The following is a 115,343-nucleotide window of genomic DNA, read 5'->3' as shown; positions in this document are numbered from 1 at the left end:
TACTCCCACCAATTGTTCAAGAATTTCATCAGGCAATTGCTCAATCAGTTGTGGCTCAAAATATTTATAGAGCAAAATCAAGAGCTTGTTAGCCCGCTCTAGTGGTACGTAGCTTTTCATCGCTTTTTGAGTGAATAAAATCCATTTTTGCCTCATCAGATAAGCTTTCTGGCGCTCGATGCGAGATTCTGGATAAACCAGAGATATTCTGCCAATAGCAATAATTTGACGGCAATCAAGATCGAAAGCACTGCCAACCGCAGCACCAGGTCCTGCTAGTTCTGCATGATGGCGATGGCAGATAATAATAGCACTCCCCAACAGTCCCTTAACTTTGAGTAATTGACCGCTTTGCAACCGACTAAGAATTTCTGTCGGTTGGCTTATTGGTCTACAAACAAGTGATTTGTTTGTCATATCAATCCCGTCATCTGGTCACTTTTCTTATTATTATTTATTTGTCCCAGATGGATAGTGATGGCTTAGTTTACTGAGATCTTAGCCAAGAAATAATATTATTTCTTACTTCAAAATGCGACTATTTAATAGTAATAACTCACCCTTAAGTAACTAGGCAAAATCAACCATAAGATGTTAGTCAATTAACTGAAATCTTCTCAACCTAGCAGGTGTTATTGCCATCATTAAGAATCAGTACCCGACGATTGGCTTGCATAGATGTTTAGGCATCCTTTTCTTTTTTGCCTTGGTTGCATTAAAACTCAGCAGTGGAAAAGGGGCTTTTTTTATTGTCTTTGTGGCGGAATATAGCACTAGTAAAGACTAAGGGCAAGGATTATCCACCCTTGCAAGATGATTCGCTTCTAAGACTTTACTTCCGATTTAATTTAACCTAATCTTTAGATGGTTGGTCTAGCAGTTATTACCCAGTAAAGGTTTCAGCCGCAGAATCGACATATTTCAAGGAAAAATATGGGGCTCCAGGGATTTGCCAAGGTGTGTAAATGAACCTCTGAAAATTTCCCTCAACCCCAGACAAGATAATGCTTTGTTTGATAACAGCCGAGTGTGGTCTACTACGCTACTTTTTTAACTCTAGGCATTATTAATAATTGACCATTGGCATCTACACTTAAGTCTCTTCCCGGCACACAACCTTGGGCAATTAAGTGCTTGTAGATGTTGATAGAAAAGATGCTGTGAATTTCTTGCATTACATCTGTAGGAATCAGATTTTCTATCGTCCAAACAACTGCCTCAGCGTCAAACTCTAGCAAACGCTCAATACTCACAAGCATCACACCTGCTAAACATCTTGGTGTTAGCTGAGTCTTTAGATGAGTAATGATATCTGACCCAATTTGACTATTACGGGTCATGATTGCCCTGATTACCTTGCTAGTTTCTCGCTCTAATTCTAGGGATTTCATACTTGGCTGCTGTTCTTCTTACTGGGGCTGGTGGTTCTGTAGCTTGACTAGAGACCCGCCGTTTTGCCAAGTATACCTAAAGATAGAAAAAAATATCTGTCTTAAGAGGGAGGCTAAATATTTTGTTTTGATGACTTCAGGGAACTCTCTAAGCTAAACAACTTTCAATTGTTGCCACTACCGATTTAGCAAGAGTACTTAAGTCATAACCACCTTCTAGACCAAAAACAATCCGACGAGTCAGCCCAAGGCAGTAATTCGTAAACAAGCCGTAATCTTCTGGCTGCAAGTTAATTCCCGCTAACGGATCATTAACATTAGCATCATATCCAGCGCTAACAATCAGTAAATCTGGCTGAAAATCTTGAAAAAACGGCATTACTTTCTGCTCAAACACTGGTTGATAATCAGCTAAAGTACTGCCTGGTGCCATAGGCAGATTGAGTACGTTATGGTGAAGACCCTGTTCTTGAGCTTTGCCAGTACCGGGATAGCAGGGAAACTGATGCAGTGAGCAGTAGACAATCCTGGCATCACTCTCTACGATGTATTGTGTGCCGTTGCCATGGTGAACATCCCAGTCTAGAATAGCGACCCTTTCAATACCTGGTTTTTCTAGGGCATAGTAGGCTGCGATCGCGGCGTTGGAAAAGAGGCAAAACCCCATGCCCGTGTTTCTTTCAGCATGGTGTCCCGGCGGACGTGCTAGAACAAAAGCTGGGTTGTTGGTTGCCAGAATGTGGTCAATACCATCGAACCAGGCACTCACTGCCAATAGAGCAATATCGTAGCTATGGGCGGAAATTGGTGTGTCACCGTCTAGCATGCCACCGCCACTACTGGCTATTTGCTTAACTAGATCAATATAAACCTGATCATGAACTTGTTGTAGCAGAGGCATTACTGGACGAATTGCCACTGGTGTTGGTAGCAGCCACTCAATTTTTTCTGCCCAAGGTGTCGCTTTTAATGCCTCTGCAATAGCGGTGAGACGGGCTGATCTTTCTGGGTGAAAACGGCCAGTTTCGTGCTTGAGAAATTCATCCGAGTAAATAATAGGGAACATAGTGCCAGCCTAGTTGAGGTTAATTGAGACTATCAATTAGATAATAGAAGTTCAACTATCTCTAGGGGCGAAAGCACTAAATGTTGCTCCCTTGGACTAAATGAGCAATGAGCCAGATGCCCACATTAAATAACCAATCAGGGCATTTTCATGCCCCGACTAATAACTGGTTCGCGGCTAATTGCGTCTCACCTCAAGCTATTTAAGTAGCTGAGGAATCACTAGATAGAAAAGAATGCCGAAGGCGATCAATGCTACGATTACTTCTATTGTCATTTTTGCTATCTCCTCTTAGTAGATGCACTTTTGATTGGCTTACTTTTGATTTCAAATCCGCAGGACGGTAGACGCCGTTTTTGGTTATTTTCTGACACTTGCCAAGTATCTCAGAAAATTGGAGCTCCTCACCTCATTTGCTTTATTCTTTTTAACCTGAGACTATTCGAGAAGTTTAGGAATCACTAGATAAAAAAGAATACCAAAGGCGATCAATGCCAGAATTGCTTCTACTGTCATAGTTCTGCTTTCTTCGAGTGTAAGTTTACTCGATGCACCCTTTTGCTCAGATAGAGGAAAATCTCTATCAGGCAAATTATTTGCTTTTTTACAATAACTCTTTGTATTTGGTACTCAGGCTATATATTAGCAGAGGCATCTAGGCGCTACCTGAGAGAACTTAGGTCGAGAATTAGCGCTCTAGAAAATTTCCGGATTTTTCCAGCACCTGAGGAGTGGCGGAGGAAAATTGGTAGTAAGAGAATTGTGCTAAAATTATAAAAAAACTTGCAAAATTTGGCAAATATTTGCCGCAAAAATGGTATCAAAAGCCATTTTTGCGCTTTTGTCTGCCAGATTCTTAATTTAATGGAGTTCTTCGTTCTATGAGTACCTCCCAGGAACGGATTGTACCGACTAATCTGCGGAACGAAATGTCTCGGTGCTACCTGGAATACGCGATGAGCGTTATTGTCGGTCGCGCCCTGCCAGATGCTAGGGACGGTCTCAAGCCAGTGCACAGGCGGATTCTCTATGCTATGCATGAGCTGGGTATGACGCCAGACCGACCGTTCCGGAAGTGTGCCCGTGTAGTGGGAGAAGTGCTGGGTAAATATCACCCTCACGGAGACACCGCAGTTTATGATGCCTTAGTGCGCATGGCTCAGGATTTCTCAATGAGATCTCCTTTAATCAACGGTCACGGTAACTTTGGTTCCGTTGATAACGATCCACCGGCAGCAATGCGTTACACAGAGTGTCGCTTGCAAACTATCTCCACAAACGCCCTGCTCAGAGATATTGAGTCAGAAACTGTCGATTTTATTGATAATTTCGACGGTTCCCAGCAAGAGCCGATTGTGTTGCCCGCGCGTATACCCCAACTACTACTCAACGGCTCATCGGGAATTGCCGTAGGTATGGCAACCAACATACCACCCCACAACCTAGGAGAGTTAATTGATGGCTTGGTAGCCCTGATTCACAATCCAGAAATTACAGATACCGAGTTAATGCTGTACATTCCTGGGCCAGACTTCCCTACTGGCGGGCAGATCTTGGGTAAATCTGGTATCAAAGAGGCCTACACCACTGGTCGCGGCTCAGTCACCATGAGGGGCATAGCGACAATTGAAACCATCGAACATCGGGGTCGTCCCGATAAAGAAGCAATCATTATCACACAGTTGCCTTACCAGACCAACAAGGCAGCCATGATTGAGAGAATTGCTGAGATGGTCAACGAAAAGCGCCTAGAGGGTATTAGTGATATCCGGGATGAGAGCGATCGCGATGGCATGCGAGTCGTTATTGAACTAAAGCGCGACGCTTACCCTCGTGTTGTACTCAATAACCTCTATAAGCAGACGCCCCTGCAAACAAATTTCGGGGCAAACATGCTGGCTTTAGTCAACAATGAACCGCAACTGCTAACGATCAAGCAGTTCTTGCACGTCTTCCTCGACTTCCGTATTGAGACAATTACTCGACGGACAAACTACGAACTACGCAAAGCTCAGGAGCGCGATTACCTACTCCAAGGACTTCTGGTTGCCCTCGACAACTTAGACGCCGTGATTACCCTAATTCGTGCTGCTGCCGATACTGTTACAGCACGAGAACAGCTAACCGAGCAATTAGGTTTGAATGAAACTCAAGCAGACGCTATTCTGCAAATGCAGCTACGACGCCTAACAGCCCTAGAAGCCGAGAAGATTCAAGCAGAACACGAAGATTTGCAAGTGAAAATTGCCGACTTGCAAGACATCCTGGCTAACAGAAGTCGCATCCTGGAAATCGTTGAAACTGAAGCTACTCAGATCAAAACCACCCACGCAACGCCCAGGCGTACAGAAATTCAACTGGGAGAAGGTGAACTAGTTGATATTGACCTAATCGCCAACGAGAAGGCAGTGATTTTGCTGACCGAGCAAGGGTATATCAAACGGATGCCAGTCAACGTCTTTAGTGCGCAAGCTAGAGCCACTCGTGGTAAGGCTGCTGCCCGCATCAAAGAGGATGACGGGGTTGAGCATTTCCTCACTTGCTGTGACCACGACAGTGTATTGTTCTTTAGCAATCGTGGCGTCGTTTACTGCCTGCCAGCCTACCAAATCCCTGCCGCTTCTCGCACGGCAAGAGGCATCCCGATTGTGCAGATGCTGCCAATTTCCCAGGCGGAAAAAATTACCTCGATTGTTCCAGTTTCTGAGTTCACCGAAAATGAATATCTAGTGATGTTGACCCGTCGAGGTTACATCAAAAAGACCACAATCGCCGCCTTTAGCAACATTCGAGCCAACGGGCTGATTGCAATTTCTCTAGGAGAAGGTGACGAACTCAGATGGGTACGGCGTGCTCGGGAAGAAGATAGTATCATCATCGGTTCCAGCCAAGGAATGGTGATCCACTTTAAAACAGACCACGACCAATTGCGTCCCCTTGGTCGCGCCACGCGAGGGGTTAAGGCAATGAAACTACGCCCCCAGGACGAATTAATCAGTATGGACATTTTGCCTAGTCAGGTCGTGGCTAGGATGGCAAGTGTTGATAGTGAAGCAGTAGAGGAGGATAGCCTCCTAGAAGCTGAGTCTGAGCAGGATTTGGAAGACCTCAATAGTGAGGAATTGGTCGATACAGTAGGTCAAGGGCCTTGGGTGCTAGTAGTAACCACGGGTGGCTATGGTAAGCGGGTGCCAGTCTCCCAGTTCCGGCTGCAAAATCGTGCTGGTATGGGATTGCGTGCTACTAAATTCCGCAAAATTGGTAAAGATCGTCTAGCAGCCTTACGAGTTGTCAATGAAGGCAATGAGCTGATGATAGTCACTACTAGAGGGATTATTATTCGCCAAGCAATTAATGCCATTTCGCATCAATCCAGAATGGCAACAGGAGTGAGGGTACAACGGCTAGACGATGACGATGCGATCGCCGCTGTTGCTTTGGTGCCTCTAACAGAGGAAGATCCGGCAGCAGAAAACGATCAAGTGGCAGAGGAAGATCAGGTAGTAGAGGAAGATCAGTTACAAGACCAAGTAGCAGAAGAAGAAACTTTGCAGGGTGATGCCTAAACGACCTTGGCAAGTCTTTCCTCTACTTTTGTCTCTCGGTGGCGGTATTCTCATGGGGTTGACCCCCGCGCCGCTGGAAGCCTGGCCCTTAGCATGGATTGCCCTGGTTCCTCTCTGGTTCTTCGTTGCTAAGAGCCAGGAGGTTCGTCAGTGTGCTATTTATGGTCTAATCTGGGGGATTGGCTACCACGGCTTGGCGCTATCTTGGATCACGGGCATTCACCCAATGGACTGGATGGGGGTGCCCTGGCTAGCTAGTATTGCGATCGCTGCTTTCTGTTGGGTTTTTATCGCCCTCTGGGGAGCTTTCTACGTCGCCATTTGGTCAGCAGCAATTAGCTTTTTTGAGAAGGCAAGGCTCAAAAGTAACAAGGTAAAGGAAACAGGAGAAAAAAGAGTTTTCTCTCTTGCCTTGTGGCGCGTTCTTATCGGCGTTGCCTTATGGTGCAGTTTGGAGGCACTCTGGAGTAAAGGGCCCCTGTATTGGACTTCCCTGTCCTACACTCAGAGTCCCCATAACCTGGTGGTTTTGCACCTTGGGCAACTTTCCGGCCCTTTGACTGTAACTGCGGCAATTGTCGCAGTCAACGGTTTAATTGCTGAAGCTTTGCTCAGTTACCAGCAAAGTAAGAGTGTCTACGGGTTGCAGGGGAGCAAGTTTCAGGTTGCAGGTGAGCAAAAATCATCGAAAGACAAGGGACGACTGACAACTAACAACTTGTCTCTCCGGAAAGCTCTACACAAACAAACTTTAGCCTTGATAGGTATAGCCACTGGACTATTTATTGTCTTGCACTTAGTCGGTTTTGGTCTCTATAGCCGTCCCTTGGTTGAGCCAACCGAGGCAGCACTTCGGGTAGGAATTATTCAAGGCAATATCCCTAATAGAATAAAACTTTTCTCTGAAGGTTGGCGTCGAGCACTTAGTGGTTATACCAAAGGCTACCGAACTTTAGCAGACCAGGGAGTTGAAGCTGTCCTAACGCCAGAAGGGGCTTTACCATTCCTCTGGTCTGAGCAGGTTAGAGTTAAGAGTCCCTTCTATTCAGCCATTGTGGACAAAGGTGTTGTGGCTTGGGTAGGAGGGTTTGGAGAGCAAGGGCAAAGCTACACGAATAGTTTATTTACAGTTACCGGAACTGGAGAGACATTCAGCCGTTATGACAAAGCTAAGTTAGTCCCTTTGGGGGAATATATTCCCTTTGAGCCAATTTTAGGCAAAATTGTTGACCGACTCTCACCTTTGGATGCCCACCAAGTTGCTGGTAAGCCCAACCAACTCTTTGATACGCCTTTTGGTCGAGCAATTGTCAGTATTTGTTACGAGTCAGCTTTCCCTCAGCATTTCCGCTATCAAGCTGCTGCTGGTGGTCAATTTATCCTTACCTCCTCCAACAACTCCCACTATAGTCAAACCATGCCTGCTCAGCACCACGCTCAAGATGTGATGCGGGCAATTGAAACAGACCGCTGGGCAGTGCGCGCCACAAATACCGGCTATTCTGGCATTGTAGACCCTCATGGCAAAACTATTTGGATTTCTGGAATTAATACTTACGAAATTCATGCCGCAACCATTTATCGGCGGCAAACTCAGACTTTGTATGTGCGTTGGGGTAATTGGCTGACACCAGTTTTATTGGCATGGGGAGCGATCACAGGACTCGTTTTTTACCGTAGATAATTATAGTCAAGCTGTTGCTGTTGTTGATGGGACTTCGGCATAACTAGAGCAAGAGAAAAGCAGTTAGCGTATATGTTAGGCTAACTGCTTTTCTCTTAGTGACCGACTCGACCAGATGGTTAACCAACAATTGGAACAACTTAAATAGGTGGCTCTTGTGGCATCTCCCAAATCAATGCCCCCCGTCATCAGTTACTATTGTTCATTGTTTGTGTATTTCACCGTAGGAGATTACTTCTATGGCTACGCCATTACCAGAAATTAAGATTGACGTGAATCAGACTATAGACCAGATATTGGGCAACATCAGCTTTAAAACAAAGTTTAATATCCTGGTAGTCAACAAAACGGGAAGTCTCCTACAACGCGTAGGAGCTCACAACGACTCAGGGAATTGGCCTGTTAGTGATATTGAAGCTAATGCCGCACAGCCAGTAGAATTTAAAGGGAATTCCATTACTAATTCTTTTTCCTTTGCTTCTAACTACAAAACAGCAGACGGAAAATATTTCCAATTCGTAGCTACTTGGCCGACGATAGGGTCGAGGAAAATTGGACTCGATGCCATAAATCAAAAGGGAAATGACCCTGCAAAGGCGGCTTGGAACAACACGAATGATAGTAATGATAAAGCTGCCAATAATGCTCCTTATGAAGCTCGTGCTTTCATTACAACCAAAGGCGATTCAGTAGTCTGGGTTTATGAAGTGAGCAAATAAGCCTAGTTATGGCTAATATCCAGAACTATGCAGGAATGCAGTAACTATGAGTATCGTCGCGTTTACCAATTAAAAAAACCGTGCAGCTAATCGACTCTTATCCGCCCATCTCAAGCACTGAAAACTGCAAAATTATCTAGATTTCCCCTCATAACAGGTTGGCTACACTAATCGGGCTATAGTCATAACGGTTCGGCAAAATCACCAACAATTCAATCAACTAATAACTCTTGAGAAAGAAAAGCTTGCGTAGAACATTTAGGCGGTGGTAGCGTCTTATAGCCAGCTAGATGCAGCAGTTAACTTTACCACTGCCACCTATGAAGCGATCTCTCGCAACGCTCACCTTGAGCCTAATTTCTCTAACCTCCCTTCCTCTCAGTACTCTTGCCGCACCACCGAGAACTCCAGACGAAACTGTAGAATGTGAAATCTTAATCGTTGGTGGTGGACTTGCTGGTGCTGCGGCTGCCTACGAGGGCGTGCTTGCAGGTAAAACTGTTTGCCTGACCGAAATTACCGACTGGGTAGGAGGACAAATTTCCTCTCAAGGAACCTCCGCACTCGACGAAAGACCAACTCAGCGGGAGCGCTTATTTTTCTCTCGCGGTTACCTAGAACTGCGCAAGCGAATTAAAGACAAATACGGCGAACTCAATCCGGGAGACTGCTGGGTGAGTGCATCCTGTTTTCTGCCCCGTGATGCCCACCAACTGCTGCTGGAGATGTTGCAAGATGCCGACAAACGCAGCAAAGGTACGCTCAAATGGTTTCCTTCCACCGTAGTTAAGGAACTAGAAATCAGTCCCGATGGCAAAGAGATTCAAGAAGTAATCGCAATTGAGCATGAACCGGCAGAGAATGCTCCTCCCCTCAACACTTTCACTCTGTCTCAAAATATTGAGGATTGGTATCGCTACGAAGATTCCTCCGGCTTTCAGAAAAAGATTCTCCGTTTCGTACCTCAAGACTCGGTTCAAGGTAATCTACCTAACTGGTATGTTATTGATGCCAGCGAAACTGGGGAAATCATTGCACTGGCTGATGTGCCTTACCGTGTAGGTATCGATCCTCGTTCCTACTTAGAACCTTCTGCATCTAGTACTACTGGTGACCCTTATTGTACTCAAGGCTTCACCTACACCTTTGCTATGGAGCAAACGAAGGAACCTCAAGTCCATGAAATGCCCTCGTTTTATCCTCAGTACGAACCCTACTATAGCTACGAGTTAGAGAGATTAGCAGACTTTGATCTGGTATTCACCTATCGGCGCATTTGGAGTCCCAAGACTGGCGAACAGGAAAAATTTGGAGGCATTGGTTTTACTGCTCCTACGCCAGGAGATATTTCTATGCAAAATTGGACTTGGGGTAACGACTATCGTCCAGGCACTTCTCAAGATAACCTGGTTTACACACGTAATCAGCTCACCGCTACTGGTCAGCTATCCCCTGGCGGCTGGATGGGCGGCTTGCGGACGGACAGCTTAGCCAGGGCTGAGGAACACGCGCTTGGTTATTTCTACTGGCTCGTACAGGGAACTACTGACTCCCAACTTGGTGATAATGTTAAGCAGCCGCAACCCAATAACCGTTATGTCTCTGGGCTAGATTCTCCCATGGGAACTGTACATGGCTTGTCCAAGTATCCCTATATGCGTGAAGGGAGGCGGATCATCGGACGCCCCTCTTTTGGCTATCCCCAAGGCTTTACCATCTGGGAAGTTGACATTGCCCGTCGTGATTACAGCAACGATTATTACCAACAGAGGCTCCCAGAGGATGCCTATCGTAGCTTGTGGACAACCTTAGCAGGACCAGGAGCAGTATCTGTAATTCAAAAAGATCTACCGCCAGCAGAAGTAACCAGGCGCACTCGCTCAACAATCTATCCTGATGCTGTTGGCATTGGGCATTATGCGATTGACTTTCACCCTTGTATGACGCTCTCTCCACCAGAAACACCTGGTAATACTGAGCGTGAAGGCGAGCGAATACCGCTAGAAATCCAAGATTGGGCCCTGGCTTATCCCTTCCAAATTCCTCTGCGGGCAATGATTCCCCAGAAAATTGATAACCTTTTGGTAGCGGGAAAAAGTATTGCTACTAGTCATGTCGCCGCAGCTGCCTATCGAGTGCATTCCTTTGAATGGTCCTCTGGTGTAGCGGTGGGTACTACAGCAGCTTTTGCTCTAGAACAAGGTGTCGCGCCTTATCAATTGGTTGATGGTATCCGCTTAGAAGAACCAAAATTACAAGCTCTCAGGCAACGGCTGGAAAAAAATGGCAACCCCACCGCTTTTCCCAATACCTCTATTTTCAATGAATCCTGGGAGGGTTGGAAGTAGTAATTCGTTCCCAGAGGATTTTATGGGCTTTCTTGGCTGACTTAGGTAAACTGTATTAGTGGGTCGCCTGTTTAATTTTTTCTGAAGTTTTTGGTAATTACTCTATGAATATGGTAGCTTCATCAGTCTTACTAGCCGCATCTGCCTCCCCGGTTGTGGCTCCTGAACGATCTGGTCAAGTTGCCCCCAAAATCTATCCCAATTACAAAGTTATTGTACTCAACGATGATTTCAATACATTCCAGCATGTAATTGATTGTCTGTTGAAGTATATTCCAGGGATGTCAGGTGATCAGGCTAGAGAACTTACTAATCAAATTCACTTTGAAGGACAGGCGATTGTTTGGGTAGGACCTCAAGAACAAGCAGAACTCTACCATCAACAACTAAGCCGTGCTGGCTTAACGATGGCTCCTTTGGAGGCTGCGTAAGGTAATGGGTAAAGCCAACTGCGGCAGACTGGTTTGGAATCATTCAACTCATATTCCTGGTTTAATTCCAATTCTCGAACGACTTACTAATTGCACTGGTATCCAAACAGTCACCCCCGCCGTGATTGGGCGTGCTAAAAGCCATAAGCCTCATTTGCAAATTAAAGTGTCTGTGCCAATTCGTGGGGGATTTAAGTTAATTGCGCGACAAGGGAAGACTTTTCAAGAGGTTTTTATTCTTACCTGCTTGAATAAGAACGAATTAGAAGACGCGATCGCCCTAGCGCTTAAATCTAAATAAGCTAATGCTCAAACGGCAAATAAATCTTGCTAGTCTACCAAACCCCAAAATCTGGGTGTAGTATTTACTTATTATTAAAACTATTAGACTATTCTGCCTTTTTGATCGCTCCCAGATCTCCAATAACCCAGCTACTGGAGCCATCTTCCCAGTGTTCTTTTTTCCAAATGGGAGCGTTGTACTTAAGTGTATCAATGGCATATTGGCAGGCAGCAAAGGCCTCTGAGCGATGGGGAGAACCAACGGCGACTAAAACACTAATTTCACCAATTTTTAAGCGACCGATGCGGTGATGAACCACAACTCGATTAACCTCAAACCACCTGTTGCGTATTTCAGCAGTTATTGAGGCAAATACCTGCACTGCCATTGTCTCGTAAGCTTGATACTCCAGTTCCACTACTGGCTTACCATCGGTTTTATTGCGTACTGTACCACTCATTACCACTACTGCGCCGTTTGCTGGCTCTGTAGCGAGTTCATAAACTTCTGCTAGTGATAACGGTTGATCTGTGATGAGGAAATTATCTCCAGCATGCCGTTGAGCGGGAGTAGGGCAAGATTCGCTTAATCCTGAATTGATCACAGCTACAGCAATGCTAAACCTATAGGATTAAATAATATCATACTTAAACTAAATCACTTTCCATCGAGAAAGAAAGCCTTAAAAAAAAAGTAAAACATTAAACATAAACATAATGAAACCGGCACAGTCTGATCAGGCAATGGCAAGATCTAAAGCAACTGACCAAAGTCAAATTAGTAACGGAACTGTTCAAGAGTTCTTAAAAGATTTCACAGGTTTAGCAGCACAAATTTGTGAAACGCCAATTGCCCTAACCACGTTGCTCGATAACAACCAACAGTTGTTGAAATGCCCAGTCGGTTTAACTGTGGCAGAAACTCAGGGTGAAATTGCCTTCTGTAGCCAGATTATCCAATACAAAGAAATACTAGTCGTCCCAGATGCTTTGGCTGACGAAAGGTTTGCTAGTGATCCTTTAGTAGCTTCCCATAATCCCCAAATTAGATTTTATGCAGGCGCACCTTTAATTAGCCAAAAAGGACAGACGCTGGGAACAATTGGCGTAATGGACTATCTGCCACGAGAACTCAACTCCCAACAATTGGAGGGGTTAAAAGCCTTAAGTCGGCAGCTTATTGGGCAACTTGACCTCAAATACCACCTAGCGGAACTAGAAAGTACTACACAAGAGACCAAAGAGCGAGAGCTAAAGCTGTACCGTAGGGAGCAAGAACTCCTAGACTTTGTAGAAAACGGCACAGTGGGCATGCATTGGGTAAATGCTCAGGGCATTATCCTCTGGGCAAATAAGGCTGAACTAGATTTGCTTGGTTACCCTCGTGAGGAGTATTTTGGTCAGCACATTGCTAACTTCCATGCCGACGAAGTCGTAATTAAGGACATACTCAAGAGGTTAACTGCCAACGAAATACTCTGCGACTATGAAGCAAGGCTGCTGTGTAAGGATGGCTCAGTTCGGCACGTATCGATTAACTCAAATGTTATGTGGGAGGATGACCAATTTAGTCACACTCGCTGCTTTACCCGTGACATTACACAATATAAGCAGGCGCAAGAACGCTTGAAACTACTAGAAAGAGCGATCGCCGCCTCCGAGAACGGTATTATCATCACTGACTCGACTCAGCCTGACAACCCAATTATTTATGCCAATAAGGGGTTTGAGCGTCTGACGGGTTACCGAGAAGCAGAAATTATTGGCAAAAACTGCCGGTTCTTGCAAGGGAGCGATCGCAATCAAGCCGCTCTTACTGAAGTCAGGGCAGCCTTGCAGGAAGCGAGAAACTGTCGTGTCACCTTGCGAAACTATCACCAGGACGGCAGGATGTTTTGGAATGAACTCTCCATTTCTCCGGTGCAGAATGCTGCAGGTAACTTGACTCATTATGTCGGTGTACAAACTGATATTACAGAGCTTAAGCGGGTAGAGGCAGAACTAGAAGAGGCTAAAGAACGCAAAGCTCTATTTGCCATCATTAGCAAAATTCGCCAATCTCTAGAGCTGGAAACGATTTTCCAGACAGCAGCCACAGAAGTCCGTCAACTCCTTAAGGCAGAAAGAGTAGGTATGTTTCGCTTTCACCCTGGCTCTAACTGCAATGAAGGTGAATTTGTCTCAGAAGATGTTGTGCCACCTTTTAGCTCAGCATTGGCAATGAGAGTTGAAGATCACTGCTTTGGAGAGCAATATGCCCCTTACTATCAATGCGGTAAACTTCAGGTAGTTGCCGACATCGAAGAGGCTGGTTTAAGTGATTGCCATAGAGAAATCCTTTCTTGTTTCCAAGTTAGAGCCAACTTAGTTGTGCCACTCCTCAAAGGCGATCAACTCTGGGGTTTATTATGCATTCATCAGTGTTCTAGCCCGCGTTACTGGCAGGACAGGGAAATTGAGTTTGTCAAGCAAATTGCCGTCCAATTAGGAGTAGCTCTACAGCAGGCCGAATTATTGGCGCAAACTCAAAGGCAGTCCGAGGAACTCACCCAATCTCTGCAAGAATTACAGCAAGCTCAGATGCAACTTGCCGAAATTAACAGAGATCTGGAAAGGCGAGTGAGTAAGCGAACTAATGAGCTACAGCAGGCAATAGGGCAACTGCAACGGGAGATCAGCGAGCGCCAGCAGGCGGAAGAAGAATTACAGCGTCAGCACCGAAGATCACAACTCTTTGCTGAAATTACTTTAAAAATCCGTCAATCTTTGCAGATAGAAGAAATTTTGCAAACTACGGTGACTGAGGTACAAAAGATTCTCCAGGTTGACCGCGTTCTGCTCTATCGAGTGTGGTCTAATGGCACAGGTCGTACAGTCACTGAGGCCGTCCAACCAGGATGGCCAGCGATTCTCGGTAAGCCTTTCCAGGAAGAGGTTTTCCCACTGGAGTATCAGGAAGCCTACAGACAGGGAAAAGTACGAGCGGTCGCTGATGTCGAACAAGCCTATGCTGGGGTAACTCCCTGCATGCTGGAATTTCTCAAGCCTTGGGGCGTCAAGGCTAAGTTCGTCGTACCGATTTTGCAGAATAAACAACTCTGGGGTCTGTTAATTGCCCATCACTGTACTAGTACCAGACCATGGAGCCAATTTGAAACGAATTTACTCAAGCAGTTAGCAGACCAAATTGCTATTGCTTTGGCTCAAGCTCAACTCTTAGAACAAGAAACCCGCCAGCGCCAGGAGTTAGCTCGTTCCAATGCTGAACTGCAAGAATTTGCCTACGTTGCCTCCCATGATTTGCAAGAGCCACTGCGTAAGATACAAGCTTTTGGCGATCGCCTCCAGAGCAAGTTTAGTGATGTCTTGACAGATCAAGGGCACGACTATTTAGAGCGGATGCAGAATGCAGCGGGACGGATGCGGGTTTTGATCGAGGATTTGCTTGCCCTTTCTCGGGTCACTACCAGAGCACAGCCTTTTGTAAACTGCTCTCTGACTCAGGTAGTGCAAGGGGTACTCTCTGACTTAGAAGTGAGCATTCAGCAGGCTGGTGGAACAATAGAAGTAGGGGAGCTACCGACTATCAAAGCTGATCCAGTGCAAATGCGCCAGTTACTGCAAAACTTGATTGGCAACGCTCTAAAATTTCGCCGCGAGGAAGAGCCACCAGCCATCAAAATTTGTAGCCGACTGTTTGAGGAGGCACAAGGGCAAGTTATCGAAGGAATTACTAGCCCTGAGTTTTGTCAAATCACCGTAGAAGACAACGGCATCGGTTTTGAAGAGAAGTATATCGACCGTATCTTTAACCCTTTCCAGCGCCTACACGGTCGCAGCAAGTATGATGGGACAGGCATGGGCTTGGCAATCTGCCGTAAAATTGTCGAACGCCATGGTGGTGGTATTACAGCGGAGGGTGTACTAGGTGAGGGAGCTACTTTTATGGTCACGCTACCGCTTAAACAACGTCAAGGAGGCGCTACACAGTGAAAGGACGCCGCAAGCCTGTTACTATTCTCATGGCTGATGATGATTTGGATGACTGCATCTTGGCTAGGGATGCTCTCGAAGAGAGTCACTTGACTAATGAGCTGCGCTTTGTCGGGGATGGCGAAGAACTAATGGATTATTTGTATCGTCGAGGTAAGTATAGCCGACTAGAGAGTTCGCCACGTCCAGGTTTGATTCTCCTAGACCTGAACATGCCGAAAAAAGACGGGCGAGAGGCACTTAGAGAGATTAAATCTGACCCGGCTCTGCGAGAAATTCCTGTTTTGGTGCTGACTACTTCCAAGGCAGATGAAGATATTCATCGAAGTTATTATTTAGGCGCTAACTCTTTTATTACTAAACCTGTAACCTTTAGCTCCCTGATCGATGTGATACAGACTTTAGGTAAGTACTGGTTTCAAATTGTTGAACTGCCAATGGAGGAAGCTGGAGGCTCAGATGGACGACCGCCTAGTCAGAGTTCTGCTGGTGGATGATGATGAGGATGATTATATCCTGACTCGTGACTTACTCTCTGAGAGCAAAGGAGCTTTCTTTGAGCTGGAATGGGTGGCAAGTTATGAGCAAGCTCTAGGGGTAATAGCTCAAAATCAGCACGATGTTTATTTGCTTGACTATCGTCTCGGTGAGCATAACGGACTAGAACTCTTAGGCAAAGCTATTGCTGCTGGCTGTAAAGAGCCGATTATTCTGCTGACTGGACTAGGGGATCATGAAATTGATATTGAAGCCATGAAAGCAGGAGCAGCGGATTACCTCGACAAAAGCCAGCTCAGAGCGCCTCTGTTGGAGCGTTCAATTCGCTATGCAATCGAGCGCAAGCGAGCAGAACAGAAAATACGCGAACAAGCAGCTCTGCTGGACGTAGCCACGGATGCAATACTAGTACGCAGTCTCGATAACCAAATCCTCCTGTGGAATAAAGGAGCCGAACGCTTGTATGGTTGGAAGGCAGACGAAGCTTTCAGTCAAAATGCTGACGAGCTTCTCTATAATCAGACATCGCCTCAACTCAAAGAAGCTCAGAATCTAGTCGCTCTCGAAGGTAACTGGTATGGCGAATTGCACCAAATTACTAAAAACGGCAGGGAAGTTATTGTCGAAAGCCGTTGGACACTGGTGCCAAATGCCCAGGATCAACCAACATCAATCCTAGTTGTCAACACCGATATTACCGAGAAAAAACAACTTGAAGCGCAGTTTCTCCGGGCACAACGACTAGAGAGCATCGGCACCCTCGCTGGCGGAATCGCTCATGACTTGAATAATGTACTTGCTCCCATTTTGATGGCAATTCAGCTTTTAACTCTTCAACATCCCGATAAGAAAACTCAAAAATGGCTGAAAATTCTAGAAACTAACGCTAAACGTGGCGCGGATTTAGTCAAACAAGTTGTCTCGTTTGCACGAGGGCTTGAAGGCGAGCGCACAATTGTACAAATCAGACATATTATTTCCGAGATTAAGCAGATTGCCCGAGAGACATTCCCCAAGTCAATCATTGTTTCTGTTGATGTACCGCAGGATTTGGGGAATGTGCGAGGAGATGCTACTCAACTGCATCAAGTGTTGATGAATCTTTGTGTCAACGCTCGCGATGCTCTGCCTGAAGGCGGCACTATTAGCATTTCTGGAGAAAATATTTATATAGACGAGAGTTATGTCCGCAGCAATATTGATGCCCGCATTGGACCTTATGTTGTAATTACCGTTTCCGATACGGGAATGGGTATTCCTCCTGAAGTTTTGGAGCGAATTTTTGAGCCGTTTTTTACAACTAAGGAACTTGGTAAAGGTACTGGACTAGGTCTTTCTACAGTAATGGGCATCATCCAAAGTCATGGCGGTTTTGTCAAGGTATCTAGCGAGATTGGTCAAGGTACGGAATTTAAAGTGTACTTACCAGTAGTAGCAGAAACAAAAGCCCAGCACTTGCTAGATCTAGATCTGCCTTGGGGAAATGGAGAATTAGTACTGGTTGTTGATGATGAAGAGGCAATTCGTCAGATTACTAAAACATCTTTAGAAGCTTATAAATACAAGGTACTGATAGCTAGTGATGGCACTGAAGCCTTAGCTTTGTACGCCCAGAATAAAAAAGAAATCAGCGTTGTGTTGATGGATATGATCATGCCCAAAATGAGTGGTTCAACAGCCATCTGGACTTTGCGAGAAATTGAGCCACAGGTCAAAATTATTGCCGTTAGTGGGCTAGCTCCCGATGAAAAGCTAGCAGAAATTGCTGGTCTTGGCGTAAAACAATTTTTGTATAAGCCCTATACAGTTAGAGAATTACTAAAAACTCTTCGGGAAGTTCTCAACTCAGATTAAATCACGGAAATCTCTCTAACTCCAATGACCGTTTAAAACCTTTCCGCTACCCATTAAGTACAGTAGAGCCATTCGCACAGCAACGCCACTAGTTACTTGCTGAGAAATCAGGCTCAACTCTGGGTCATCCATTAACTCGGAGCTAATTTCAACGCCTCGGTTGACTGGCCCTGGGTGCAATATTTTAACCCCACCTCGGCAAAGTTTGAGACGATCGCTGGTAATTCCGTAAAGTTGATGGTACTCTCGTAGACTTGGCAACAGATGAGCTGTCATCCTTTCCTTTTGCAGCCTTAAGGTCATGACAAAATCAGCATCCTCCAGAGCAGGTTCTATTTGCCAGTGAACGAATAGCCTCTCTTGTTTGCTTGAAGCATTAGTAGGGGTCAAAGGTGTAGCATGTTCTTTGGCTCTTCCATGAGTTTGGCTTTGAGTAGAGAAATACTCAGCAAATAGCTTTGGTACCAGAGTCGGAGGTCCAGCTAAATGAACCTCTGCGCCCGTGGCAATAAGACTATAGATATTGGAGCGGGCTACCCTTGAGTGAAGGATGTCCCCAACAATGGCGATCTTTTTGTCTTTGAGCAGTTCTAAACGAGGGTTCTCAAAATCCAAGACGGAACAAAGTGTAAACAGGTCAAGCAATGCTTGGGAGGGATGTTCGTGCTGACCATCACCAGCGTTGAAGACACCCACCTGTACACCTATTTCTTCCATTGCCGACGCGACTGCTTGGGGCACTCCAGCCTCACGATGACGAATCACCATAATATCAGCCCCCATGGCAAGATAAGTCTTAGCTGTATCTAAAATCGTTTCTCCCTTGCTCAGCGAAGAGGTTCCGGGAGCAAAGTTGAGAACATCAGCTGAGAGGCGTTTGGCTGCTAGTTCAAAACTGCTGCGGGTTCGGGTAGATGGTTCAAAAAATAAATTAGCAACTACATGACCTTGCAAAGCAGGCACCTTTTTTGTTCGCCTTGAGAGTACTTCCCGAAAACTAGCAGCGGTTTGCAAGACAGTGTTGTATTCAACTGGTAAAAAATCAGCCAAGGAAAGAATATGGCGGCGAATCCAGGTGGCATTAGCCATAGAAATAGTGTGCGAATTCGATAACTTAGTCTTGCCCAAGGATAAAACAAGATAAAAAAATAGGGCAGCTTTGACAGCCACCCAGAAGATTAGTCTATTTTTCAGAGAAGCAGAACGGCTAGCCTAGTACTCTAGGCAAAAGCAATCACCAGTTAAGAAACTAAGCGGTCACAGCTTTTTTAGATACGGCAGCTAACTCACCTTTAGCATATTTAGCTGCAAAGTCATCGAGGCTCATCTGCTTGATCTTGCTGGCATTTCCAGCGGTGCCAAACTGCTGATAACGATCCAAGCAAACCTGCTTCATGTACTTGATGGAAGGCTTGAGGAAATGACGAGGGTCAAAATTCGAGGGATCTTTGGCAGCCGCTTCGCGAATTGCAGCAGTGATTGCCAAACGGTTGTCGGTGTCGATATTTACCTTGCGAACACCGCTCTTGATGCCCTTTTGAATTTCTTCAACGGGTACACCGTAGGTTTCAGGAATCTTACCACCGTACTGGTTGATAATCGCAATCAGGTCTTCTGGTACAGAAGAAGAACCATGCATTACCAAGTGGGTGTTAGGCAGACGGCGATGAATTTCTTCAATCCGGCTGATGGCAAGAATCTCACCTGTCGGTTTGCGAGTGAACTTGTAAGCACCGTGGCTAGTGCCAATGGCAACGGCTAAAGCATCAACTTGGGTACGCTCAACAAATTCTACTGCTTCGTCAGGATCGGTTAATAACTGGTCGTGGGAGAGCTTCCCTTCAGCGCCGTGACCATCTTCCTTGTCACCCATGCCGGTTTCTAGAGAACCTAAGCAACCTAGTTCACCTTCGACGCTAGCGCCAACAGCATGAGCTACTTTTACTACCTCAGCAGTGACATTGGCGTTGTACTCGAAGCTAGCAGGTGTTTTGGCATCTGCCTCTAGGGAGCCATCCATCATCACGCTAGTAAAACCGTGGCGGATAGCAGAGTAGCAAGTGGCTGGGCTATTACCGTGGTCTTGGTGCATAGCAATCGGAAGATGGGGGTAGGTTTCTACCGCTGCCAAAATCAAATGACGGAGGAAGTTCTCCCCTGCATAAGTGCGGGCACCACGAGAAGCCTGTAAAATCACTGGGCTATCGGCTTCCTCAGCAGCCTGCATAATTGACTGGATCTGCTCCATATTATTGACGTTGTATGCTGGGATGCCGTAGCCGTTCTCAGCAGCGTGATCTAACAGCAGCCTCATTGGTACGAGCGCCATAAGTGATTCTCCTAACTTCTGGGTTATTTTCAGCCAGTTGTTTATAAACGAGCTTAATTGTTACAACAATCTTAAAATATTTTACCAACATAAAGTAAATTATCTTTAAATTTACTCTATTTGTACTACTTATAAGCTTTTCTGATAGCTTTTAAAGTTTTTACTGATGCTTCAGGGTTTCCGTTGATTCTCCTCAATGGCAAGGTTAGGGTGTCTCAATATGGGTCGCCCGGGACTCGAACCCGGAACTAATCGGTTAAAAGCCGAGTACTCTACCATTGAGTTAGCGACCCTAGAGCGTGATTACTTTAAAGCAACGTCTCTTAAGATAGCACAAATTAGCAGAAATTGTGGAAAGTTAATCAAAAAAGCATCGCTTTCAGACTAACAGAAGCTTCTAAACTCTCTCCAGGAGACAATCTGGTAATTTTCTCTCCTGTGTTTAGGGCATTGCGAGGAGCACTCCAGGGTTCTAGGCAATAAAAGTCTTTGCCCTTAACTGTCCAGAAAACTAGAGTCGAGTAGAGTTCAGTGTAACTGAGCGTTATTTTGATGCGGCGCTCTTTGTCGATTGCACTGGCGCAATTGTCGTTAGGCTCTAGAAAGGCAGCATCTATTTCGTCAGTACTCAGGTCAAAACCACCATCGAAGGAATGAACTACTTGCGAATTCTGATTTTGATATTCTGATGCTGGAATATCTAACTCTAATTGGTCTTTATCAGATATTAAAAAGTAGGGATGCAGCCCTGTGGAAAAGGGCATCGGCTCCTCAGAATAATTTGTGTAGCGCTGCTGAATTTCTAAGGTATCGCCTTTGAGTTGATAGGTAAAGCTGACTTGGAAGTCAAACGGATAAACAGCACGAGTCTGATCATTGCTATTGAGCACTAGGGTAAGACTAGCTCGCTCGTTGGTTAGCTGTTCTGTAACTCTCCAAGGCAAGTTCCGGGCAAAGCCGTGTTGTTTGAGCTGAAACTCTTTACCTTGGTAGGTATAGGTATTATCAGGTAGGTTGCCACAGATAGGGAATAAGATCGGGATACCACCGCGCACGGTTAGGCTGGGATCGGCAAAGCGTTCGTTGTCAAGATAGAGAATTTCTTGTCCCTGGAAGCTCCACTGAGTTACTATGCCACCACGTTCAGGGACAATCTCCAGTTGAGATTTAGCTTCTTGGTCAGTGAGTGTGTAGGTTTGGTATTGTTTTTGACTTGTTGTGATCTCAAACACTAGCTTAATTTACCCCTCAGAAATCCAATGTTTACTCGCCGCAAGAGCACTCTAACAAACTCTTTTGACAAAACTGCCATCCGGTTCACAAATTCTTAACAGGTTTGAGTTGAACGACAGCTTTGATTACTTCAGTTTCTGGGACTCTCATCAGGTTCAGAGTGAGTTGTTGATTACCTTATTCCTTGGTGTGGTAATGCCTCATTAGAGGCGATTGATCGCACAAGACTCGTGTGTGTGATTTGGCTCACAAAACATCGTGTTTAGGATTACACTTTCTTGCTGACTTCAGTCAGCTAATAGATAACTAAAACATCCGATAATCTTGGTAGTGGATGATAAACAATACTCTGGCTAGATGATTAGCACACTCGTCAATTCAGCTCTTCAAACAGGCTGCCTTAGTGTGGCCTCTGAGAGCCTAATCCGTCAGGTAATGGAAACGGCTGGCTACCAAGCATCTGACTTGGAAGCTCTGAAAATTCTTGACGAGGCTATCAATTCAGGTCAAATACAACGAGAGGCTCGTTCTGCTCGAATTAGAGTTTCGCTTAAAAGCAGTCTTTAAATAAATATCAAAGCGCCCTTGTCGATCATCACTATTGATGCAGGCATATTGATCATTTCCTTTCCTTATCTGGTTAACTAAACCAGGGAATCAGGGGAACTGGGGTTTGCATAGAACTCTCTGAGACCTTAGATCATCAGTAGTAAGCTAACCGAAGATCGATAAAAGTCTCAGTACTAAATAAATAATTGTATTTGTGATACTTCAGCAAACGGGATAACTTATTCCGCATACCTGCTGATGAAGTATATAATGGCAACGATAGGGGTTGGGTACATCATTGATAGATTGATAGGGGAAGGCTATCCTAGAGAAAATAGCCTTTTTGCAAACTGGTCATTTTTGTCGGGACTCTGCATTGCATTTAAAAGACCAGAAAGCTCACCCCAAAACGAAAGTTATTTCATCAGGAAATTCTGATCAATCGCCATCTTATCTCAGCCCATCCTCAGACTTCGAGAGGGTGATTTATGTCAGCACCAGGGAAATCGAAAGACTGCACTATTGCACAAAGCCGATAGAACGAGTAGTATGTCACAATATTAATGTCTGGAAATTTCAGGCAATTGAACAAAACTAGTCAACCAGGGTTTGTCAGCTGGAAAAAGCAGGCTAGTTGCAATGGCGGAAATAACTTGTGCCTTCCCCGACATTGGCTTCTCGTCAATGCCAACTTACAAAAGGCCACTTATCTGCTCACAGGTCAGATTCCACTCCACCATTGCCTTGAGCCGGATTTTATGGGCTGCTTACACCCTCAAGTGAGAACGTCAAAGGTTAGTTTTGATAATCGAAGGTACTCTGGAATCACTCTCAAGATTGCTATTGGATGCAAGCTAAAATTCTAAGCATTACAGGGGAAAGCTCGTGGGGGGAAATCACCTTTGACGATTCAAGCTCACACCAAGTTACCCCCATTTTAAATTCGCAAGTAAGCCGTGTCCCCGCAAAAGGAGTTGCTTGCTTCAAAAGTACTCGAAGAGTTGTCTGCTCAGGAGAAGCAAAATATGCTACATCGCAAGATATATCAACTCTGTTGCGATGGTCGTGAGGTCTGTGTTTTCTTACGGGATCAGCAACGTTGGATTGAACGTGCTCGCATCGTAGATATCGAAGGAGATTTAGTGACCATCCGCTATGAAACTGAGGAAGAAGATGAAGTCAGTTCCTGGGAAGAAATGGTTCGTTTGGAAAGCATTGGTTCTGTAACTCAGAAGCTAGCTTTTGTCTCTAGAGGTCATTCTGAACCCCTAGTTTCTGACGATTGCCCGGAAGTAGAGCAAATTCATCCACGCTCCCAAGACTCCAATCAAGAGTAGGTTGACTAATTAGTCGGTCTGCCTATCATTAAACCAATTGTCAGAACTTTTTGGAGTAGCTGAAGCCCAGTGAAGCAAGCCTGCACTGGGTTCGTTTTAATAGGCGAGACTGTCAATTAAACATCCGAGTGTAGCTTGTTTGGGAGATGGAGTTCCATTCTTGATGTGGAACCTAACCAAGCCTTTTGATCTCACTGTTAGTTAACAATCAGGTTTCTCTGGTTGGTTCAACAGGTTCAAAAGCTGGACAGTAACCCTCTGGTGTTACTTTAAAACCGTATAGGGGAGAAGCCCGATTCCAACAGCGTTGGCCCCGCTGATAAAGGCAGTTCCCGCAACAGTCGATGTTACTCGGCACCTTGGCGTTGCTGCTCTGAGTAATCAGTTCTTTTTGCGACAATCCGCGAAGAACTAGTTCTTCCCCTTGCCAACGAGCTTCCACTAGACCAGTATCCGCAAAAGTTTGCCACCGGGGGTCAGTCGCAATCGACTCCGGTAGAGTAATTTTGATTAAGGCTCCTGACTCAGTAAGCTCACCTTCGTAATTAGTTTCCGGTGGTGGGGCTGGTTGAATAAAGGTCTCACCAATAGTCAGCTCGACAAGTGTTCCCGCCGCAGGTGAATGGAGGTGATAGCGATTTTGCAACTCCTCTAAGCCAGTTAGATCAGCTAAGTAGGCAGGAGCACCGTGGACAAAAACGACATGCTGAGGACGCAGGTTATGAATTAGTTGGGTTGTTCCCAAGCAATCACTGTGTTCGGCAAGCAAATAAGTTTCTACACTACGAACTGCCCTCTGATCAATTCTTAGAGGATATCCCGGTCTTTCTGGTTGCAGGACGACGGGATTAATGGCGTCTGGGTGCCAGTATCGGCTCAAGTCCGCCTTTTTGTCAGTTAGAACGATACAGGGAGGTAAGCCCAGAGACGATTGCTGACTTTCATCTAAACGGCGCACACGAGGACGTACCCGTTCATCCCAAAAGAGGGGTTGATGCCGAGCAAAGTTTTGCACTGATGCAGGAAGATGAGGTAACACTTCCAGGTAAGCGTCACAACCAGTGGCAATGCTGCCCTCTACCCAAATATCCAGATCTCGACCGGTAAAGTGGTGATGACTGCGCAGGAGCATTAAGATTTCTTGACCTAGCCCCAAGGTTGGTACTGGGAGTACTACTGAATTTTTTTCGATAATCGCCTGCTCAATACGCGCCATCAACTGCTTTTCCTGTTGACGACGGTGGGGATGTCTCGAGGTGCCGTAACTTCCTTCTAAAATCAGTACATCCGGTTGGATACTCCTCAGGGATTCTACAGATAATCCCTCTACCAACCGCAAATTAGAGCGGAAAAAGTCACCTGTATAAAGCAGCCGATAAATGCGGCGAGAAGTCGTATAAGTTAATAATAGAGCAGCTGCCCCAGGCAAATGTCCCGCCGGGAACAACTCAGCACTTAAACTATCACAGAATTCAATAGGCGTTCTCCAAGGTAACGCTTGACAGAATCTGGGAATGTCTTGGGGGGGTATTTGAGGCCAATTTAGTGGCAGTAACTGAGTTGTTACCTCGCTGGCGTAGATCGGCAATTGGGGGAAAGCTTGGTGAAGAGCTAGCAAACCCCTAGCGTGATCAGCGTGGGCATGGCTACATAGCACCAAATCTGCTGGCGGACTTACACCAGTCTTCAAAGATGAAATGTCAGCCAAACCACAGTCAAGGAGAATGCGGTGTGGGCCCATCCGCAGCAATAAACAAACTCCCTCATTGTCATAACCGACACCATAGGGTAAACAGGTTAATCTTTCATCATCATGAGAAGATGCCAGTGGGTGTTGATTGCTCATGGGCAAAGATTAGGGACACTGAGCAGCTATTAGTTCTACACTTTTATCGTGTCGTGCCAATAGGTATGACCGCAGTTTTAAAAGCACTGCTTGAACTTGCTGGTGTACTAAAAGAAGCAGTGTAACGTTGAACAGCAAAAGAGATGCCTCTTTGGAGGCGGGTTCGCCCTCGCCAGCGCAGTAGAATAAGGGTAGGTGAGGGCTATGGTAAAAGCAAAAAAAAGCGGCATTCCGCAAAATATTTTGCTTCTCTCTAAGCTGACGCCAACAGGACTATAGTTTCTCAGATAAAAAAGACTGAGGTACTCCAATTTTTTGAAGTTATTCTAGATATGCAGAGCTATGGTCTAGTAGGAATTAAACCCACAAGCCCTTGCAACCCAGCTTTTTTTTGATGATTATTGAGGGTTCTCTTTACAACGTAAGGTAATAATTAGTAGTGTCTGAGAGGCTCAAAGCTGACTAAGTTAATGGGCAGAACCATTACCGTGATAGTTATCTGAATCGTAAAATCCGTTCTTGGTGCCGAAAAAGAGGCACAGAACAGTAAAAGCAACTGTCAATATAACTAAAATCAGTTTTACATCCATTTGTCTGATAACCTATTTCTCAAGTTCGTTTGAATTCTTCTTACTGAAGACAGTCAATTGGTTATGTCTTGAGTTTGGTACAGCTGAGGCAACAATCATCTAAGCTTGAAAACTTTTTGATGTTGTAGTAGTCACACTGGCACAAGCTCAAGCAAGGGGTTAGCCTAACTGGATTCTCGAAAATCAGGGTAATTGGGCAGTGCCCCAACAGCTATGATACACCTTTATCATCTTTTCTTAGTCAACTTAATATGATATGAAAGATAGTGAAGAGAAAATTAAGTCAAGAAATTGTCTTGATCTCTACTTTCATAAGCAACTTGTTTTTTTAGAAAAGAGACCGGGCGAATTGAGCTTGTGTGACCTCTCTCCTGAAAATCGGTTTAAAAGTGGCAAGTGGCAAGTGGTAATTCGAGAATTGTCTTCCTTAGCTGTAAGTGCAGCTCATCTATAATAATCTTGCTTGAGAGCCAAGCAATTTATCCCAGAGCTTCTTGAGGTTTTTCTTTGCACCCCAAGCCTTTTTAATCTATTCTTAACCCGCTAGTTTCTGACGGGATGATTGGCAATTTAACAACCAGGAAGTGTTGCTAGAGATAAATTTCTTGCCCTTGCTCCATAAAACGGACATCCTTGATGTTTAGTGGAGAGTTCGTTGTAAGGGTTTTTCGCAAACTGCCGAAAAGATTGTATTGTTCGCATGTGGAGAGCGAAACAAACTGCCGTTGCGCATCAGGAGAGCGGCGTAAATCAATGGTGGCAATCTTAGTATCAGCATCGATATTGACTCGATATCCCACTAATTCAAAGTCAGCCGAGTTAGTTTGCGCTAAAACTTTGTCCACCGCAGCAGATACAGAGTTACTCGCAGGGACAGTCACGACTTCCGGTACTAAAGCTTGGCACTGACTGTCAGTTGTATAGATATTGACAGCAAGAGTTTTTGTAGCAGTACTGTCTTGTTCAACGACCGCATGAGGCTCGCTAGCAAGGGCGAAATCATTAGACACTAGACTTGCTGTAGCTTGGCTATCGCTTGCCAGTGTAAGAGTAGCCGATGGCACACGACTATTAGCTGCAACAAAACTATAACTACCCAAACCAACAAACATTGTCCCAATAGTCAGGGATAGTAAATAATAATGCTTAATAATTTTCATCTGGGCTAGAGCGAAACTGCTTTTCTATCTATTGACCACTAAGACAGCGGTAACAGGATTATTCGCAGTTACTAGTTGCAGATCAGTACAATTTGGCTTGATGCCAAAAGTTAACCCACCCCTAGAGCCAAGAGTGGGTTGATAGTGATAGTTTGTCAAGACTATTGTCAGTTCTTCGGTTTATAGGTAGAAGCGACATGCAATTCCTTCAACTGCTTCGGATCTACAGTAGCAGGAGCATCAGTGAGCAGAGAACGAGCCTGCTGGGTTTTCGGAAAAGCAATCACATCCCGAATCGACTCTTCTCCTGCCAATAGCATTACCAATCTGTCTATACCGTAAGCAATACCCCCGTGAGGCGGTGCACCATATTCAAACGCCTCCAGCAAAAAGCCAAATTTACTATGGGCTTCTTCTGGAGACAAGCCAATTGCCTCAAACACCTGCTGCTGAATTTCTTGCTGGTAAATCCGCAGACTACCGCCTCCGACTTCATAGCCATTAAAGACTAAATCGTAGGCTTGTGCTCTTGCCGTCTTGAGATCATCCAAGTCATCGGGGTGAGGAGCGGTAAAAGGGTGATGCAAAGCTTCTAAACGATTCTCACCTGCATTCCACTCAAACATGGGGAAGTCTGTCACCCAGAGCAAGTTAATTTGCTCAGTGTCAATTAGCCCTAGTTCCTGACCAATAACTAACCGCAGACGGTCAAGAGTTTTATTGACAATTTCAGCAGAACCAGCGCCAAACAGTAACAAATGACCTTCTGTAGCACCAGTCAGCTCTAATAATTTCTGTTTCTGGGCTTCTGTTAGGTTGTCTTTAATCGCCCCAATGGTATCAATCTCGCCTCCTGCTCGCACTCTGATGTAAGCGATTCCCTTGGCCCCAGCTTCGCTGGCTTCCTTAAATAAGTCACCACCAGGCTTAATCCGCACATTAGAGATCGCTTCATTGCCGCCCGGAATGGGTAACACCTTGACAATGCCCCCACTCTTAACCGCACCGGAAAAGACTTTGAAGCCAGAATCTTTGAGTAAGTCGGAGACATCCACTAGTTCCAAGCCAAAACGCGTATCTGGTTTATCAGTACCGTAGCGCTCTAGGGCTGTCTCATAAGTGAGGCGTGGAAAGGGACGTGGTAAATCGATGCCTTTGACAGCTTGGAAAATATAACTAACTAACTCTTCATTGAGCTGGAGAATTTCCTCCTGGGACATGAAACTCATTTCCATGTCTAACTGGGTAAACTCTGGTTGTCGATCTGCTCGGAGATCTTCGTCTCGGAAGCAACGAGCAATTTGGTAGTAGCGGTCAAAGCCCGATACCATCAACAACTGCTTAAAAAGCTGGGGAGACTGCGGTAAGGCATACCACTCACCAGGATTGGCACGGGAAGGCACCAGATAGTCTCTAGCCCCTTCTGGAGTAGAGCGAGTTAGTATCGGGGTTTCAATTTCAATGAAGTTTTGCTGATCTTCCAAATAGCGGCGCATTGCTTTGACCACTTGATGGCGCAGTTGCAGGTTACTGCTCATGCGATCGCGTCTCAAGTCTAAATAGCGATACTTCAGCCTCAAGTCTTCTCGTACTGTATCAAGATCAGCCGTGGAAACTTGGAAGGGTAGCTGCTTGCGTACCATGTTGAGCAATTCGATCTTGTCAGCGTAAATTTCTACCTCACCCGTAGGTAGTTTAGGATTCAGGGAATCTTCTGGACGCTGGCTGACTCGACCAGTAATTCTAACTACGTATTCATTGCGCAGAGCTTCTGCGTCTTTATAGGAATCTGGAGTGCGTTGGGGATCACTGACTATTTGGACAATGCCGGTGCGATCGCGCAAGTCGAGAAATATCACACCCCCATGGTCGCGGCGACGGTCTACCCAGCCACACAGGGTAAGTGTCTCTCCGATTTGTTCTTTTCTTACTTCGCCGCAATAATAGGTTCGCATAGTTGCTAATCAGTGACTTTGGCTGGTGTATAGGGAATAAAAGAGCGCCAAGCCTGATGTCTATAATAAGCGCCATACTGCTCACTCCGCAGTACAAATTGAGACTAATTGCTCTTAGCTGATTACTAACTGGGGAAAGTTAATTAAGAAACCGCCACTTGAACCATTTCCTCTGGGGTCAAAGAGGAATGTATCACCTCGCCGTCGCGGAACCAAACAATACGCTTGGTCAGACGTGCTACCTCTGGTTCGTGAGTCACCATGACCACGGTAATGCCACTAGCATTGAGTTGAGTAAAAATCTCCATCACTTCGGTGGTGGTGCGAGAATCTAAAGCCCCAGTCGGCTCATCTGCCAACACTAGGACTGGTCTATTGACGATAGCACGAGCGATCGCTACCCTTTGCTGTTGTCCCCCAGAAAGTTGTGTTGGCTTATTGGTCATGCGGTTGCCTAAACCTACCCTCTGCAAAGCTTCCCTAGCGCGATCGCGTCTTTCACTTAGGGGAATACCAGCATAAACCATGGGCAGCATCACGTTTTCCAGCGCCGTTAATTGGGGCAGTAGATGGAACTGCTGAAAGACAAAGCCAATCTTGAGATTGCGAATTTTTGCTAGCTCAGAATCATCTAGTCTAGATACGTCAACCCCATCTAGGTAATACTGTCCTGATGTCGGTCTATCAAGACAGCCGACAATATTCATTACCGTAGACTTACCAGAGCCAGATGCTCCCATAATCGAGCAATACTCACCCTGCTCCACAATCAGGCTAACATCAACCAGTGCTTTGACTTCAGTATTGCCATAACCATAGATTTTAAAGATATTTTCCAGGCGAATAATGACAGGCTTGTGAACCGGAGTCTCAGGTTTACTCTTGTCCATTTCTAATAGCAGTTAGCAACTGCTTACAATTTACTCTCTATAGCTAACTCAAAATTCTTCAAGAGTCTTTATTGTCCTCCTTTTCTCGAAACCGAAGTTACACCTCACTAACCTAAAAATTAGGCGCTCCGCAAAGCTACAATCGGGTCAAGTTTTGCTGCCTGTCGCGCTGGTACAACCCCAAAGAACAACCCAATACCACCAGAGAAACCGACGGCTAGGGTGATTGCCGCCATTGGTACACTAGGTTTGAGGGGGGTAATGATACCAACGAGCATACCCCCACCGATGCCGATTCCTGTGCCAATAATGCCGCCCATTACCGACAAAATCACTGCTTCGATGAGGAACTGAGTCAGAATATCTCTTTGGGTGGCACCAATTGCCTTGCGCAAACCGATCTCCTGGGTGCGCTCAGTCACCGAGACCAGCATAATATTCATGATGCCAATACCGCCCACTAATAGAGAAATACCTGCGATCGCACTCAGCAATAAGCTCATTGCCCCCGTTATTTGACCAACTAGTTCCAGGAAAGACTTACTAGCCACAACCGTAAAATCTTTTTTACCATGCAGGCGCGTCAGTACATTTGTTATCTGAAATGATGCGGCTCTAATACTAGACTGATCCTTTGCCGTCACCTGAATATAATCTACAGGAATGCCATAGGCAGACTTACGACCAGCTACCTGGTTAGCCATCGTAGTAATCGGGATATAGACAAACTCATCCGGGTTATCTCCGACAAAAGAACCTTTAGCTTGCATCACCCCAATTATCTGAAAAGACAGATTGTTGATCAGCACTTCCTTGCCGATTGGGTTCTCATTATCAAACAACTTACTAGCTGCGTCTGCTCCCAAGGCAACTACTTGAGCATTTCTTTGCTGTTGAGAAAGGTCAAAAAAGCGACCCTGAGCCACTGGTATATTGAGTACAGCCGTCATCTCTGGCGTTGTTCCCGTGACGCTGGTAGAGAGTCTTCTACTGCCGTGAGAGAGGGATAGTCTGCTGGAGATCATGGGAGCCACATCCGTTACCGCAGGCACTTGATTCTTAATCGCCTCAGCGTCTGAGAGTACTAGCCTTTGCTCTTGGATTGCTAAACCCTCTCTATCTTCACTAGCAGTAAAGACAACCAGCCGATTAGCTCCAAAAGCTTCCAGTTTGCCTACCATAAAGTTTTGCGCTCCCTGGCCAATACCGACCATCGCAATTACGGAAGCATTACCGATGATAATACCCAGCATAGTTAGACTACTACGTAGCTTGTTAGCCCTCAGGGTAGTGACCGCCATGTTGACGCTTTCAAAAATATCCATAGCCTAACTCTCCCCTTAATTTTCGAGCGATTAGCGCGGTCTTGGCTCCTCAAAACTGATAGCTGACAGACAACTAGCTAGAATGCTACTGTGTCAACGCCTTCGATTTTTTGGTCTGCTGGAGGCTCAATAAAAATCCTTTCCCCCTGAGAAACTCCCTGAAGAATTTGGGCTTGATTGCCGTTGTCTGGGCCGACTGTGACTGATCGGAATTGAGCTTTATTCTTATTCTTTTCGTCAGGCACTAAAACACCCGTCTGACCATCTTTTTTGGTGACAATCGCAGCCAGGGGAACTACCAACGCATTCTGGATTTCGTCACCCAGAAAAGCTAATTTGACATTCATGCCTGACTTTAGTTTGTTTTGACCTGTTTTTAGAGCTACCTTGACTCGAAAGAGTGTGACATTATTTTCCTGAACAGCTCTAGGCGCAATTAAGCGGACACTACCCGTAAAGCTTTCCTCTGGATAGGCATCAGAGCTAATTTCTACAAATTGACCTGGTTTAATACTGGCAATACTAGCTTCTGGGACTTTCGCTTCCACTTCTAAGCCACTAGAGAGTTCAGCGATAGAAGCGGAACTGGCACCATCACTAGAAGAGGCTGCTGTTGTGGGCGTTACAAAGTCACCTTTTTCGGCAAACAACTGTGTAATTGTGCCAGCAAAAGGAGCACGAATTAAGGTATTTTCTAGCTGAGTTTCGTAGTACTGCAATTGAGCTTTTGCTTGGGCAACTTCAGCTTCAGCTTGCGCGATTTCTTGGGGACGCGTACCATTGCGAATTTTTGCCAAGCTTTCTCTTTGTTCTTTGAGACGAGAGGTTTGCGCATCCAGATTAGCTTTTGCCTCTCGTTCTGCGTTCACATAATCTCCGAGTTCGTTACTAGAAATTGCTCCATCTTTTGCCAAGAGTTGGTTACGTTGTAGCTCTTCGGTAGCGCGATTCAACCTTGCCTGAGCCTCGGCAACATTTGCCTCAGCTGTTCCCACTCTTGCCCTAGCTTCGGCAATTTCTTCTGGACGATTACCGACACGCTTTTGAGCTAAATCTGCCTCATATCTAGTAAGTAAAGCTTTGTATTGATTGACTTGAGCTTGAAACTGCTCACTCTCCATGCGCGCCAACAATTGGCCTGGCTCTGCTCGGTCACCTTCATCAATATATAATTGGTCAATGCGGCCCGCTTCTTTGGGACTGAGGTTAATTTTCCTTACTGCTTGGACAACACCGTTGCTTTTAATTTGAATCGCCAAGCTTTGAGAGGTAACGGCTACAGTCTGCTGGGCAATATCTGATTGGCGAGGATTACCCTGGAGCGCGAAGTATGTAGTAGCGACTGTTCCCAGTAAGCCAACGGTAATCAATCCCGTTAGCCAGGGATGGCGTTTCCTGAATTTATCAAGCATTAGTAGTTCCATCGGTTTGTCCCTCACCTCAGGACTATCTCTAGTTTAGAGGGTGAATACAACCCACACTTCATCCGGGCAGTTCACCCATTTGGGTGATTTTGCTTTTTTACTCTTGCCAAGCTATATCTACAGTTTTGATGCTCTCAAGGGTTTAGTGTTTAAAACTTAATCTTTGCTTATACTGCTCCCAGTATTGCTAACTAACCCTACCAATATTTGCTGCAGAGATAGTTCTACAGATAACAGGTTGTAGCAGTATCTTGTAATCCCGGAAAAATTTTGGCTGAGATTTCTGTAACGATCAAGTCAATTATGCGCTAATTTAGCGGAAGATTCTCTCTTTGTTGTCTTTCGCCGTGCCCAAGCATATTCCTTTATTTTCTCTTCTGGTTATCTTTGGTTTGCTAAGTGTACAAACACCAGCTTCTGGGCAGGCGCTCTTGCCCTATACCCTACAGCTTGATTCAGAAAAACTAGAGCAACAGGGCTTAAATTTGGTTCAAGATGCGGTTCAGTTAGTACGCTTTCAGCAGTATGAACTAGCACTACCCAAAGCCGAACTAGCGATTCAACTTGCTCCTGATATCTATCAAACCTGGTTTATCTTAGGTACTTTGTATGTGCAAAACCAGGAGTTGGATAAAGGCATTGCTGCCTTAAAAAAAGCCAGAAGCCTAGCACCAGACGAAGCAGTAATTTTATTTAATTTAGGTTCAGCACATCTGAAAAAAGAGGACTATCAAGCTGCCGTCACCGACTTATCAGCGGGGTTGAAGTTACAATCCGAGGTTCCAGAAGCTTTGTTCGCTCTGTTTGACTTGGGCAATGCGTACTACATGCTCAAGGATTTCGATAAAGCTGTTTCGGCTTACGATAAAGCCGTCGCTAAGGAAAAAGACTTCTGGCCAGCAATTAATAATATTGGGCTAGTTAAGTATGAGCAGGGTGACGTTACGGGTGCAATTGACAAATGGCAAGCAGCAATCGCCGTTGATCAGGAAGCCGCAGAACCTAAATTAGCGGTAGCCGTGGCACTCTACGGTCAAGGTGAGCTAGAAAAAGCCATCTCCATGGGAGAGGCGGCGATCCTCTTAGACTCTCGTTACGCTGACTTAGAGTTTCTCAAGGAGAATCTTTGGGGCGAACGTCTGATTTCGGCAACTCAAAAGTTTCTAGAAAACCCGAAGATCCAAGATGCCCTTGCCAAAAGTCAACAAACGCCCATCACAGTAGAAGTTGCCCCTGAGTAAAGAGTAGCAAGCAAAGACATTGCGCTTCACTCCTTTTAAGAGGGTTTAGAAGTGGGTGGAAAGTTACACCGCCCTCTTATCAGGCAATCCCCGACTAACTATGACGACTAAATATTTCATCTCTTGGGCAAGTTTCTCTCACGAATTACTGATAAAGTCTATAACTACTAACTTTATTAACTGGGAAAAATATTTCTCCCCATTGCCTCTAGAAAGAGTTTTTCGGGTTTTTATCTGCAATTACTAGTCGATCCTTCCTTAATTCCCTGATTGAGGCGTGGGGCTTTTATCCGTCGAAATTTATTGATCCACAAAAGTAGTGACGCATCCTTCTCTAAAGAGGATATATATACAAGATTACCTGATATTTGCAGGCTCACAGCCAAAAAATCTGCTCGGAAAGCTCGTTGTTCACTTGAACCTTAGGGCTGAGAGTGTACTATTTGTGTTTGGATATGTAAATAAATCACAGGCAGAATAGCACAAGGACTCAAGCTACTAGACCCTCCTTTTGTTGTAATAGAAGGTGCCTAATATGTTATCAATATGTAACCATAATCTATGTTATCGAGTTGCCGCGCCGATTTTCTTACCCTGAGCAAGCCAAAACAACCATAGTAGGGACATTCAGGTGGTGGTGGTTCAATCAAGCAGGACGGGATAAGAATTTATTTATCTTCTGGTAACAGTGCCATGATCTGATCAACAAATTGTTGATGGTCAACCACTGGCTTAGAAATGTAGCCGTCGGCACCACTTTGCTTGAGGAAGTTTTCGCGATCGCCCTCCATCGCGTGAGCTGTAACTAGAATAATCGGCATATCTTTAGTTTGAATGTCAGCTTTCAACATCTGAGTAATTTTAATGCCGTCCACTGACTTACCCTGGTAAACGCTGTGGGCTAGGGAAACATCCATCAAAATAATGTCAGCCGTTCTAGCCTGGGCAATTTGCATGACCTCTTCAACATCTTCGGTATGTTTAACATCCAAGCCGCCGCGCTTGCTGAGAATTTTGGAAAAAACGCGGGCATTAATCGGGTCGTCTTCTACAATCAGGACGGTTTTCATAGGCTTTACATCAAGAAGGTCTTCATTTTCAATAGTGCGCTTTGATTATAAGTCTGACAGGGACTTTGTAATCTTGCCATTGAAAAAGCGATACTTCATTAAATTTTGGTCAGAAAAGAGGAAACTTAACTCATGGCAAAACAGCTGAACCTGCTTGCAACTGGTCAGGTCATCCCCACGGCATTACACACGGAGATGCAACGGTCATATCTCGAATATGCCATGAGTGTGATTGTGGGGCGTGCCTTACCCGACGTCCGCGATGGTCTCAAGCCTGTTCATCGACGCATCTTGTATGCGATGCATGAGTTAGGTCTCACACCAGACAGACCTTTTCGTAAATGTGCTCGTGTTGTCGGAGACGTTTTAGGTAAATATCACCCCCACGGTGACCAGGCGGTTTACGACGCCATGGTGCGTCTCATTCAAGTCTTCTCAACACGCTATCCTCTCCTAGATGGTCATGGAAACTTTGGTTCGGTAGATAATGACCCGCCAGCAGCAATGCGTTACACCGAAACCAGGTTATCTCTAATTGGCAATGAATCACTACTTGCAGAAATTGGTGAGGCGACCGTTGATTTTGCCAATAACTTTGATGGCTCTCAGCAAGAGCCCGTAGTACTGCCTGCCCAGTTGCCAGTTTTATTGCTCAATGGCTGCTCCGGCATTGCTGTAGGTATGGCTACTAATGTTCCTCCCCATAATTTGGGAGAAGTAGTCGATGCACTGATTGCTCTAATTGACCGTCCCGATTTAGCAGACGAGAAATTGTGGAAATTAATTCCAGGGCCAGATTTCCCAACCGGAGGAGAAATTGTTGAGACCTCAGGCATTAGGGATGCCTACAATACTGGTCGTGGTAGTATCCCGATGCGGGGTATTGCTCAAGTTGAAGCAATTCCTCGTGGTCGAGGCAGGCGCGGCAGACGAGAAGCCATCATAATCACTGAATTGCCCTATCAGGTGAATAAGGCAGCCTGGATAGAAAAAGTCGCAGATCTAGTCAATCAAGGGCGTATTGAAGGAATTGGAGACTTACGAGACGAAAGCGATCGCCAAGGCATGCGGGTGGTTATAGAAATCAAGCGAGATGCCTTAGCCCAAGAAGTGCTTCAGCAGCTATACCAGCACACCGCACTCCAAAGCAACTTTGGGGCGATTATGCTAGCGCTAGTCAACGGACAGCCACGCCAGCTCACCCTAAGGCAATTGTTAGAAGAGTTTCTCCGTTTCCGAGAACAGACTCTCACCAGGCAATATACTTACGAGCTTGAGGAAAAACAAAGACGCCTTCACATCGTAGAAGGTTTACTAGCGTCTTTAGTACAACTAGACACAGTTATCGAAATCCTCAGAAATTCAGCTGATGGTACTACGGCAAAGAGGTCTCTCCAAGACCAGTTAAACATTAGCGAGAGTCAGGCAGATGCCATCTTAGGAATGCCCCTGCGACGCCTTACTGGTCTAGAAAAGCAAAAATTACAAACGGAATTCGATGAACTGAGTCTCCGCATTGATCAGCTGCAACGACTGCTCAGTAACCGGCAAGAGTTGCTCAAAGCCCTCAAAAAGGATTTGCGATCGCTCAAGCGCAGGTATGCCGATTCCCGCCGTACCAGGATCCGATCACAGCGCCGTGAGCAGGCAGAGCAAGTCAGCAAGAAAACTAAACTTTCCCCAGCTAAAAAAGCACAGGAGCAAAAAACCAAGGGAGCTAAGGGACAAAAAACTCAGATATCTGCTCAATCTTCACTTCCCCTCGATGATCAACAGACAATACTGGAATTTACTCATCAAGGGTACGTGCAACGACAGCGCCCTACCTCCTCAAAAAAAGCAACCAGATCGATCAAGACAGGAGATGACTTTGTTGTTAAGGCTCAGCTAACCTCAACAGAACAGGAGTTAATAATAATCACCAGTGGTGGCAAAGCTTACCCCGTCAAAGTTCGAGATATTCCACCAGCGGCTGGACTCAAGCAGGGGACTTCTTTAGTGGAATTGCTACCTCAAGCAGCGCAATCAGAAAATGTTACTGCCCACTTGAAGCTGCCTGATTCTCTGAAAAATTCCACCCTCATTTTGCTAACTCAGCAAGGACGCATCAAGCGGATACCAGCCTCAGAGTTAAATAACCTGACAACTAGGGGTACAACTCTGATCAAGCTTAAGGATGAGGATCAATTAAAGTTCGTCAGCCTTGCTCACACAAATCAACAACTAATCTTGGCAACCAGCAATGGGCGACTATTACGCTTTGAAATTGATAACCAACAACTGCCACTGATGGGGCGCACTGCTCAAGGTAATCAGGCTTTGCGGTTGCGCCGTCGAGAGCGCTTGATTGGTTGTGTGACCCTCAGTGCTAATGACAACCTTTTACTGGTTTCTGAGCAAGGGTGCGGTAAGCGACTGCCAGGGAGTGTGGTTAGATTGGTAAATCGAGGCGATCTAGGCACTCAGGCACTACAGTTTAAAACTTCTACAGACAGTTTGGTGGGAATTGCCCTGGCTTCACCAACCTCAGAGGTTATGCTGGAAACCAACACTGAGCGAAGACTACGTTTACCGATGGACACTGTCAAGTTATGGGGCAAAGATGGTACAGGTGATCAGGTAGCTAAACTCAAGCCGGAAGAAAAGATCATTAGTGTCACTGTTATGGAGATACAGAAAAGCCTCACCTAATTTCATCAAGCAGATGGGAAACTCCCATAACTTTTGACTCAAACTAAGGATTTTAGATGTTACTTTAATAGCAATTCTTAATAATTTATCAGCAGAAGATTTGGTTGAATTATTCTCCTTGTCAACCTTATGTGGTTGTCCCTTGACCTAAATCTTGCTGCTATATTGAATTGCTAGACATACCACTTACCAAGCATCTTTTCACTATTACCGCGAAGAAATTGGCACGAGAGACTCGATCAACCCAAGACAAAGATAAACTAAGGTCTTAGGGTTCAAAAACAGTGAAATTATCTAGCTGATTAACTAAAAAAAACTCGCTTGTGTAAATTTCACCAGATTGCCTTTTAGTTCGATAAAGATCATCAGAGCGGTTACAGAAAGCTACAATAGAGCCAGACTGTTGCCGAAAAACAGTAAATACAATTCACATGACGACTGCTGCACCGATAAAAACTCAGTACGAAGCAATCATTGGTCTAGAAACCCATTGTCAACTGAGTACTCAAACTAAAATTTTCTCTCCTGCCTCTACAGAATTTGGTGCTATCCCTAATACCAATATTGATCCCATTACTCTGGGATTGCCAGGGGTATTGCCGGTACTAAATCAAAAGGTATTGGAGTACGCTGTCAAAGCAGGTTTGGCACTAAATTGCCAAATTGCACCTTACAGCAAATTTGATCGCAAACAGTACTTTTATCCTGATCTACCGAAAAACTACCAGATCTCTCAATTTGACCTGCCCATTGCTGAGCACGGCTGGCTAGAGATTGAACTGACTGACGATACCGGGAACCCAATCTGTAAAAAAATTGGCATTACCCGTCTTCATATGGAGGAAGATGCTGGAAAGCTGGTTCATGCTGGTAGCGATAGGTTATCGGGTTCTACCTACTCCCTGGTGGACTATAACCGGGCTGGGGTGCCACTGATTGAAATTGTCTCAGAGCCTGATATGCGCTCTGGTCAAGAGGCGGCAGAATATGCCCAGGAACTACGTCGTATCGTGCGCTATATCGACGTCAGTGATGGCAACATGCAGGAAGGTTCTCTACGCTGCGATGTCAATGTTTCTGTACGCCCTTGGGGGCAAAAGGAGTTTGGCACCAAAGTTGAAATCAAAAATATGAACTCCTTCAGCGCTATTCAAAAAGCAATTGACTACGAGATAGAGCGGCAAATAGCAGCACTCGAATCTGGAGAAACAATTGCGCAAGAAACGCGCCTTTGGGAAGAGAATAGCCAGCGCACTATCAGCATGCGCAGCAAGGAAGGTTCTAGCGATTATCGCTATTTCCCGGAACCTGACTTGCCACCGATTGAGGTATCCAAAGAGCAGTTACACGAATGGGGTAGTCAACTCCCAGAGCTTCCGGCGCAAAAGCGACATCGTTACGAAAATGAGCTGGGACTCTCTGCTTATGATGCCCGCGTGCTGACAGATGATCGATTGGTGGCAGAATATTTTGAAGCCGCTGTTGCTGCTCAAGCTAATCCTAAGCAAACAGCCAACTGGGTAATGGGAGATATTGCCGCTTACCTTAACACCGAGAGGCTAAAAATAACCGAAATTGCTCTCAAGCCACTCATTTTGGCAGAAATGGTCAACCTAATTGAAGACGGCACGATTAGCGGCAAAATTGCTAAAGAGATATTGCCTGAGCTGCTATCTCAGGGCGGTTCTGCTAAGGAACTAGTTGCACAAAAGGGTCTCAGCCAAATCTCTGACACTGCTCAATTAGAAGCCATGATCGATCAGGTAATTGCCTCTCACCCCAAAGAGCTGGAACAGTATCGCAACGGTAAAACTAAGTTGCAAGGATTTTTTGTGGGTCAGGTGATGAAAAAAACTAGCGGGCGAGCTGATCCCAAACTGACTAATCAACTACTGGGCAAGAAACTCAACGGTTGACAACACTGACGACTTCTCAAGGTTTGCTAAAAAGTCAAATGCTGCCTCGTTTTTGACAATGTTGTCAAAAAAGTAAAAAAAGATATCTGGATGACACCCCTCATCCCGCCAATAATATTTTTTGGTGGGTAGGTACACCCTGATGATTAAGGGAGTTGCTTAGGCAGCTCTCCTTTTTTTAAGATTTTTTTTGATTGGGGGTGACACCCCTCAGTCTGAATGTGCTATATTTTGATAAGTAGATGCACCCTGATGATCAAGAGAGTTGCTTAGGCAGCTCTTTTTTTTTGCAAATCGGTAGCTTCGATGTCTGGCAACCTGAGACTTGATATAATCACCTCTCATGCACGAGTGATGGTTTTCAGGAGGATTCATGTCTGACTGGCAGAAAATTTCCGGTGGTATCACAGCTCCCAGGGGCTATAGGGCGTCAGGAATTGCCGCTGCTCTTAAACCTTCTGGGCTGCCCGATTTAGCATTGATTTTGTCAGATGTGGACGCGATCGCAGCTGGAGTCTTCACTACCAGTCGAGTTCGGGCTGCCTGTGTAGACTACTGCCGTCAGAGCCTGCAAGCCAAACATAGCGCTCGCGCCATACTCTGTAACGCTGGTCAAGCCAACGCTGCAACAGGCGAACAGGGTTGGCAAGATGCCGTGACAAGTGCTCAAGCCTTGGGACAAGCCCTAGACATTCCACCAGATTTAGTGTTACTAGCCTCTACCGGCGTGATTGGTCAACGCATTCGTATGGAGGCTCTTCTATCAGGAATTCCTCAACTCGTCGCTGCTGCTTCAGAAACTGGTTCAGATGAAGCTGCCAGCGCTATTATTACCACAGATTTAGTTACAAAATCCGTCGCCCTGGAGACAACTATCGATGATCGTCCAGTGCGCTTGGGGGGTATTGCCAAGGGTTCTGGCATGATTCATCCCAACATGGCAACTATGCTGGCTTTTGTTACCTGCGATGCTGCGGTTTCTCCTTCCCTGTGGCAGCAGATGCTGAGTCGGGCAGCGGATAAAAGCTTCAATCAAATTACTGTAGATGGCGATACCAGCACTAATGACACTCTGATTGCTTTGGCTAATGGTCAATCCCGTACAGCCGCCATTACTCAAATGGGGCCAGCCGCCGAAAAGCTAGAGGCGATGCTGACGGAAGTTTGCCAGTATTTAGCAAAAGCGATCGCGCGGGATGGTGAAGGTGCTACTTGCCTCATCGAAGTGCAAGTTACTGGCGCACCAGATGACCAAGCGGCCCGTCAAATTGCGAAAACCATTGTTGGTTCATCTTTGGTTAAATCGGCGGTGTTTGGTCGTGACCCCAATTGGGGTAGGATTGCCGCAGCAGCAGGACGTGCGGGTGTGCAATTTGATCAGGAAAATCTCAGAATTCAAATGGGTAATTTTTTACTCATGGAGAATGGTCAACCTCTAGCTTTTGACCGTGGTGCTGCTAGTGCTTATTTGAAACAAGCGGCGGCTGGTGAGTATATGCAACAAGATACTGTTTTAATCTCGGTCAGTATCGGCAATGGTCAAGGCGTTGGTAAGGCTTGGGGCTGTGATTTGAGTTATGACTATGTGAAGATTAACGCGGAATATACTACTTAAAGTAGTGCATCTGCGATCGCCTCAAGCCACAAGTGTTTGGTTAAGGAGTTTGATGACTCTGTAATCTTTAATCTATTTTTTAGCCTGGATCACCTGCAAACTACCACCAGCACGCAAATTGTGCTTGTCAATTTCAAAACCTGTCTGTTCAAGCAATCCTACCAAATCGGTTGCCAACAATTGCCAAGCTGTCTCAGTTTCAAACAACCACATAAATAATGCTAGTCCAGGCCAAAAGAGAAAATTTGTCGGCTTGTGAAAGTCAACTAGTGTCCAGATACCTTCCGGTTTGAGTACTCGGTAAACTTCCTCGACAATTCGCTTTAGTTCAGAAGGCTTCATTTCGTGTAGCGCCACACTAGTATGGACTAAATCAAACTGAGAGTCAGGGAAAGGTATCTCTTGAGCCAAAGCTTCCACATAGTTGGCTTGGGGAACATTCCGTTGTGCCCGTTGTAGTGATACAGGTGATACATCTAAACCAGTAACATCATGAGATAATTTCACCAGAAATTGGGTAGCCTGACCACTACCACAACAAAGATCTAAAACCTTAGTTTCTTTGCCAACTGTTAACCCTTGCCAAGGTAGCTGGCGAAATTGTTCTTCTCCGCCAACGCTAATCGCAGCAATTCGAGAAATGCCATCATAAAGCCACTGGTATTGATAACTCCAAGTCCTCAAGATGGTAGCCACGGCTCTTTCCCTGGTAAAGATCTATGTTTCTTAATGCCAATCTAAACCATTAGAAGTATATATTGTTAAAATCAGTAACAAATATGAAATAGTTGGGAAACTGTTATTACTATGGGTCGTGTTGGGGTATTATTACTTAATCTAGGTGGACCAGACGAACTGGAGGATGTCCGTCCTTTTCTCTTCAACTTATTTTCTGACCCCGAAATTATTCGCTTGCCTTTTCCCTGGCTACAAAGCCCCCTGGCTTGGCTGATTTCTACGAGACGCGCCAGACAATCTCAAGAAAACTACCGGCAAATCGGCGGAGGTTCGCCACTACGGCAGATTACAGAGGTGCAAGCAGACGCTCTGCAAGAGCAGTTGCAGCGAAGAGGACAAGAGGTTAGTGTGTACGTGGGAATGCGCTACTGGCATCCCTTCACAGAAGAAGCGATCGCTCAAATTAAGCGCGATGCAGTTGAAAATCTGGTAATCCTTCCCCTTTACCCCCAATTTTCCATCAGCACCAGCGGTTCTAGTTTCCGTCTTCTAGAACAACTCTGGCAAGAAGATCCAGCTCTTGATCGGATTGAATATACTGTAATTCCTTCTTGGTATCAGGAACCGGGTTATCTGCAAGCAATGGCGCAGCTAATTGCCCAAGAACTAGATAACTGTCCCAACCCCGACCAAGTTCACATCTTCTTTAGTGCTCACGGCGTTCCTCTCAGCTATGTCAAAGAGGGGGGTGACCCCTACCAGCAGGAAATTGAGGATTGCACGGCCCTGATCATGCAAACTTTAAAGCGACCCAATCCTCACACACTAGCCTATCAAAGTCGAGTTGGCCCTGTAGAGTGGCTCAAACCTTATACTGAAGACGCGATCATGGAACTTGGTAGCCAGGGAGTTAAAGAGCTGCTGGTGGTGCCGATAAGCTTTGTCTCCGAACACATCGAAACTCTGCAAGAAATTGATATTGAGTACCGAGAACTCGCAGAAACATCAGGCATTGAGAACTTCCAGCGTGTACCAGCACTGAACACCCATCCTGTCTTTATTGATTCCTTGGCAACCTTGGTAGTTGAAGCCCTAGAGAATCCTAGCCGTAAGTTCTCAGAGGTGATACGTCCGCAGAAAAAGGTCAAAATGTACCCGCAAGAGCGTTGGGAGTGGGGTTTGACCCCAACGGCAGAAGTCTGGAACGGTCGTGTGGCAATGGTCGGCTTGATTGCTCTACTGTTAGAGTTAATTATCGGTCAAGGACCTCTGCACTTTGCCGGATTATTGTAAGGTAACATCTTTAAAAAACTGTATTGACCCACCTTGAATGAATCCCACTCCTACAGGGAGGAGTGGGATTTACTGTCTGAATTACCTTGAAAAGGATTATTGCGGGCCTTAGCGGTATCGGCGTTTGCGCCTTCTGGCAACAGCTTTGCGCTTTTTCTTTTCAATGGGAGTCTCAAAGTGACGCAGGCGCTTCATGTCTGCAAAAATACCTGCCTTTGAAACCTGACGCTTAAAGCGACGCAGAGCTGACTCAATACCTTCATTTTCACCTACAACCACTTGGGTCATGTTTATCTCTTCCTGAACTCGAACAAATAGTTGGGATGACTTGCTTGACAACATCGTATCTATAGCAGAATTAGCGATTGCAGCAAGCCAAGAATTCTAGTCTACACAGTTGCTTACATTATAATAAACACCTCTGTTGACTAATGGTCGGTAAATCAGAATAACTCAAATTGACTAGCTTAAGTCAAGAGCTAGTGACTCTACCACAAGTAATTTAACAGCTAAATCTCTTGGCAAATGCACAGGTTACTCTACACTAGTCGTACTAGCAGTGTTCAGAAGAGCAATCATACCCTCAATTAACTCAACACCTTGGATCAGAGTTTCTACTCTACTAAGCCTATTACGTAATTCTCCAGCACCAGCAAAACCTTTGGCATACCAAGTTAAATGTTTCCTTGCCTGCTGGATACCCCGCATGCCCTTATACTCCCATAGCGCTTGCAGATGATCCTTGGCACATTCTAAACGTTCCACCGCTGTTGGTGACTGTCGCTGTTGTCCTGTTTTCAGAAAGTGGTCAATTTCTCCCACCAAAAACGGATAGCCAAGAGTCCCTCGCGAACACATTACCCCATCTGCGCCCGTCATTTCTAAACATCTCACCGCCGTCTCAACAGAAAAGATATCCCCGTTGGCAATTACTGGAATTGAGAGAATCTCCTTAACTTGCCCAATCCATTCCCACCTAGCAGCGCCATTGTAGCCCTGATCACGAGTGCGGCCGTGCAGCGTGAGCATTTGGGCCCCTGCCTCTTCCATCCGTTTGGCGAATTCGAGGATATTAATTTCTTGATCTGTCCAACCGATGCGAGTTTTCACTGTAACTGGAACTGGCACAGCCTGAACCACGGCCCGCACAATTGCCTCAGCCGTTTCTGGTTCCCGCAACAGAGAAGAACCGCCGCCATTTTTGGTGATTTTATTGACGGGGCAACCCATATTGATATCAATCGTATCTGCCCCTTCCTCTACAGCCATTTGCGCCGCTTGACCTAGAAAGTCAGGGCGACAATCAAACAACTGAATACTAATGGGTTTTTCATTGGGGTCTACTTCCATAATCTTAGGCAGCGTCTTCAGATGACAGAGCCCTTTGGCATTGACCATCTCGGTGTACATCATCGAATCCGGGGCATAACGACGCACCAAGCGGCGGAATACCAAATCCGTAACACCAGATAGAGGAGATTGCAAAACCCGACTTTTGACTTCAAGGGAGCCAATTTTCAGCGGAGTAGATAACCTTTGTTGTAATTGGGGAGAGAGAACAGGCATTAATTGTTAATTATTATCTGAAGCCATCCAATCACTTAGTTCTAACAGTAATTGCTTCATTTTCCCTCCGATTGACAATTAGAGGGCTTCTCCTTAGCCATCAAAGCTGCTAACCAGGGGCTAATTAGTAAAATCACCAACATTCGGCTCATCTGCATTGCCATCACTAACCCCGCATCACCGCCCAATTGTACGACTGTAGCAATCATCGCTTCAGTTCCCCCAGGAGTGAATCCCAACACGGCTGTGATCAGATCAACATGGGTCATGACGTGGAATTCGTAACCTACTCCGAGACAGCTGGCAATCAACACAATTACTAAAACCAATTCAATTAGCACCGCTTTCCAGAGTTTGCGGGCAGCTTGCCAGTCAAATTTGATGCCAATCGAGAGTCCTACTAGCAGCATACCTGCGGAGAATAGCCAAGGAGGTACTTGTAGTTGAGGAAGCAACCAAAAAGTTGCTAGTCCCACCAGAAATGTACCTAAGAATCCAGAGGAGGGTAGGCGAAGCCTCTGTCCTATGGCAACTCCGGCACCACAGCAGAGAAATAGCACCAACAGGTTCAGGGATATTGGTAGGGAGGGATGGCTAGCTATCGGCAGATTAGTTGTAACCTGGGTGACTAGATTGGCAGGAATTAATAAGCTGACTGTAGTTGGCACTAGTAAGACAACTAACAACAGCCGAAGATACTGAAATACCGCAACAGCGATCGCATCAGCACCCATTTCTTCGCTCATGGCAACAATGCTAGAGGCGACACCGGGTATGAAAGCTAAAAAACCCGTGGTGCGGTCTATACCAGCCCAGCGCCCTAACAGGTAACCGTTGAGCAGGCTCAAGCTGCCCGTAACTAAAATACACAATAGCAAAGGTACAGCATAGGTTTTTGCTGTACTCAGCGTCTCTGGGGAAAAGCGAACGGCAGTGGCAATACCCATTAAGGCTTTCCCGATGACGAGAAAAGCAGCAGGTAGCGGTTGGGCACGATCCTGGATGACGGCATAGGCAATCCCAATCAGCATCGGCCCAAGTAACCAACCGACAGGAATATCTAGCCAACTAAAAAGGAAGCCAGCCAAGATTGCTACTGCTAGCTGTTCGGCAATTCTTTTACTCTCTGGCAAATTTGAGACTATTGCTTGCCTTAAGTGAGTATGTTGAACTTGATGATCTTCAAGAGAGGATTCAGCTAAAGGGAGGATTTTCCAAACCACAGAATTTATAGAGTGTTAAGGCAAGGGTACTTATAGGATAATCAATTGATACTTTTCTCCCTAGTAGAGAGGGGTTTTTCAAAAGATTCTCACGCCCTTAGGCTGAGGAGTATCAAAGACTACTTTTTAGCAGCTTTATGGAATTCAGAGTCCTGCTGATAAAACTTCGTTGTGTAGAAAAACAAATACTATCTTAAATTCTCGTATTGTATTTTCAAGTTTATGCAAAAATACTACAAACACTGTAATCCTGAAATTTTGAGGGTTTAGAGTATGCTTGTCAATATTTAAGGTAAGACAACACTGAAATGTCGCTGAGTAAATTTGCAATTATTGACAGTACTTTGCGTGAGGGTGAGCAATTTTGTCAGGCTAACTTTTCGTTAGATGAAAAAGTCGCAATTGCCACAGCACTAGATAATTTCGGCGTTGAATATATTGAACTAACCTCTCCTTTTGCCTCACCCCAATCTCGTCGAGATTGTGAGTATTTGGCTGGCATGAATTTGCAAGCTAAAGTCCTAACCCATATTCGCTGCCGTCTAGAAGATGCCAAAGTTGCCTTAGATACTGGCGTAGACGGAATTAATTTGGTTATCGGCACCTCTTGCTTCCTGCGCCGATTTGGTCATGGTAGGAGCATCAACGAGATTATTGATCTAGCAACTGAAGTCATTACCTTCATTCATGAGCAAAGTCCTGAGACTGAGTTGCGCTTTTCCACAGAGGATTCTTTCCGGAGTTCTCTGCAAGATTTATTGCGCGTTTATCTGGCAATTGAGCAACTAGGACTAGTTAATCGTTTCGGTATCGCTGATACGGTGGGTGTCGCCACCCCAAATCAAGTTTTTCAGATAGTTCAAACTCTACGCCAATGCTCTGGTAGAGATATCGAATTCCATGGTCATAATGATACTGGTTGTGCGATCGCTAATAGTTATGCTGCCCTGGAAGCAGGGGCAACCCATATTGATACAACTGTGTTGGGCATAGGTGAACGCAACGGGATTACGCCTTTGGCTGGACTAATTGCCCGCCTTTATACCCTCAATCCACAGCAGTTGAGTCGCCAATACCGCCTGCACCACCTTCTAGAACTGCATGAGCAAGTGGCTGATTTAGTCGGTATCACTATTCCCGCTAACCATTACATTATTGGTAGTGCTGCCTTCAGCCACAAAGCCGGCATCCACACTAAGGCGATGCTCAATAACTCTAAGACCTACGAAATTATCGACCCCGGTGATTTTGGTCTGAAGCGGTCGTTTTTAATTAATCATAAACTTACAGGTAGACATGCGATCGCTAATCGCTCTACTCAGTTGGGACTGAATATAGACGAATCCCGAATTCAAGTCATTACTCAGGAAATTAAAGCCTTGGCTGATCAACAAACTCTGACTCTAGACAGGGTGGACAGAATATTGTATTCTGCGCAAAACTTAACCCAGTAAAAATACCTGTAAGGGACTCAGATAAGAGCCGATCAAGTCTAGTGCATCCTAACATTGAGAAAGCCTTGTCTTGATAGCACCTAAGTCAAAGTTTACCGCCCTTGATTCTCTTGAGTGTTGTCCTCCGTAGGAAGTTCAACGTCAACATCGGGAACTTCTATCGTCTTTTCCTCTTGTCTGACTTCGACTTCTGGAACAGTAACCTCTTTTTCCTCTGTCCCGACCTCAACCTTGGGCCCCTCAACTTCATACTCTGGTAACTTTCCAGGTTCCACGTCAACGTTAACTTCCGGTGCTTCCCCGGCTTCTTGTTTTTCAACCGTACAACCTGTTGAAACTATAACAAGCGCAGTCAGGGGAAGTAAGAGAACGCGCTGTATTTTTGCTGAAAACATAATCTTTTGTGTAGGATTCATTATTTCGTTACTGGGGCATTCACAAAAAATTGGATAACCCTCTGAAGCTGAAACACTGCCATTTTATAAAAAATAGTCAAATTTAATCTCTTACTATAGGCGTAAATCTAGTAAGTATTAGTGAATTGTCAAACTGGTATTTATGCTCTTAAAAAACTCGCTGACTTAAGATTTAGGCGTCGCTGAATCAGGGTATGAATTGTCATTGTGAATGTAAGTGAACAATCCCGCTAGATGCTACACTTTGCTAACACTCCCTTCAGCGTGACAAAAGCAAAATCCTACTCCAAATTAGCAACACCAAGATTTGCTTTGGTAAAAGGTCTGATGACGATATGTTGATAGGAGTGTGCAACAACATTCAAAAATCATGAAAGGCAAGCAAGTTTTACTAACTGGCGGTACTGGCGGCTTAGGAATAGGTGTGACACCAGTAGTACTATCCCAAGGAGCAAGGGTAACTATCCCTTACCGTAGTGAGAAAGATATCGAACGCCTCAAGGACATCCTTTCACCTGCTGATTTTAATCGGATAAACTTCGTTAGTACAGATCTCACAGAGGAAGCCGCAGTAGCAAAACTAATAAATCAGATGGAACAGGTAGACGTACTTATCCATCTAGTAGGTGGCTTTTCTATGGGTAAAACCCATGAATATAGTTTTGAAGATTGGAAACAAGACTTTAACTTAAACTTGCACACCACTTTTCTTGTCTGTAAACATAGTCTGAAGAAAATGCTCTCAAGTGGTTACGGACGGATTGTCACCGTAGGTTCTAGAGGTGCTGTGCAACCAGCAGGACAATTAGCTTCTTATGGTGCATCGAAGGCGGGGGTAGTAGCGCTGACAAAAGCGATCGCCGATGAAACAAAAAATACTAACATTACAGCTAATTGTATACTTCCTAGTGTCATTGACACTCCGGCTAATCGCAAAGCAATGGGTGAAGAAAATGCTAACCAATGGGTGAAGCCAGAATCCCTTGCCCAAGTTATTTGTTTCCTCGCCTCAGAAGCTGCTCAAGATGTACGAGGCGCAGCTATTCCCGTATATGGCAGTGTATAATTGCTTCCACCAGATGTAATCTAGATCACAGTAACTACTGTCAAAATTGCCAGTAACTATCCATGATTGACCCCTTGTAAGGTAAATAATTGCCTGCTCAATGTTAGCGTAGCAGCGCCATAGCATAATATGGGACTAGAAAAAGAAAACCTGTCTGCATGGATAGGATTCAAATAGTTGACAGACTTTGAGAGGCTCAAGCAATACAACAAGCTCTATTTTGTTTCTCTGTTACTTAGTATTTTCCATAAGCAAGTAAGGTTACAAGGGGTTTGTTGGCTTACTAATTCTGCTGGATAGTCCGGTGGAAATTACCCGGTGCATCTCCTGATTGGCACAAAAGCTCTACCAAAAATTGAGAGGTTCAACCGTGGGAGACATCACAAAAGAGGACGTGCGCGAAAGACTAGGAAATATTGAGAAGATTCGTGATCTTCTTTTCGGCGCTAAGTTGCGGGAGTATGATAATCGTTTAGCTGAGATAGAGTCGCACTTATCGACTTTACAGCAGGGAATACGCAATCAGGTAGAACAGCTCAAGGCTTCCTTAAGCAAGGAAGTAGGTACAGTCGTCGATTCTCTGGATAAAAAGCTCAAATCTCTTAAGGGAAATTCCCAAGAAGAGAGCGCGGAAATTCATCAACAGCTCGAACAGCTTAACAAAAAACTTGCCCACAGTGTTGGCTTAATTGACGAAATAATTTATCAGCAAGCTACTTCCCTTAAAGAAGAACTAGCAGAAACTTCAAAAGAACTTAACCAAAATGTTGTAAGTCTTAGGGAGCAAATTTATCAAGATTTAGAAAAACGCTTTAAAACCATCAACCAAACTAAAGTATCAAGAGATGATACGGCAGAAATCATCTTAGAGATTGCCTTGAGAATTAAAGGAACTGAGTTAGTTTCTGAACTCAAAAAAGCGGCCAATCCTGGTTCTCAGGAAAATTTTAGTTTAATCAAGCATAGCCAAAAGCTCTAATCGGCTCAAAAATATCTTGAATAAAACTAAATCCAACAACTAATAATGTATGGATTATATTTCTAAAAAAATTTGTCTCGTTGGTGATTTTGGGGTAGGTAAAACTAGTCTGATTAGACGCTTCGTCGAGCGTCAATTTAGCGATCAATATCTTTCGACGGTAGGAGTGAAAATTTCTCGCAAAACTATAGAGTTACTAGGCGAAGAATCTCAGAAGATGCAGAAACTACAGGTAATAATTTGGGATTTAGAAGGTCATACAAAATTTAAGGCAATTGCGCCAAGTTACTTGCAAGGAGCCAGTGGTGCTATAGTTGTAGCCGATGTCACTCGCCCTGAAACGATAGAACATATTGCAGAGCGGGTCAACTTGTTTTTGGCTGTTAATCCCAAGAGTCCTGTGATCATTGCCTTGAATAAAACTGACTTGGTGACTCAAGAAGAAATATCAACAATTAGCCAATTTGACCAAATTCATCAAATTATCGGGACTTATCAAACTTCAGCCAAAACTGGTTTACATGTTGATAAAATATTTCAAAAATTAGCCGATAAAATGCTGAAAAAAGCTCACTAAATTAAAAGAAATTTTTTAACTTTTTTGAAATTCAATATTAGTTATTGATTTTTTTTTAGTGGGTCTAGATATTGACTTAAATAAAGGAAATGTATTTACTATAATTTTTCTTTATCTCATTAATTCAAATTATAATCGACAACAATATGATAAAATGGAGCAAGGAACTTGTATTTGTACCTTCAGAGGTAAAAAAATCAGGAGCAAGTTAAAAGCCGCCTATCCAGCAAAGCTGGCTCAAAATAGGTCGGTGATTTTGCATTTACTAAAAACAATATTCTGCCCAATGTTTAAATCAAGATGATTTCCTCTTTAAACAAACTAATATCTCTTTTGGCACCAGGTAAAAGAGAATATTTGGTAGTAGATCAGGAATTCAAAATTATTGAGGCTTCCTTGGGAACACAAAGGTTTGCCGATTGTCCCAACCAAGTTATTCAAGGCAAGGACGTCAGACTTAGTTTTCCTGAACTTATTGGTTTAGAAAATATACTAATCAACATTATCAAAGAGCGAGAAGCCAGCTTTGAAATCAAAAGTATTGGTCGTTCTATAGCTAATTCCTTACCCCTGTATATCGATATTTATATTATTAAGCATCCCTATCAAGAAAGCAAAAAAAATCAATTAATAATCTTCTTGGAAGATATAACTACTAGGATGCTTCTAGAACAAAAACTAGTTCAGTCATCCAACGAAAAAGCTATTTTAATAAGTGCCTTGTCCACATCCAAGGCTTACATTGATAAAATTATTGCCTCAATGGGAGATGCTTTATTAGTAACAAATTCTTGCGGGGTTATCAAAACAGTAAATGAATTTGCTCAAACTTTATTTGGCTATGAACAATCAGAGTTGGTCGGTAATTCGATTTCAATGATTATCAGCGACCAGAACTTATTAGTAACTGAAATTCAGCAGAACCTCTCGGAACAAACAGATTCACTGAAATATTTAGAAATGGTTTGTCGAACTAAAAGGGGAGAAAAATTAGAAATCGCTTTTTCTTGCTCAGCTATTTATAGTGATCATCAAAACACAGCATCGACAAAAGATATTATCTATGTTGGTCGGGATATCACTGAGCGTCAACGTAACCAAAAACGGCTCTCAGCACAGCATATTACCAGCAAAATTTTGTCAGAGTCTGCTACTATTGCTGAGGCTATCCCAAACATTCTTCAAGGGATTTGTCAAAGCTTGGGGTGGGATGCTGGGGAATTTTGGGCTGATCAGAATAAGCTAAACAGCATCTCTATTTTGTTGCATTGTCAGGAAACTTGGTCGAGATCTGTAGTTAATACTTCAGAGCTTACCGCCCTCAGACGTCAGACTACCTTGGCTCCCAGTTCGGGCTTAGCCGCTCATGTTTGGGCAACAGGTTCTGGTTACTGGATTGCCGATGTAGTCAATGATACCAGCTTTGCTCACCCAGAATCCATCTCTCTGCCAGGGCTACGGGGAGCATTTGGATTTCCGATTCAGGGTGATAGCGAGATGCTGGGAGTCATGATTTTCTTTAGCCGCGAGATCCAGCAGAGGGATGAACAATTGCTACAAGTAATGGATGCTATCGGTAGGCAATTAGGTCAGTTTATCAAGCGCAAGCAAGCGGAAGAGGAACTGCGCAACCAAAAAGAAGAAACTGACCGATTGTTGCTCAACATTTTGCCTTGTGCGATCGCTAACCGTCTGAAGCGCGGTTCAGGTACAATTGCAGATGACTTTGCCGAAGTCACTGTTTTATTTGCTGATATTGTTAGTTTTACAGAATTTTCAGCGAAGATTTCACCGACTGAAACCGTGGAAATGCTTAATGAAATTTTCTCAGAGTTTGACCAGCTTGCCCAACAGCATGGTTTAGAGAAAATTAAAACCATTGGAGATGCCTATATGGTGGTAGGAGGCTTGCCAACGCCCCAGGATAACCACGCTGAAGCGATCGCTAATATGGCACTTGACATGCAAGCAACTATCCCCATTTTTCGCAACAAAATTGGCAAAGATTTCAGCATCCGCATTGGCATCAATACCGGACCAGCGGTGGCGGGAGTAATTGGTCTCAAAAAATTTAGTTATGACTTATGGGGTGATACAGTAAATGTCGCTAGCCGTATGGAATCACAAGGTTTGGCTGGACAGATTCAGGTAGCAACCGATTGCTACGAACGCTTAAAGGAGAAATACTTATTTAAAGAGCGGGGTGCGATTTTTGTCAAAGGCAAAGGCTTAATGAAGACATACCTACTTATGGGCAAAAAAGATTGACCTCTACCCTGCTGGTAAAGACGCCACAAGAAATCGCAAAAGGGAAAATCGAGTTTATCAGCTAGTTCTCTGCGGGTAGAGATCAATTAACGGGACTTAAACGAAAATAAAGAGTTAATAAAGGTATAATTTAGGCATGGCAGCCATTTGACATTAGAGTGTAAGACAGGAAAGAGACAACCCCCGCCGCCATGCCTCCTTGCTTCGATAGATGGTGCAAACGCTTTGATGATGTCTGGAGACATCAAGCGCAAAAAAGGGAGTTTAGGAACTATATTGGGGGATTATTAGGGGAAAGTGAAGGAAAAAACCTGTCTCAAATGGCGGATAACGCGGTGGGAGTGACTTACCACCGATTACATCATTTTTTAACGGAAGCCCCCTGGAATGCTCAACAGGTAAATGAGCGGCGTCTACTGGTGATGAATCAGTGTAGCCCAACCCGAATAAGTAGAGGATTCACGTTAATTGTAGATGACTCAGGACATAGGAAAAGTGGCAATTTCACGGCGGGAGTAGGACGACAGTACATTGGAGAAATCGGGAAGACAGACAACGGAATAGTAGTGGTAACAACTCATCTATATGATGGGAAAAAAAGCCTACCGTTAGATATAGAGTTATCTCAACACGCTAGTTCTTTAGCTGAAGGAAAAAAAGATATTGAATTCCAGAAAAAGCCGGAGTTAGGCTTAGCATTAATTGACCGCAGCATGAACAGAGGATATCGACCGGGTATCGTATTAATTGATGCTGGGTATGGAAATAACACAACGTTTTTGCTGGAACTGGAAAAAAGGAAACTCAAGTATATAGGAGGATTAGCCAAAAACCGTAAGGTGATAATTGAAATAGGGATAAGTCAACGAGAAGAGATTCGCCTAGATAAGTTAGCCGAATCCTTGTCGCCAAAAGATTTTACCCCTGTTCAAATCAATCTAGATAAACTGAAAACCGTTTGGGTGGCTCCTGTAGAAGTTGAACTCTCACAGCTTGAAGGAAAGAGAACAATTGCTATCGTCATGAATGCCTCAACCTTCGACCAAGCTAGTGATGTTGACTATTTTATTACCAATGTTGAATCAACAAAAGCCACAGCCGATTGGATAGTAACTACCTACTCTCAAAGAAATTGGGTAGAAGTTTTCTATCGGGAAGCCAAAGGCTGGTTGGGTTTATCTGAATATCAAGTCAGAGATTATAGAAGCCTGATAAGACATTTCATGCTTGTGTTTTGTGCCTATACATTTATTTTATGGCACACTTTAACCGGAGGATTAAGACGGCGTTGGGCATCGAAACCTTTAAACACCTTTACTGAAGCATTAGAGGCGTTTCGGACAGCGATGTCTTTCCGTTTTATGGAGTGGTTGAACCACAATCGGGACGTATTCTTTGCTCACAAAGCTGCTTTGGGCTTTGTTTGGGCTTGAAATCTGTCTAAGTCCCATTAACCATGTTCTCTGATACTTATTAGTTCGAGTTCCTGGAGCTGGCTGCTGTAGACTATCGGTAGCTCCCAATAAATTTAGTCAACTTTTCGCGTGGTAAGTAGACCTAACTCTGACTCCTTCCCATCCCCTCAAAAATTGCCCAATCAGCGGTGGCACATAGCATCGGCACAGACAGAAAAAGCCCACCAACTGGCACAAGCGACAGCAATTTCACCGCTACTGAGTCAGATACTAATCAACCGAGGCATTGAAACACCTCAACAGGCACAGGTTTACTTAAATCCCCTCTCCCAGGTGATGCCTGCACCCATAGATGAATTTCCTGATCTAGCCATCAGTGTAGAGATGCTCAAAGAAGCGATCACTGATCAACAAAAAATTGCCATCTGTGGAGACTACGATGCCGATGGGATGACCAGCACAGCCTTATTAATTCGGGCATTGCGTTGGTTGGGCGCAGATGTAGACTATGCCATTCCCAGCCGCATGAAGGACGGCTATGGCATCAATGAGCGCATTGTTGAAGAATTCGCCGCCGAAGGTGTGGCTTTGATTCTGACGGTAGATAATGGTATTTGTGCCCATAGTGCGATCGCACGAGCAGTAGAATTAGGTCTGACCATCATTATTACTGACCATCACGACCTACCACCGCAACTGCCAGATGCGGATGCCATTCTTAACCCCAAACAACTTCCGGAATCTTCTGTTTACCGGGGAATTGCGGGTGTGGGCGTGGCTTACATTTTGGCAGTTTCTCTCGCCCAAGAATTAGGTAAACTTCAGGGGCTAACTAAGCCACTATTAGAATTATTTACTCTCGGAACGATTGCCGATTTAGCACCTCTAATCGGCATTAACCGGCGTTGGTTGCAGCGAGGTTTAATGCTATTACCTCAGTCTCAATTGGCAGGTGTACAAGCCCTGATCCAAATGTCTGGAGTAAGTGAAGACCAAAAAGCTTTAAAGCCGGAAGACATAGGCTTTAAACTTGGACCCAGAATTAATGCTATTGGCCGTATCGCAGACCCCCAGATTGTCATTGAACTACTAACAACAACTGACCAGGGAATAGCCTTAGAAAGGGCAATGCAGTGCGAGCAAATTAATCAGCAGCGTCGGCAACTATGCGAGGAAATTGAACAAGAAGCGATCGCGTTTATTGAGCAGTCTCAACTAGATTGGCAACAGGAGCGAGTGTTAGTTATTGTACAACCAGACTGGCATCATGGAGTGATTGGTATTGTTGCTTCTCGACTGGTAGAACGCTACGGCACTCCGGTATTCATCGGCACCTACGAAGGAGAAGACAAGCAACATATTCGTGGTTCAGCTAGAGGTATACCTGAATTTAACGTCTTCGAGGCACTACAGTTTTGTCACGATTTGTTAGGAAAATTTGGCGGACATCAAGCTGCGGGAGGTTTTTCTTTACCCACCGACAACTTAGAAGCATTTCGGACTTCTCTCAGCCACTTTGCTCATCAGTGCCTCCAACCAGAACACCTTAAGCCTTTGGTGACTATTGATACTGCCTTAGACTTTAATCAAATTACTACCGAGTTATACCAGCAACTTGACATTCTCCATCCCTGTGGCATTGGCAACCCTGACCCAGTTTTTTGGACACATAATGTCCGAGTGGTTGAGCAAAGGATTGTTGGCAAGGGACACTTGAAACTCACTCTAAATCAGGATAATCAACCAGTTGTGCTCAAGGGCGTCGCTTGGCGTTGGGGCGAATATTTTCCTCTACCACAGCAAATAGATATCGCCTACAAACTACGAGAAAATAGCTGGAATGGCAAGACTAATATTGAGTTGGAGTTAGTTGGTATTCGTTTACCCGCTGCTAATTCCAACACTTCTGGAACCAAAAAAGCCGAATTTTATTACAATGAACACCGCTACATTTGTAGCTTATCGGCGTCTTTAAAGGAATTAAGAATTAAAAACTCCGAAGGTATAGTCCTGGCAATTGAGAAAGGGCAAAGAATCGGACTTTTGGGTACTCAACGGGAAAATTCTGAAGAGGTTAATGTTACCCAACCTCCCTATTATCAATTGATTAAAGCGGCAACTCGTGCCTTGAAGATTACCTAAATAGTTGAAAAGTCAGGGATGGGTTCTACTCTCTACCAAAGTGCAGTTAGCAATAACATTCTAAAATTAACCCGCTATCCTTGAAAACCACTTGGTTGTCATTACAGCGGGTCTCATTGAAGTAGCAGTAGCGGTCTTTCTATTAGACCTGACAAACTTTGAACCCGCAACCCCCAACCTTCAACTCTATGATTTGAATCTCGATTAAAGGTCGCCTTTAAGAGCAGCTAATGCAAAAATAACTGCTGGTCCAGCAACTACGATCAGCGCTAGCATGGTTAGCTGAGCAATTACTTCCCAATTCATATCTTATTTGCCCTCCCTAGTTAAGCCCAAAAATTTGATGGTTGAACAGAAATTTATTTATTAAATCTTACAAGGTATTCGCCCAATTTTTTTAATTAACTTTACAAAAGTCTATAAAATGTAATTAAAGTGAGATAAAATCCGTCCGACTCGAAAACTGGCTAAGCTAGATATGCCCTTAATTTTTAGCCCCTGTTTAGAGTAATGGCAACTTGGCGTTGTGTAAAGCAATGTGGTGCCTGCTGTCATCTTGACCCCACAGAGCGTCCCGACCTAGAACAGTATCTTTCGCCACAAGAACTAGAGCTTTATCTGAGTATGGTGGGTGTGGATGGGTGGTGTGTGAATTTCGACCACACTACCCGCGAATGCCTAATTTACCAAGATAGACCTCGCTTCTGCCGCGTCGAACCCAAGGTTTTTGAGGATATGTTCGGCGTAGCAGCCCCGGAAGTGAACGACTTCGCGGTGGAATGTTGCCGTGAGCAGATTGCTGGAGTTTACGGTGATCAAAGCCTGGAAATGCTCCGCTTTGACCGAGAAGTCGGCGTTTAATCCACCTCGGATTCTCCAAGGTTGGTATTTTCTGTAGACTTTTGAGAAAATGAATGAAATATGAAATTTATTGCTCTTTGCTTCTAACTGCTTGTGAAACTTTCTGATCCCTCTCCAGTCAGCCCTATTTTGAGCGTATCCCCGACATTACTCCCGCCAGAATTGAAAGATAGGGAGCAGCCTTCAGAGTCTGCAAGCCAGAATCCGGTGACTCCTCCTTTTAGTCCTGAACCAGTCGAGAAACCCAGTTGGAGCCAATGGAGCATCTTTAGTTCCACTTTTTTGACAATTTTTCTGGCAGAGATGGGTGACAAAACTCAGCTAGCCACGCTGCTAATTACCGCTCAATCTCAGTCTCCCTGGATTGTGTTTGCTGGTGCTGCTGCTGCTCTAATTGCTACCAGTTTACTAGGAGTACTAATTGGTCACTGGCTAGCTAAGCGACTTGCCCCAAAAACTTTAGAAACAGCAGCAGGGGCCCTGTTACTATTTATCTCTGTCATGCTGTTGTGGGATGTAGTTCAGATTGGTAGCTAATCGCAAATTCCCCAACCTGCGACCATCCGACCATCCAACCTGCAATTGATAATTATGGACTGGCAACTTCTCGGATTAAGTTTCATTACAGTATTTTTGGCAGAAATTGGAGACAAGAGCCAACTTGCTGCCATTGCCTTAAGTGGTAGTCTCCAGTCTCCTCGTGCTGTGTTTTTGGGCGCGGTAAGTGCACTATTATTAGCGAGCTTTCTAGGAGTACTAGCGGGAGGAGGAGTAGCCCAGTTATTCTCCATTCGAGTACTCAAAGCGATCGCGGCAATTGGCTTTGCGCTAATGGCAGTACGCCTGCTGTGGCCTTCCGATGCGAAGAATTAGGACTGAGTTCTTAAACTGACTCGTTGCGAGGCAGCACTAATCGAGAATTACCATCCACTTGCTCAACTTGATCAGCGTCGGTTGGGATCTGAGTCTGAATAGGAGGGTTACGAAACACCAGGGTGTAGATGTCGGTAGGCATTTCAATACCAGCCTGTTGTAGTGCCTCTTTAATTTCTTGGGTAACCTTGCTGGTCATCGCCAAAAAACCTGCTCGTCGTGAGTCTACCCAAAAGCGCACTTCCAGATTCACGGTGCTAGCAGCTAGTTCCCGGACAAGTATTTCCGGAGGTGGGTCTTTTTCTACCTCCTGAACTGTTTCGATCGCATTTTTAATCACTCGTTTAGCGGCGGTGATATCTGCGTCATAGTCAATGCCCACTAAAATCTCACTACGACGGCGCGGCGAAGCCGTATTATTAATGATGCTCGCTTCAAATACTTCTTGATTGGGAATATAAACTAAACGCCCATCATAAGTCCGGATTGTTGTTGCCCGCAGATCGATTTGAGTGATCGTTCCTTCATAGTCACCAATCACCACCTGATCATTGATCCCAAAGGGTCGGGCCGCCAACAAAATAACGCCAGAAATGTAGTTACTCAAAACATCTTTGAGACTAAAACCAATTGCCACACTGGTTAGTCCCAATGCTCCTAGTAAAGCACCAAAGTCGAGTCCTAAAACACCCAAAGCAACCACACAACCCAGTACCCAAACGCCTCCATAGCCAAGGCGTCCGATAAGTATTTCTGTATTGTGGTCTCCTTCCGTTCGTTGCGCCCAACGGAAAGCGACAAAGCGCATCACTCTAGCCACACCCCAGGTAACAACAAGTACCACTATTGCGCCTAAAAAAGAAGGCAAGTTACCAATTGTGTCCCGTGCCAATTGCTGCACTGTACCGTACATTCTTTGCCCTACATCAATCGCCAAGGGGGGCTTTTCAATAGCCTCATTGAGTTGATTTGCCCATCTGTCAGCTAAGGCTTCTACGGATAAACCGAAGTCTTGGGCATCTTGCTGAGTTACCGTCATTAATACCCGGTTATTCAACCGCAAAGTGGCAACTTGCCGAGGATTGTCCGGTTTAACGACTACCTGCCCTAGTTGCTCAGATTGTGCCAACATTGTGTTGACACGTCGATTAATAATTTGCGCTCGTTGTCTAGCCGTCAGTTCCGAGACACTGCCAATTTGGAAGATGGGTCGGCCTCTAACCAAAACATCAGCAAAATACAGCCCATCATTTTGGTTACTTGCAGGGGTAGGATTTTCAGTAGCTGGCACTAGTGGTACTTCATTCTGGGCTATTCCCACCGGAACGGCAGCAAAAAAAAGTCCACTTACCAAGATTAAAACCGGGAAACGACGCAAGTATTTACTTCGATAACTGTGAGGCCTTGTTTTCATAAAATGAGAGCGACTTTGGCGAAATTACCTACCTCTAGGCGAATCTCCGGAGAATCAGGTGGGCGGTATTGGTTATTGGTGGATAGAATAACCTACTCAGAGGAAATTTGACTTCTGGCTAGAGATAGGTAACTAAAAAAAGCTCCCCACCAATGATGAGGAGCTTTTCCTGTTTATTTTCTGCTTAAGCAAGAGTGCGTTGATCTCGGTAGCACCAGCCAAGCATTAAGGTTCCTAAGGCTAACTTGATAGTTTCTAGCAGCCAGTAACCCTCATGCATCTGCACCATTCCCGGTGGCATACTATTTACTGGCTCCCAAGAGTTCAGCTGTACAGCCAAACCGCTCATTTGCGGTGTCATTATGTAGGTATAAATAAGTGCGATTGCCAGCAAAAGTAGGGAGAAGAAAATAGACCAGCGTCTGACATGGCGATAAAGATTTGAGGTGCCACGCAACGCTAAAAGACTTGTTAGTATTAGACCAGCACACAGCAACTCAACGCGGTTAAAAATCGAAAAAATTGAATAACCTGCTGCGGCAAAACCACTTTGACTCATCATGCCAGCTGCCGATAAACTAGGCATAATTACTAAGTCTAAAATTAGGCTGCTACTCAGCCAAAAGCCCAAGGCAAACATGGTAATTGTTGGCCAACTAAGTCTTTTGGAAATCAGCCCAGAAACAGCGCTCATTAAACTTCCTCTATTCTTGATATGTTTCTGTCTTACTCCTAGCTTAACCAATAGTTGAGACAGAAAGTGTGAAGTAATTTATCAATTAAAATATTAAATTACTGTAAAGATAATCAAAAAATCTGCCTCTTGCTCAGAAAAAATCTGCCGTAGCCCATAAAGCATCATTTTTTGTAAAATGCTGTCCCAATTAGACAGAATTAAATTTGGATACAATTTGGTTAGTTGTTTAATTTACTATTATTGGCTCATAGTTTTCCCTGAGGTATTATTAACGTCGCATTGCCCGCATCCTTTGCCAAACAGCAAATGCTAACAAAATGATAATGCTGCCAGTAGTGAAATGGATGACTAAGTTGCTCATACCTTGCAGTTTCATCGCCAAGGAATTAAACAGTAAAGCAATTGTCCAAAGGGTTAAAGCAGCACGGCGTTGACATAAACCCAAGGCAAGTAACCGATGATGAAGATGGTCTTTACCAGGGGTTGTCAGAGGGTTTTTTCCTGCTATCAACCGTCGCACGAATACCTGGGTGGTATCGAGTACCGGCAAAAGTAAAAAGAGAACCGGGGGTACGAGGGCGAATACCGTACTAACTTTTAAGTTGCCGAGAATACTAGTAGCAGCCAGTACGTAGCCGAAAAAGTAGGCTCCAGCATCTCCGAGAATGATACGGGAGGGATGAAAGTTATGCCGCAAAAAACCAAGTGCAGAACCACCCAAGGCTGCTAGGAGCAATGTTGCCGCCGCGCGAGTAGGAAACTGAGCAGAAACCGCTAACAGGCTCATCGCGGCGATAAAACTGACTCCGACTGCTAGGCCATCCATGCCATCCATCAAATTGATCGCGTTGGTAATCCCCACGACCCAAAGTACTGTCAGCAAAGTAGAGAGCAGTGGATCAAGAGGAGTACCTAAAGAAACCTCAATGCTAGTGCCACTCGCAACTAGCAAAAGTGCCGAAATAATCTGAGTCCACAGACGAAACAGGGGTGGTAAACCAAACTGATCATCAATAAAACCCACCAGAACTAAGATTGAACCCCCCAGTAGAATTGTCAGCACCTGAGCCAAGACAGCTTCCAGAACAATTGGTCTCAACAAAGTAGCTAATATCAGAGCAGCAACCATCCCAGCATAGATTGCCAAACCTCCGGCGTTAGGCAACGGTTCTCGGTTGAGTCGTCGCGAGTTAGGCTGGTCTGCCCAGCCGACTTTTAGGGCAAAAGAGCGTACTGCGGGAATGAAATGCCAAGTCACTCCTGCTGCTAAGGCGAAGGTGAACAACACTGCCAGCCACCCGGTGCCCCTGGGGTTGGCAATACCAAGATCCTGAAGGAAGTTGTAAAAATTAATTCCCCAATGTAGGCTCAGAAGGTTAAGATTGAGCATTATTACAGAATCAAATCTGGTAAACTAGTGAGTCTGTATCTATATATTTGACAAACACGTTAGTACTTACTGTGTAAATTTCTTTTTTCCGGATTTTTATCAGTTAGTATCGTTTGAACGTACACAAATGTCCAGATATAGGCGATCCTTATGATTGGGCTAGGTTAGCGTTAACACTTATCCAGGAAAAAACCAGAGGCATTGAGTACTTAAGAAAATTGCTTGTAATTTACCATGGTCTCTTATTGGTATCCAGATGTAAGCTTTACTGATATGGGCGATGGACGAAAAGTTTTTCCTAATTTAAATTTATAGCCATAACAATACCTAATCATATAAACCGTTATTTATCGTCGCTATCGTCGCTCTTAAATATTATGGGATTGCTCCTCAGACATACCACGGTAGTCTCTTAAAGAGAAAGCTCGATTCATTGACAATGAGCTGTTAATTTAATTAAAAGCACTAAATTAACAATGAAATTAAGCTATTAATCCAAACTTTAGCCTTAGCTGCCAGCCAATGGAGCTGGTTTCAAAATGGGCTTTATGATAGAAAATAGCGATTTACTCAGATAAAGAAGATTCTGGTGAATTTCCAGCCTGTTCGGAATCGATGGAGGAAGCCACTGCTTCAAGGTCTTGAGTCTCCATTAAAAAAGCGCCCTTAGGGAACCGAACGCCCCAATATCCTCCAGGACGACGATCAAGAATAACCCCTTCTTCTCCAAGGCTAACCACATCAGGGGGGCGCAACATTGGCATTGGTTCAGCCGTCTTGACATAGCGTAGTTGTTTAACCAAGCGGACGCGATCGCCAACATTAAATTCTTTAGACATAAGTCGCTCAAAAACCCAAAATTTACTTAACATGCGTTGCGCCTCAGGCATACCAAATGCCCAAGGCGCGTAAGTTGAATGTCCTCATCTTTAGTTTAGAAGCTTGTCAAGCTACCTTCCCAAGATTCAACTTTCAACCTTCCCACTGTTAGCGTTGCATAGTTACAGTCTGATGAGAAATTTTTGTCTCCCTAGTCCTCCTTGTCCCCTATTCATACCCTGATCATGCAACGCTTCATACCCTATGGGGCTTGCCAAATCCGCTGATGGTATTGTCCTAAATCTGCATAAGGGTCAGGAGCATTGTGGTGGTGATGTCCATGATTGTGGTGATGGTCATGGGAGTGATCGTGACCCACATCTTTGGCAGCAAGTCGAAATTTACACATCTCGCAATTCATCTGTACCTGTCCCAATTGAGCTTCAATTTCTCGCTCCCTCATAACAGATAGTAACTGAGGATGGATACCCATTTCTGGGAGACAGGTCATGGAAATGTTGGGATATTTTTCTTGTTGCTGTGCAGTAATGTCGAAAATCTTTTTTACCAAGACACCAGTAAAGAGGAAGTACGGCAATACAATAATCCGCTGAGGTTGGTAAAAGCGAGCACGAAGGAAACCTTCTTCTAGGCGGGGATGAGTGATGCCAATAAAGCACGTCTCAACAGTTTTGTAGCCACTGCCTTCCCAGAGAATGCGAGCCATTTTATAGACATCGCCGTTAGCATCAGGATCACTCGAACCTCTACCCACAAATAGCAATACCGTATCTTTTCGGTCTGGGATTGAGGATTCTCCCTTGCTTTCCTGCTGCTCTAAAGACTGGTCAAGTTCAGCAAGCCGTCTGTGCCATAGGTCTACAATCCCATGGGCCATGCCAAAATGACGCCCGTAGTGAAGCTTTAGCTGAGGATGTCTCTTTTTTGCTAAATCTAGCTCGTTGGTAACGTCAAACTTGTTATGCCGAGCTGCAAACAGTAAAATCGGCAATGCTGCAAGCTCTGTATAGCCTTTTTCTACACACTGGTCTACTCCTTCCTGAATTGTCGGGCCCGTCAGTTCCAAAAAACAAGGTACTACTGGTCGTGACTGGTCTAGGGCGTAGTAAGCCTTGGCAAAATCTATAAAAGTCTGACGTCCTTGCTCATCTCTGGTGCCATGACCAATCATAAGTAAAGGAAGTTGCAACGGTAAGGGTGGCAACGCAGGTGAAACATTGGTTATGGGGTTTGTATTGGTAGCAGTCATTTAGTTTAAAGCTCCTTCCTGTGCAAGGCAGGAAATAGAGTGGACAAGCAACAAACAGGTGTTCTGGCTCAGGAGGATAACTTGAGGTAAGGATGTGAAGTTGACTCTTGGCAGTTCTCACTAACCTTTACAGCTGCCGCACAGCCCCGGATTTGCACCGGTGTTTCCCTGAGTTGTTGCGATGTGCTTTTGCTTTGATATATTAGCTGATTCCACCTAAACGCAAAATGCAGGGGAGGGGGAGAGGAGATCAAGGCTACAGATTGCGGGCTGCATTTTGGCTTGGTCTTAAAGCTTCAATCTTTAGCTATTCTTCCTTTCCCTCTGCCCTTAGTAATAGAACGACTTGCCCATCCTCTCAGTTATTGATCAATGATGTAGTCACACCTTGAGAAAGTTTCCTTGCTACATTGCCCCCTTTGAGACTTGCTCCGTCCCCTAATAAATGACTGGGTTAAGTTTCGCTATAAGCTCTCCCAAACGAGCGCTTTTGTGCTGTTCAATGATGGCTCCTATCTTTAGGATGTGTAACTTTATCGCATCTTTGGATGGGGTAATGATGGTCTTAAATCCTTGTTTAGAGACGTACTTTCCTACTACGAACTGCCTGATAGTGAAAACCAAGAAATTGAACCCTACCTTACATTTTTCGGTTGGATTCAGTGTGTTTGACACTCCCCCTTTTAGAAAAAGGGCAGGGTGGTTTCAGATAACGGCATAAAAATCAAAATATTGAGAGAGGGTATTTGAGGATGTAATGTTATTCAATGATGAATCTCATTGAACAATTCCAACAAATTCCAGCCTATCGACACGTTCGTGGACGTAGACATGAATTACAGCTGATATCGTGGGACATTGGGGAATTGAAAATCGCTTGCATTGGGTTAAAGATGTTACTTTCTCCGAAATGAGCCACCTCGTTGTGGCGGCAATGCATCTGTCAATTGGGCTATCTTACGCACTTTTTTCAATCAACTCAAGCAAGTTTTTTGTCTCTTGGTATGAAACCAGCCTGCCACCTGTTCCGAGGTGGGGGAGCGCGCCTCACAATTCGTTCAAAATAGAGAATAAGATTCTATTGTCTGCCAATATTTTGAATCAATATTCCTAGGATTCAAGTGGAAATTGTATTAGAGGAAATAACTTATTTCTATTAATATTTACAACAAATAGTAATCTTGAAGCCTTGGCTATTGGTAGTAAGAGGGTAATGAATTCAATTAAATAACCCTGAGATTATCGTTGCTGTAGGTAAAACAGCATGAGTAAGTCTTAATACTCTAGGAGTCTCTTGTTGCCCCGTGCGACATCTGTCTTATAGCAGAAAAACAGAATTTGCTAATAGTTTTAATGAAATAATCAGTATCCTGTAGATCTCAGATGCTTATTGATAAGATGAAGAGAAACCATACTCTAAATATAGAAAACTTAATGATTAACAAACCTTAATGACTTCTCTATCTTGCCTTTATGATAACCTTTAACCTATCGCAAGATAGATATTAACAACCGAATAGATTTGATAAATTTAGTTACCAAAAAAAAATCAAACTTTTTAGTTCAAACAAAATGGAGGTGCAGCAAATCTTCCGTTACTGACTAGTCAGATGTCACGGGTAGTTTCTGCTGTAATTGTCAATCATGGATAAAAAACACCTGTGTCCTTGCAGTTCATCGGCAACCCTACTGCGCCATATTTCCCACAACAGAATTTACTGGTTTTGCAGCCGTTGCCATCAAGAAATGCCAGACCTTGTTAATATCTTGGATACTCGTTTAACTGAGCAAAATAACTTAGCTACTCAAGCACTCAGAGAGGTCGCAATCCAGGAGCGCACTCGCGTGATTATTCCGAAGAAACTACCGCAGCCCATAGCACTTGTCTAACGAAAGAAAATACTAGTTTAATTAAGGAAAAAAGTTGCTCTATAGCCGTGTGAGATTCAGTTAGTTGGACTATAGGTTGCACCGTTAGGCATAATCGCCCCTTCCAAAAAGGCTCCATCTAGTTTAGTTCCACTTAAGTTGGCTCCAATCAAGTTCGCGCCCCTCAGATTAGCACCACTGAGGTTAGCCCCACTTAGATAAGTGAGCAACAAACCTGCTTGCAGCAGATTTGCTTGGCTTAGGTTAGCACCATGTAAGTCAGCCTCAAGTAGATTGGCTCCTGCTAAATTTGCCTTAGATAAATTTGCTTTAGGCAGGTTTGCTTTGCTCAGTTGGGCACCCCGTAAGTTGGCTTTCTTGAGGATCAGTCCCTTCAAACTTGCCAGATGGAGACTGGCTTCTTGCAAATTTGCCTCGGTAAGGTCAGCACCGCACAGATTAGCACCACTAAGATTAGCCCCATACAAATTAGCTCTTCTTAGATCAGCGCCACTAAGATTAGCTCCCCTCAGATCAGCTTCACTTAAGTCCGCACTTTCCAAATTTGCCATCTGCAAGCTTGCCCGACTTAGATAAGCTCGCACCAAATTTGTTTTAGTAAGGTTTGCTCCGCTTAAATCAGCCTCACTAAGAATTGTTCTGGTCAAAATTGCCTTTTTGAAATCAGCTCGTATAAAAATAGCTCGAGTAAGAGTTGCTCCAGTTAAGTTAGCTTTTTTCAGGCAAGCTCCTTTGCCATTAGCACCAACAAAACTCGTTCCAATCAAGCTAGCAAAACTTAAATCAGCTCCAGATAGGTTGACTCCACTAAGGATAGCTCCACTCAAATCAGCCTCACTGAGGATTGCTTCACTCAGATCAGCTCGTGAGAAAATTGCCTCAATCAGTTGGGCATTTTTAAGATTGGCAACTCTTAGGTCAGCTTCACTCAAATTAGCTCTGATTAGCCTAGCCTTAGCCAAATTTGCGCCTTTAAGATAAGCAGCGCTTAAATTGATTCGATTTAGGTCAAAACCACTCAAATCAGCTCCAACTAGCTTGGCACCGATAAAACTTCTTTCTCCGGTTTCATGGCGACTTAAAAGCTGGGATTCACTTGAAAATTCACTTGCTTTCATAAAAATTGTCTAATTTTCTTTAGCTGTAGTAACGGTGAGCTTTTCTTGATTTGTTTATAAAAAATTTGTAGCCAGTTTTAGCCAAGGATTAGTTAGCAATTACTAAAAAATAATTCCGTCAACTAAACTTTGTTACTAAAAATCGCAGCAGTCGGTTACCTTAATCTTCCAGGATTAGGTACTTTCTTCTAAATGCTTAATTGACTCGAATCTGAATCTGCCTAAAGGGTTATTAAGGATGGCTTATCACTAATCTCAACAGAAAAGACCTGATGGTATCTTGTTTTGAAAAGTTGTGCCATGGTTACCTTGGCAAAACACTCCCGTGATTTCCTAAGTATCTCAAAAGCTAATGGTGGTCTTACAGATACAACCTCAGTGAGTTGTTACCAGACGGATAGCTTAAGGTTTGCTAAGGTAAGCGGAACTCTCGTCTAAAAAAGCTGAAATTCATAGAGTCCGCGAAGCGGGGGCTAGATATAAAGAAGCTTTCGAGCCACTCAACTGATGTCACCTCCTCTGGAGAGAGTATCACTGGGGTGCAAAAGAAACTGTCATCTACAGCTTTGACTCACCAAATTCCTAAATCGCAACTGCTACAAGAAACCTTCCCAGCAAAGCCGCCTCTCATACCAGCCAGGTCTCGGCATCAAACTGGAAAATTCTATTATCTTCAATGCCCTGGTGGACTTTACTGCTTCTCCCAAGTCTTGGCTCGGCGTCATACAGTTGGATTAGGATTGTGTTCAGCGTAGTGATTAAGTGTGTCCTTAAGCCTGCTTTAAAGAAAGGGCTTCTTCTGGTAAGCCTCTGTTGTTATCCTACAGAAGCACACCAAAAACAAAAGTCTTGAGCATTCTGATTATAATTTGCCCTCGAACAGCAAGAAGCTACTTCTAAAAAACCTACTATCTAAAGATAATGGTTGTATGTCAGAGCCGGCAAGGCACCGTTACAAAATTAAGTTGACCTAACACTCTGACTTTAGCACTAGGAGAGAGAACTAAGTTATGTTTCCCCTCTTAGGGGTAATAGTTTGTGAGACGCTACGCCGTCCGAACCCAAGTAGCTACCATTACCAACTTACTCAATTAATGAGTGTGTTACCTTGAAAGGCTAAACCTCCGAAGCAATGCATCTCCTACCATGACAAACACTACAATACTAGACTCCAAGACCTTTGGTTATTGGGCGCATCTGGCGATTCAAAAACATTTTCAGAAAACATTTAAGCACGAAACTGATGTAATCCAAGACACCGATCCGGAAGCTTTACACCAAATGCGCGTTGGAATGAGGCGTCTGCGCACAGCAGTTACCGGTTTTGCACCAGCTTTAGACTTACCGAAAGCTGCCCAAGAAAAAGAGATTGCCAAAGTTGCCCAAAAATTGGGAGATCTCAGGGATTTAGATGTTCTACACGAAGCTCTCGTTGATAAATACCTTCCGGTACTACCAATACAAGAGCAAGATACACTCAAAAAAGCTTTGATAACTCTTGGCAAGCAACGTCACAAATCATTAGAAAGGGTGAAAACAACCCTTGACCAGCAACGCTATCAAGAATTGAAGAGTTCTCTTGAAGCCTATGTTGAACAACCAACTTACTCAGAACTAGCCGAGATTGCTATTGCAGATATATTGCCAGATTTACTATTACCTTCAGTTAGTAAACTTTTTCTTCATCCAGGTTGGCTGATAGGAGTCAAACTAGCCGCTGGACAAATAGAAGTTCCCAGTGCTCTCAATTCAGAAATTGTGCTGCATCTTTTGGAGACTCATCACGACACTCTTCACAGCTTACGTAAACAAGCCAAGCGAGTGCGTTACCAAATGGAGCTATTTACTGACTTCTACGAGGCTAATTATCAAAATCATCTCCAACAGGTCAAAGCAATCCAGAGTATTTTGGGTCATATTCAAGACAGTTTCGTTTTAGCGAAATTTCTGAAACATACCCTCAACTTAGAGATTACAGAGCAACTACCAACGCTTACTGCTCTGTGGAACGAAACCCGTTACCAGGTGTGGCAGGAATGGCGACCTATTCAGCAGCAATACCTCAATCCCCAGACCAAAAAAGACTTCTATCAGGCAGTTCTACAACCAACCTCTCCATCAGATTACCAGTGTGCTGAAGATGCCAATAAGTAGCTTTGCAATTAGTTTAATCTGGTGATTACCTAGTCTTTACCTGCATAACTTACATTGAATTAGAAAAGCTTGAAAGAGTTCACATCTCATGCCCCAAGCTGATAGAGCAGTCCTAGAAAGTGAGCAGTACAAAACTACACAAGGACGCCGATTGCATCTTTATGCCCAAGGGGAAGAGATTCCTCTAGTTCCACAAGGAGTCTGGCAAGTTTGTCGAGGTCTAGTGCAGCTGAGTACCTATTGCCAGAATGGTGAAGAAGTGTGGCTAGGTTGGGTTGAGCCTTCGGCATTCTTTGGTCGTTGGTTTTCCCTTCTCAAAAGTTATCAGGCAATAGCTCTATCTGATGTCCATCTCATGTGGTTTTCTCAGGAAGAAATTAGTACTTCAGGACACCTATCCCAGCTTGTTTTGCCCCAAATGGTGCGCCGTATAGGTCATACGGAGGCACTACTAGCTATTTCGGGTCAGCGCCGAGTTGAAGATCGCTTGCAACAACTACTACTACTGATGAAACGAGAAATTGGTCACCCAGTGACAGAAGGTACTCGTATTAGAGTCCGTCTCACCCATCAGAACTTAGCAAACGCAGTGGGTACTACTCGGGTCACAATCACGCGACTTCTGGGTAAGCTTAAGAGTGAGGGCGCGATTACCTTTGACGGCGACCGCCATATCATTCTCAGGCATGACAGCTTTACCAGCGTTTCTGATTGGTAAATTTTCTAGTGACTCAGCTTTTTTGTTTAGTGCTAGGCAATTGTCTCCCTATCCTTTAGAATGAGAGCTTCGCCAATGTTGCTCAGTAAAGAGTCGCATTTTTCAGGAGTAAGCCTCTGTCGTTCGAAGTTATTTCGATTCCGCCAGCAACCAATCAGCCACCAGCAGGTTTGGTGGTTTTCTTGCATGGTTGGGGGGCTAATGCTAGAAGTTTTGCACCTTTAGTGCCAGCCTTAGACCTGCCTAATTACCAGTTCCTGCTTCCCGATGCTCCTTTTAATCACCCTGAGGTTCCGGGTGCCATGATGTGGTACGACCTGGAGACAGAAGATTATCAGGGTTTAGAACAAAGTCAAGAGCTATTGAGAAATTGGCTTCAGTCTCTAGAAAGCACTACAGGTGTACCCCTTTCATCCACAATTCTGGGGGGCTTTTCCCAAGGAGGAGCCATGGCTCTTGATATCGGGTTAACCCTACCTTTAGCTGGCTTGATTTCCCTGAGCGGCTATTTGCATCGTACACCTCAAGATTTAGAGCCGCCTTTGCCTGCCGTCCTAATTGTCCATGGTAAGCAAGATGCTGTGGTGCCGATAAGTGCAGCCAATAGATTAAGAGATTATCTACTCATGCAGGGAACACCGATGCACTACAAAGAATTTGAGATGGGGCATGAAATAGTACCAGAAGTGCTAGAAGTAGTTCGGGACTTTATTTTTGTTAATACTGGACCCGGAGTTACCTAAAAAAAGATACCTGTTAACTCCCCACTCTATATCGCTCTCCATTACTCAGCTTTAGCCGAAGAAATAGCAAAGCCAGCTAATTGAACTAGCCTGAACAAAACTTTTCTATCTACTGAGGCTAGTCCAATTAAAATGCTGGAGTGTTAGCACAAAAAACGTCGCACCTAAGACACAGCAATCGCTGTCCTAATTCGGGTAACTAAAAGCAGTTAGGGCTATAGTCTATGTTGTAAGTGCGTTAGTCTTGCACCAGCACTCCAGCACTCAATGCTACTTACCCACTTTCTCCGATGCTTGCGCTACCTTGATTTGGCAAAGTTGGGGCAAGTTTTCCGAGCCACGAAAGCCCACTGGTTACTAATCTGGTCTACTAAAATAGCCTCTAAGGTTTGGATAGGATTGTCTCGGGTCTTTTTAGCTCTCCTGAGAAAGTTCTTCAAACGACTTGTTCGCTTTTTTAAATTCTTTCAACATTTCAACTGGGCAACAATTAAAGAAGTTGGTTACCTTATTTTTCAACAAAGGTTACACGGTCTCTCGGCTGAAATGGCGTATCAGGCCACATTGGCTCTGTTTCCTGGAATTCTAGCACTTATTGGCGCTGTGGGGTTATTTGAATCCTTCTTGCCTTCCAGTTTTTACCAAATGGCACGTTTATTCGGTGAGCTCGCACCAGATGAAGTGCGGTACACAATTAGCAGTTTAATTCAACAAATTACAATAACTCCTAGCCAAAGGGTTTTTTCCCTCAGTTTCCTTGGGTCGCTATGGATTTTTTCTGGAGTCCTGGGTGCAGCCATGGCAGCTCTTGATCAAATCCATCGAGTTCCTATTGCCAAAAAAAGACCATTTTGGCAAGCTAAGCTGGTGGCTCTGGGTTTAGCTATCGGCACACTCGTACTACTAATTATTGCTTCTGTAACAGTTTTAATCAGCGACCAGATTGTAGAAATCTTAGCTCGCCAAAGTTGCCTGCTGGAGACAGTTCCTGATTGTCCACTGGATAAAGTAGGGAATTGCTTGTTTGAGCCGCCTGTTCAAAACTGTTTGCTCCAGTCAAAATTACTAGCTGCTTGGCCAGATTGGAAATGGCCTCTCACCTTGGGAATAGTCTCGACAGCCTTTGCCTTTGTCTACCGCTTCGGTCCCACCTGTCGCCAAAAACGCACACCCATTATGCCAGGAGCCGTTTTTGCAGCGATACTATGGGCTATACTCTCCAGCTTGTTTCGGCTTTATGTTTCTCATTTCAGCAACTACGACCTGACCTATGGTGCCATTGGAGCCTTTATCATTTTGCTGCTGTGGCTTTATCTTACTTCCTTAGTCATGCTTATTGGTGCACAGCTAAACGTTACTGTAGGAAAAGCAATGCGAGACAATAGAGAGTAGGGAATGAAAGCACATCAGGGCTATTATTTAGGATGAAATCAAAGTCGCTATTATACCATTTCATGGTAATTTTGCAAGAACAAAACTATCTGTATTCAAGTGCTATCCGCCCCGAAAATTTAGTAACTACCGAGACTGAGCAAAATAGTATTAGTTAAAGAAACTAGTTTTTAACCGCGCTATTCTAGAAGGATCTCTAGAAAGTTCAAGTCGCAACACCAATCAATAAATAAATGTCTTAGCTGGAGAAAAACTATGGAATCCGCAATCCTTTCGATCATTGCTCCCATGATTTTGGTAGCACTTGGCTACAGTATCGGTTCGGCAAGAATTGTCAATGAAGGCAACGAAGCCTTGGTGGAACGCTTGGGCAAAAAGCACAGAAAACTGGAGCCAGGTCTCAACTTTATTGTGCCTTTAATTGACAAGATTGCAGTGGAAGAGAGCACTCGTGAGCAGGTTTTGGATACTAAACCCCGGCAAGCGATCACCAGAGACAACGTTTCTGTGGAGATAGATGCCGTGGTGTTCTGGAAAATTGTAGATCTTGAAAAAGCTTTTTACAACATCGAAGATGTCGAAGAGGCAATGACCAATTTGGTCTTAACCAGACTGCGTTCTCTGATTGGTGAAATGGATCTCGATGAAACCTATTCCTCTATGGACTACATCAATCGCAAGCTGTTAGAACACGTAGCTGAAGCGACTGGCGATTGGGGAATTCAGGTAATCCGGGTGGAAGTACAAGAGATTTCTGTACCTCCATCAGTTAGAGAGTCGCTTGAGAAGAAACGGATCGCTGAGAGTGAGAAACAAGCGGCAATCGAGAGGGCTGAAGGTGAAAAACAAGCCGAAATTTCTAAGGCAGAAGGCACGGTGAAGTCGCTCGAAATTATTTCCAAAGCTCTTAATGGACAATCAAATACTCGGGAAGTTTTGCAGTACTTGATTGCACAACGCTACGTAGAAGCTAATGAAAAACTGGGCGAGAGTGCCAACTCTAAAATCATCTTTATGGATCCCAATAAATTGAATGAAGCCATGACTGATTTGCTGGGAGAAGAGTCCGCCTCCAACATAGGCGCTAATCCAGGAAACGGTTCTATTCGTCCCCACGACCAGTAATAGAAAGTTGCAGATGGGGGAGGACAAGGGAGACAAGGAGGACAGGAGAATTATCTGATTCCCTAATTCAGCCGCCAGCTTATCTCAAGTCCGCCTATTTGCCCATAATCAAAATTTCTCCATGTCTGACCCAACTATAGGTATTTAACGGGACATGACATTAGGTTAAATTTGTCTTTCGCCAAATGGCATCGGCAACCAGACAGACATCTCGCATTTCTGAGAGATCGTGTACTCGCAGGATGTCTGCTGAACCGGCAATTGCTGCGCAGCAAGCGGCAGCAGTTCCCCAGATTCGCTCCCTGGGGTCGGGTTGATTAATCAGGTGACCGATAAAACTTTTCCGAGACACTCCCACCAAGATCGGTAATCCTAAGGACTCAAAAGAGGACAGTTGCCGCAAAATAGCCAAACTTTGCTCTGCGGTTTTAGCAAAGCCAATACCAGGGTCAATAAGTAGGTGCGATCGCTTAATGCCAGCAGCGATCGCAGCAGCAACTTGAGTTTCCAGAAACTGCTGAATTTCTCTGATTAAGTCTTGATACTCAGTCAGTTGTTGCATAGTTTGAGGGGTTCCTCGCAGATGCATCAACACAATCGGCACATTTAGCTGGGCGACAACTGGAAACATCTGGGCATCAAATGTGCCGCCAGAAACATCATTGACCAGATCTGCACCTGCTGCGATCGCTTGTTGTGCGACAAATGCCCGTGTGGTATCAACTGAAATTGGTATGCTCAGAGCTGAGCGTACTGCCTTGACTACTGGCAACACGCGATTAAGTTCTTCTTCCAGAGAAACTTGCTCAGCGCCTGGCTTAGTAGATTGACCGCCAATATCAATAATATCGGCACCCCCTTCTACTAGACGTTGGGCTTGTGCTAAAGCAGCAGTGGTTGTGTAAAACTTACCGCCATCACTAAAGCTATCGGGCGTCACGTTTAAGACGCCCATCAAATAAGTTCGCTCTCCCCACCGGAAGGAACATTCTCTAATTGTCAGTAGTGCTGGGGTATTCGCCATTTATTGCTAGTAAGGTTGTTTGTGGACAGGTTATGTTTGAGTAGTTTTACTCACTAGTAGTTGAGATCGTGAGGCTCAAAACCTTCAACCTGTAACCCTATTAACCAATGACTAATAACCTCTATTGGTAATTGACAATTCGTGCAAAGCTTTGTGCTTCAAGGCTAGCTCCCCCGACAAGGACGCCATCAATTTCCGGTTGAGCCATAATCTCATCAATATTGTTGGGTTTAACTGAGCCACCATATTGAATCGAGACATCAGCTACTTTAAGCTGACTCCGAATCATGCCGATTACCTGGTTAGCTTCATCTGTCTGGCAAGTATCGCCAGTGCCAATCGCCCAGATAGGTTCGTAAGCAATCACCAACTGTTGTTGGTCAACGTCTACAAGATCTTTAGTCAACTGCTTAGTGATGACTGCCTCAGTTTGATCAAGGTCACGCTGTTCTTTGGTTTCGCCGACACAAAGAATGGGTATTAAGCCGTGACGTTGAGCAGCTAAGAGGCGTTTATTGACGGTTTCGTCAGTTTCACCAAAGTATTGACGCCTTTCACTGTGACCAACAATGACATAACGCACATCAATTTCCGTCAGCATAGAACCAGAAATTTCACCGGTGTAGGCTCCTTCGTCCTCCCAATGAATATTCTGGGCCCCTAACTGTACGCGGCTGTTTTGCAGATTCTTGGACATTACACCCAAGTCTGTAAAGGGAGTACACAGAATTACTTCCCTATCTTCGGGAGTTTGCCCTAGTTCAGGCATAAACCCCTGTAAAAACTCAGAGGATTCCCTTTGAGTTTTGTACATTTTCCAGTTACCGGCAATGACTATATTTCGCACAGCTTAGCTAGATCATCTCCAAACCATAATGCATTCTTTAGTTTAATGCTTGTGAGCTACTCTATTACGAGTCATAAATTATAAATAGTAAGATTTAGCGAATTAAGATTTGTAAAACTTGTGGCGCTAAGGCGTAGCATTCAGCTCAGCAAACACGCTACGCTGCGCTATTGAGATCACAAATCCCCTTGTGTTGCAGTAGGATTTGCCTAGGACGGACTTGTTGGTTCAAGGGGAGGTGGTAAATAGCACTCCACTGATGGTAAACACATTGCTTTGAGGCAGAAATGTTTAGCGATAGGTTAGTGAGTTAGTGTTAGGACAACCCAAGAAGGATTAGACCTAATCATCCCCCGGATTAATCCGTGGGGAGTATCAACTATCTAACTCAAAACTCAGGACGGGTGCACAGACACCGCCCCTCAAGAGTTTTAAACTCTTCTAAGTCGTCGCCGCTGCCCGCGCTGCTGCAGCCTCGTCCGGGTGAATGCCCAGACGTGTAAGATTAATGCGACCTTTGTTGTCAACTTCTCGCACTTTGACAACCACTTCGTCCCCGACAGCTACCTCATCCTCTACCTTGCCGACTCTATAGTCTGCTAGCTGAGAGATGTGGATCATCCCTTCTTTGCCGGGAAGTATTTCCACAAAAGCACCAATGGGAATAATCCGGGTGACTCTGCCTGCGTAGACATCCCCTTCATTGAGCTTACGGGTTAGACCTTGGATAAGCTTGAGCGCTTTTTTCGCCCTTTCGCCTTCGATGGCAGAAACTGTTACTGTACCGTCGTCTTCGATGTCTACTTTAGCACCAGTTTGCTCGGTGATGCTCTTGATCATCTTACCGCCGGGACCAATTACTAAACCGATCAAATCTGAATCAATTTTGGTGGTCAACAGGCAAGGTGCAAAAGGCGACATTTCCTGACGAGGTTTGTCAAGTGCCTCTAGCATTTTTTCCAAAATGTGCAGTCTTGCAGGCTTGGCTTGCTCGATCGCTTTGGCAATAACATCTAGAGGAAGACCAGTGATTTTCATGTCCATTTGCAAAGCTGTGATACCTGTATCAGTACCTGCAACTTTGAAGTCCATATCACCTAAAAAGTCTTCAATGCCTTGAATATCGGTGAGAATGCGGACTTCATCCCCTTCCTTAATTAGACCCATGGCAGCACCACTGACTGGCTTGGAAATTGGCACACCAGCATCCATCAAGGAGAGAGTTGAACCACAAACCGAACCCATTGAGGTCGAACCATTAGAGGAGAGTACTTCCGATACTACTCGAATTACGTAGGGGAAGTCTTCTTGTGGTGGTAATACGGGCATGATGGCACGTTCTGCTAAAGCACCGTGACCAATTTCACGTCTTCCCGGCGATCGCATTGGCTTAGTTTCACCGACGGAAAAGGGCGGGAAATTGTAATGGTGCAGATAACGCTTCTCTTCTTCTGGATTAAGATCATCAAGAGTTTGGGCATCACCTGGTGTTCCCAAGGTGACTGTGGAAAGCACTTGGGTCAATCCTCGGTTAAATAAAGCGCTACCATGAACTCGTGGGGGTAATAAACCCACCCGACAAGAAACCGGGCGCACCTCATCAAGTTTACGGCCATCAACCCGGACACCATCTTCAACAATTTGACGGCGCATCAACTCCTTGGTCAGGCTTTTGAACACCTTGCCCACTTCTTTGCTATTCTCTGTCGCCGCGACTTTGATCGGATCTTCTGCCGATAGTTCGGCGATTTCCGCCATTACCGTGTTTTCCTTAATCTCATCTAAGGCAGCATCACGGGAATTTTTATCGAAGTCAAATTTTGAGAGAACTTCTTTGATGGGTTTGGTGACGCGATCGCGGATAAACTCTTCTAGCGTCGAGTCTACTACTGGCGGTTCCTCGGTAACCATCTCAATGCCCAGTTCTGCCATCAACTCTCGCTGGGCAGTAATTAAGTCCTGTACGGCTTCGTAGCCGAAATCAATCGCCTCGATAATATCTTGTTCTGGTAGTTGATTGGCCCCCGCTTCCACCATAATCACGCCCTGGGGAGAACCAGCTACGACTAAATCCAGATCTCCTGACTCAATTTCTCTATAAGTTGGGTTGATAATAAAATCATCACCAACTAAACCGACACGCACTGCTGCCATTGGGCCATAAAAGGGAATCTTGGCTTGCAATACGGCAATAGAAGCACCAGTCACCGCCAAAACATCTGGCGGCACCAGCTCATCCATTGACAAAGTGGTTGCTACTATTTGAATATCGTCTCGAAGCCAACTAGGAAACAGTGGTCGCAGGGGACGATCAACTAAACGGCTGGTGAGCGTCACTTTTTCTGGAGGGCGCCCTTCTCGCCGCAGAAACCCACCCGGAATTCTACCAGCTGCATAAAGCCTTTCTTCGTAGTCAACCAGTAAGGGAAGAAAATCTATGCCTTCTCTACCCCCAGAACGGGTAGCCGTTACCAAAACAGCAGTATCACCCGATTGAATTAGCACGGAACCACCTGCTTGTGGCGCAAGCAGACCTGCTTTCAGTCGAATATCCCTTCCGTCGAAGGATATTGACTTGTCTAGCTCTACCATTCAGTACGTTGTCCTTCTTGATCATTTTTTTTCTCTGTCGCAATCGTAGCACTTATGTACTATTGCTGCTTTGAGGTAAATTATGGTGATTCAGGAGGTCAAAAAATAGTCCACTAGCAAGTCAAGCATTTCCTCTTTATCCTCTTTAATAGATGGACTGCTGGTGAAGATGTAGCAGTAAGCAACCGCTTTGCCTTTGGTGACTATAACTGCTCATATAAATTAAAAAACTCAGAGCACAAAACCGATAACTCAAAACTTAAAAATCTTTAAGCATGGCAATTTTACATGGTAGTTGGATACCTCAAGAGAAGGGTGGTTATTTATTTATTTGGGGAGAAACCTGGCGCAGAACAGTGGCGGTGGAATCGCTTTCCGTCAATGGGGTTTTTCCTCATCCTCTAGCGATGACACAAGCAGAGTTGACTGCTTTTTTGCGTTCTCAGAATGTATCGATTAGTAAATTTTGTGCAACTCTCGAAGGAGCTAGTCAAAATGGTCGTAAAGACAGGCAACAGAGCGAGGAACAGCGGTGGCTCTCTCAAGTAATTGCCTTACCAACTCAAGTCACCTCAGATCAGCAACCAGCATCTCCAATACTCTCTACCAAGATGCCAACAGTTGGTGCAGATAGTCCAACACCAGAACTACAACTATGGCAAGTTGAAGGCTTCCGTCTTGAAGCTTTAGAAGCTTCTGAATTTCTTCAGGCTCTACCTCTTGGTTCTTTTAAAGCCTCAGACACTTATGTAGGAGCAGAGCTACGTTTTTGGTCTCAGGTAACTCGTTGGAGCTTGGATTTACTAACTCGGTGTAAGTTCTTACCAGGACTTTATCGACTGCCAAAGGGCGAGGTTATTGCCCAATGGCAACCCCTCCTGGATAGTGCTGTAGACCAAGCTCGCACAGAAAAGTTTACTAAGCTCATGCCCTCTGGCTGTCGTGCCTATCAAGCAACTAATCAGTGGTCAGTCATCGGTTCCCCAGAGTCACAAGTTGAAGCTTCAAACCCTCAACCTACCGCCTTTCAAGAACCCCAGGAATTACTACTAGGCTGCCTAAGCAGTCTAATTAATGCTCAAGTCTGCAATTGGCTACAGGCTCAGACTCTACCAGTTGTTCAATCACCCGTCAAAGAGTGGTTGCAAACTCTATCTAGTGCTGCTGATACCCTAAAAGTAGATCCGACAGCAGTAGCCCGACTCGAAGCTGCGCTGCAAACCTGGACAGCTCCGGTGCAACAAAACTTAGCAGTACCCCTGTCCCAAACTTTGGGCAAAAATCTGTTCCGCACCTGTTTTACTCTACAACCTCCGGGATCAGGTAAGACTAACTGGCGGTTGGAATACGGTTTGCAAGCGGTTGACGATCCGGAATTTTTAGTTGATTCTCAGACAATTTGGCAGCAACCAGTCGAACGCTTAGAGTATCAAGGGCGCACTATTGAGCAACCTCAGGAGACTTTCCTCAAAGGTTTAGGATTGGCTTGCCGACTCTACCCGCCTATTGAACCGAGCTTACACCAATTAGTTCCTTCTTCTTGTGAGTTAACACCAGTAGAGGTGTATGAGTTTATCAAAGCTAGTGCTTGGCGACTGCAAGATAGTGGCTTGGGCATCGTTCTACCACCATCTTTAGCTCCTGGGGCTACAGAAAGACGCCTCGGCGTCAGTATTCAGGCGGAAGCACCGAAACCGCAAAAGCACGAGAGGTTGGGACTGCACAGCCTGCTTAAGTTTAAGTGGGAACTGGCGATCGGTGAGCATAAAATCTCGAAAAAAGAGTTTGACCGCCTGATGGCGCGTCAGTCTCCCCTAGTGGAAGTCAATGGCGAGTGGGTAGCATTGCAACCAGCAGATGTCAAAGCGGCCCAAGCCATGTTTGTCGCGGCTAAAGATCAGATGAGTCTCTCGGTGGAAGATGCCCTGCGCCTGAGTACGGGAGACACTACTACCATGGGCAAATTGCCAGTAGTCAACTTTGAAGCGTCCGGTGCCTTACAGGAGTTGATTACTAATCTTACAGGTAATCGTTCTATTGAGCCGATTGAGATACCTGCTAGTTTTCAAGGACAGTTACGACCTTACCAGGCCAGAGGAGTTAGTTGGCTAGCTTTTCTGGAACGTTGGGGTTTGGGTGCTTGTCTAGCAGATGATATGGGGTTGGGTAAGACTCCTCAGTTGATTGCCTTTTTGCTGTATATGAAGGAGCAAGCAGCCTTAGACGGTACAACACTTGTGGTTTGTCCAACTTCGGTGCTAGGTAACTGGGAACGGGAAGTCAAAAAATTTGGCCCTTCCCTTAAGGTTGTGGTTCACCATGGAGATAAACGCAAAAAAGGTAAGACATTTGCCAAAACTATCCAGGATAAACAGTTAGTAATTACTAGTTATCCCTTGGTGTATCGAGATCTCACAACTCTCCAGGAAGTTGACTGGCAAGGTATTGTTTTGGATGAAGCCCAGAATATTAAGAATTCAGCAGCCAAGCAGTCACAAGCAGTACGGCAGCTAGCAACGGGTTTTCGTATTGCCCTGACAGGGACTCCGGTAGAAAATCGCTTGTCGGAGTTGTGGTCAATTTTGGATTTTCTCAATCCAGGTTATTTGGGCAACCCCCAGTTTTTCCAGCGCCGCTTTGCTATGCCTATTGAAAAATTTGGCGATACCTCTTCTTTGCAAACTTTGCGTTCCCTGGTGCAACCCTTCATCCTGCGACGCCTCAAGACTGACAAAAACATCATTCAAGATTTGCCCGAAAAACAAGAGATGAATGTCTTTTGTGGTTTGTCCGCAGAGCAAGGGGCTTTGTATCAAAAAGTGGTGGATGAGTCAATGGCAAAAATTGAAAGTGCTGAAGGTATTCAGCGTCGCGGTTTAATTTTGACACTGCTATTGAGACTCAAGCAATTGTGCAACCATCCAGCGCAATTCTTGAAGGAAAAAAAGCTAGAACAGCCTCAGCGATCTGGTAAATTAATGCGTTTACAGGAAATGTTAGAAGAGGCAATTGAAGAAGGCGATCGCGCTTTAATTTTTACTCAATTTGCCGAATGGGGCAAACTTCTCAAGCCCTATTTAGAAGCAAAGCTGGGAGGTGAAACCCTTTTCTTGTATGGGGCAACTCGCAAACAGCAACGAGAGGAAATGGTTGACCGCTTCCAGAATGATCCGGAAGGGCCAAAGATCATGATTCTTTCTCTGAAAGCTGGTGGCACTGGTCTTAATTTAACACGAGCAAATCATGTTTTTCACGTTGATCGCTGGTGGAACCCGGCAGTGGAAAATCAGGCAACTGACCGTGCTTTTCGGATTGGTCAAACCCGCAATGTTCAGGTGCATAAGTTTGTTTGTACAGGTACGTTGGAAGAACGTATTAATGACATGATTGACAGTAAAAAACAACTGGCAGAACAAACGGTAGAAGCTGGGGAAGAGTGGGTAACAGAAATGGATACAGACCAATTGCGATCGCTGTTACTGCTTGACCGTGATGCTGTAATTGATGAATAGAAAATGGAAAATGGAAACATGACTAATTACGAAATCGAAAGCCAAGAATGGTGGGTGCAGCGGTGGACAGATTTACTCAATTCCTATCGCTTTAAGAAACGTTTGGAAAGAGGACGTAAATATGCCAAAGAAGGTAATATTCTCAGTATTGACTTTCAAGGCTCGGAAGTAAAAGCTAAGGTACAAGGTACAGCACCAGAGCCTTATCACCTTTCTATTTCTATAGACCCTTTCACTGATGAAGATTGGAACTATGTAGTAGAAACAATGGGTCAAAAAGCCGTTTACTCGGCTCAGTTATTAGCGGGAGAAATGCCCCATGATATTGAAGGAGTATTCACCGCTAGTGGTTTGAGTTTGTTTCCTTTCACTCTCTCCGAAGTTCATTCCCGCTGTAGCTGTCCTGACCCCAAAAATCCCTGCAAACATATTGCCGCAGTTTACTACGAATTAGGCGATCGCTTCAGTGAAGACCCTTTTGTATTATTTCAGTTGCGGGGGCGTACCAAAGAACAAATTCTTGATCAACTGCGTCGATTACGCAGTAAAGTAGCAGGAGAAAATGTTAAAAAAACACCTACTAAATCCAGTAATAAAGAATCAAAACCCACCTCTCCAACAGTGCTCAATATTGAGCAGTTTTGGCAATATAACGAACCCCTTGACCCTTCTTTGGTAGTAATTTCACCATCACCAGAGAGCCGCACTGTGCTTGATTTGTTAGGAAAAATTCCTCTAGCGGCGGTAGATGAACAGGTGATGAATTATCTCAAAGGAGTTTATCAGGCAGTGAGTCAGCAGGCAATGATCACGGCACTAAATCGAGATAAATAAGAATAAGACATTTGTCTTTGAAATCGGAAATTTGCGAGTCAAAAGTTGAAGTTTGAAAGGTTATTTTGTCTAGATGAAACAGCTCACAGACTTAATGATTACAGTGCTTAAAGCTGTTCATCTAGCGGTTTTATTATTTGTCATTTTTGGCTGGATTTTACCGATAAAATTGTTATTGTTGTTGCATATTGTGTTTGTACCGCTAATGATTTTGCAGTGGCAATTCAATCAAGGAACTTGCTTTCTGACTAATATTGAAAATCAACTGCGTGGCGAAGGTAAGGAAAAGCAACAGCAACAAGGGCAATTCATTAAGAGTTTGCTAGGTAAATGTTTTAATCCTCTGCCTTCTGACTCAACCATTAAGCTATTGATTTACGGAATTATCGGTTTATCTTGGGGAATCTCCCTTATCAGAGTATTCTTATTTTCAGGGTAATTAATATTTATAGCCATTTTAGATGCACTGTGGACACTGCATATTTTATCTCTTGTCTATTTGTGGTTAGTTTTCCTGATCAATCATTTATCAAGGTTATACAGAAGGGACGTTTTATAGCTTCTCTGCTTATTTATCCGGATTCATCCATAACCAGCGAGTAAACTAAGACTAAATCCCTCAGCAGCCCCTAGCAAATGGAACCCCTAACAGCTGGTGCGATCGCTCTTTTAACTCTGCTTTTAGATAAAACTTTAGATAAAACCGTCGAAGTCGGTGTGGGTAAGGCGTTTGAGCAAGGTGATAAGTTACTGACGCTGCTCAAACATAAGTCTCCGGAGACGGGAAGCGCGATAGAACTAGCTGCACAGCATCCGGAATTGGTGGCACAGCAGCCGGAGGATTATGGTGAAGCGGTGTTAGTGGCAAAGGTAGAAAAGGCAGCACAGCAAGATCCAGAGATTAAAAAAGAAGTCGAAGCCTTGGGAGAGATGGTGCAGTCTCAGCCGCAAATTACCAAGGTTATTGAAAACTGGAAAGGTATCAATATTAAAGGCGGCACTAACACTATTAATAATCCTAATCTTAATTTTTAACGCCAATGGATACCCAGGAAAATTGGCAAGGAATAAATACTAAAGGCGATACTATAATTAATAATCCCCAGATGAATTGGCACTTGCCTGCCTCCCACCCTCAGCTTAATCCTCTAGAACATATTCCTAATCGAGGTATTACCCACTTTGTCGGGCGAGATCAGGAACTTACTACACTGCATGAAAAGTTGCAAGCAGGAGAGCAAGTAGCAATTTGTGCAGTTGCTGGTATGGGTGGCGTTGGTAAAACTGAACTGGCGACTCAATACGCACGGCGAAATATAGATAGTTACCCTGGTGGTATTTGTTGGTTAACTGCCAGAGATGGACAGCTAACAGCAGATATCTTACAGTTTGCTCAATTACAACTTAATCTGAATGTACCCCAGGAATTAGAGGGAACATTACTCAACTCTCAGCAGCAGGTGGAGTGGTGCTGGCAGCATTGGCAACCTGCGGAAGGGTTAGTGTTGGTAGTATTAGATAATGTTACGGATTTAAGTAGTTGTCTACAAATACTGCCCAGTTCTAACCGCTTCCGGGTTTTGCTGACAACGCGACAGCGAAATTTAGACAGTAATTTTTTTGAATTATCTTTAGATGTCCTCTCACCAGAGGCGGCTTTGGCATTGTTAACTGCCGTGGTGGGTGAGGAACGGGTGGCACAGGAACCCCAAAAGGCGGCTCAATTATGTGCATGGCTGGGTTATTTGCCCTTGGGTTTAGAATTGGTAGGGAGCTATTTGCTCGAAGATCCAGATTTGCGCTTGGAAAGGATGCTGGCGCGGTTGAAGAAACAGCGATTGATGGATGAGTCAATTAATCGCAGTTGGCAGCAAATGGGGCAAACTGCTAGCACCGCCCAGTTGGGGGTTAAAGATGCTTTAGAGTTAAGTTGGCAAGAACTTGACCCGATGGCGCAGCAGGTAGGGCAGTTTGTCAGTTTATTTGCTGCGGCGGTATTTTCTTGGCAGTGGGTAGAGTCTGCGACTGAATTGCTTAAATGTGCAGAGTCGGATATTAACGAGGCGAAAAAGCAACTTTATAAGCGTTACTTAATTGAACGAATTGAACGCATTAACGATAGAGAGGCTTGCTACAAAATTCATCCCTTAGTGCGGGAGTTTCTGCAAGCTAAGTTGGCTGAGTCGGGGGAGGGGCAAGAATTTAAACAAGCTTTTGCTGCAGGGATGGTGGAAATTGCCCGAAACATTCCTGACTCACCTACTTTGAAGGATATCGAGTCAGTAAGAGATGCTATCCCTCATTTAGAAGAAGTTGCCGAACATCTGACGGAAGCGTTGAAAGATGAGGATTTAATTTCGCATTTTGCTGGCTTAGGTAGATTTTATCAAGGACAGGGGTTATATTCTTCAGCAGAACCTTGGTGTCAGCAGTGTTTATCAGTAGTAAAAATGCGCTTGGGAGTTGAGCATCCTGACGTTGCCAGTAGCCTCAACAATTTGGCATTATTCTACTACTCTCAAGGACGCTATACGGAAGCGGAACCTTTGTATTTAGAAGCTTTAGAACTGTGCAAACGCTTACTGGGAGTTGAGCATCCCCAGGTTGCCACGACGCTCAACAATTTAGCATCACTCTACGAATCTCAAGGACGCTATAAAGAAGCGGAACCCTTGTATTTAGAAGCTTTAGAACTGAGCAAACGCCTACTGGGAGTTGAGCATCCCCAGGTTGCCACGACGCTCAACAATTTGGCATTATTCTACTACTCTCAAGAACGCTACACAGAAGCAGAACCCCTGTATCTAGAAGCTTTAGCACTCTGTGAGCGAGTGTTGGGAGTCGAGCATCCTAATACTGTTACTTTCCGCAACAACCTAGTAATTCTGCGGGAGGAGATGCGTAAGAGTAATTCCTGGCTGGGTAGGTTGAAGCAACGGTTGCGGAAGGGTTAGAACCTTGAGAAGGGAAAGCCATTACCAATACTGACTCATATTGCAAAAACCTATATCTAACAACCTTTAAAAAGTCTGGTGTCAACAGCTTGTTATGCGGCATCTCCACTTGAAGCCAAAACCAAAATACTTTCTGTTTCGCTATCTTCAAATTGAAGAATCGTGTCAAAATTATCTCTCAAAATCTGAACAATTTTTGATGTTGAACTGTTGCCAATACGAAGATAAATAAATTTGGGCGGATGACCGTAAAGCAAACTGCGCTGGTGAAAGTCAGAATCTTTAGAAACAATCACAAAACCATTCGCCTTGGCATATTCCCAAATAAGTGCATCGTCAGTATTTGTTAGTGCTAAGGTTTTGACATGCTCAGAATCAGGATACAAATCGACAATCCTGTGAATAATTCGGTCTGACAGATTTTCATCCAATAGCAGTTTCACAGTGATGCCACAAATAACCTTTTCTCACGATCAGCCGCAAAAGCAAGACAGGCTTTAATGTCTTCCGCAGTGAGTTCAGAAAAATCTTCCAAAATCTCGGCTTCTGTCATACCACTGGCTAGATACTCTAAGATGTCATACACCGTGATTCGCATTCCCCGAATACATGGCTTTCCACTACGTTTTCCAGGCTCGATGGTAATGATATTGTGGTAATCCATAAGCGACAGTTGGTAAAGATATTAGCTTATTCCATCATATGAGAAGTTCTATTTCCTAGTCACAGCAACAGTCTGACGTTGTTAGAGTTGATCTGCAAGATGCTGAGCAGCTTCCAGATTAAGCGATCGCTTTTTGTGAGAATTTAACCTAATAACGTTGTACTATACAGACGTTAGAGGGCAAGTCAGTGCCAGTTAATTATCGGCTTGACAACCAACAGGAGGGAAAGACAAAAAAGATACTACATTATTTAGGGGAATGATGAGAAGGCATTCACTGAAATTACCCGGCAAGAATTGATAACTAAAAATTACTCTTCACCCTTTAATGAATATTCGCATTGGTAACGGTTACGATATTCACAAGTTAGTTACAGGTCGCCGTTTAATTCTCGGTGGCGTAGAAATTCCCCACGAATTAGGGTTACTCGGCCACAGTGATGCCGATGTCCTAACTCATGCAATTATGGACGCTATGTTAGGCGCATTGAGTTTAGGAGATATTGGTCATTACTTCCCTCCTTCTGACCCTAAATGGGCAGGAGCAGATAGTCTGGTTTTATTAAATCAGGTTAATCAATTAGTGCAGACTAATGGCTGGAAAATTGGCAATATTGACTCTGTAATTGTGGCAGAACGCCCCAAACTAAAACCCCATATTAAGACAATGCGCGATCGCCTTGCCAGCACCTTGGAGTTAGCACCAGACCAAATTGGCGTTAAAGCAACTACTAATGAAAAGTTGGGCCCGGTAGGACGAGAAGAGGGAATTGCTGCTTATGCTGTAGCTTTGTTAGTCAGTAATTCCCCCAATAGTTGAACATACTAATTTTTAATCTCCAACCCGATGACTATCTTGTCTTATCGGAATTTCCACGATGAACTCAGACCCTTTTCCAGGTATGGAATTGCACCTTAGTTGACCGCCGTGTCTTTCAGTAATAATTTGGTAACTAATTGCTAATCCTAAACCCGTGCCTTGACCTACTGCTTTAGTGGTAAAGAAGGGGTCGAAAAGTTGTTTTCGTGTCTTTTGGGTCATTCCAGGACCATTGTCTGTAATGCGAATAAAAATGTGGGGGATAAACTTTGACAGAGAACTATTTTCTTCTGAAAGTTCTTCAGTAAGAGGCTTAGAACTAACCACCGAGCTAAGACTATCTTTGCTAAGCAAACCAGTTTTAATTGTGATAGTCGGTAAGGGACAAATATCCATTTCCCATGGCTGAGTTTTTACTTGTTCCTCTAAAGCATCTATGGCATTAGTGAGTAGATTCATAAACACCTGATTTAGCGGCCCTGGATAACACTCCACCGTTGGCAAGTCGCCATATTCCTTAATAATGGAGATTCCAGCTCGACTTCGCTTGGCTTTGAGACGATATTGCAGAATACTTAAGGTACTCTCAATTCCTGAATGAATATCTACTAGCTTGCTGTCTGACCCATCAGAGCGAGAGAATGTCTGGAGTGATTTGACAATTTCGCGGATACGTTCAGCACCCACCTTCATCGAATTTTGTAATTTATCTAGGTCAGTAACCAGAAAACCGAGGTCAATTTCCTCAATATACTCCTGAATTTCTTGCGGTGACTCGGGATAGGTTGCCTGATAAAGTTGTACTAAACCCAATAGGTCTTGAAAATACTGTTGAGCATGACTTAGATTGGCATAAATGAAGTTAACCGGATTGTTAATTTCGTGAGCTACACCAGCGACTAGCTGACCTAGGCTCGACATTTTTTCACTCTGAATTAACTTGGCTTGAGTGAGTTGCAACTCTTGCAGGGTTTGTTGTAGTTGAGTAGCTTTTTCTTGAGCTTGCTCGGTAGCCATGCAACTCTCAGCATAAAGATCTGCCTGTTTAATGGCAATTAGTAGTTGATCTCTGACTGCTTGCAGTAGTTCTACTTCACTATCTGTCCAAGGTCGAACCCCACTACTATGGCTACAACTGATCACGCAAATGTGACCCGATGGTGTCTGCATTGGTAGTAGTAATAGTGAGGTATAACCCAGAACATGAGCGAAATTTTGCTTAATCTGGTTATCTAAACTCTCGACATTATCTATCCGCAGGATTTCTAAATTTAAGAGATGTTGACTCAGGGGTTCTACAAACTCAGCGGAATAGCGACCTGTAAAATCTGATAAATCAGGATTGCACGCTTCTTTAAGGACTCTCCAGTAAGGTTGCGGCCCATAGGAGTGGTAGCAGGCAAATTGACAGCGGTCTATTTCTAATATCTGGCGGATTTCTTGGGCTGTAGTCTCCAGGATGATATCCAGTTGCAGGCTATGACGGATTTGTGTCGCCAGTCGGTTGAGTAGTGCTTCTCGTTGCACCCGTTCTCGCAATTTTGCCTCAGATTGCCGTAAAGCAGACTCAGCGGCTTTGCGCTCACTGATGTCTTGTATGACATTGAGGAAGTACCTGGGAGTGTCTTGGGAGGTATACACTAGCGAAGCTGTAATCTGCACCCAGACAAATGAGCCATCTTGGCGTAGGTAACGTGCGTCTCGTGAGCAAGTCTCAATTTCACCCGCTAAAAGCGATCGCCCATATTCTAAATCAACTGATAGATCTTCTGGATGGGTAATATCTGAGAGGGAAAGTTCTAAAAGTTCCTTACGGGTGTAGCCAAGGATATTGCAGAACTTTTGGTTGACTCTGAGAAATTTTCCCTCTGGCGTGGTGTGACTAATCCCAACTGCCGCTTGCTCAAAGGTGGCGCGGAAGCGTTCTTCACTCTCCAGTAGTGCTGCCTCCATCTGGTTTTGCTCAGTAATATCGATATAATTTCCCAAGGCTTCTGCTGAAGAGCTAAACTCTTGTAGCTCCGTAAACATTACCACCCCGCCAATTTCTCCCGTGCTGGTGCGCCAAGGCTGAATTTCCCATTTGATCCTTTGTGGTGAACCATCTGATCTAGCGAAATAATCTGAACTACCTCTGCTCGTTTTTCCGGCTAAACACAAGGCATAAATTTCTCGCCATCCTTCAAGAGGATCGCAGGTAATGAGCGGGGAATCAAGAACTGATTTGCCTCCCCAGCTTTTGAGTTTTGATTGCTTTCTGCGGAACAGAGGAAAAACTTCGTAATGAAAACTGCCTATGATGTTTTGGTTTTCCAGACCATAATCAGCTAGCCAACGACGAGAAATGACCAAGTAACGCAAGTCTCGATCGAGCATTGCTACAGCAGTGGGCATGTGTTTCACAAACGCAGACAATAGCTCTGGGTTTGCTGAGTCAGCCAATTGTTCTAAAAGTTGCATTTATACAGCTATCTATCCTAGCAGAAATAGGAGAAAAAAGCATCACCTACGAGGTAGAGCGCGGATGAAACTACTTGTAGAAATAAAGGAACTGAATGCCTTTATTTTTCTACAATTACTTGAGTTAATTATCTAGAAAAGCCGTAGGCTAAGGTTATGATCAACCAGTTTAAATGCCCATTAAAGCTCAACAGATTAGCCGCAGGGTAACAGGCACATCTCAATAAGACTCTTCTACAGGGTCTTTCTTGTACATGGTTGTACTAAAATTAACTAACCTGTTCACAATGGAGCGATTCTTGATTAATTTCATGTTGACCAGATTCGCTCAAGTCAAGATATCGGCATCCCTGTAAGATTCATTCTAAATTAATCTTAACAATTGGACAACCTACAAATTAACTTAAGACTCTCAAGAAACAGTATTTTTATTCAAATTAAGTAGAAAAAGCCCGTGAAGCTACTGCGGCTTCTAGCATTGCCAGTGAGCAAAACGCCAGTAAACCAGCTAATCGTTGAGGAGCTACTCTTGCTAACCAATAGCAATATATTATTTGTAGATACTAAAGATAGATTTTGCTTGAGTATTAACCCGTGACCAAAAAATATTCAGCTTAGCTCAACGCAATTAGGCGGAAACATAAGAATATATAAGAAACCGTGGACAAGCCAAGAGCTTATCCCAAAATTCCTCGAATCCTTGTTTTATGAATGAATCTATGTCTGCGATCGCTCAAACCTCAGCTAACTGGTCTAGTCTGCTGGAACAGCTACTAGACGGCCAGTCTTTATCCCTTGACCAAGCATCGCAGCTAATGCAGGGATGGTTAAATGAAGAAATTCCGGAGGTTTTATCAGGAGCGATTCTAGCTGCTATTCAGGCAAAAGGCGTCTCGGCAGCAGAATTAGCAGGTATGGCTCAAGTCTTACAAGCTCAATCTTTACAGGGTAAAGTAATCAACCATCAAAAACCAGTAATAGATACCTGTGGTACTGGTGGTGATGGTGCCTCGACCTTTAATATCTCCACCGCTGTTGCTTTTGTTGCTGCTGCGGCTGGGGTTCTAGTAGCCAAGCATGGTAATCGTTCTGCTTCTAGCAAGGTAGGTTCAGCAGATGTCCTAGAAGCACTAGGAATCAATTTAGCAACGGCACCCCAGAAAGTAGAAGCGGCACTAGAGGAAGTAGGAGTTACTTTTCTGTTTGCCCGTGGTTGGCATCCAGCTATGAAGGCAGTGGCACCCCTACGACAAACTCTCAAGGTGCGGACAGTGTTTAACCTCTTGGGGCCACTGGTGAATCCTTTGCGTCCCACTGGTCAGGTGATTGGGGTATTTGACTCCAGCTTTGTGACAAGCGTTGCCCATGCCTTGCGCCAAATGGGAGTTCCCCAAGCGTTTGTCCTGCATGGCAGAGAAAAACTAGATGAAGCAGGATTAGCAGATGAAACTGACTTAGCGCTGCTATCAGGCGACCAAGTGCGACTCTCAACACTTAATCCCCAACAGCTAGGCTTAAATCCAGCACCCACAGGAGCACTACGAGGCGGTTCCCTAGAAGAAAATGTCACGATTCTGCGAAATGTCTTGCAAGGCAAGGGAACAGCCGCGCAGCAAGATGCTGTGGCGTTGAATGCTTCATTAGCCTTGCAGGTGGGTGAAATTGTGCCACTTGAAGATCACGCGGCAGGAATTGAGCTAGCCAGAGAAGTTATTAACAGTGGTGCTGCTTGGTTAAAGTTGGAGCAGTTAGTGCAGTTTTTGGCAAGTAGGGAGTAAGCACTAGTTAGCTCTTTAGGTACTTAATCCCTCATCTTCCTGCACCACCCGCAGTAATCGCTCAATATAAAACTCACGCCACTGCTCTCGTTCTTGTGCTGCTTGCCCGTCCGCAGCATAAGCCTCAATTTCCTCAGTAAATATTAAACCTTTAGCCTCTGCTAGCCGTTCGATGGTGTCGAGACGTTCACGTATCACAGACACCTCTCCGGCTAGGGCCATCACGATGGCCAGTAACTTGTCGTTGTCAGGGTTATCTAAATAAACAGGTCTTTTGCCTTTGGCTTTTTTTGCAGTCACGCATCCCCCTTTTCACTTACTCGCAGCAAAAATAAACCAGTTTAACTTACCGTCAGAACTTCTGGCTTTACGGTTCTCTCTTGGTATACTTGTCTGTTCTTTACCTACTCCCATAGGAACAAAATACTCAATAACCTGATCTGCCTGGAAGCCAGCTGATTTTGCCACTTTAGCCAAGTCGAGGTCTCGCATGGCACTCCAGAAAGGTTCGTTGTTGTTGATAGTTTGCCACTCATAAACAAAAGCGGTGTAGGGATCCATGTGGCAGTACAAAGGTGAATCGATATGAACCATCATTCCACCGGGAGTCAGCAGACGGTAACACTCGTCAAAAACCCTACGAATTATAGGAACAGGGATTTCATGTAACAGGATATGACTGACAACTAGGTCGAAAGACTGATCGGGAAAGTTAGTATGTTCTGCATTCTGTTGAGAAAAATGTACCCGTTTACCCAAATCCTCCGCTCGTGCGTGGGCATAACGTAACATTGGCGCTCCAATGTCAATAGCATGAACCTCGCTGTGGGAATAAGCATCCACATAAGGCAGGGTACTATGACCCACAGAACATCCCAGATCAAGAATTTTTTTTGGTTCAAAGTCAGGGTAATTGGGCTTCAAAAACTGATAGATGATGGCAAGACCCCTGACATCGTGGAGCAGTCCAAACGCACCACCCCGAAAAAGCTGGGCTGCAATATCGTATACTGCGCCAGCGCTAACATCATCTTCAGTGAATTCGGTGTGGAATCCTCCCGGCATACAATGCAGATCTACAGCAGTATGGTAAGCGGGAATAGGCAAATTCGGGTTAAGACTCAAGGAACCAATTGGTTGAGTTTTGTTCTTCGCTTGCTCCACTAACTTGGGGAGTTGACGTTCAATACTGATGCTCACTGAGTCCCAGATCATTTCTTGACTGATGCGCTTCAAGGCACTTTCCCACTTGTAATAGGGTTCGTGCTGCATAATTTCTCGAACTTCATGGCGGTTTTGAGGAGGGCGCTGGTATTCAAGCTGGAACTTGGGTTTGCCTCGGCCCTCGTAAATTTTTTTGACTCCTGGACTTAGTGTCCTGAGCAAATGAGTTTTCAAGCTTCTGACAAAGTTTTGGCGAGCCAGTTCGTCGTGAGTGGCCTGCGGTCGCACGGAATATTGAACTTGTTTGCCCATTAAAAACCTCCCATGATATCCCCTTCTTACGCTCGTAAGCAAGCTCAACTTTGTTTAACAATTGTTGCAAAAAACTAACACCTTGCAGAAAAGTAATGACTAATCCTGAAAAATATTTGGTAGCCCAAAATAATCAATGAGCTAACCAGCAGTTAGGTAACCCACAATTAGTTAGTTAGTGACAACACTCATGAGAGAGAATAATTTTTACAAGGACAATAAAGAAGTTAACGAATTATCAGATGACACTAATCTATTAAGGTGGTGTCCGGTTAGTGGTAATGATTGGACTACCAATATCAGAGAGGAATGTTTCACAGCTCCCAATCGGCTGGTTAAAGAACAAAAATTCCACTCAAAAAGTAATCTCTTATTATTTTCCACATTAACATCTCTGGCTTTATTAGTAGCTGCCCATTTTATTTCGGCTCTAAAAACTTTTCCAACAACACAAGAAAATCCTGTAATTCTCTCAGATGAACAACTCATAGAAGATTAGTTGTCAATAACAACTTTAACTTTTGAGTACTACTTCAATTGAGCAATCATTTCTCCTTCATGCCAGTAAGAAGACATTTTTTTGATTTTACCGGAGTCGTTAATTTCAAAAGTACTAATTCCTTCAGCAACAGCATTTTTGCCATTTTTGGCAATCACCCGCATTGTCCATTTAACTGCTGCTCCTTCCCCAGCAATAAAGACCTGATCTTGAGAAATTTGTAAGTTATCATAAAACTTAAATAACAGACCAAAAAATTTCTGAACATCCTCGTGCGCTTTGATTGGTGGCTTGCCAACCGGGTCATAAATAACTGCATCTTCAGCAAAGTTTTCTAACCAGCCTTCTGGATTCATTGCTGTCATACTGGCAAAATAGGCAGCAACAACTTTTTCAATAGTTTCTTTTGACATGATTAAAGATTCTCCAAAATTTCAGACCAGATTATTTTCGCAATTAGCGTGTTGTCTATTTGTAGGATGATGGGGATTTTTGGTAACTAGTTTCTCTTTTGTCCTCTTTGTCTTCCCCATCTTGATTGTTCGTTTTTTATTTATCTCCAGATGGTGCAACGCTACGACGAGTGTAGGAACGCTCAAAGTGGGTTTGAAATTTGCCCACTACAACTGCTAAGACTAAAGCTAAAAGAGAAGCTGATACTGTTACAATTTCAAGCAAAGAATGATCCGTAACTATAGCTAAAGCTGCCAGCGCGATCGCCACAGCCACCAAGGATTGTTTGAGCCAGATCGTTGTCCGATAGGCACGATTGCAAGAACTACAGATGTGTGTGTGTCGCTGTAATCTATTTGGGGTTACCGGATTTTGTGTAGGTTCTTGAGTAGCATGCCGTGCCGTAGAATAGCCCTCGTAAAATGGCAAAGAAGACCCAAATTTATCAAGCCACTTACGGTATTCAACCACCAAAGTATCGGATGTCTTAACGGGCAAGTACAATTCTTTCAGGCTTTTTCCTAAGCGCTCAATTTGTGCTTGTTGACCCACAATTAGGGGCAAATCTTGCTCCAATATTTTGTTGGTATTCAAATGATCAAGCCAGCGAGGTCTTAATTTTGCTGTCCAAGTCAAAAAATTGCGATAACCTCTAGCCAGAAGACGGCATCGTCCCTTACCAAGGGGAATTGAATACAAAGCCAGTCCAAAAGTCCAACCTTTATCTTCAAAATGAGCACTGTTGAGAACTAGGTTAGGAGCAATGAAATCAATGTGCTTCCAGATGTCATTGGGTTTTTGTGTACCTCGCCATCTACCTCGAATTCCCTCAACTGAACTCTCTAGCACTTCCATTTCCAGTGGTTGTGCATTTTTACGATTACCACCACCTCTAGTGCCGTGATGGCTGATACTAACATGAGCTGGATCTGTAACATTCTCCACAAAGTAGCTTTGGTCATAAGGGAGATCCAACATAAAATCTGTATGTATAAATCCTGGCTTATCCACCTCCTCTAGAGTTGGAATGCGATCGCAATCGGCGAGTTCTTTTTCTCCAGGCCATAGCCAGATAATGCCTTGACATTCCACAACCAAACAAGACTCTACACAGGCTTTTGCTGGAATCTTAGTATCTGCTGGTAGCTGAGGAATATGCAGACATTGACCATCTGTGCCAAACTGCCAACCGTGGTACAAGCACTCAATTTTGCCATCAATGACTCGTCCGTCAGAAAGTTTAGCAGCACGGTGGGGACAACGATCTACTAAACACACTAACTGACCATCTTGGTTTTTGAACAAAACCCAGGGTTGATCATAGAGTGAAAAGCTATAGGGCTCTTTTGGTGGTAGATCTTGCAAGAAAGCCACTGGATACCAGCAGTGTTTCCAATTAAACTCTTGGTCGGTTTCCCCCGTCACAGAGGTGGTGGTTAGTGGTGCTGACGGTATCGAGTTAGCGATTGTCATGGGTTTCCCCCTTTTTTTATTCTGATCTTAGCTAAAAGTACGAGTAAGCTATTAGTCATTTAAACTTTATTGTCAATGATTGTGAAATCATTCTAGTGCAACCAAAATGGTTGCTACTTATACCCCATTTAAATGGGTGACAGCTTGGTACAGGTCTTAGCTGTATTCAGATATCAGAGTGCTGCTGTTTCTGACTATTCTTGTAAGTTAAATATTTCGCAACTCAAGAGCATAAAGTCGCCGGAATTATCATACTTAACCGTCAGTCTTTTATACTCCTTATCCGAGACTAACCTAGCAGATACGATTTCAAATTCTTCACCTATTTTTAGCATCTTAGGTACATTGACAACTACGCTTATAATTGATTGATTCGTGAGTGTTTTAGCCATGGAGAAACTGCGTCAATGTGACTAAGTTTATGATAACTTTGAGCAAAAAATCGCCCTTGAGTTTAAGCTGGGGAGTTAGCAGTAGCATATGCAATTGCTGCTCTAAATTTCGGCAAAGCACGGCTAATCATCTCCTCACTAGCAGTCAGCGAGATGCGGAAATAACCTGGTATTTCCTGCGGTGTTCCAGGTAAAACAAAGATATCGTGACTAGCCAATAACTCCGCAAAGGCACAGTCATCTAACCAGGGTGATTGTACCAAGAGGAAGAACGTCCCTTCTGGGGTTGGCAACTTGTAGTCCATTTCCCTAAGTTCCTTCACCATCCAATCTCGCTTATGCTGTAAATGTTCGATATCAAGGGTGAGTTTTTCTAGGTCAGTAAGGGCATATTGCATGAGTGCACTAGGGAAACACCAACCGAACGTGGTGCCTTGAACCATAGAAATTAAGCGCCTGATTGGCTCTCGATTAGGCATGGTGGGTGGCAGAGCAATATAGCCGATACGCTGACCAGGAGTCATTAAGGTTTTACTATAGCCGTAGACCAGGAAAGAAAACGGGTAGAATTGAGTAGGACTAGGACAAATTTGGTGATCAAAAACAATACGGCTGAAAGCTTCATCAGAGATTAAGTAAATAGGTTTGCCGTAGCGTTGTGAGGCTTCAGTCAGCAGATTTGCCAACTTTTCCAGAGTGGTGGCGGTAAATATTTTACCCGTGGGATTATGAGGTGAATTGACAATAATTGCTCTGGTGCGTTCTGTAATAGCAGCAGCGATCGCTTCTAGATTTAAGTCAAAAGTGATGGGATCCACGGGCACCGCCACAGGAACTGCACCCGCCTCATCGATCATCCGTCTGTAGCCTAGCCAAGGTGGGGTATTAATTATCACCTCATCCCCAACTCCAGCCAATATTTGCAGGCAAATTGCCAAGCCAACCACAGTCCCATTAGTCAGAAAAACATCTTCCGGTTCTACGGAAATACCACGCTGGCTTTTGAGGGCGGCTGACACTGTAGCCCGTGACTCTGGTAAATTACCTTTATAGGCAAACCAGCCCTCATGTTGTGGTACGCTCCAATACTGCAAGGCTTCCACGAAACCGGGCGGTGGCATTTCGTGAGCGTCGCCCAAGGTAAAATCAAGGCTACCTGGTTCCTTTGAGCGTTTCATGTAGGCCGCCTTGGCATAAAATTCACTGATGGGAGTCTGGAACTCCATTGCCTTGAGGAAGCGGGGTGAGATGACATGGGTTGTCTGAGGGGACTTACCCTCAGCAACTGATTGCTGTGCTACCTGTGGTGGTGTCGAGGGTGGTTGTATATTGTCTGACATAATTAGAGCTTCCTATCTGAAAAATTGCTCAAATGCGCTTTTAATATAATGAGTGATTTAGTCTTTTTACCCGCTCATCAATTAGCAAAAGCCATTCGCGATCGCGAATTTTCCGCCACAGAAGTGATGGAGGCTTATCTAAGCCAAATTGCTCAACATAATCCCAGATTAAACGCGATCGTTACTTTAGATGCAGAACGCGCTTACCAGCAGGCACAAGCGGCAGATCAAGCCTTGAGTCAACAAGAAAATTGGGGATCACTGCATGGAGTACCTGTAACTATCAAAGATAGTTTGGCAACCCAAGGACTACGTACAACAAGCAGTTACGAACCCCTAGCTGATTATCTGCCGACTCAAGATGCTACTGTGGTTGCTCGCTTACGTGCTGCCGGGGCGATTATTTTAGGCAAAACGAATCTACCAAAGCTAACTGGAGACTTTCAGACCAATAGTCCGTTATTTGGTATAACTAACAATCCCTGGAATCAGCAGTATACCCCAGGCGGTAGTACTGGAGGCGGTGCGGCGGCTATCGCTGCTGGTTTATCGCCACTGGAACTGGGTAGCGATATTGGGGGATCAATCCGCGTTCCCTCTCACTTCTGTGGTGTGTTTGGCTTGAAACCAACTGAGCATCGAGTGCCAACTTGGGGACATATTCCTGAATTACCGGGAAGTCCTAAAACCATCCTACACCTACAAACTGTAGGGCCACTTTCCCGTTCTGTAGAAGATTTGCAATTGTGTTTATCACTGATTGAAGATCCAGATTTTCGACAAGTCAAAGCGACGCTATCTAAGGAGGAAAATGCAGGGAGATCACTACAGTCTTACTGTTATGCTTGGACAGAAGGTTTTGCCGATATTCCAGCAACAGTCCAGACAAGAACTGCTTTGGCAAAACTAGCATCGTCCTTAGTAGAACTGGGTTGCTGTGTGGAGCAACACAACCAACCACCGAATTTCAAGTTCAATGGCGATACAGTCTGGGACACCTACATTGATATTTTTTCCCATGAATTGAATTTAGCACCCCCAGATCAGAGAAATACCGAGCAACGACAACAAAAGTATTTTGCCGCCCTTGACAGGCGCGATATCATGGTTGCCAATCTGGAGCAATTCTTAACTGATTGGGATGTTTGGCTCTCTCCGGTAGTGCCAATACCTGCTTTTACCCATCGTCAGCGAGGAGAACCCATTGAGGTTGATGGTCAACAGTTTCCCTATATGAGGGCTATTGGTGCATATACCACGCTGTTTAACCTCACTGGCAACCCTGCCGTAGTGCTACCCTTAACTCTATCGCCTCAAGGATTGCCCATTGGTGTGCAGTTAATTGGACGACGTGGCAGTGACATGAGACTTTTAGCAATTGCTAAGAATCTAACTCAAGTAACTGGATCATTTTCCCGTCCGCCCGGTTATTAGAGATGTTCAAGCATTGATATAAATTTGCCGTCTAAGCTGTCATGCATTTAAATTGGGTATAAGTAGCGACCAAGATGGTCGCACTACAAGGATTTCGCAATTATTGACAATCCGGTTTAAATGGCGAACAGCTTAGAGCTTTTTTATTACATAAAATGTTTAAAACTTATCTATTACCTTTATCAGAAAACGAACTTAATCAAGCATATACAAAACGCTTGCCTTGTTCTCTGCTTTGGCAACCAACTTCCCCGCAAATCAAGAAACAAAAACTTGCTGTAATTTACTTACACGACTGGAATGGTTATCCTTATTCAGCACTTGCTTGCCACCTCGGTTCGGAACTGGCTAGTCGAGGTTTCGTTTTTTTGAGCCTGGGAATGCATCGTCGCGGGGTAGAAGGTCAAATGACGGCAGTTCCCGATGATGATCTTGAAGATCTTCATCGTGGAGTGCAGTATTTAAGTTCTCGTGGCTGTAGCGAAATTATACTTATTGGCGAGGGAATTGGCGCTTTAACTGCTGTTAGATATCAATCTCAAATACAGAATAGTTGTCTTCAAGGAATTGTTTTAATTCATCCTTTTCCTGACTTAGCAACTTGGCTGGAAAACACTATAGGTGAAGAGAGATATCAGAGTTTGGTAGAAAAATCATCCTCCGAGATAATTGCGGGTAGTGAGGGGGAAGCTTGGATTGATTTAACTCTCAATAGTCCATCCGGCAATCCTTTCTTAATTTATCAAAGTTTTGAATCTTGGTTGAGTTGGTGGGGTAGCAATGCTGATAGCAAAACCTCCATTTTTGTGGAAAGTTCGACAACTCCTCTATTGCTAATTACGGGTAAAGAAGTCCCTTTTAAAATTAGTAACAACACGAATATAACTGCTCACTTAGATGAAGGAAACTTAGCAGAAGTAATTGATTCCTGGGTAAATAAACTAAATTTAGCGGCTGCTAATCAGTTTGAACTTGTTAGTTCCGATGTCACAGAACCGATGGAAATAGTAACGATTCAAACTAGCGATGGCAGTAATTTAGTAGGATTGTTCTGGGAAAATGATAGTTGCCGACAGCATAATACTGCCGTGCTTCACGTTAGAGGAAAAACTGGCACGCCAATTACAGAACCTTTATTTACCAAGTTAGCCGAAGTTTACAACCAAAATAATCTAGCAGCACTAGTAATTGAACTGCGTCGTAGTGGCTATGGTGGTAGCCTAGAAGCGACAGCCGAAATGGATGTGGCTGATATCGACGCTTTTGTGGAATTACTAGTAGAACGCGGCTACAGTCGCATTATCCTGAGTGGGCAAAGTTTAGGCAGTAATAGCATTATGCGCTATCAAGTGCAGCGCCACCATGCTAACGCGATCGCTCTCGTTCATATGGCTCCCACCAGAGACTGTGCTGAGTGGTTAGAGCAACATATTGGCAGTGAGAATTACGATTCTCTAGTCGCAGAAGCCAAAACAGCAATAGCAGAAGGTAGAGGTGAGCAAGGTTTAATTGGCAAACCTCCTTACCAGTGGATGCTCTCGCCACAGCGTCCTAATTCCTGGCTTTCTTGGTGGGGGCCAGAAGCAGATACCGTAAATTCCCACACGATATCTCAGGTTAACATTCCGATTTTACTACTATGTGGCAGCAAAGATTTTTTCAACGACCGAGAACGCCTTAATCACTTGCAAAAAGCTGCTACCCACTCCCCTAATACCAAGATCATTTGGTACGAAGGATGCGGTCATAACTTCGCTGGTTTTGAGCAACAGACGGCACGAGATGTTGTACTTTGGTTGAAGGAAGTTGAGCAAAATAATCGCTAATTACACCTTTTAGGAAGTTGGAGTAAAAACTTCTAAAGAAAAACTATTAAACCCCGATGTATTGTAGTAACCAATACCACGATGCAGTAAAGCAGAGTTAGATAACCAATCTACAGCGATGAAAAAATCTTCGTCACTGCGGACATACTGCGGACAGCTAATTGAAGTATTGTCATTCAAGTTGAATACGAGGTGAGCTTTTTGCAAATCCTCCAGTGGCTGCCATAAACTTGATACTGGTTGAGATACGACAAAGTCGGTTGTCATCTTTTTGAGTACTCCTCGCCAGTCTCTATTTAGTTGATTTTCTAGAGGTAGATGATTGCTTTGAGCAAAACTTTTTAGATGTTCAGCTCCAACCGTAATGTATTGCAATTTCCCACTTTCGTCATATCTGGTAAAAGCCAATAAACGCCAATCTTCGACTCGGAAACCTATTTCAAAGACAAAAGTTGAACTATCTTCTACTTTTTGAGAACCCCAAAAAAAGCTGTTATCTAAAAATAAGGACTTAAGAATCGGTTTATTGTAGGGTTCAAAAGTTTTCAATTCAGCATTGCCATCAGTATACATGAGGCGGTCTTGATGATAAATTTTATCGCCATTGGCGCTAAGTTGTAGACTGGTGATCACTTGCCAAGATCTAATTATTTCTCCTTCTGGAGAGTATCTCGTATTAGTTCCATACCAGTCTCCTAGATGATAGCGACAGAAATTATGCCAATTTTGTAGTTGCGGATCCATGGCTATATACCCTGATTTGCCAGCTATTGATAATTTATTTAAGAGATTTGATGAGTAGCCTACAGCATTTCTCAGGCTAATGAGGTACTAATAATGGGATAAGACTGGTTCACTCATTGCTGTTGCTGTACCTCACCGGAGTGGAAAACGCTGTATTTGGGGTGACTCCTAAGAATTTTTTTGAATATTACTTGAACTAGCCCAGAGCTACCCTCATAATCATAGTTGAGTGAATTGTGTAATTGTCATCAAAGCCCCGCTTTAAAAAGCGCTTGCTAGGTTTTCCGGTTGCTCACACCAAAATTAGTTAACTAGCTAGTCAATAATTATATGGATTTAAAAGAACAAAACTGGAAAAATTTTTGTGCTAACCACCTGCGGGATTGGCACGGTATTTGGACAAGATATACTCCCCAAAAAGAAGTCAAGGAGTCGTTTCGCAGCCTCAGAAGCTTCCAGAGCAATTCTCAACAAACCGAAATTGCTCAAACTAATCGCTATATCTACGCTGATGGCACTACCCAAGAACAAAGTTGGCAGTACAACCAGGAGTTTCATAGCTTAGCTGATGGACATTTTCACCCCGCACGCGAGGTGATGAGGGGTCTTTATTTACCACAAGGTGCTGCTGCTTGGATAACAAAACAGTTAGATAAATACGCGTATTTTGGTATAGAGTTATTTCTCAGATACGATGATTTAAGAACTAGTGTGGGCATTGTTTACGACGACACTGGAACTCTAGCGAGAACTGCTAGTATTCGTGAAGATTCAACAGGTTTTCCCAGTCAATATTGGTCAACTGAACTTGCTCTCTTGCCAGAGCGTAATTTAGATGGTAATTGGCAAGGAAACTCAGTAACCATAACCGCAGACTTACAAGTTTCCCCACCTATTTCTGCTCATTTAAATTGGTCTTTAGAAGGACACGAAGCCTTCTTTTTTCCTGATGGAATTTCTTTGAGCTGTCCTAGTAAAATAGGCATTGGTAGCGACTTTGCTATTGTGGCTAATTGGTTGATTACAGACTCAAAGGCACAACAGGTTACTGCTAAATACGACAAGCAAGGAGCTTTTTTTAGCCTGACGCTGGAACAATTTGACCGAACAGCTTAGACTGCAATAATAACCTCTTCTCAAATAAGAAGATCAGGGTGAATAAATTGGTAACCAACTACTTTGATCTTCTTATTTTCAACACGGATATTAGTATCTCGCAGGCTCGGTTGCGTAGCATCCCAAGAAATTTTAGATAAAGAGTGGCGATCGCAAACTTTATCTCCCAGCTCACGCAGTGTTAGCTTAGTATCATCCACCAGATTGTAGATCCCTTGACACTGATTTTCTCGAACAAAGTCTACTGCCGAAACAATGTCATCAAGGTGAACCCAATTGATGAAGCTATCACCAGTTCCAGGAAGAGTCTTTCCCGCCAGCTTACCAAACCGCTTTGCTAACTCGCGCTCTGGGCCATAAATTCCTCCTGAACGCAGAATACAAACCTTAAGCTTTTCACTACTTGCCTGTAACAAAATCCGCTCTGCTTGAACCATCACCTCGCCATGTTGATCCGCAGGAGCAACTGGGGAATTTTCATTAACCCACTCGCCGTTTGTGTTGCCGTAGACGGAACAGCTACTGATATAGATTAACTGTTTTAAAGATGAAGCATCCCTCAACGCTGTAACCAAATTCTTGGCAGTAGGAATGTAAGTTTCTTCATAAATATCTGCGTCAACTTGGCGGTTACTGATGGGAGCAACACTAACAAAAATAACATCCTGATTCTGTACTAAAGACTCCACAGCCGCAGTGTCATTACCCTTCATTACTACCACCTGGGTGGCTACTTCTTCAAGCTCAGCCACGCGCTCTTTTCTTGTCGTAGTTACTGTGACTAATTGACCCGGTTTTTGTTGCCAATACCTAGCTACAGCAGTTCCGACATAGCCACAACCAATAATAGTAAGATTCATAAGGGTAGTGCGGGGGGATTTTGTTAAATTTGATCAACGACTTGACTTATTTGTCCATTTTCAGGCAACTGTACCAAGTTATAACCAAATTGTTAACAGCGCTCCAATAGCCCCGATAGCCACGCCCGCCGGCAAAAACTTTAGGAACTAGAGGAGACAAATGTCTGAAACATTATTACGTAACCGAGACTACACAATCATTCTGGCAAGAAATGCCTCTAGAACTTCTCCTGCTCCTCCGGGACTAGAAAAGCTGTGGCTGGTAGCTCAGGAATCAGTAATTGTCTTGGCAAAGAAATGTGAGGAGTTTGACCCAGACGGTATCACAATTTATATTGCTTCTACTCCTTTACAGAAGTACGAATCGGAAACTAGCAATAAATTAGCCGAACTTTTTCAAGGACAGTATGCTTCGGAAAATATCAATTTGCTAGAGGCTCTAAGGGCAGCACTAAATGACTATTTCAGCCGTAAAGCGAGAGGTAAAACCAAAGAAAACGGCGAAATTATCACCGTGATTCTTGATGATGAACCAGGGGAGCGCATGGCAATAATTAAGTTGCTAGTAGAGGCAACCCACAAAATGGATAACCAGGAAGAATTGGGTATCATGTTTGCTCAAGTGGGCGATGACCTAATTGCTAGAGGCTTTCTTACTGCCCTAGATGATGACTTACATCGAGCTGATGCTAAATTTAACCTTGCTGACACCGTGATTTTGGCTCGGATGGAAGAGAGTGCTACTGTCCAACTATTGCTTAATGCTCTCTATGGTTAGAAACCATTAAGCAATAGTAGATCTTGATCAATGTTCATCGCGAACATTTCCTCTGAATTCCTTTCAAAAACAGGAGTTTCAACAATCAAAATTACAGAAGAAGCATTTACACCACAACGTAAGCTAGAATCATCAAGAAATCTATAGCAGAAAATGACTCATCTGCTGTCAATTCCCCGGCGTTTCTATGACCCTCCCGATTCGTAACGTTGCTATCATTGCTCACGTCGATCACGGCAAGACCACCCTTGTGGATGCCTTACTCAGACAATCCGGTATTTTCCGTGAAGGAGAAGAGATCCCAGACTGCGTCATGGACTCCAACGATTTGGAGCGGGAGCGGGGGATTACAATTCTTTCTAAGAACACCGCTGTTCACTACAAAGAGACTTTAATTAACATTGTTGACACTCCTGGTCACGCTGACTTTGGCGGTGAAGTTGAGCGAGTGTTGGGAATGGTTGATGGCTGCATCTTAATTGTGGATGCTAACGAAGGACCAATGCCCCAAACTAGGTTTGTCCTCAAAAAAGCACTAGAAAAAGGACTGCGCCCCATTGTAGTTGTCAATAAAATTGACCGAGCTCAGGCAGAACCCTATGCTTCCGTGGATAAGGTTCTAGACCTTTTTATTGAGCTAGGTGCAGATGACGACCAGTGCGAGTTTCCTTACCTATTCGCCTCCGGTTTAGAAGGCTACGCCAAAGAAGACCTCGACGCCGAGGGTGTCGATATGAAACCCTTGTTTGAAGCGATCCTACGTCATGTGCCACCACCAGTAGGAGATGTCAACAAACCCTTGCAACTGCAAGTGACCACCCTTGACTATTCCGATTACCTTGGTCGGATTGTGATTGGCAGAATCCATAACGGATTGATCAAATCTGGTCAACAAGCGGCGATAGTTACAGAAACTGGAGAAATTGTCAAGGGAAAAATCTCGAAGCTCATGGGCTTTGAAGGGCTCAAGCGGGTTGACATGGAAGAAGCCTCAGCAGGAAATATTGTTGCTGTTGCTGGGTTTGCCAATGCGAATATCGGCGAGACAATTACTTGCCCCAACGAACCGCAAGCTTTGCCTTTAATTAAGGTAGATGAGCCAACCTTGCAGATGACCTTTTCGGTGAACGACTCACCCTTTGCTGGTCAAGAAGGCGACTTTGTCACTTCCAGGCAATTACGCGATCGCTTTACGCGAGAACTAGAAACCAACGTCGCTTTGAGGGTGGAAGAAGCCGACTCTCCCGACAAATTCCTCGTCTCTGGTCGTGGAGAACTGCACCTCGGCATCCTGATCGAAACCATGCGCCGTGAAGGTTATGAGTTTCAGGTTTCCCAGCCACAAGTAATCTATCGTGAAGTCAACGGTCAGCCGTGCGAACCTTTTGAATGCTTAGTACTTGATGTCCCTGAAGCAGCCGTCGGTGGCTGTATTGAGCGACTCGGTCAGCGGAGGGGAGAAATGCAAGACATGCAAGTTAGTACCAACGGTCGTACTGTACTAGAGTTTGTCATTCCTGCCCGTGGCTTAGTAGGTTTCCGGGGTGACTTCCTGCGCCTGACGCGGGGTGATGGCATCATGAACCACAGTTTCCTCGACTACCGACCCATTTCAGGTGACGTAGAAACCCGCCGCAACGGTGTAATTATTGCCTTTGAGGAGGGTGTTGCTACCTTCTACGCCATGAAAAACGGTGAAGATCGAGGTGTCTTTTTTATTACTCCCGGAACCAAGGTTTACAAGGGCATGATTCTTGGGGAACATAACCGCCCTCAAGATATAGACCTCAATGTCTGTAAAACCAAGCAACTGACCAACCACCGTTCCGCTACGGGTGATGAGTTAGTACAGTTGCAAGCACCAATGGATATGAGTCTAGAGCGCGCTTTGGAATACATTGGGCCCGACGAATTGGTGGAAGTGACACCTAAATCAGTTCGCTTGCGAAAACTGTCGAAGAAGTTGGCGAAACGTTAAGTGGAGAACTTCTCAAGCAGCAAAGCATTGATGCTTTGCTGCCATCGCCTAGCTAAATACGGATCGAACTGCCATCAAACAAAGGAATTGTCATGGTGAATTTTTCGCCGTAGGTGAGCTTTTGCTCTTCAAGTATGCCAATGGCAATTTTTTCACCCATACGGAGTGACTCGATGTAGTCCGTGAAATAATGCACTCCAGCCATGTTGCGACCAATGGCAATGTTGGAAGCCAGCTTGTTGAGTTCACCCTCAACAGTAAGAGGAGCATCCAAAGGTACGCCTTTTAGTTGTTTGCCATCAGCAGTAGCCACATAAGCGCAGGGATTTCCTTGATCATCGTACAAGGGAAGTTGGTAACCATGGTCAAAAAAGGCTTTGAGTATGGTTACACAAGCACCTGCTACAGTTGCATGACCTGCACCATAGGCTGGGTGCATCGGTGAGCCCTCAGGAAAAGCCATTGGTAGCAGCAGAGAATCGGGTTTCAAAAGATTGTGGTTGCCATTAAACCGAGGCGAAGTTAGTTTTTTACCTCCGTTTTGCTGGTAATTCCTTTCTCGGATTTTTTCCACCAAGGTGCCAGCTTGGTTAAACTGTTCGGCAAATTTTTCCATGACAGCCACGCCATTGTCCCGGATGCCACAGTCGTAGAGGTGATATAGTCCTCCAGTTGCTTCCGGTCTTAAGCGGCGGTGAGTGTTAAATTTTTGGAAACGTACTGCTTTGAGCGCACGAGTAGCCACTTCTGTAACTAGTGTCAAGATGTGAGGATCGCCGAAATGGGCGAAACCTTCTTGAGTTGTGGCATCAGTAAACGGCAGTCCAGGGTCTTTGGGTACTCCCAGGCCGAGCATGATTAGACAGGCATTGAGATAAGCTTGGTAAAGAGCATCGAAGTGAACGTAGGTTGCCAAATCGCGGGGCGTGCTCAGGAACCTTGGCTTTTCTATAAAATCGTCTTTACCTTTAACGTTAATTCCGTTTTGGACATCCAACCAGCTTAGCCAATCTGTAACATAGTCTAATCCTGGCTTGGCTGACCGTATACGCTGATCAATGGTGATCGCGCCGTACTTAATTTTCCCGGCTTGGATATCATCGAAACCTTTCTTTTCCGACTTGAAGCCTAAGCTTTTGTTACCAATTAGCAAGAATTGGGAGATATAAGGTCCAACGCTATCACCTTGGGTAATCCCGCGAAACAAGTTGCCCAAAGTTACTTCGCCCCTTTTGCGCTTACCCAGCGTGTTTAGCTCTTTGGGATTAATGTTGGTATTGGGATCAAACCAGGGTAATTGATTCAGACAAGTGATTAGTTGGTGAATTTGCTCGTTGTCTTCGCAGCTAATGGAAATTTTGGGGGCAAACCAGGGAAACTTATTAAGAGAAGCGATCGCCTTTTTTACTACGTCACTGCTTTCAAATTCACAAAAAGGAACATCCCGTAGTAGAGCCATCCAGTAAATTTCTGCCATTTCCGCTATTAACTCATCGCTATCGAGTTTTGGTGCGGGGGGCATGGTCACAGATTGAGCATCGGGACCCTCTAAATCAAAAGCTAACCCAGCAGTAGGACTTTCCCACTGACGAATGCCGGGAGTGTTGCCTTTAGCATCTTTCGTCTCTTGGAGATACCAGCGTAGTTGCTTTGTTTCTGGATCTACACCTGGCCCGTGGGGAACTGACTCAAAATCTCTCGGATCACCAGAGTTGATGGCACGGACAAAAGCTCGATAGGCTTTGGGTTCCGCCAATCCATACTGGTCATGGGGTAAACCTTTAGTGAAATTGGCAATAAAACTGCTACCGGATTTTTCTGAGTCTTTGCCATGTCGATAGCGGTATTCTTCCCCATTAGGGATATGTTCAGGATGCTCTCTTTGAAATGCTAACTCGGCCGCAGAGAGACGAATCTCACGAGCTTGATTTCTTCTAAAGGAATTCGCACAAGATTTGTTGCTGTCTGTCATTTTTGTTAATGGTTACTCCTCATCTACACGAGATTTATGTGTATTTATACAAGACACTTCAGTTTAATTACGTAAGAAAAATGCGGAATTTTGCCATACTCAATTTATTTTTTTAGGTGATGCATGGTTAAATCGACATGTTTTTATGATCGCGACTGGACTTAAAGAAAACAGTACCCTTGAGGGTGCTTTAGTTAAAGTGAGATTCCTGAGCAAGCTGGTTCCCACTTGCTGAATTTGAGTCATCAAAGCTCTGACCATATTGTTGATTTTTGTAAAAATTTATTAAAAAGACTAGGCTATTTTGCCAAGCTGTGAATTATAAAAGCGATCGCCAGTTTTGGGTTTACTTTTTCTAACTGGTGACCTTGCCAAATCCAGCTTCCTTTAATTAATAGAGAAGTGAATAAATCGGACAGCTAAAACTTGCCGCGATGAATACTGAAATAAGTCTTATCCTGCCTGGATTCCAGCCCGATAAACTTGCCGCAGTTAAGATTGTTTTCTTGAACCCTTACCGGAATCTTTTGTATGTGTTAGCATGATGAGCGAGAATAGATTCGGTTGCAGTGTTTGTTTCTAGTATTGATAGGCGTTTTCCTTTTCGTCTTGACAGGCTTCTCTCCGAAATCAATCTCTACAAACCTATGATTTTTGGAGAAGATCTATGTCAATCTATGTAGGCAACTTATCCTACGAGGTCACACAGCAGGACCTTAGCGATGTTTTCGCAGAATATGGTTCTGTCAAGCGGGTTCAGCTTCCCACTGACCGCGAAACTGGCCGGTTGCGCGGCTTCGGTTTTGTAGAAATGGGTACTGAAGCTGAAGAAGCGGCTGCTATCGAAGCACTTGACGGTGCAGAGTGGATGGGCCGCGACTTGAAAGTTAACAAGGCAAAACCTCGTGAAGAAAGAGGTGGTGGTGGTAGAGGAAACAATTTCTCTAGAGGTCGCTACTAAGCTTTCAAACTCAACCCATTGCTCGCTCCTACCTAAGAGCTAGCTAGTTCACTGTTTGACTAACTCCTAGTTAGTCAGCCATGTATAGCTGGCTTGATGAGTGTGTTCAGGGATGGGATACTAGGTTTTACTAACTTAAAAAGGCTTAAGCATTAATGCTTGAGCCTTTTTGCTGATAGGTAGTGTGATTAAAGATGCTACCAATTGTCACAATTGGTGGCAATAAGTGGACATAATCCAATGAAAATTGGCAATCGTCTTGCCGACTGGTTAGAAACTCACTGGCTAAGTCCCGCCTACGCTGCTTGGCTGCTGGGAGGCATTGCCGTTTGTTTTTTTGGCGCAGCTACCAACACCATGGCAGGGTGGCTTTATGTCATCAGTGGCATTATTTTTGCTCTATTGATCCTTGCCGCCTTACTCCCCGCGCGATCCCTGCGGCAAATACAGATCAGCAGACGTCCAATTTCTCCTGTGAGTGCTGGTGACCAACTAACAATTGAAATAGAAATCAAAAATCAGACCCTCAAGCCCAAAACCCTATTGCAGGTTGAAGACATTCTACAATCACAGCTAGGGGAGACTAGACAGAAACCGATAGAAATAATTGCCCCCCAAAGCATTTATCAGTGGGTTTACCATCATCCGGTTCAACAAAGAGGTATCTATCGCTGGCACGAAGTGCAGTTAAGGACAGCAGCACCTTTGGGACTGTTTTGGTGCCATCGCAGTTGGAGTGTTCCAGCCAAGGCGACTGTTTACCCGACTGTTTTACCTCTCACCAGTTGTCCTCTCGTAGACAAAATCGGGACAGAAGATAGCGTTGAATTGGCTAGTACTCGCCTTTCTCAGTCAGCAACACAAGACCTTACCAAAGCACTAAGACCTTATCGGGTAGGAGACTCCACCCGTCTGATCCATTGGCGTACTAGTGCTCGCTATGGGGAGCTGATGGTGCGCGAACTAGAAATGTTTACAGGGTCTCAAGAGATTATCATCTGTCTAGATAGCTCTGCTAGTTGGGATTTAGAAAACTTTGAGGCAGCCGTGATTGCAGCGGCTTCAATCTACTTCTATGCTGTGCGGTCTAATTTGAGTGTCAAACTCTGGACACCTAGAACTGGTTTGTTACATCGCAACCAAGTTGTTTTAGAAACACTTGCTGAGACTAATGTTGGTGAAGAAGCTAGTGCTGATATTCCTCTAAACTTTCCTTTAATCTGGTTAACTCAAAATCTGATTAGTATTAACTCTCTACCAGTAGGTAGTCGCTGGGTTACTTGGTCGTCAGGCCTGTCAGAGAGGCAACCAGAAAAGCCATTACCACCTAGTTCATCAGGCATTGTCATCGATAATGGACAACCATTACAGCACCAGCTACAACAATCAATAAAACACTAAAGTCAAGTCAAGAAAACTCTTAATCAAAAGAGTATCTGTTAGTTATGAGGGGCTGCTTTTCAGCTTTGGTAAACGTTACATTTCCAATGGAATGTTCATTATGAGATACAATTAAAAAAAAATCTTGACGTATTTAGTTTTATTAGATGAATATGAGCTCATCACAAGCAGCTGATAGCCAAACAAAATCTGCGGATCAATCGGCTGATAAGAAGCTGCAAGCAATGAAAAATTTCGCAGAAAGATATGCTCAAAGAACCGATACATACTTTTGTGTTGATCCTTCCGTGACTGCGGTGGTAATCGAAGGACTTGCCAGAAACAAAGAAGAACTTGGTTCTCCTTTATGTCCTTGCCGTCACTACGAAGACAAAGAAGCGGAAGTAAAAGCCACCTATTGGAACTGTCCTTGTGTACCGATGCGTGAGCGCAAAGAATGCCACTGCATGTTGTTCCTAACGCCGGATAACGAGTTTGCCGGAGACAAGCAGGAAATTGCGATCGAAGAAATCAAAGCGGTACGAGACAGCATGGCATGACGCAGATTCTGCCACCTGAAGAATTTTTAAAGGGTGTCGAGCAATTCAATCAGCAAGATTTCTATGCTTGTCACGACACCCTTGAGGCTTTGTGGATCGAAGCTTTGGAGCCAAATAGGAAATTTTACCAGGGTATTTTGCAAATTTCTGTCGCCTGCTACCACCTAGGTAATCTCAATTGGCGTGGTACGGTGGTTTTGCTAGGAGAAGGCATCAGGCGTCTTAGCGAATACCAACCAACCTATGAAGGTATTGATGTTACCGGTTTACTAGGTCAAAGCATGAAAATGCTACAGGCACTGCAAAAGATAGGGCCAGAGCAAATAGCAGATTTTGTTAACCAGCTAGAAAATACTGAAACTCAAGTTGCTGATCCAGTAAATAGTGAAGCTGTTAGCTGCTTGCCAAAAATCAAGCTGGTATTAAATACGGTTTGATAATGATTGCTCCTCAATTTTTTTTGGGGAATTGGTCTTCCCAGCAACAGTTTTGATATTTGCCCAGTAACTTCCCTATCACCTTGACATTTTTAACCATCTCTTAACCACTCCTGTAGTTTTGTTAGATACGGGAGCGCTTCAGGATGTTTAGAGAGGAACTTGTGGCGGAACCTGTTCGTCAATTTAATTTATATACAAACAATCTCCCCAAGAAGCAGACTTCTGTAAAACTACCAAACAAAAGGCGTGGGCTTTGGCACTCGATTTTTGTACACTAAGCACAGCATCACCGTCTTTGTCGTCTCTCACCAACACAACCCATGAAGCCCTCCTTTCAACCTAATAATCTCAAGTTGAGGCAGCGCCTAAGTTTAGCGTTAATGCTTCCAGTGACCTTGGTGGGAGCGATCGCTACTCCAATTTACCTCAACACTGCTCAGGCACAAACCGCCCCAGCACAGGCCGATAATGGGCGTGCCATAACTCTTCGTTCCGATGTTCAAGAAGCCAACTCAGAGACTGGAGTAGTAACCGCTCGCGGTAATGTACAAATTAACTACCCAGCCCGACAAATTCAGGCAACTGCTGCCCAAGCCCAATACTTCAGCCGCGAAGCCCGCATCGTTCTTACGGGCAACGTCTACGTCTTGCAGGAAGGCAACAGCCTTAGGGGTGAAACGATTACTTATTTAATCGACGAAGGTCGCTTTGTCGCGTTACCCAAAGAAGAGCAACAGGTAGAATCTATTTATATTGTCTCTGACCAAGAACCTACCCCAACACCTATAGCACCAGCTGTCCCTACTCCTTAGATCTGCCAAACCTACCTTTTTCCATGAGGAATGAATAGGAATGAATAATAGTGCCTAAATTATTGCCCCTGTCCCCAATACCCCTTTTAGGCTACAGGGGATAGCTCGGAGCACATTAGAGGTATTATTGTTGAAAAAAATCCTACTAGAAAATATTCATAAGTCTTACGGCAAAAGGGTAATTGTCAATCGCGTCAATCTTTCAGTGGCGCAAGGGGAAGTAGTGGGACTACTCGGACCCAATGGCGCTGGTAAGACTACAACCTTTTACATCGCGACGGGTTTAGAAAAACCTAACTATGGTAAGGTTTGGCTCGATGATCTGGACATAACAGCTTTGCCAATCAACCGACGAGCTTCCATCGGAATTGGCTACTTACCTCAAGAAGCCAGTATCTTTCGCCACCTCAGTGTGATCGACAATATTAAGTTGGTACTGGAGCAAACGGGCGTGCCTCGGCGTGAATGGAGATTGCGCCTCAGTAGCTTACTGCAAGAGTTTCGTTTAGAAAAAGTTGCACAATCTCGGGGCAATCAATTGTCTGGAGGAGAACGCCGTCGCACGGAACTGGCAAGATCCTTAGCCGCTGGCCCAGAAGGACCGAAATTTTTGCTTTTAGATGAGCCCTTCGCTGGTGTTGATCCCATTGCCGTATCAGAAATTCAGAAAATTATTGGTGGATGGCGTGATCATCGTCAAATGGGAGTTTTAATTACCGACCACAATGTTAGAGAAACCTTGGCAATTACTGACCGAGCTTACATTATGCGAGACGGGCAAATTTTAGCTTCCGGCAGTGCCGAAGAACTTTATAGTAATCCCTTGGTGCGGCAGTACTACCTAGGAGATGAGTTTCAGCAGTAACAGCAACAAAGGATTTACGGTTAAATTGAAGGTTGTCTGCAAAACCTTTAACTTACCTGCAACTGGTGAGCTGCGATTACCCCTACAATCTCCAAGCCTCAACTTAACGAATGACATTCGGTAAATCTAAGTCTTTCATTTCAGTTGTTCCTGGTATATCGGTGATGGATCGATATATTGCCAGCGAACTTATCCCACCATTTCTGTTTGGCATTGGATTGTTTTCTAGCATCGGGGTAGCAATCGGGAGCTTATTTGAGATTATGCGCACGGCGGTAGAAGTAGGACTGCCGATTTCCCTAGTCTTGCAGGTGCTACTTTTGAGCCTTCCCCAGTACATGGCTTATGCCTTTCCTACGTCAGTGTTACTGTCCACCTTACTGACTTACAGCCGTTTCTCAAGTGATAGTGAGTTGGTAGCACTGCGTAGCTGTGGAGTTAGCGTCTATCGCATCGTGCTACCGGCAATTTTGCTAAGTCTCATCATTACCTGTATAACCTTCGGCTTTAATGAGTATGTCGTGCCAGCGGCTAACTATCAGGCTAAAGTGACCCTAGATAAAGCGCTCAATAAGGAACAGCCTTTATTTCGCGATCGCAATATCTTATATCAAGAGTATGGTAAGGTCGAGCGACCTGACGGCAGTAAGGAAAAGGTTCTCAAGCGCCTCTTCTATGCAGAAAGATTTGATGGTCAGCAAATGAAAGGCTTAACCATCTTGGACAGATCCCAGAATCAGCTTAACCAAGTTGTCACTGCACAAGCGGGACAGTGGAATCCGATTGAAAACACCTGGGAATTATTCGACGGCACAATCTATGAAATTTCTGCCGATGCCTCCTACCGTACAATCTTGCGATTTCAACATCAAAAACTACAACTGCCTCGCACTCCTTTAGACCTGGCAAATGACAAGCGGGATTACAATGAGATGAATATTGCTCAATCTATTGAGCGTCTAGAGATTGAGCGCGATAGCGGTGACGACCAGAAAGTTCTTAAGTTGAGAATCCGCATTCAACAAAAAATAGCTTTACCTTTCGCTTGCTTAATTTTTGGCTTAGTAGGTAGTACTTTAGGCAATCGACCCCAGCGCACTAGTAGAGCCACTGGTTTTGGTATTAGTGTAGTGATGATTTTTGGTTATTACTTTTTTACGGCTGTTGGTGATGCTCTAGGATTGACTAGCTCCGTGCCTCCGATAGTAGCAGCTTGGTTGCCAAATCTTGTAGGCTTAGGATCGGGAATATTTTTGTTATTTAAAGTAACTCGATAGCGAGGGAAAAAGGCCTTGCACAATCGGGAGACGAGGAGGACAAAGGGGACAGGAATCGCCGAAAATTGCCAATCATTGCGCAACTATGTAACGCTAAGAAAAATACTGAAAAACTAACAAGGGCAAAAGCTAGTGTTAGTTTTGCCAAATTCCTGAATTTAGCGGCAAAGTCAAAAGAGGTATACCCACACCATGTCTCCTCCTAATTTACTTCCTGCCAAACTCCGCTATCTCAAAGCTCGACTACGGCCTTTGGGGCAGACAGCGTTTTGGGCATCAGCTATCGGACTCTTGCTATTACCACTTTTAGTCTGGCAGACTGGGAAGGATCCAGGGTGGTTAAGTACTATAAGGTCTTATCTAGTTGGAGACTTAGATAATTCTACTGAGACTCCCAAACTCTCTTCAGAAGAACTTGCTGCTAGGTTAGTTGATATCGATAATTCAGGAGTATTGCTCTCAGAAGTTGAGGCCCTCAATCCGTTAACTCCGAAAGCACTAACTAACAAATCTGAGAGCCAAAATTCCCAGGGGTACTTTTCTCAACTGACTCAGCAGGAACTGAAGCTTGATTCAAGCCCAGAATTAAATTCTTCAGGTCTAACTTTAACTGCTCCACAAAACTCAAAAGCAGATAATTCTGGGGTTACGTCCGCACCAGGATTTTTATCAAATATTGCTCCTCTATCGGGAAATAGCATGTTTACCAACTCTATTTCCGGCACTAAAGAGCTTTCCTCTACAACAAAAACCAGCTCAAGCTTTGATTCCAGCTTAAGTTCCCTCGATTCTCCTAACCTTAATCAAGATAGATTATCCATCAGTCCTTTAGAAAAAGCCCTAAGTGAGACGACAAGGGTCAATTCCCTCTCAGGGCAAACGCCTGTCAATCAAGAATTCGGCATTAACCAGGGCAAAGTACCAACCCCTCAATTGCCCAACGTCTCCCAGGGAGTTACAGCCACCAGCCCCTCTAGCGAGGTTCCCTTAACTCAACCGTTGAGGAAGGTAGGAAGTTCAGTGTTACACAACCCTGAGACAGGAGAGATTACTGCTCCTGCTGCAACGATACCTAGAGTAAGGGGCTATATGGTTCCTCCCAGAACCCCCTCAGCACCCCTCAACTCCTCTGGGTATTCAGATGGCACGTCAGGTAACCTACCAGTGAAGCCAGGAGTAACGAGAGGAAGCGCCAAATTTGGGCGCTTATCTCCTGTCTCTCCTGCTCAGACTAATGGATTTACTAACCCCGCAGCTAACTCCACGCTAGGCAATCCAGGGCTAAAGCCAATTGAGCTAGGGCAACCTTCTGTCTACCCGACACCAGTTCAAGATACTAGTAATCTAAGTGGACAGAATCGCTGATGATTAAGTCTTTGAGGAAAGAGCTTCTTGCTTGGTACTCTGAAAATGCTTGATGATTGCCTGGGCAAACTCAGAACACTTTAAAGGTAGCTCAACAGGTGGACTCATCATTCGGGCTAAGTCGTAGGTAACTTCCCGATTAGCGATCGCTCCCCCAATTCCCTGCTTAATTAAATCAGCAGCTTCCTGCCAACCCATATATTCCAGCATCATCACTGCAGAGAGAATAACTGAGCCAGGGTTAATTCGGTCTAAACCTGCGTGTTTTGGTGCTGTGCCGTGGGTTGCCTCGAAAATCGCACAAGTATCGCCAATATTTGCTCCTGGCCCCATACCTAAACCACCAACCAGAGCAGCTGCGGCGTCAGAGAGATAATCTCCATTGAGATTCATCGTGGCGAGAATAGAATATTCATCTGGTCGTGTCTGGATTTGTTGAAAAATGCTATCAGCAATCCGGTCATTAACCATCACTTTCTCTTGCCACTGTCCGTTACCATGGCTGTCCCAAATAGCAGCCAGCACACTGTCAACTTCCGTAGTGATTTCAGCGCGTTTTTCTGGTGTTAGGGCATCATAACCTGGTTCAATCTTGCGGGCATTCTCTTCTAAAGAAATCTGAGGATTTTCCTCTTTATTGCTGAGAATCCAGGATTCCCGTTCTGTGACACACTGTGCCCGAAACTCTGTAGTTGCTAGCTCATAGCCCCAATCCCGGAAGGCTCCTTCTGTATACTTCATAATATTGCCCTTGTGCACCAAGGTAACCTGCTGCTTGGCCTTTGGTAAACGCAGAGCATGCTGCATAGCACGGCGCACCAGACGCTGAGAGCCAGTTTTACTGATTGGCTTGATACCAATACCGGAATCTAGACGAATCTGCTTTTTGCCGTGTTCTGGCGTAGCTGGGATTAATTCCTGATTCAGTAGCGCGATCAGTTTATTGCCAATTTCACTACCTTCGGGCCACTCAATTCCTAGGTAAATGTCCTCTGTATTCTCCCGGTAGATAATTACATCCAGTTTTTCGGGATGTTTGTGGGGAGAAGGAGTGCCTTGATAGTATGTGCAGGGACGCACACAGGCGTAGAGGTCATTAATTTGCCGTAGGGCAACATTGAGAGAGCGAATACCACCACCTACGGGCGTGGTTAAAGGGCCTTTAATCGCAATGCCATACTCTTTGATTGCTTCCAGGGTGTCTTGCGGTAAATATTGGTAAGTGCCGTACTTCTCGCAAGCTTCATCGCCGGCATAAATTTTAAACCAGCTAATTTTACGCTGGTTACCATAAGCACTCTCAACGGCAGCAT

General features: G+C 44.5%; 94 protein-coding genes, 1 tRNA gene and 1 riboswitch (2 of these 96 only partly in view). Of the genes, 53 read left to right on the top strand and 42 right to left on the bottom strand.

Translation table 11 applies throughout. The annotated features are described in order from the left end of the window. From ACT7WV_RS19250 to ACT7WV_RS19240, 3 genes are all read right to left on the bottom strand, one after another. Positions 1-417, bottom strand: partial view of a hypothetical protein gene (locus ACT7WV_RS19250; RefSeq protein ID WP_445104439.1) — the 5' portion only. It extends 87 nt beyond the left edge of the window; 417 of the gene's 504 nt are visible here — the first part of the coding sequence; it begins with the start codon at positions 415-417; its stop codon lies off the left edge, out of view. 620 nt (positions 418-1,037) lie between these two features. Then, a complete protein-coding gene (locus ACT7WV_RS19245) occupies positions 1,038-1,391 on the bottom strand; it encodes a hypothetical protein (RefSeq protein WP_445104438.1) in 354 nt (117 codons plus the stop codon). Between the two features lie 148 nt (positions 1,392-1,539). After that, positions 1,540-2,457, bottom strand: a complete 918-nt coding sequence (locus tag ACT7WV_RS19240) for a histone deacetylase family protein (RefSeq protein WP_445104437.1) — start codon at positions 2,455-2,457, stop codon at positions 1,540-1,542. Between the two features lie 881 nt (positions 2,458-3,338). Between ACT7WV_RS19240 and gyrA the strand changes: the two genes are divergently transcribed. From gyrA to ACT7WV_RS19210, 6 genes are all read left to right on the top strand, one after another. Continuing rightward, a complete protein-coding gene (gene gyrA / locus ACT7WV_RS19235; protein ID WP_445104436.1) occupies positions 3,339-6,023 on the top strand; it encodes a DNA topoisomerase (ATP-hydrolyzing) subunit A in 2,685 nt (894 codons plus the stop codon). Continuing rightward, positions 6,016-7,707 carry an apolipoprotein N-acyltransferase gene (lnt, locus tag ACT7WV_RS19230; RefSeq protein WP_445104435.1) on the top strand — a complete coding sequence of 564 codons (1,692 nt, stop codon included), beginning with the start codon at positions 6,016-6,018 and terminating at the stop codon, positions 7,705-7,707. Before gyrA ends, lnt begins: the two co-directional genes overlap by 8 nt. A gap of 239 nt (positions 7,708-7,946) precedes the next feature. Next, complete coding sequence (locus ACT7WV_RS19225) at positions 7,947-8,426, top strand: hypothetical protein (protein WP_445104434.1); 480 nt, start codon at positions 7,947-7,949, stop codon at positions 8,424-8,426. A gap of 320 nt (positions 8,427-8,746) precedes the next feature. Then, on the top strand, positions 8,747-10,774 hold the full coding sequence (locus tag ACT7WV_RS19220; protein ID WP_445104433.1) for an FAD-dependent oxidoreductase: 2,028 nt from the start codon (positions 8,747-8,749) through the stop codon (positions 10,772-10,774). A gap of 104 nt (positions 10,775-10,878) precedes the next feature. After that, complete coding sequence (clpS, locus tag ACT7WV_RS19215) at positions 10,879-11,205, top strand: ATP-dependent Clp protease adapter ClpS (protein WP_445104432.1); 327 nt, start codon at positions 10,879-10,881, stop codon at positions 11,203-11,205. A gap of 4 nt (positions 11,206-11,209) precedes the next feature. Then, entirely contained in the window at positions 11,210-11,506 is a 297-nt protein-coding gene (locus tag ACT7WV_RS19210; protein WP_445104431.1) for a DUF2103 domain-containing protein, read from the top strand. An 88-nt stretch (positions 11,507-11,594) separates the two neighbouring features. Here ACT7WV_RS19210 and ACT7WV_RS19205 read toward each other — a convergent pair whose 3' ends face one another. Continuing rightward, the gene (locus ACT7WV_RS19205) at positions 11,595-12,089 is read right to left on the bottom strand and encodes a molybdenum cofactor biosynthesis protein MoaE (protein ID WP_463424276.1); all 495 of its coding nucleotides are present in this window, start codon (positions 12,087-12,089) and stop codon (positions 11,595-11,597) included. 115 nt (positions 12,090-12,204) lie between these two features. Here ACT7WV_RS19205 and ACT7WV_RS19200 point away from each other — a divergent pair, with 115 nt between their 5' ends. Genes ACT7WV_RS19200 through ACT7WV_RS19190 form a run of 3 tightly spaced genes read left to right on the top strand, consistent with a single transcriptional unit; the run spans position 12,205 to position 17,832 of the window. Beyond that, entirely contained in the window at positions 12,205-15,480 is a 3,276-nt protein-coding gene (locus ACT7WV_RS19200; RefSeq protein WP_445104429.1) for a GAF domain-containing protein, read from the top strand. Beyond that, positions 15,477-15,977 (top strand): response regulator, encoded by a 501-nt coding sequence (locus ACT7WV_RS19195; RefSeq protein ID WP_445104428.1) that lies wholly within the window; start codon positions 15,477-15,479, stop codon positions 15,975-15,977. Before ACT7WV_RS19200 ends, ACT7WV_RS19195 begins: the two co-directional genes overlap by 4 nt. Then, complete coding sequence (locus ACT7WV_RS19190; RefSeq protein ID WP_445104427.1) at positions 15,940-17,832, top strand: hybrid sensor histidine kinase/response regulator; 1,893 nt, start codon at positions 15,940-15,942, stop codon at positions 17,830-17,832. The genes ACT7WV_RS19195 and ACT7WV_RS19190 overlap by 38 nt, the downstream gene beginning before the upstream one ends. Positions 17,833-17,847: 15 nt before the next feature. Here the strand turns inward: ACT7WV_RS19190 and ACT7WV_RS19185 are convergent, their stop codons facing one another. From ACT7WV_RS19185 to ACT7WV_RS19170, 4 genes are all read right to left on the bottom strand, one after another. Continuing rightward, a complete protein-coding gene (locus tag ACT7WV_RS19185) occupies positions 17,848-18,921 on the bottom strand; it encodes an aspartate carbamoyltransferase catalytic subunit (protein WP_445104426.1) in 1,074 nt (357 codons plus the stop codon). Between the two features lie 160 nt (positions 18,922-19,081). Beyond that, on the bottom strand, positions 19,082-20,161 hold the full coding sequence (fba, locus tag ACT7WV_RS19180) for a class II fructose-bisphosphate aldolase (RefSeq protein ID WP_445104425.1): 1,080 nt from the start codon (positions 20,159-20,161) through the stop codon (positions 19,082-19,084). 221 nt (positions 20,162-20,382) lie between these two features. Beyond that, positions 20,383-20,454: transfer RNA gene (locus ACT7WV_RS19175), tRNA-Lys, on the bottom strand. 69 nt (positions 20,455-20,523) lie between these two features. Next, entirely contained in the window at positions 20,524-21,393 is an 870-nt protein-coding gene (locus ACT7WV_RS19170; protein WP_445104424.1) for an aldose epimerase family protein, read from the bottom strand. A 358-nt stretch (positions 21,394-21,751) separates the two neighbouring features. On the opposite strand from ACT7WV_RS19170, the gene ACT7WV_RS19165 reads away from it, so the two are divergent. Together ACT7WV_RS19165 and ACT7WV_RS19160 are read left to right on the top strand one after the other, a co-directional pair. Further along, the gene (locus ACT7WV_RS19165) at positions 21,752-21,961 is read left to right on the top strand and encodes a hypothetical protein (RefSeq protein WP_445104423.1); all 210 of its coding nucleotides are present in this window, start codon (positions 21,752-21,754) and stop codon (positions 21,959-21,961) included. A gap of 1,007 nt (positions 21,962-22,968) precedes the next feature. Next, entirely contained in the window at positions 22,969-23,280 is a 312-nt protein-coding gene (locus tag ACT7WV_RS19160; protein WP_445105690.1) for a DUF6679 family protein, read from the top strand. Between the two features lie 208 nt (positions 23,281-23,488). Here the strand turns inward: ACT7WV_RS19160 and ACT7WV_RS19155 are convergent, their stop codons facing one another. The 6 genes from ACT7WV_RS19155 to ACT7WV_RS19130 all read right to left on the bottom strand — a co-directional run bounded on the left by ACT7WV_RS19155 (position 23,489) and on the right by ACT7WV_RS19130 (position 32,470). Further along, on the bottom strand, positions 23,489-25,126 hold the full coding sequence (locus tag ACT7WV_RS19155) for an MBL fold metallo-hydrolase (protein ID WP_445104422.1): 1,638 nt from the start codon (positions 25,124-25,126) through the stop codon (positions 23,489-23,491). A gap of 1,180 nt (positions 25,127-26,306) precedes the next feature. After that, a complete protein-coding gene (locus ACT7WV_RS19150) occupies positions 26,307-26,876 on the bottom strand; it encodes a hypothetical protein (protein WP_445104421.1) in 570 nt (189 codons plus the stop codon). A 167-nt stretch (positions 26,877-27,043) separates the two neighbouring features. Next, positions 27,044-28,831 carry an aspartate--tRNA ligase gene (aspS, locus tag ACT7WV_RS19145; RefSeq protein WP_445104420.1) on the bottom strand — a complete coding sequence of 596 codons (1,788 nt, stop codon included), beginning with the start codon at positions 28,829-28,831 and terminating at the stop codon, positions 27,044-27,046. A gap of 143 nt (positions 28,832-28,974) precedes the next feature. Next, complete coding sequence (locus tag ACT7WV_RS19140) at positions 28,975-29,721, bottom strand: ABC transporter ATP-binding protein (protein WP_445104419.1); 747 nt, start codon at positions 29,719-29,721, stop codon at positions 28,975-28,977. A 119-nt stretch (positions 29,722-29,840) separates the two neighbouring features. After that, positions 29,841-31,046, bottom strand: coding sequence for an ABC transporter permease (locus ACT7WV_RS19135; protein WP_445104418.1), 1,206 nt, complete (start codon positions 31,044-31,046; stop codon positions 29,841-29,843). Positions 31,047-31,123: 77 nt separating this feature from the next. Beyond that, positions 31,124-32,470 (bottom strand): efflux RND transporter periplasmic adaptor subunit, encoded by a 1,347-nt coding sequence (locus tag ACT7WV_RS19130; protein ID WP_445104417.1) that lies wholly within the window; start codon positions 32,468-32,470, stop codon positions 31,124-31,126. Positions 32,471-32,817: 347 nt separating this feature from the next. On the opposite strand from ACT7WV_RS19130, the gene ACT7WV_RS19125 reads away from it, so the two are divergent. Further along, positions 32,818-33,711: a tetratricopeptide repeat protein gene (locus ACT7WV_RS19125; RefSeq protein ID WP_445104416.1), complete on the top strand. Its 894-nt coding sequence runs from the start codon at positions 32,818-32,820 to the stop codon at positions 33,709-33,711. 668 nt (positions 33,712-34,379) lie between these two features. Here the strand turns inward: ACT7WV_RS19125 and ACT7WV_RS19120 are convergent. Then, positions 34,380-34,781 carry a response regulator gene (locus tag ACT7WV_RS19120; RefSeq protein WP_445104415.1) on the bottom strand — a complete coding sequence of 134 codons (402 nt, stop codon included), beginning with the start codon at positions 34,779-34,781 and terminating at the stop codon, positions 34,380-34,382. 132 nt (positions 34,782-34,913) lie between these two features. On the opposite strand from ACT7WV_RS19120, the gene ACT7WV_RS19115 reads away from it, so the two are divergent. The 3 genes from ACT7WV_RS19115 to argJ all read left to right on the top strand — a co-directional run bounded on the left by ACT7WV_RS19115 (position 34,914) and on the right by argJ (position 41,003). After that, the gene (locus tag ACT7WV_RS19115) at positions 34,914-37,472 is read left to right on the top strand and encodes a DNA gyrase/topoisomerase IV subunit A (protein ID WP_445104414.1); all 2,559 of its coding nucleotides are present in this window, start codon (positions 34,914-34,916) and stop codon (positions 37,470-37,472) included. Positions 37,473-37,903: 431 nt separating this feature from the next. Further along, a complete protein-coding gene (gatB, locus tag ACT7WV_RS19110; RefSeq protein ID WP_445104413.1) occupies positions 37,904-39,388 on the top strand; it encodes an Asp-tRNA(Asn)/Glu-tRNA(Gln) amidotransferase subunit GatB in 1,485 nt (494 codons plus the stop codon). Between the two features lie 373 nt (positions 39,389-39,761). After that, positions 39,762-41,003, top strand: coding sequence for a bifunctional ornithine acetyltransferase/N-acetylglutamate synthase (gene argJ, locus ACT7WV_RS19105; RefSeq protein WP_445104412.1), 1,242 nt, complete (start codon positions 39,762-39,764; stop codon positions 41,001-41,003). A gap of 72 nt (positions 41,004-41,075) precedes the next feature. Here argJ and ACT7WV_RS19100 read toward each other — a convergent pair whose 3' ends face one another. Next, the gene (locus tag ACT7WV_RS19100) at positions 41,076-41,699 is read right to left on the bottom strand and encodes a class I SAM-dependent methyltransferase (protein WP_445104411.1); all 624 of its coding nucleotides are present in this window, start codon (positions 41,697-41,699) and stop codon (positions 41,076-41,078) included. 111 nt (positions 41,700-41,810) lie between these two features. Between ACT7WV_RS19100 and hemH the strand changes: the two genes are divergently transcribed. After that, entirely contained in the window at positions 41,811-42,974 is a 1,164-nt protein-coding gene (gene hemH, locus ACT7WV_RS19095; RefSeq protein WP_445104410.1) for a ferrochelatase, read from the top strand. A gap of 108 nt (positions 42,975-43,082) precedes the next feature. Here the strand turns inward: hemH and rpsU are convergent, their stop codons facing one another. The 3 genes from rpsU to ACT7WV_RS19080 all read right to left on the bottom strand — a co-directional run bounded on the left by rpsU (position 43,083) and on the right by ACT7WV_RS19080 (position 45,763). Then, positions 43,083-43,262, bottom strand: coding sequence for a 30S ribosomal protein S21 (rpsU, locus tag ACT7WV_RS19090; protein ID WP_445104409.1), 180 nt, complete (start codon positions 43,260-43,262; stop codon positions 43,083-43,085). 246 nt (positions 43,263-43,508) lie between these two features. Continuing rightward, on the bottom strand, positions 43,509-44,540 hold the full coding sequence (gene dusB, locus ACT7WV_RS19085; RefSeq protein ID WP_445104408.1) for a tRNA dihydrouridine synthase DusB: 1,032 nt from the start codon (positions 44,538-44,540) through the stop codon (positions 43,509-43,511). A 56-nt stretch (positions 44,541-44,596) separates the two neighbouring features. Further along, the gene (locus ACT7WV_RS19080; RefSeq protein ID WP_445104407.1) at positions 44,597-45,763 is read right to left on the bottom strand and encodes an AbrB family transcriptional regulator; all 1,167 of its coding nucleotides are present in this window, start codon (positions 45,761-45,763) and stop codon (positions 44,597-44,599) included. Between the two features lie 308 nt (positions 45,764-46,071). Between ACT7WV_RS19080 and lysS the strand changes: the two genes are divergently transcribed. Continuing rightward, positions 46,072-47,217 (top strand): homocitrate synthase, encoded by a 1,146-nt coding sequence (gene lysS / locus ACT7WV_RS19075; protein ID WP_445104406.1) that lies wholly within the window; start codon positions 46,072-46,074, stop codon positions 47,215-47,217. 92 nt (positions 47,218-47,309) lie between these two features. Here lysS and ACT7WV_RS19070 read toward each other — a convergent pair whose 3' ends face one another. Further along, positions 47,310-47,633: a hypothetical protein gene (locus ACT7WV_RS19070; RefSeq protein WP_445104405.1), complete on the bottom strand. Its 324-nt coding sequence runs from the start codon at positions 47,631-47,633 to the stop codon at positions 47,310-47,312. Positions 47,634-48,003: 370 nt separating this feature from the next. Here ACT7WV_RS19070 and fabG point away from each other — a divergent pair, with 370 nt between their 5' ends. The 6 genes from fabG to recJ all read left to right on the top strand — a co-directional run bounded on the left by fabG (position 48,004) and on the right by recJ (position 56,080). Continuing rightward, complete coding sequence (gene fabG, locus ACT7WV_RS19065; RefSeq protein ID WP_445104404.1) at positions 48,004-48,699, top strand: 3-oxoacyl-ACP reductase FabG; 696 nt, start codon at positions 48,004-48,006, stop codon at positions 48,697-48,699. Positions 48,700-49,069: 370 nt separating this feature from the next. Further along, positions 49,070-49,678, top strand: coding sequence for a hypothetical protein (locus ACT7WV_RS19060; RefSeq protein ID WP_445104403.1), 609 nt, complete (start codon positions 49,070-49,072; stop codon positions 49,676-49,678). A 49-nt stretch (positions 49,679-49,727) separates the two neighbouring features. Beyond that, positions 49,728-50,255 carry a Rab family GTPase gene (locus ACT7WV_RS19055; protein WP_445104402.1) on the top strand — a complete coding sequence of 176 codons (528 nt, stop codon included), beginning with the start codon at positions 49,728-49,730 and terminating at the stop codon, positions 50,253-50,255. A 300-nt stretch (positions 50,256-50,555) separates the two neighbouring features. Continuing rightward, positions 50,556-52,523 carry an adenylate/guanylate cyclase domain-containing protein gene (locus ACT7WV_RS19050; RefSeq protein WP_445104401.1) on the top strand — a complete coding sequence of 656 codons (1,968 nt, stop codon included), beginning with the start codon at positions 50,556-50,558 and terminating at the stop codon, positions 52,521-52,523. A gap of 191 nt (positions 52,524-52,714) precedes the next feature. Continuing rightward, entirely contained in the window at positions 52,715-53,956 is a 1,242-nt protein-coding gene (locus ACT7WV_RS19045) for an IS701 family transposase (protein WP_445101212.1), read from the top strand. Between the two features lie 156 nt (positions 53,957-54,112). After that, positions 54,113-56,080 (top strand): single-stranded-DNA-specific exonuclease RecJ, encoded by a 1,968-nt coding sequence (recJ, locus tag ACT7WV_RS19040; RefSeq protein ID WP_445104400.1) that lies wholly within the window; start codon positions 54,113-54,115, stop codon positions 56,078-56,080. 204 nt (positions 56,081-56,284) lie between these two features. Here the strand turns inward: recJ and psb30 are convergent, their stop codons facing one another. Continuing rightward, on the bottom strand, positions 56,285-56,386 hold the full coding sequence (psb30, locus tag ACT7WV_RS19035) for a photosystem II reaction center protein Ycf12/Psb30 (protein WP_445104399.1): 102 nt from the start codon (positions 56,384-56,386) through the stop codon (positions 56,285-56,287). A 204-nt stretch (positions 56,387-56,590) separates the two neighbouring features. Between psb30 and ACT7WV_RS19030 the strand changes: the two genes are divergently transcribed. From ACT7WV_RS19030 to ACT7WV_RS19020, 3 genes are all read left to right on the top strand, one after another. After that, positions 56,591-56,941 (top strand): YkgJ family cysteine cluster protein, encoded by a 351-nt coding sequence (locus tag ACT7WV_RS19030; RefSeq protein WP_445104398.1) that lies wholly within the window; start codon positions 56,591-56,593, stop codon positions 56,939-56,941. 207 nt (positions 56,942-57,148) lie between these two features. Continuing rightward, entirely contained in the window at positions 57,149-57,478 is a 330-nt protein-coding gene (locus ACT7WV_RS19025) for a TMEM165/GDT1 family protein (protein WP_463424186.1), read from the top strand. Positions 57,479-57,532: 54 nt separating this feature from the next. Next, positions 57,533-57,814 carry a TMEM165/GDT1 family protein gene (locus tag ACT7WV_RS19020; protein WP_445104396.1) on the top strand — a complete coding sequence of 94 codons (282 nt, stop codon included), beginning with the start codon at positions 57,533-57,535 and terminating at the stop codon, positions 57,812-57,814. A 10-nt stretch (positions 57,815-57,824) separates the two neighbouring features. Here ACT7WV_RS19020 and ACT7WV_RS19015 read toward each other — a convergent pair whose 3' ends face one another. The 5 genes from ACT7WV_RS19015 to ACT7WV_RS18995 all read right to left on the bottom strand — a co-directional run bounded on the left by ACT7WV_RS19015 (position 57,825) and on the right by ACT7WV_RS18995 (position 63,404). Then, a complete protein-coding gene (locus ACT7WV_RS19015) occupies positions 57,825-59,228 on the bottom strand; it encodes a mechanosensitive ion channel family protein (RefSeq protein ID WP_445104395.1) in 1,404 nt (467 codons plus the stop codon). Between the two features lie 184 nt (positions 59,229-59,412). After that, positions 59,413-59,922, bottom strand: coding sequence for a hypothetical protein (locus tag ACT7WV_RS19010; protein ID WP_445104394.1), 510 nt, complete (start codon positions 59,920-59,922; stop codon positions 59,413-59,415). A 271-nt stretch (positions 59,923-60,193) separates the two neighbouring features. Beyond that, entirely contained in the window at positions 60,194-61,279 is a 1,086-nt protein-coding gene (locus ACT7WV_RS19005; RefSeq protein WP_463424275.1) for an MraY family glycosyltransferase, read from the bottom strand. A 602-nt stretch (positions 61,280-61,881) separates the two neighbouring features. Next, positions 61,882-62,154: a regulatory protein SipA gene (sipA, locus tag ACT7WV_RS19000; protein ID WP_445104392.1), complete on the bottom strand. Its 273-nt coding sequence runs from the start codon at positions 62,152-62,154 to the stop codon at positions 61,882-61,884. 242 nt (positions 62,155-62,396) lie between these two features. Beyond that, positions 62,397-63,404, bottom strand: a complete 1,008-nt coding sequence (locus tag ACT7WV_RS18995) for a sirohydrochlorin chelatase (protein WP_445104391.1) — start codon at positions 63,402-63,404, stop codon at positions 62,397-62,399. A gap of 36 nt (positions 63,405-63,440) precedes the next feature. Continuing rightward, positions 63,441-63,626: riboswitch (cobalamin riboswitch) on the bottom strand. A gap of 1,422 nt (positions 63,627-65,048) precedes the next feature. Here ACT7WV_RS18995 and ACT7WV_RS18990 point away from each other — a divergent pair. After that, complete coding sequence (locus tag ACT7WV_RS18990) at positions 65,049-65,294, top strand: hypothetical protein (protein ID WP_445104390.1); 246 nt, start codon at positions 65,049-65,051, stop codon at positions 65,292-65,294. Positions 65,295-65,350: 56 nt separating this feature from the next. On the opposite strand, the gene ACT7WV_RS18985 is transcribed toward ACT7WV_RS18990, so the two are convergent. After that, entirely contained in the window at positions 65,351-66,412 is a 1,062-nt protein-coding gene (locus ACT7WV_RS18985) for a pentapeptide repeat-containing protein (RefSeq protein WP_445104389.1), read from the bottom strand. A gap of 1,146 nt (positions 66,413-67,558) precedes the next feature. Between ACT7WV_RS18985 and ACT7WV_RS18980 the strand changes: the two genes are divergently transcribed. From ACT7WV_RS18980 to ACT7WV_RS18960, 5 genes are all read left to right on the top strand, one after another. Further along, on the top strand, positions 67,559-68,566 hold the full coding sequence (locus tag ACT7WV_RS18980; RefSeq protein WP_445104388.1) for a CHAD domain-containing protein: 1,008 nt from the start codon (positions 67,559-67,561) through the stop codon (positions 68,564-68,566). A gap of 88 nt (positions 68,567-68,654) precedes the next feature. Continuing rightward, positions 68,655-69,284 (top strand): Crp/Fnr family transcriptional regulator, encoded by a 630-nt coding sequence (locus ACT7WV_RS18975; protein ID WP_445104387.1) that lies wholly within the window; start codon positions 68,655-68,657, stop codon positions 69,282-69,284. A gap of 116 nt (positions 69,285-69,400) precedes the next feature. After that, complete coding sequence (locus tag ACT7WV_RS18970; protein WP_445105689.1) at positions 69,401-70,027, top strand: alpha/beta hydrolase; 627 nt, start codon at positions 69,401-69,403, stop codon at positions 70,025-70,027. Between the two features lie 399 nt (positions 70,028-70,426). Continuing rightward, positions 70,427-71,419 carry a YihY/virulence factor BrkB family protein gene (locus ACT7WV_RS18965; RefSeq protein ID WP_445105688.1) on the top strand — a complete coding sequence of 331 codons (993 nt, stop codon included), beginning with the start codon at positions 70,427-70,429 and terminating at the stop codon, positions 71,417-71,419. Positions 71,420-71,674: 255 nt separating this feature from the next. Further along, positions 71,675-72,544 (top strand): SPFH domain-containing protein, encoded by an 870-nt coding sequence (locus tag ACT7WV_RS18960; protein WP_445104386.1) that lies wholly within the window; start codon positions 71,675-71,677, stop codon positions 72,542-72,544. A 160-nt stretch (positions 72,545-72,704) separates the two neighbouring features. On the opposite strand, the gene folP is transcribed toward ACT7WV_RS18960, so the two are convergent. The 3 genes from folP to ACT7WV_RS18945 form a co-directional block, all read right to left on the bottom strand. Continuing rightward, a complete protein-coding gene (gene folP, locus ACT7WV_RS18955; RefSeq protein WP_445104385.1) occupies positions 72,705-73,568 on the bottom strand; it encodes a dihydropteroate synthase in 864 nt (287 codons plus the stop codon). A gap of 121 nt (positions 73,569-73,689) precedes the next feature. Then, positions 73,690-74,415 carry a triose-phosphate isomerase gene (gene tpiA / locus ACT7WV_RS18950; RefSeq protein ID WP_445104384.1) on the bottom strand — a complete coding sequence of 242 codons (726 nt, stop codon included), beginning with the start codon at positions 74,413-74,415 and terminating at the stop codon, positions 73,690-73,692. 441 nt (positions 74,416-74,856) lie between these two features. Next, positions 74,857-77,007: a polyribonucleotide nucleotidyltransferase gene (locus ACT7WV_RS18945; RefSeq protein ID WP_445104383.1), complete on the bottom strand. Its 2,151-nt coding sequence runs from the start codon at positions 77,005-77,007 to the stop codon at positions 74,857-74,859. Positions 77,008-77,282: 275 nt separating this feature from the next. Between ACT7WV_RS18945 and ACT7WV_RS18940 the strand changes: the two genes are divergently transcribed. The 5 genes from ACT7WV_RS18940 to ACT7WV_RS18920 all read left to right on the top strand — a co-directional run bounded on the left by ACT7WV_RS18940 (position 77,283) and on the right by ACT7WV_RS18920 (position 84,307). After that, complete coding sequence (locus tag ACT7WV_RS18940; protein ID WP_445104382.1) at positions 77,283-80,519, top strand: DEAD/DEAH box helicase; 3,237 nt, start codon at positions 77,283-77,285, stop codon at positions 80,517-80,519. Positions 80,520-80,537: 18 nt separating this feature from the next. Next, entirely contained in the window at positions 80,538-81,353 is an 816-nt protein-coding gene (locus ACT7WV_RS18935; RefSeq protein ID WP_445104381.1) for an SWIM zinc finger family protein, read from the top strand. Positions 81,354-81,426: 73 nt separating this feature from the next. Next, complete coding sequence (locus tag ACT7WV_RS18930) at positions 81,427-81,792, top strand: DUF2784 family protein (RefSeq protein ID WP_445104380.1); 366 nt, start codon at positions 81,427-81,429, stop codon at positions 81,790-81,792. Positions 81,793-81,989: 197 nt separating this feature from the next. Then, positions 81,990-82,388 carry a hypothetical protein gene (locus ACT7WV_RS18925; RefSeq protein ID WP_445104379.1) on the top strand — a complete coding sequence of 133 codons (399 nt, stop codon included), beginning with the start codon at positions 81,990-81,992 and terminating at the stop codon, positions 82,386-82,388. Positions 82,389-82,393: 5 nt separating this feature from the next. Beyond that, a complete protein-coding gene (locus tag ACT7WV_RS18920) occupies positions 82,394-84,307 on the top strand; it encodes a tetratricopeptide repeat protein (protein ID WP_445104378.1) in 1,914 nt (637 codons plus the stop codon). A gap of 92 nt (positions 84,308-84,399) precedes the next feature. Here ACT7WV_RS18920 and ACT7WV_RS18915 read toward each other — a convergent pair whose 3' ends face one another. Together ACT7WV_RS18915 and ACT7WV_RS18910 are read right to left on the bottom strand one after the other, a co-directional pair. After that, the gene (locus tag ACT7WV_RS18915; RefSeq protein WP_445104377.1) at positions 84,400-84,750 is read right to left on the bottom strand and encodes a DUF5615 family PIN-like protein; all 351 of its coding nucleotides are present in this window, start codon (positions 84,748-84,750) and stop codon (positions 84,400-84,402) included. After that, positions 84,747-84,971 (bottom strand): DUF433 domain-containing protein, encoded by a 225-nt coding sequence (locus ACT7WV_RS18910; protein WP_445104376.1) that lies wholly within the window; start codon positions 84,969-84,971, stop codon positions 84,747-84,749. Before ACT7WV_RS18910 ends, ACT7WV_RS18915 begins: the two co-directional genes overlap by 4 nt. 328 nt (positions 84,972-85,299) lie before the next feature. On the opposite strand from ACT7WV_RS18910, the gene ispF reads away from it, so the two are divergent. Further along, positions 85,300-85,791 (top strand): 2-C-methyl-D-erythritol 2,4-cyclodiphosphate synthase, encoded by a 492-nt coding sequence (ispF, locus tag ACT7WV_RS18905; RefSeq protein ID WP_445104375.1) that lies wholly within the window; start codon positions 85,300-85,302, stop codon positions 85,789-85,791. A 12-nt stretch (positions 85,792-85,803) separates the two neighbouring features. Here the strand turns inward: ispF and ACT7WV_RS18900 are convergent, their stop codons facing one another. Continuing rightward, positions 85,804-88,251, bottom strand: coding sequence for a PAS domain S-box protein (locus tag ACT7WV_RS18900; RefSeq protein ID WP_445104374.1), 2,448 nt, complete (start codon positions 88,249-88,251; stop codon positions 85,804-85,806). Between the two features lie 707 nt (positions 88,252-88,958). On the opposite strand from ACT7WV_RS18900, the gene trpD reads away from it, so the two are divergent. Continuing rightward, entirely contained in the window at positions 88,959-90,029 is a 1,071-nt protein-coding gene (trpD, locus tag ACT7WV_RS18895; RefSeq protein WP_445104373.1) for an anthranilate phosphoribosyltransferase, read from the top strand. Between the two features lie 15 nt (positions 90,030-90,044). Here trpD and ACT7WV_RS18890 read toward each other — a convergent pair whose 3' ends face one another. Beyond that, complete coding sequence (locus ACT7WV_RS18890) at positions 90,045-90,329, bottom strand: hypothetical protein (RefSeq protein ID WP_445104372.1); 285 nt, start codon at positions 90,327-90,329, stop codon at positions 90,045-90,047. A gap of 12 nt (positions 90,330-90,341) precedes the next feature. Beyond that, on the bottom strand, positions 90,342-91,505 hold the full coding sequence (locus ACT7WV_RS18885) for a class I SAM-dependent methyltransferase (protein ID WP_445104371.1): 1,164 nt from the start codon (positions 91,503-91,505) through the stop codon (positions 90,342-90,344). A gap of 178 nt (positions 91,506-91,683) precedes the next feature. Here ACT7WV_RS18885 and ACT7WV_RS18880 point away from each other — a divergent pair, with 178 nt between their 5' ends. Next, positions 91,684-92,004 (top strand): hypothetical protein, encoded by a 321-nt coding sequence (locus ACT7WV_RS18880; RefSeq protein WP_445104370.1) that lies wholly within the window; start codon positions 91,684-91,686, stop codon positions 92,002-92,004. A gap of 29 nt (positions 92,005-92,033) precedes the next feature. Here ACT7WV_RS18880 and ACT7WV_RS18875 read toward each other — a convergent pair whose 3' ends face one another. From ACT7WV_RS18875 to ACT7WV_RS18865, 3 genes are all read right to left on the bottom strand, one after another. Further along, positions 92,034-92,417 carry a nuclear transport factor 2 family protein gene (locus ACT7WV_RS18875; protein ID WP_445104369.1) on the bottom strand — a complete coding sequence of 128 codons (384 nt, stop codon included), beginning with the start codon at positions 92,415-92,417 and terminating at the stop codon, positions 92,034-92,036. Positions 92,418-92,553: 136 nt separating this feature from the next. Next, a complete protein-coding gene (locus tag ACT7WV_RS18870; protein WP_445104368.1) occupies positions 92,554-93,930 on the bottom strand; it encodes an aromatic ring-hydroxylating dioxygenase subunit alpha in 1,377 nt (458 codons plus the stop codon). A 454-nt stretch (positions 93,931-94,384) separates the two neighbouring features. Further along, on the bottom strand, positions 94,385-95,662 hold the full coding sequence (locus tag ACT7WV_RS18865; protein ID WP_445104367.1) for an aminotransferase class I/II-fold pyridoxal phosphate-dependent enzyme: 1,278 nt from the start codon (positions 95,660-95,662) through the stop codon (positions 94,385-94,387). 48 nt (positions 95,663-95,710) lie between these two features. On the opposite strand from ACT7WV_RS18865, the gene ACT7WV_RS18860 reads away from it, so the two are divergent. Continuing rightward, positions 95,711-97,096 (top strand): amidase, encoded by a 1,386-nt coding sequence (locus ACT7WV_RS18860; RefSeq protein ID WP_445104366.1) that lies wholly within the window; start codon positions 95,711-95,713, stop codon positions 97,094-97,096. 155 nt (positions 97,097-97,251) lie between these two features. Continuing rightward, the gene (locus ACT7WV_RS18855; protein WP_445104365.1) at positions 97,252-98,922 is read left to right on the top strand and encodes a DUF1749 domain-containing protein; all 1,671 of its coding nucleotides are present in this window, start codon (positions 97,252-97,254) and stop codon (positions 98,920-98,922) included. A 9-nt stretch (positions 98,923-98,931) separates the two neighbouring features. On the opposite strand, the gene ACT7WV_RS18850 is transcribed toward ACT7WV_RS18855, so the two are convergent. Then, positions 98,932-99,666 carry a DUF3598 family protein gene (locus tag ACT7WV_RS18850; RefSeq protein ID WP_445104364.1) on the bottom strand — a complete coding sequence of 245 codons (735 nt, stop codon included), beginning with the start codon at positions 99,664-99,666 and terminating at the stop codon, positions 98,932-98,934. Positions 99,667-99,996: 330 nt separating this feature from the next. Between ACT7WV_RS18850 and ACT7WV_RS18845 the strand changes: the two genes are divergently transcribed. Further along, positions 99,997-100,782, top strand: a complete 786-nt coding sequence (locus tag ACT7WV_RS18845) for a DUF3598 family protein (RefSeq protein WP_445104363.1) — start codon at positions 99,997-99,999, stop codon at positions 100,780-100,782. Between the two features lie 20 nt (positions 100,783-100,802). Here the strand turns inward: ACT7WV_RS18845 and ACT7WV_RS18840 are convergent, their stop codons facing one another. Then, the gene (locus tag ACT7WV_RS18840; protein WP_445104362.1) at positions 100,803-101,642 is read right to left on the bottom strand and encodes an SDR family oxidoreductase; all 840 of its coding nucleotides are present in this window, start codon (positions 101,640-101,642) and stop codon (positions 100,803-100,805) included. A 160-nt stretch (positions 101,643-101,802) separates the two neighbouring features. Between ACT7WV_RS18840 and ACT7WV_RS18835 the strand changes: the two genes are divergently transcribed. Together ACT7WV_RS18835 and typA are read left to right on the top strand one after the other, a co-directional pair. After that, a complete protein-coding gene (locus tag ACT7WV_RS18835; protein ID WP_445104361.1) occupies positions 101,803-102,420 on the top strand; it encodes a vWA domain-containing protein in 618 nt (205 codons plus the stop codon). A gap of 187 nt (positions 102,421-102,607) precedes the next feature. Further along, positions 102,608-104,398: a translational GTPase TypA gene (typA, locus tag ACT7WV_RS18830; RefSeq protein ID WP_445104360.1), complete on the top strand. Its 1,791-nt coding sequence runs from the start codon at positions 102,608-102,610 to the stop codon at positions 104,396-104,398. A gap of 52 nt (positions 104,399-104,450) precedes the next feature. Here typA and ACT7WV_RS18825 read toward each other — a convergent pair whose 3' ends face one another. Continuing rightward, positions 104,451-106,370, bottom strand: coding sequence for a vanadium-dependent haloperoxidase (locus ACT7WV_RS18825; RefSeq protein WP_445104359.1), 1,920 nt, complete (start codon positions 106,368-106,370; stop codon positions 104,451-104,453). Positions 106,371-107,037: 667 nt separating this feature from the next. Between ACT7WV_RS18825 and ACT7WV_RS18820 the strand changes: the two genes are divergently transcribed. The 8 genes from ACT7WV_RS18820 to ACT7WV_RS18785 all read left to right on the top strand — a co-directional run bounded on the left by ACT7WV_RS18820 (position 107,038) and on the right by ACT7WV_RS18785 (position 114,030). Continuing rightward, positions 107,038-107,331, top strand: coding sequence for an RNA recognition motif domain-containing protein (locus ACT7WV_RS18820; RefSeq protein WP_445104358.1), 294 nt, complete (start codon positions 107,038-107,040; stop codon positions 107,329-107,331). A gap of 240 nt (positions 107,332-107,571) precedes the next feature. Further along, positions 107,572-108,732, top strand: a complete 1,161-nt coding sequence (locus ACT7WV_RS18815; RefSeq protein ID WP_445104357.1) for a DUF58 domain-containing protein — start codon at positions 107,572-107,574, stop codon at positions 108,730-108,732. Between the two features lie 152 nt (positions 108,733-108,884). Beyond that, positions 108,885-109,271, top strand: coding sequence for a ferredoxin-thioredoxin reductase catalytic domain-containing protein (locus ACT7WV_RS18810; RefSeq protein ID WP_445104356.1), 387 nt, complete (start codon positions 108,885-108,887; stop codon positions 109,269-109,271). After that, a complete protein-coding gene (locus ACT7WV_RS18805) occupies positions 109,268-109,708 on the top strand; it encodes a DUF309 domain-containing protein (protein WP_445104355.1) in 441 nt (146 codons plus the stop codon). Before ACT7WV_RS18810 ends, ACT7WV_RS18805 begins: the two co-directional genes overlap by 4 nt. A 323-nt stretch (positions 109,709-110,031) precedes the next feature. After that, positions 110,032-110,523, top strand: coding sequence for an LptA/OstA family protein (locus ACT7WV_RS18800; protein WP_445104354.1), 492 nt, complete (start codon positions 110,032-110,034; stop codon positions 110,521-110,523). A gap of 127 nt (positions 110,524-110,650) precedes the next feature. Further along, on the top strand, positions 110,651-111,388 hold the full coding sequence (gene lptB / locus ACT7WV_RS18795) for an LPS export ABC transporter ATP-binding protein (protein WP_463424185.1): 738 nt from the start codon (positions 110,651-110,653) through the stop codon (positions 111,386-111,388). A 164-nt stretch (positions 111,389-111,552) separates the two neighbouring features. Next, the gene (locus tag ACT7WV_RS18790; RefSeq protein ID WP_445104352.1) at positions 111,553-112,665 is read left to right on the top strand and encodes an LptF/LptG family permease; all 1,113 of its coding nucleotides are present in this window, start codon (positions 111,553-111,555) and stop codon (positions 112,663-112,665) included. A 192-nt stretch (positions 112,666-112,857) separates the two neighbouring features. Next, complete coding sequence (locus tag ACT7WV_RS18785) at positions 112,858-114,030, top strand: hypothetical protein (RefSeq protein ID WP_445104351.1); 1,173 nt, start codon at positions 112,858-112,860, stop codon at positions 114,028-114,030. 3 nt (positions 114,031-114,033) lie between these two features. Here the strand turns inward: ACT7WV_RS18785 and ACT7WV_RS18780 are convergent, their stop codons facing one another. After that, on the bottom strand, positions 114,034-115,343 hold the 3' portion of the coding sequence (locus ACT7WV_RS18780) for an NADP-dependent isocitrate dehydrogenase (protein WP_445104350.1). Its footprint extends 148 nt past the window's final position; only the last 1,310 of its 1,458 coding nucleotides appear in the window; its start codon lies beyond the right edge, outside the window — the gene reads right to left on this strand; it ends in the stop codon at positions 114,034-114,036.

This window comes from Symploca atlantica LB2515 (assembly GCF_052546295.1).
This window is presented reverse-complemented; position numbering and strand designations above follow the sequence as displayed.

Coding starts and splice junctions, on each gene's coding strand:
- ACT7WV_RS18865 (WP_445104367.1), bottom strand. CDS start 95,662: ATGTCAGACAATATACAACCACCCTCGACACCACCACAGGTAGCACAG.
- ACT7WV_RS18820 (WP_445104358.1), top strand. CDS start 107,038: ATGTCAATCTATGTAGGCAACTTATCCTACGAGGTCACACAGCAGGAC.
- ACT7WV_RS19245 (WP_445104438.1), bottom strand. CDS start 1,391: ATGAAATCCCTAGAATTAGAGCGAGAAACTAGCAAGGTAATCAGGGCA.
- ACT7WV_RS18790 (WP_445104352.1), top strand. CDS start 111,553: ATGGATCGATATATTGCCAGCGAACTTATCCCACCATTTCTGTTTGGC.
- ACT7WV_RS19240 (WP_445104437.1), bottom strand. CDS start 2,457: ATGTTCCCTATTATTTACTCGGATGAATTTCTCAAGCACGAAACTGGC.
- ACT7WV_RS19055 (WP_445104402.1), top strand. CDS start 49,728: ATGGATTATATTTCTAAAAAAATTTGTCTCGTTGGTGATTTTGGGGTA.
- ACT7WV_RS18990 (WP_445104390.1), top strand. CDS start 65,049: ATGGATAAAAAACACCTGTGTCCTTGCAGTTCATCGGCAACCCTACTG.
- ACT7WV_RS18855 (WP_445104365.1), top strand. CDS start 97,252: ATGTTTAAAACTTATCTATTACCTTTATCAGAAAACGAACTTAATCAA.
- ACT7WV_RS19190 (WP_445104427.1), top strand. CDS start 15,940: ATGGACGACCGCCTAGTCAGAGTTCTGCTGGTGGATGATGATGAGGAT.
- folP (WP_445104385.1), bottom strand. CDS start 73,568: ATGGCGAATACCCCAGCACTACTGACAATTAGAGAATGTTCCTTCCGG.
- sipA (WP_445104392.1), bottom strand. CDS start 62,154: ATGTCTAAAGAATTTAATGTTGGCGATCGCGTCCGCTTGGTTAAACAA.
- ACT7WV_RS18845 (WP_445104363.1), top strand. CDS start 99,997: ATGGATTTAAAAGAACAAAACTGGAAAAATTTTTGTGCTAACCACCTG.
- ACT7WV_RS18925 (WP_445104379.1), top strand. CDS start 81,990: ATGGAACCCCTAACAGCTGGTGCGATCGCTCTTTTAACTCTGCTTTTA.
- ACT7WV_RS18960 (WP_445104386.1), top strand. CDS start 71,675: ATGGAATCCGCAATCCTTTCGATCATTGCTCCCATGATTTTGGTAGCA.
- ACT7WV_RS19050 (WP_445104401.1), top strand. CDS start 50,556: ATGATTTCCTCTTTAAACAAACTAATATCTCTTTTGGCACCAGGTAAA.
- ACT7WV_RS19070 (WP_445104405.1), bottom strand. CDS start 47,633: ATGAATCCTACACAAAAGATTATGTTTTCAGCAAAAATACAGCGCGTT.
- ACT7WV_RS18840 (WP_445104362.1), bottom strand. CDS start 101,642: ATGAATCTTACTATTATTGGTTGTGGCTATGTCGGAACTGCTGTAGCT.
- ACT7WV_RS19130 (WP_445104417.1), bottom strand. CDS start 32,470: ATGGAACTACTAATGCTTGATAAATTCAGGAAACGCCATCCCTGGCTA.
- ACT7WV_RS19015 (WP_445104395.1), bottom strand. CDS start 59,228: ATGAAAACAAGGCCTCACAGTTATCGAAGTAAATACTTGCGTCGTTTC.
- ACT7WV_RS19220 (WP_445104433.1), top strand. CDS start 8,747: ATGAAGCGATCTCTCGCAACGCTCACCTTGAGCCTAATTTCTCTAACC.
- lysS (WP_445104406.1), top strand. CDS start 46,072: ATGTCGCTGAGTAAATTTGCAATTATTGACAGTACTTTGCGTGAGGGT.
- argJ (WP_445104412.1), top strand. CDS start 39,762: ATGTCTGACTGGCAGAAAATTTCCGGTGGTATCACAGCTCCCAGGGGC.
- ACT7WV_RS18995 (WP_445104391.1), bottom strand. CDS start 63,404: ATGACTGCTACCAATACAAACCCCATAACCAATGTTTCACCTGCGTTG.
- ACT7WV_RS18980 (WP_445104388.1), top strand. CDS start 67,559: ATGACAAACACTACAATACTAGACTCCAAGACCTTTGGTTATTGGGCG.
- rpsU (WP_445104409.1), bottom strand. CDS start 43,262: ATGACCCAAGTGGTTGTAGGTGAAAATGAAGGTATTGAGTCAGCTCTG.
- ACT7WV_RS19185 (WP_445104426.1), bottom strand. CDS start 18,921: ATGGCTAATGCCACCTGGATTCGCCGCCATATTCTTTCCTTGGCTGAT.
- ACT7WV_RS19200 (WP_445104429.1), top strand. CDS start 12,205: ATGAAACCGGCACAGTCTGATCAGGCAATGGCAAGATCTAAAGCAACT.
- ACT7WV_RS19150 (WP_445104421.1), bottom strand. CDS start 26,876: ATGAAAATTATTAAGCATTATTATTTACTATCCCTGACTATTGGGACA.
- ACT7WV_RS19120 (WP_445104415.1), bottom strand. CDS start 34,781: ATGAAAACCGTCCTGATTGTAGAAGACGACCCGATTAATGCCCGCGTT.
- ACT7WV_RS19115 (WP_445104414.1), top strand. CDS start 34,914: ATGGCAAAACAGCTGAACCTGCTTGCAACTGGTCAGGTCATCCCCACG.
- clpS (WP_445104432.1), top strand. CDS start 10,879: ATGAATATGGTAGCTTCATCAGTCTTACTAGCCGCATCTGCCTCCCCG.
- ACT7WV_RS19045 (WP_445101212.1), top strand. CDS start 52,715: ATGCCTCCTTGCTTCGATAGATGGTGCAAACGCTTTGATGATGTCTGG.
- ispF (WP_445104375.1), top strand. CDS start 85,300: ATGAATATTCGCATTGGTAACGGTTACGATATTCACAAGTTAGTTACA.
- ACT7WV_RS18985 (WP_445104389.1), bottom strand. CDS start 66,412: ATGAAAGCAAGTGAATTTTCAAGTGAATCCCAGCTTTTAAGTCGCCAT.
- ACT7WV_RS18850 (WP_445104364.1), bottom strand. CDS start 99,666: ATGGATCCGCAACTACAAAATTGGCATAATTTCTGTCGCTATCATCTA.
- ACT7WV_RS18875 (WP_445104369.1), bottom strand. CDS start 92,417: ATGTCAAAAGAAACTATTGAAAAAGTTGTTGCTGCCTATTTTGCCAGT.
- trpD (WP_445104373.1), top strand. CDS start 88,959: ATGAATGAATCTATGTCTGCGATCGCTCAAACCTCAGCTAACTGGTCT.
- psb30 (WP_445104399.1), bottom strand. CDS start 56,386: ATGAATTGGGAAGTAATTGCTCAGCTAACCATGCTAGCGCTGATCGTA.
- ACT7WV_RS18805 (WP_445104355.1), top strand. CDS start 109,268: ATGACGCAGATTCTGCCACCTGAAGAATTTTTAAAGGGTGTCGAGCAA.
- ACT7WV_RS19225 (WP_445104434.1), top strand. CDS start 7,947: ATGGCTACGCCATTACCAGAAATTAAGATTGACGTGAATCAGACTATA.
- ACT7WV_RS19165 (WP_445104423.1), top strand. CDS start 21,752: ATGATTAGCACACTCGTCAATTCAGCTCTTCAAACAGGCTGCCTTAGT.
- hemH (WP_445104410.1), top strand. CDS start 41,811: ATGGGTCGTGTTGGGGTATTATTACTTAATCTAGGTGGACCAGACGAA.
- ACT7WV_RS19010 (WP_445104394.1), bottom strand. CDS start 59,922: ATGAGCGCTGTTTCTGGGCTGATTTCCAAAAGACTTAGTTGGCCAACA.
- dusB (WP_445104408.1), bottom strand. CDS start 44,540: ATGCCTGTTCTCTCTCCCCAATTACAACAAAGGTTATCTACTCCGCTG.
- ACT7WV_RS18940 (WP_445104382.1), top strand. CDS start 77,283: ATGGCAATTTTACATGGTAGTTGGATACCTCAAGAGAAGGGTGGTTAT.
- ACT7WV_RS18975 (WP_445104387.1), top strand. CDS start 68,655: ATGCCCCAAGCTGATAGAGCAGTCCTAGAAAGTGAGCAGTACAAAACT.
- ACT7WV_RS18785 (WP_445104351.1), top strand. CDS start 112,858: ATGTCTCCTCCTAATTTACTTCCTGCCAAACTCCGCTATCTCAAAGCT.
- ACT7WV_RS18835 (WP_445104361.1), top strand. CDS start 101,803: ATGTCTGAAACATTATTACGTAACCGAGACTACACAATCATTCTGGCA.
- ACT7WV_RS18800 (WP_445104354.1), top strand. CDS start 110,032: ATGAAGCCCTCCTTTCAACCTAATAATCTCAAGTTGAGGCAGCGCCTA.
- ACT7WV_RS18870 (WP_445104368.1), bottom strand. CDS start 93,930: ATGACAATCGCTAACTCGATACCGTCAGCACCACTAACCACCACCTCT.
- fba (WP_445104425.1), bottom strand. CDS start 20,161: ATGGCGCTCGTACCAATGAGGCTGCTGTTAGATCACGCTGCTGAGAAC.
- ACT7WV_RS19155 (WP_445104422.1), bottom strand. CDS start 25,126: ATGAGCAATCAACACCCACTGGCATCTTCTCATGATGATGAAAGATTA.
- aspS (WP_445104420.1), bottom strand. CDS start 28,831: ATGCGAACCTATTATTGCGGCGAAGTAAGAAAAGAACAAATCGGAGAG.
- gatB (WP_445104413.1), top strand. CDS start 37,904: ATGACGACTGCTGCACCGATAAAAACTCAGTACGAAGCAATCATTGGT.
- ACT7WV_RS18860 (WP_445104366.1), top strand. CDS start 95,711: ATGAGTGATTTAGTCTTTTTACCCGCTCATCAATTAGCAAAAGCCATT.
- ACT7WV_RS19160 (WP_445105690.1), top strand. CDS start 22,969: ATGCTACATCGCAAGATATATCAACTCTGTTGCGATGGTCGTGAGGTC.
- ACT7WV_RS18945 (WP_445104383.1), bottom strand. CDS start 77,007: ATGGTAGAGCTAGACAAGTCAATATCCTTCGACGGAAGGGATATTCGA.
- ACT7WV_RS18920 (WP_445104378.1), top strand. CDS start 82,394: ATGGATACCCAGGAAAATTGGCAAGGAATAAATACTAAAGGCGATACT.
- ACT7WV_RS19030 (WP_445104398.1), top strand. CDS start 56,591: ATGGCAACTTGGCGTTGTGTAAAGCAATGTGGTGCCTGCTGTCATCTT.
- ACT7WV_RS18885 (WP_445104371.1), bottom strand. CDS start 91,505: ATGGGCAAACAAGTTCAATATTCCGTGCGACCGCAGGCCACTCACGAC.
- ACT7WV_RS18935 (WP_445104381.1), top strand. CDS start 80,538: ATGACTAATTACGAAATCGAAAGCCAAGAATGGTGGGTGCAGCGGTGG.
- ACT7WV_RS18900 (WP_445104374.1), bottom strand. CDS start 88,251: ATGCAACTTTTAGAACAATTGGCTGACTCAGCAAACCCAGAGCTATTG.
- lnt (WP_445104435.1), top strand. CDS start 6,016: ATGCCTAAACGACCTTGGCAAGTCTTTCCTCTACTTTTGTCTCTCGGT.
- gyrA (WP_445104436.1), top strand. CDS start 3,339: ATGAGTACCTCCCAGGAACGGATTGTACCGACTAATCTGCGGAACGAA.
- typA (WP_445104360.1), top strand. CDS start 102,608: ATGACCCTCCCGATTCGTAACGTTGCTATCATTGCTCACGTCGATCAC.
- ACT7WV_RS18930 (WP_445104380.1), top strand. CDS start 81,427: ATGAAACAGCTCACAGACTTAATGATTACAGTGCTTAAAGCTGTTCAT.
- ACT7WV_RS18815 (WP_445104357.1), top strand. CDS start 107,572: ATGAAAATTGGCAATCGTCTTGCCGACTGGTTAGAAACTCACTGGCTA.
- fabG (WP_445104404.1), top strand. CDS start 48,004: ATGAAAGGCAAGCAAGTTTTACTAACTGGCGGTACTGGCGGCTTAGGA.
- ACT7WV_RS18910 (WP_445104376.1), bottom strand. CDS start 84,971: ATGGATTACCACAATATCATTACCATCGAGCCTGGAAAACGTAGTGGA.
- ACT7WV_RS19210 (WP_445104431.1), top strand. CDS start 11,210: ATGGGTAAAGCCAACTGCGGCAGACTGGTTTGGAATCATTCAACTCAT.
- ACT7WV_RS19140 (WP_445104419.1), bottom strand. CDS start 29,721: ATGGACAAGAGTAAACCTGAGACTCCGGTTCACAAGCCTGTCATTATT.
- ACT7WV_RS19020 (WP_445104396.1), top strand. CDS start 57,533: ATGGACTGGCAACTTCTCGGATTAAGTTTCATTACAGTATTTTTGGCA.
- ACT7WV_RS18825 (WP_445104359.1), bottom strand. CDS start 106,370: ATGACAGACAGCAACAAATCTTGTGCGAATTCCTTTAGAAGAAATCAA.
- ACT7WV_RS18810 (WP_445104356.1), top strand. CDS start 108,885: ATGAGCTCATCACAAGCAGCTGATAGCCAAACAAAATCTGCGGATCAA.
- ACT7WV_RS19135 (WP_445104418.1), bottom strand. CDS start 31,046: ATGGATATTTTTGAAAGCGTCAACATGGCGGTCACTACCCTGAGGGCT.